This is a genomic window from Actinoplanes sp. NPDC024001 (genome assembly GCF_040638955.1).
Taxonomy (GTDB): domain Bacteria; phylum Actinomycetota; class Actinomycetes; order Mycobacteriales; family Micromonosporaceae; genus Actinoplanes.
This window is the reverse complement of sequence record NZ_JBEZZB010000002.1, coordinates 57,672-171,859: the sequence shown is the minus strand read 5'-3', so window position 1 is coordinate 171,859 and position 114,188 is coordinate 57,672. Positions and strand designations below refer to the sequence as shown.

At 69.4% G+C, this 114,188-nt stretch carries 100 protein-coding genes, 4 tRNA genes and 1 pseudogene (1 of these 105 only partly in view); 48 read left to right on the top strand and 57 right to left on the bottom strand.

Annotated elements, in window-relative coordinates; translation table 11 throughout:
* The first annotated feature begins 15 nt into the window (after window positions 1-15).
* The gene (locus AB0F81_RS01890) at window positions 16-366 is read left to right on the top strand and encodes a PRC-barrel domain-containing protein (protein WP_360189355.1); all 351 of its coding nucleotides are present in this window, start codon (window positions 16-18) and stop codon (window positions 364-366) included.
* 10 nt (window positions 367-376) lie between these two features.
* On the opposite strand, the gene AB0F81_RS01885 is transcribed toward AB0F81_RS01890, so the two are convergent.
* From AB0F81_RS01885 to AB0F81_RS01875, 3 genes are all read right to left on the bottom strand, one after another.
* Window positions 377-1,363 (bottom strand): ketoacyl-ACP synthase III, encoded by a 987-nt coding sequence (locus AB0F81_RS01885; RefSeq protein WP_360189352.1) that lies wholly within the window; start codon window positions 1,361-1,363, stop codon window positions 377-379.
* 145 nt (window positions 1,364-1,508) lie between these two features.
* Window positions 1,509-2,492, bottom strand: coding sequence for an MHYT domain-containing protein (locus AB0F81_RS01880; protein ID WP_360189350.1), 984 nt, complete (start codon window positions 2,490-2,492; stop codon window positions 1,509-1,511).
* A 261-nt stretch (window positions 2,493-2,753) separates the two neighbouring features.
* Window positions 2,754-3,620, bottom strand: coding sequence for a response regulator (locus tag AB0F81_RS01875; RefSeq protein ID WP_360189347.1), 867 nt, complete (start codon window positions 3,618-3,620; stop codon window positions 2,754-2,756).
* A gap of 98 nt (window positions 3,621-3,718) precedes the next feature.
* On the opposite strand from AB0F81_RS01875, the gene AB0F81_RS01870 reads away from it, so the two are divergent.
* Entirely contained in the window at window positions 3,719-4,960 is a 1,242-nt protein-coding gene (locus AB0F81_RS01870; protein ID WP_360189344.1) for a D-arabinono-1,4-lactone oxidase, read from the top strand.
* A 47-nt stretch (window positions 4,961-5,007) separates the two neighbouring features.
* Here the strand turns inward: AB0F81_RS01870 and AB0F81_RS01865 are convergent, their stop codons facing one another.
* The gene (locus tag AB0F81_RS01865) at window positions 5,008-5,439 is read right to left on the bottom strand and encodes a rhodanese-like domain-containing protein (protein WP_360189341.1); all 432 of its coding nucleotides are present in this window, start codon (window positions 5,437-5,439) and stop codon (window positions 5,008-5,010) included.
* A gap of 70 nt (window positions 5,440-5,509) precedes the next feature.
* Between AB0F81_RS01865 and ftrA the strand changes: the two genes are divergently transcribed.
* A complete protein-coding gene (ftrA, locus tag AB0F81_RS01860) occupies window positions 5,510-6,484 on the top strand; it encodes a transcriptional regulator FtrA (protein ID WP_360189338.1) in 975 nt (324 codons plus the stop codon).
* Here ftrA and AB0F81_RS01855 read toward each other — a convergent pair.
* Window positions 6,476-8,437: a beta-galactosidase gene (locus AB0F81_RS01855; protein WP_360189335.1), complete on the bottom strand. Its 1,962-nt coding sequence runs from the start codon at window positions 8,435-8,437 to the stop codon at window positions 6,476-6,478. The two genes, ftrA and AB0F81_RS01855, sit on opposite strands and share 9 nt — an antisense overlap.
* 45 nt (window positions 8,438-8,482) lie before the next feature.
* On the opposite strand from AB0F81_RS01855, the gene AB0F81_RS01850 reads away from it, so the two are divergent.
* A complete protein-coding gene (locus tag AB0F81_RS01850) occupies window positions 8,483-10,615 on the top strand; it encodes a glycoside hydrolase N-terminal domain-containing protein (protein WP_360189332.1) in 2,133 nt (710 codons plus the stop codon).
* On the opposite strand, the gene AB0F81_RS01845 is transcribed toward AB0F81_RS01850, so the two are convergent.
* The 3 genes from AB0F81_RS01845 to AB0F81_RS01835 are packed head-to-tail and all read right to left on the bottom strand — an operon-like array spanning window position 10,605 to window position 14,208.
* Window positions 10,605-11,546 carry a carbohydrate ABC transporter permease gene (locus tag AB0F81_RS01845; RefSeq protein WP_360189329.1) on the bottom strand — a complete coding sequence of 314 codons (942 nt, stop codon included), beginning with the start codon at window positions 11,544-11,546 and terminating at the stop codon, window positions 10,605-10,607. The two genes, AB0F81_RS01850 and AB0F81_RS01845, sit on opposite strands and share 11 nt — an antisense overlap.
* Complete coding sequence (locus AB0F81_RS01840) at window positions 11,543-12,544, bottom strand: ABC transporter permease subunit (RefSeq protein WP_360189326.1); 1,002 nt, start codon at window positions 12,542-12,544, stop codon at window positions 11,543-11,545. Before AB0F81_RS01840 ends, AB0F81_RS01845 begins: the two co-directional genes overlap by 4 nt.
* Complete coding sequence (locus AB0F81_RS01835; protein ID WP_360189323.1) at window positions 12,541-14,208, bottom strand: extracellular solute-binding protein; 1,668 nt, start codon at window positions 14,206-14,208, stop codon at window positions 12,541-12,543. Before AB0F81_RS01835 ends, AB0F81_RS01840 begins: the two co-directional genes overlap by 4 nt.
* Before the next feature lie 173 nt (window positions 14,209-14,381).
* Between AB0F81_RS01835 and AB0F81_RS01830 the strand changes: the two genes are divergently transcribed.
* From AB0F81_RS01830 to AB0F81_RS01820, 3 genes are all read left to right on the top strand, one after another.
* Complete coding sequence (locus AB0F81_RS01830) at window positions 14,382-15,554, top strand: ROK family protein (RefSeq protein ID WP_360189320.1); 1,173 nt, start codon at window positions 14,382-14,384, stop codon at window positions 15,552-15,554.
* 201 nt (window positions 15,555-15,755) lie between these two features.
* A complete protein-coding gene (locus AB0F81_RS01825) occupies window positions 15,756-18,611 on the top strand; it encodes a glycoside hydrolase family 3 C-terminal domain-containing protein (protein WP_360189318.1) in 2,856 nt (951 codons plus the stop codon).
* A gap of 1,088 nt (window positions 18,612-19,699) precedes the next feature.
* Window positions 19,700-20,335 carry a LysE family translocator gene (locus AB0F81_RS01820; protein ID WP_360189315.1) on the top strand — a complete coding sequence of 212 codons (636 nt, stop codon included), beginning with the start codon at window positions 19,700-19,702 and terminating at the stop codon, window positions 20,333-20,335.
* Window positions 20,336-20,386: 51 nt separating this feature from the next.
* Here AB0F81_RS01820 and AB0F81_RS01815 read toward each other — a convergent pair whose 3' ends face one another.
* Window positions 20,387-22,063 (bottom strand): cellulase family glycosylhydrolase, encoded by a 1,677-nt coding sequence (locus tag AB0F81_RS01815; RefSeq protein WP_360189312.1) that lies wholly within the window; start codon window positions 22,061-22,063, stop codon window positions 20,387-20,389.
* 622 nt (window positions 22,064-22,685) lie between these two features.
* Between AB0F81_RS01815 and AB0F81_RS01810 the strand changes: the two genes are divergently transcribed.
* Complete coding sequence (locus AB0F81_RS01810; RefSeq protein ID WP_360189310.1) at window positions 22,686-23,240, top strand: GNAT family N-acetyltransferase; 555 nt, start codon at window positions 22,686-22,688, stop codon at window positions 23,238-23,240.
* 17 nt (window positions 23,241-23,257) lie between these two features.
* Here the strand turns inward: AB0F81_RS01810 and AB0F81_RS01805 are convergent, their stop codons facing one another.
* From AB0F81_RS01805 to AB0F81_RS01795, 3 genes are read right to left on the bottom strand one after another with little or no spacing between them, the layout of a single operon-like run.
* Window positions 23,258-23,872 (bottom strand): GNAT family N-acetyltransferase, encoded by a 615-nt coding sequence (locus AB0F81_RS01805; protein WP_360189307.1) that lies wholly within the window; start codon window positions 23,870-23,872, stop codon window positions 23,258-23,260.
* A 24-nt stretch (window positions 23,873-23,896) separates the two neighbouring features.
* Window positions 23,897-25,459: an APC family permease gene (locus AB0F81_RS01800; protein WP_360189304.1), complete on the bottom strand. Its 1,563-nt coding sequence runs from the start codon at window positions 25,457-25,459 to the stop codon at window positions 23,897-23,899.
* A 35-nt stretch (window positions 25,460-25,494) separates the two neighbouring features.
* Window positions 25,495-26,136, bottom strand: a complete 642-nt coding sequence (locus tag AB0F81_RS01795; RefSeq protein WP_360189301.1) for a GPP34 family phosphoprotein — start codon at window positions 26,134-26,136, stop codon at window positions 25,495-25,497.
* 226 nt (window positions 26,137-26,362) lie between these two features.
* Here AB0F81_RS01795 and AB0F81_RS01790 point away from each other — a divergent pair, with 226 nt between their 5' ends.
* Window positions 26,363-27,211 (top strand): helix-turn-helix transcriptional regulator, encoded by an 849-nt coding sequence (locus AB0F81_RS01790; RefSeq protein WP_360189298.1) that lies wholly within the window; start codon window positions 26,363-26,365, stop codon window positions 27,209-27,211.
* Between the two features lie 36 nt (window positions 27,212-27,247).
* Window positions 27,248-27,460, top strand: a complete 213-nt coding sequence (locus AB0F81_RS01785) for a DUF397 domain-containing protein (RefSeq protein WP_360189516.1) — start codon at window positions 27,248-27,250, stop codon at window positions 27,458-27,460.
* Between the two features lie 199 nt (window positions 27,461-27,659).
* Here AB0F81_RS01785 and AB0F81_RS01780 read toward each other — a convergent pair whose 3' ends face one another.
* Together AB0F81_RS01780 and AB0F81_RS01775 are read right to left on the bottom strand one after the other, a co-directional pair.
* A complete protein-coding gene (locus AB0F81_RS01780) occupies window positions 27,660-28,448 on the bottom strand; it encodes a hypothetical protein (protein ID WP_360189296.1) in 789 nt (262 codons plus the stop codon).
* 81 nt (window positions 28,449-28,529) lie between these two features.
* Window positions 28,530-28,829 carry a hypothetical protein gene (locus AB0F81_RS01775; RefSeq protein WP_360189293.1) on the bottom strand — a complete coding sequence of 100 codons (300 nt, stop codon included), beginning with the start codon at window positions 28,827-28,829 and terminating at the stop codon, window positions 28,530-28,532.
* Between the two features lie 119 nt (window positions 28,830-28,948).
* Here AB0F81_RS01775 and AB0F81_RS01770 point away from each other — a divergent pair, with 119 nt between their 5' ends.
* A complete protein-coding gene (locus AB0F81_RS01770) occupies window positions 28,949-30,817 on the top strand; it encodes a diguanylate cyclase (protein ID WP_360189290.1) in 1,869 nt (622 codons plus the stop codon).
* 65 nt (window positions 30,818-30,882) lie between these two features.
* On the opposite strand, the gene AB0F81_RS01765 is transcribed toward AB0F81_RS01770, so the two are convergent.
* Window positions 30,883-32,319, bottom strand: a complete 1,437-nt coding sequence (locus tag AB0F81_RS01765; protein ID WP_360189287.1) for a hypothetical protein — start codon at window positions 32,317-32,319, stop codon at window positions 30,883-30,885.
* Here AB0F81_RS01765 and AB0F81_RS01760 point away from each other — a divergent pair.
* A complete protein-coding gene (locus tag AB0F81_RS01760; protein ID WP_360189284.1) occupies window positions 32,311-33,120 on the top strand; it encodes a DUF305 domain-containing protein in 810 nt (269 codons plus the stop codon). The genes AB0F81_RS01765 and AB0F81_RS01760 overlap by 9 nt on opposite strands.
* A 35-nt stretch (window positions 33,121-33,155) precedes the next feature.
* On the opposite strand, the gene AB0F81_RS01755 is transcribed toward AB0F81_RS01760, so the two are convergent.
* The 3 genes from AB0F81_RS01755 to AB0F81_RS01745 all read right to left on the bottom strand — a co-directional run bounded on the left by AB0F81_RS01755 (window position 33,156) and on the right by AB0F81_RS01745 (window position 36,141).
* On the bottom strand, window positions 33,156-33,881 hold the full coding sequence (locus tag AB0F81_RS01755; RefSeq protein WP_360189281.1) for an SDR family oxidoreductase: 726 nt from the start codon (window positions 33,879-33,881) through the stop codon (window positions 33,156-33,158).
* 34 nt (window positions 33,882-33,915) lie between these two features.
* Window positions 33,916-34,734, bottom strand: coding sequence for a helix-turn-helix transcriptional regulator (locus AB0F81_RS01750; protein WP_360189278.1), 819 nt, complete (start codon window positions 34,732-34,734; stop codon window positions 33,916-33,918).
* A 207-nt stretch (window positions 34,735-34,941) separates the two neighbouring features.
* Window positions 34,942-36,141: a cytochrome P450 gene (locus tag AB0F81_RS01745; protein WP_360189275.1), complete on the bottom strand. Its 1,200-nt coding sequence runs from the start codon at window positions 36,139-36,141 to the stop codon at window positions 34,942-34,944.
* Between the two features lie 527 nt (window positions 36,142-36,668).
* On the opposite strand from AB0F81_RS01745, the gene AB0F81_RS01740 reads away from it, so the two are divergent.
* Window positions 36,669-38,036: a sulfatase gene (locus AB0F81_RS01740; RefSeq protein ID WP_360189272.1), complete on the top strand. Its 1,368-nt coding sequence runs from the start codon at window positions 36,669-36,671 to the stop codon at window positions 38,034-38,036.
* Here the strand turns inward: AB0F81_RS01740 and AB0F81_RS01735 are convergent.
* The gene (locus AB0F81_RS01735; RefSeq protein ID WP_360189269.1) at window positions 38,029-38,679 is read right to left on the bottom strand and encodes an NAD(P)H-dependent oxidoreductase; all 651 of its coding nucleotides are present in this window, start codon (window positions 38,677-38,679) and stop codon (window positions 38,029-38,031) included. The genes AB0F81_RS01740 and AB0F81_RS01735 overlap by 8 nt on opposite strands.
* Window positions 38,680-38,892: 213 nt before the next feature.
* Here AB0F81_RS01735 and AB0F81_RS01730 point away from each other — a divergent pair, with 213 nt between their 5' ends.
* Window positions 38,893-39,471 carry a DUF4190 domain-containing protein gene (locus AB0F81_RS01730; RefSeq protein ID WP_360189266.1) on the top strand — a complete coding sequence of 193 codons (579 nt, stop codon included), beginning with the start codon at window positions 38,893-38,895 and terminating at the stop codon, window positions 39,469-39,471.
* Between the two features lie 144 nt (window positions 39,472-39,615).
* Here AB0F81_RS01730 and AB0F81_RS01725 read toward each other — a convergent pair.
* From AB0F81_RS01725 to AB0F81_RS01715, 3 genes are all read right to left on the bottom strand, one after another.
* Window positions 39,616-39,688, bottom strand: a tRNA-Lys gene (locus AB0F81_RS01725).
* 41 nt (window positions 39,689-39,729) lie between these two features.
* On the bottom strand, window positions 39,730-40,716 hold the full coding sequence (locus AB0F81_RS01720) for an SEC-C domain-containing protein (protein ID WP_360189263.1): 987 nt from the start codon (window positions 40,714-40,716) through the stop codon (window positions 39,730-39,732).
* Between the two features lie 392 nt (window positions 40,717-41,108).
* A tRNA-Lys gene (locus AB0F81_RS01715) sits at window positions 41,109-41,181 on the bottom strand.
* Window positions 41,182-41,320: 139 nt separating this feature from the next.
* Here AB0F81_RS01715 and AB0F81_RS01710 point away from each other — a divergent pair.
* Both AB0F81_RS01710 and AB0F81_RS01705 read left to right on the top strand, forming a co-directional pair.
* On the top strand, window positions 41,321-42,577 hold the full coding sequence (locus tag AB0F81_RS01710; RefSeq protein WP_360189260.1) for an Ig-like domain-containing protein: 1,257 nt from the start codon (window positions 41,321-41,323) through the stop codon (window positions 42,575-42,577).
* Window positions 42,578-42,727: 150 nt separating this feature from the next.
* Window positions 42,728-43,954 carry an Ig-like domain-containing protein gene (locus AB0F81_RS01705; RefSeq protein WP_360189257.1) on the top strand — a complete coding sequence of 409 codons (1,227 nt, stop codon included), beginning with the start codon at window positions 42,728-42,730 and terminating at the stop codon, window positions 43,952-43,954.
* Between the two features lie 62 nt (window positions 43,955-44,016).
* Here the strand turns inward: AB0F81_RS01705 and AB0F81_RS01700 are convergent, their stop codons facing one another.
* From AB0F81_RS01700 to AB0F81_RS01665, 8 genes are all read right to left on the bottom strand, one after another.
* Complete coding sequence (locus tag AB0F81_RS01700) at window positions 44,017-44,775, bottom strand: hypothetical protein (RefSeq protein WP_360189255.1); 759 nt, start codon at window positions 44,773-44,775, stop codon at window positions 44,017-44,019.
* A complete protein-coding gene (locus AB0F81_RS01695; protein ID WP_360189252.1) occupies window positions 44,768-45,280 on the bottom strand; it encodes a SigE family RNA polymerase sigma factor in 513 nt (170 codons plus the stop codon). The genes AB0F81_RS01700 and AB0F81_RS01695 overlap by 8 nt, the downstream gene beginning before the upstream one ends.
* Before the next feature lie 16 nt (window positions 45,281-45,296).
* Window positions 45,297-46,205: a hypothetical protein gene (locus tag AB0F81_RS01690; protein ID WP_360189249.1), complete on the bottom strand. Its 909-nt coding sequence runs from the start codon at window positions 46,203-46,205 to the stop codon at window positions 45,297-45,299.
* Window positions 46,206-46,355: 150 nt separating this feature from the next.
* Window positions 46,356-46,431 (bottom strand) — tRNA-His (locus tag AB0F81_RS01685).
* Window positions 46,432-46,505: 74 nt separating this feature from the next.
* Window positions 46,506-47,102 carry an oligoribonuclease gene (gene orn / locus AB0F81_RS01680; protein ID WP_360189247.1) on the bottom strand — a complete coding sequence of 199 codons (597 nt, stop codon included), beginning with the start codon at window positions 47,100-47,102 and terminating at the stop codon, window positions 46,506-46,508.
* Between the two features lie 206 nt (window positions 47,103-47,308).
* Window positions 47,309-48,424 (bottom strand): winged helix DNA-binding domain-containing protein, encoded by a 1,116-nt coding sequence (locus AB0F81_RS01675; RefSeq protein WP_360189245.1) that lies wholly within the window; start codon window positions 48,422-48,424, stop codon window positions 47,309-47,311.
* A gap of 193 nt (window positions 48,425-48,617) precedes the next feature.
* Complete coding sequence (locus tag AB0F81_RS01670) at window positions 48,618-53,339, bottom strand: hypothetical protein (RefSeq protein WP_360189242.1); 4,722 nt, start codon at window positions 53,337-53,339, stop codon at window positions 48,618-48,620.
* A gap of 390 nt (window positions 53,340-53,729) precedes the next feature.
* Complete coding sequence (locus AB0F81_RS01665) at window positions 53,730-55,382, bottom strand: copper resistance protein CopC (protein ID WP_360189239.1); 1,653 nt, start codon at window positions 55,380-55,382, stop codon at window positions 53,730-53,732.
* Window positions 55,383-55,481: 99 nt separating this feature from the next.
* Here AB0F81_RS01665 and AB0F81_RS01660 point away from each other — a divergent pair, with 99 nt between their 5' ends.
* The 4 genes from AB0F81_RS01660 (at window position 55,482) to AB0F81_RS01645 (ending at window position 58,339) form a co-directional block, all read left to right on the top strand.
* Window positions 55,482-56,030: a sigma-70 family RNA polymerase sigma factor gene (locus AB0F81_RS01660; RefSeq protein ID WP_360189237.1), complete on the top strand. Its 549-nt coding sequence runs from the start codon at window positions 55,482-55,484 to the stop codon at window positions 56,028-56,030.
* 92 nt (window positions 56,031-56,122) lie between these two features.
* Window positions 56,123-56,617: a MauE/DoxX family redox-associated membrane protein gene (locus AB0F81_RS01655; protein ID WP_360189235.1), complete on the top strand. Its 495-nt coding sequence runs from the start codon at window positions 56,123-56,125 to the stop codon at window positions 56,615-56,617.
* 16 nt (window positions 56,618-56,633) lie between these two features.
* Window positions 56,634-57,374 (top strand): thioredoxin domain-containing protein, encoded by a 741-nt coding sequence (locus AB0F81_RS01650; protein WP_360189232.1) that lies wholly within the window; start codon window positions 56,634-56,636, stop codon window positions 57,372-57,374.
* Window positions 57,371-58,339 (top strand): hypothetical protein, encoded by a 969-nt coding sequence (locus AB0F81_RS01645; RefSeq protein ID WP_360189230.1) that lies wholly within the window; start codon window positions 57,371-57,373, stop codon window positions 58,337-58,339. Before AB0F81_RS01650 ends, AB0F81_RS01645 begins: the two co-directional genes overlap by 4 nt.
* Here AB0F81_RS01645 and AB0F81_RS01640 read toward each other — a convergent pair.
* On the bottom strand, window positions 58,326-58,682 hold the full coding sequence (locus AB0F81_RS01640; RefSeq protein ID WP_360189227.1) for an Asp23/Gls24 family envelope stress response protein: 357 nt from the start codon (window positions 58,680-58,682) through the stop codon (window positions 58,326-58,328). The two genes, AB0F81_RS01645 and AB0F81_RS01640, sit on opposite strands and share 14 nt — an antisense overlap.
* Window positions 58,683-58,881: 199 nt before the next feature.
* Here AB0F81_RS01640 and AB0F81_RS01635 point away from each other — a divergent pair, with 199 nt between their 5' ends.
* From AB0F81_RS01635 to AB0F81_RS01625, 3 genes are all read left to right on the top strand, one after another.
* The gene (locus tag AB0F81_RS01635) at window positions 58,882-59,319 is read left to right on the top strand and encodes an S-adenosylmethionine decarboxylase (protein WP_360189225.1); all 438 of its coding nucleotides are present in this window, start codon (window positions 58,882-58,884) and stop codon (window positions 59,317-59,319) included.
* Window positions 59,312-59,788, top strand: a complete 477-nt coding sequence (gene bcp / locus AB0F81_RS01630) for a thioredoxin-dependent thiol peroxidase (protein WP_360189222.1) — start codon at window positions 59,312-59,314, stop codon at window positions 59,786-59,788. Before AB0F81_RS01635 ends, bcp begins: the two co-directional genes overlap by 8 nt.
* Before the next feature lie 341 nt (window positions 59,789-60,129).
* Window positions 60,130-60,213, top strand: a tRNA-Leu gene (locus AB0F81_RS01625).
* 44 nt (window positions 60,214-60,257) lie between these two features.
* On the opposite strand, the gene AB0F81_RS01620 is transcribed toward AB0F81_RS01625, so the two are convergent.
* Together AB0F81_RS01620 and AB0F81_RS01615 are read right to left on the bottom strand one after the other, a co-directional pair.
* Window positions 60,258-61,205 (bottom strand): expansin EXLX1 family cellulose-binding protein, encoded by a 948-nt coding sequence (locus tag AB0F81_RS01620; RefSeq protein ID WP_360189219.1) that lies wholly within the window; start codon window positions 61,203-61,205, stop codon window positions 60,258-60,260.
* Between the two features lie 41 nt (window positions 61,206-61,246).
* Window positions 61,247-62,059 (bottom strand): MOSC N-terminal beta barrel domain-containing protein, encoded by an 813-nt coding sequence (locus AB0F81_RS01615; RefSeq protein ID WP_360189216.1) that lies wholly within the window; start codon window positions 62,057-62,059, stop codon window positions 61,247-61,249.
* An 874-nt stretch (window positions 62,060-62,933) separates the two neighbouring features.
* Between AB0F81_RS01615 and AB0F81_RS01610 the strand changes: the two genes are divergently transcribed.
* The 5 genes from AB0F81_RS01610 to AB0F81_RS01590 all read left to right on the top strand — a co-directional run bounded on the left by AB0F81_RS01610 (window position 62,934) and on the right by AB0F81_RS01590 (window position 69,975).
* Window positions 62,934-63,692 (top strand): TnsA-like heteromeric transposase endonuclease subunit, encoded by a 759-nt coding sequence (locus AB0F81_RS01610; protein ID WP_328465977.1) that lies wholly within the window; start codon window positions 62,934-62,936, stop codon window positions 63,690-63,692.
* On the top strand, window positions 63,686-65,989 hold the full coding sequence (locus AB0F81_RS01605) for a Mu transposase C-terminal domain-containing protein (RefSeq protein WP_360189213.1): 2,304 nt from the start codon (window positions 63,686-63,688) through the stop codon (window positions 65,987-65,989). The genes AB0F81_RS01610 and AB0F81_RS01605 overlap by 7 nt, the downstream gene beginning before the upstream one ends.
* A gap of 238 nt (window positions 65,990-66,227) precedes the next feature.
* Complete coding sequence (locus AB0F81_RS01600) at window positions 66,228-66,776, top strand: TniB family NTP-binding protein (protein WP_360189210.1); 549 nt, start codon at window positions 66,228-66,230, stop codon at window positions 66,774-66,776.
* A gap of 152 nt (window positions 66,777-66,928) precedes the next feature.
* Window positions 66,929-68,032 carry a TniB family NTP-binding protein gene (locus tag AB0F81_RS01595; RefSeq protein ID WP_328465971.1) on the top strand — a complete coding sequence of 368 codons (1,104 nt, stop codon included), beginning with the start codon at window positions 66,929-66,931 and terminating at the stop codon, window positions 68,030-68,032.
* Window positions 68,029-69,975, top strand: a complete 1,947-nt coding sequence (locus AB0F81_RS01590; RefSeq protein WP_360189207.1) for a TniQ family protein — start codon at window positions 68,029-68,031, stop codon at window positions 69,973-69,975. Before AB0F81_RS01595 ends, AB0F81_RS01590 begins: the two co-directional genes overlap by 4 nt.
* A gap of 1,191 nt (window positions 69,976-71,166) precedes the next feature.
* On the opposite strand, the gene AB0F81_RS01585 is transcribed toward AB0F81_RS01590, so the two are convergent.
* Window positions 71,167-72,306, bottom strand: a complete 1,140-nt coding sequence (locus tag AB0F81_RS01585; protein ID WP_360189204.1) for a molybdopterin molybdotransferase MoeA — start codon at window positions 72,304-72,306, stop codon at window positions 71,167-71,169.
* 425 nt (window positions 72,307-72,731) lie between these two features.
* On the opposite strand from AB0F81_RS01585, the gene AB0F81_RS01580 reads away from it, so the two are divergent.
* Both AB0F81_RS01580 and AB0F81_RS01575 read left to right on the top strand, forming a co-directional pair.
* Window positions 72,732-73,064, top strand: coding sequence for a winged helix-turn-helix domain-containing protein (locus tag AB0F81_RS01580; protein WP_328465965.1), 333 nt, complete (start codon window positions 72,732-72,734; stop codon window positions 73,062-73,064).
* Complete coding sequence (locus AB0F81_RS01575) at window positions 73,061-73,675, top strand: hypothetical protein (RefSeq protein WP_328465963.1); 615 nt, start codon at window positions 73,061-73,063, stop codon at window positions 73,673-73,675. Before AB0F81_RS01580 ends, AB0F81_RS01575 begins: the two co-directional genes overlap by 4 nt.
* A 27-nt stretch (window positions 73,676-73,702) precedes the next feature.
* Here the strand turns inward: AB0F81_RS01575 and AB0F81_RS01570 are convergent, their stop codons facing one another.
* The 7 genes from AB0F81_RS01570 to AB0F81_RS01540 all read right to left on the bottom strand — a co-directional run bounded on the left by AB0F81_RS01570 (window position 73,703) and on the right by AB0F81_RS01540 (window position 79,872).
* Window positions 73,703-74,695 (bottom strand): hypothetical protein, encoded by a 993-nt coding sequence (locus AB0F81_RS01570; protein ID WP_360189200.1) that lies wholly within the window; start codon window positions 74,693-74,695, stop codon window positions 73,703-73,705.
* A 206-nt stretch (window positions 74,696-74,901) separates the two neighbouring features.
* Window positions 74,902-76,014: an XRE family transcriptional regulator gene (locus AB0F81_RS01565; RefSeq protein ID WP_328465959.1), complete on the bottom strand. Its 1,113-nt coding sequence runs from the start codon at window positions 76,012-76,014 to the stop codon at window positions 74,902-74,904.
* Between the two features lie 582 nt (window positions 76,015-76,596).
* Window positions 76,597-76,911, bottom strand: a complete 315-nt coding sequence (locus AB0F81_RS01560) for a putative zinc-binding protein (RefSeq protein WP_328465957.1) — start codon at window positions 76,909-76,911, stop codon at window positions 76,597-76,599.
* Between the two features lie 58 nt (window positions 76,912-76,969).
* Window positions 76,970-78,238 (bottom strand): TIGR04053 family radical SAM/SPASM domain-containing protein, encoded by a 1,269-nt coding sequence (locus AB0F81_RS01555; RefSeq protein ID WP_328465955.1) that lies wholly within the window; start codon window positions 78,236-78,238, stop codon window positions 76,970-76,972.
* A 48-nt stretch (window positions 78,239-78,286) separates the two neighbouring features.
* Window positions 78,287-78,577 (bottom strand): sulfurtransferase TusA family protein, encoded by a 291-nt coding sequence (locus AB0F81_RS01550; protein ID WP_328465953.1) that lies wholly within the window; start codon window positions 78,575-78,577, stop codon window positions 78,287-78,289.
* A 389-nt stretch (window positions 78,578-78,966) separates the two neighbouring features.
* Window positions 78,967-79,599 carry a hypothetical protein gene (locus AB0F81_RS01545; RefSeq protein ID WP_328465951.1) on the bottom strand — a complete coding sequence of 211 codons (633 nt, stop codon included), beginning with the start codon at window positions 79,597-79,599 and terminating at the stop codon, window positions 78,967-78,969.
* A 33-nt stretch (window positions 79,600-79,632) separates the two neighbouring features.
* Complete coding sequence (locus AB0F81_RS01540) at window positions 79,633-79,872, bottom strand: hypothetical protein (protein ID WP_328465949.1); 240 nt, start codon at window positions 79,870-79,872, stop codon at window positions 79,633-79,635.
* A 375-nt stretch (window positions 79,873-80,247) separates the two neighbouring features.
* On the opposite strand from AB0F81_RS01540, the gene AB0F81_RS01535 reads away from it, so the two are divergent.
* The 3 genes and pseudogenes from AB0F81_RS01535 to AB0F81_RS01525 all read left to right on the top strand — a co-directional run.
* Window positions 80,248-81,015, top strand: a complete 768-nt coding sequence (locus AB0F81_RS01535) for an SRPBCC family protein (protein WP_328465947.1) — start codon at window positions 80,248-80,250, stop codon at window positions 81,013-81,015.
* A gap of 246 nt (window positions 81,016-81,261) precedes the next feature.
* A complete protein-coding gene (locus AB0F81_RS01530; RefSeq protein ID WP_328465945.1) occupies window positions 81,262-81,729 on the top strand; it encodes a hypothetical protein in 468 nt (155 codons plus the stop codon).
* A gap of 248 nt (window positions 81,730-81,977) precedes the next feature.
* Window positions 81,978-82,826: pseudogene (locus AB0F81_RS01525) on the top strand (MCP four helix bundle domain-containing protein); the annotation flags it as partial.
* 95 nt (window positions 82,827-82,921) lie between these two features.
* On the opposite strand, the gene AB0F81_RS01520 reads toward AB0F81_RS01525, so the two are convergent.
* The 3 genes from AB0F81_RS01520 to epsC form a co-directional block, all read right to left on the bottom strand.
* Window positions 82,922-83,398 (bottom strand): cyclic nucleotide-binding domain-containing protein, encoded by a 477-nt coding sequence (locus AB0F81_RS01520; protein ID WP_328465933.1) that lies wholly within the window; start codon window positions 83,396-83,398, stop codon window positions 82,922-82,924.
* A 257-nt stretch (window positions 83,399-83,655) separates the two neighbouring features.
* A complete protein-coding gene (gene cysK / locus AB0F81_RS01515; RefSeq protein WP_328465931.1) occupies window positions 83,656-84,576 on the bottom strand; it encodes a cysteine synthase A in 921 nt (306 codons plus the stop codon).
* Window positions 84,577-84,579: 3 nt separating this feature from the next.
* Window positions 84,580-85,143, bottom strand: a complete 564-nt coding sequence (epsC, locus tag AB0F81_RS01510) for a serine O-acetyltransferase EpsC (RefSeq protein ID WP_328465929.1) — start codon at window positions 85,141-85,143, stop codon at window positions 84,580-84,582.
* A 576-nt stretch (window positions 85,144-85,719) separates the two neighbouring features.
* Here epsC and AB0F81_RS01505 point away from each other — a divergent pair.
* Window positions 85,720-86,304 (top strand): TraR/DksA C4-type zinc finger protein, encoded by a 585-nt coding sequence (locus AB0F81_RS01505; RefSeq protein ID WP_360189190.1) that lies wholly within the window; start codon window positions 85,720-85,722, stop codon window positions 86,302-86,304.
* 235 nt (window positions 86,305-86,539) lie between these two features.
* Window positions 86,540-87,181: a rod shape-determining protein gene (locus AB0F81_RS01500; RefSeq protein ID WP_328465925.1), complete on the top strand. Its 642-nt coding sequence runs from the start codon at window positions 86,540-86,542 to the stop codon at window positions 87,179-87,181.
* A gap of 263 nt (window positions 87,182-87,444) precedes the next feature.
* Here the strand turns inward: AB0F81_RS01500 and AB0F81_RS01495 are convergent, their stop codons facing one another.
* Window positions 87,445-88,257 carry a DUF2249 domain-containing protein gene (locus tag AB0F81_RS01495; protein WP_328465923.1) on the bottom strand — a complete coding sequence of 271 codons (813 nt, stop codon included), beginning with the start codon at window positions 88,255-88,257 and terminating at the stop codon, window positions 87,445-87,447.
* A gap of 49 nt (window positions 88,258-88,306) precedes the next feature.
* Between AB0F81_RS01495 and AB0F81_RS01490 the strand changes: the two genes are divergently transcribed.
* The 4 genes from AB0F81_RS01490 to AB0F81_RS01475 are packed head-to-tail and all read left to right on the top strand — an operon-like array spanning window position 88,307 to window position 92,795.
* A complete protein-coding gene (locus tag AB0F81_RS01490; RefSeq protein ID WP_360189185.1) occupies window positions 88,307-89,044 on the top strand; it encodes a helix-turn-helix domain-containing protein in 738 nt (245 codons plus the stop codon).
* A complete protein-coding gene (locus AB0F81_RS01485) occupies window positions 89,041-90,174 on the top strand; it encodes a hypothetical protein (RefSeq protein WP_328465919.1) in 1,134 nt (377 codons plus the stop codon). The genes AB0F81_RS01490 and AB0F81_RS01485 overlap by 4 nt, the downstream gene beginning before the upstream one ends.
* On the top strand, window positions 90,171-91,400 hold the full coding sequence (locus tag AB0F81_RS01480) for a hypothetical protein (RefSeq protein WP_328465917.1): 1,230 nt from the start codon (window positions 90,171-90,173) through the stop codon (window positions 91,398-91,400). The genes AB0F81_RS01485 and AB0F81_RS01480 overlap by 4 nt, the downstream gene beginning before the upstream one ends.
* Window positions 91,401-91,403: 3 nt before the next feature.
* Window positions 91,404-92,795, top strand: a complete 1,392-nt coding sequence (locus tag AB0F81_RS01475; RefSeq protein WP_360189180.1) for a multicopper oxidase domain-containing protein — start codon at window positions 91,404-91,406, stop codon at window positions 92,793-92,795.
* A 216-nt stretch (window positions 92,796-93,011) separates the two neighbouring features.
* Here AB0F81_RS01475 and AB0F81_RS01470 read toward each other — a convergent pair whose 3' ends face one another.
* From AB0F81_RS01470 to AB0F81_RS01455, 4 genes are all read right to left on the bottom strand, one after another.
* Window positions 93,012-94,478, bottom strand: a complete 1,467-nt coding sequence (locus AB0F81_RS01470; protein WP_328465913.1) for a nitronate monooxygenase — start codon at window positions 94,476-94,478, stop codon at window positions 93,012-93,014.
* A gap of 417 nt (window positions 94,479-94,895) precedes the next feature.
* A complete protein-coding gene (locus AB0F81_RS01465) occupies window positions 94,896-95,534 on the bottom strand; it encodes a hypothetical protein (RefSeq protein WP_360189176.1) in 639 nt (212 codons plus the stop codon).
* Between the two features lie 603 nt (window positions 95,535-96,137).
* Window positions 96,138-96,971 carry a universal stress protein gene (locus AB0F81_RS01460; RefSeq protein ID WP_328465909.1) on the bottom strand — a complete coding sequence of 278 codons (834 nt, stop codon included), beginning with the start codon at window positions 96,969-96,971 and terminating at the stop codon, window positions 96,138-96,140.
* A 670-nt stretch (window positions 96,972-97,641) separates the two neighbouring features.
* Window positions 97,642-98,016 carry a hypothetical protein gene (locus AB0F81_RS01455; RefSeq protein ID WP_328465907.1) on the bottom strand — a complete coding sequence of 125 codons (375 nt, stop codon included), beginning with the start codon at window positions 98,014-98,016 and terminating at the stop codon, window positions 97,642-97,644.
* Between the two features lie 592 nt (window positions 98,017-98,608).
* On the opposite strand from AB0F81_RS01455, the gene AB0F81_RS01450 reads away from it, so the two are divergent.
* Both AB0F81_RS01450 and AB0F81_RS01445 read left to right on the top strand, forming a co-directional pair.
* Window positions 98,609-98,986 carry a response regulator gene (locus AB0F81_RS01450; RefSeq protein ID WP_360189171.1) on the top strand — a complete coding sequence of 126 codons (378 nt, stop codon included), beginning with the start codon at window positions 98,609-98,611 and terminating at the stop codon, window positions 98,984-98,986.
* 190 nt (window positions 98,987-99,176) lie between these two features.
* On the top strand, window positions 99,177-99,509 hold the full coding sequence (locus AB0F81_RS01445; RefSeq protein WP_360189168.1) for a hypothetical protein: 333 nt from the start codon (window positions 99,177-99,179) through the stop codon (window positions 99,507-99,509).
* 451 nt (window positions 99,510-99,960) lie between these two features.
* Here the strand turns inward: AB0F81_RS01445 and AB0F81_RS01440 are convergent, their stop codons facing one another.
* From AB0F81_RS01440 to AB0F81_RS01425, 4 genes are read right to left on the bottom strand one after another with little or no spacing between them, the layout of a single operon-like run.
* Complete coding sequence (locus AB0F81_RS01440; protein WP_360189165.1) at window positions 99,961-100,410, bottom strand: nitroreductase/quinone reductase family protein; 450 nt, start codon at window positions 100,408-100,410, stop codon at window positions 99,961-99,963.
* A gap of 26 nt (window positions 100,411-100,436) precedes the next feature.
* The gene (locus AB0F81_RS01435; protein ID WP_360189162.1) at window positions 100,437-101,408 is read right to left on the bottom strand and encodes a nitroreductase; all 972 of its coding nucleotides are present in this window, start codon (window positions 101,406-101,408) and stop codon (window positions 100,437-100,439) included.
* Between the two features lie 50 nt (window positions 101,409-101,458).
* The gene (locus AB0F81_RS01430) at window positions 101,459-101,947 is read right to left on the bottom strand and encodes a cyclic nucleotide-binding domain-containing protein (RefSeq protein ID WP_328465899.1); all 489 of its coding nucleotides are present in this window, start codon (window positions 101,945-101,947) and stop codon (window positions 101,459-101,461) included.
* A 50-nt stretch (window positions 101,948-101,997) separates the two neighbouring features.
* Window positions 101,998-102,657, bottom strand: coding sequence for a CBS domain-containing protein (locus AB0F81_RS01425; RefSeq protein WP_360189158.1), 660 nt, complete (start codon window positions 102,655-102,657; stop codon window positions 101,998-102,000).
* A gap of 268 nt (window positions 102,658-102,925) precedes the next feature.
* Between AB0F81_RS01425 and AB0F81_RS01420 the strand changes: the two genes are divergently transcribed.
* The 5 genes from AB0F81_RS01420 to AB0F81_RS01400 all read left to right on the top strand — a co-directional run bounded on the left by AB0F81_RS01420 (window position 102,926) and on the right by AB0F81_RS01400 (window position 109,767).
* Entirely contained in the window at window positions 102,926-103,234 is a 309-nt protein-coding gene (locus AB0F81_RS01420; RefSeq protein WP_360189155.1) for an STAS domain-containing protein, read from the top strand.
* Between the two features lie 426 nt (window positions 103,235-103,660).
* Window positions 103,661-104,002, top strand: a complete 342-nt coding sequence (locus AB0F81_RS01415; RefSeq protein WP_328465893.1) for a response regulator — start codon at window positions 103,661-103,663, stop codon at window positions 104,000-104,002.
* A 561-nt stretch (window positions 104,003-104,563) separates the two neighbouring features.
* Entirely contained in the window at window positions 104,564-106,189 is a 1,626-nt protein-coding gene (locus tag AB0F81_RS01410) for a PAS domain S-box protein (RefSeq protein WP_360189151.1), read from the top strand.
* 702 nt (window positions 106,190-106,891) lie between these two features.
* The gene (locus AB0F81_RS01405; RefSeq protein WP_360189148.1) at window positions 106,892-108,085 is read left to right on the top strand and encodes a GAF domain-containing SpoIIE family protein phosphatase; all 1,194 of its coding nucleotides are present in this window, start codon (window positions 106,892-106,894) and stop codon (window positions 108,083-108,085) included.
* Between the two features lie 473 nt (window positions 108,086-108,558).
* Window positions 108,559-109,767, top strand: coding sequence for a globin domain-containing protein (locus AB0F81_RS01400; protein WP_328465887.1), 1,209 nt, complete (start codon window positions 108,559-108,561; stop codon window positions 109,765-109,767).
* A gap of 54 nt (window positions 109,768-109,821) precedes the next feature.
* Here AB0F81_RS01400 and AB0F81_RS01395 read toward each other — a convergent pair whose 3' ends face one another.
* Entirely contained in the window at window positions 109,822-110,298 is a 477-nt protein-coding gene (locus tag AB0F81_RS01395) for a hemerythrin domain-containing protein (RefSeq protein ID WP_360189144.1), read from the bottom strand.
* Window positions 110,291-111,475 (bottom strand): MFS transporter, encoded by a 1,185-nt coding sequence (locus AB0F81_RS01390; RefSeq protein WP_360189513.1) that lies wholly within the window; start codon window positions 111,473-111,475, stop codon window positions 110,291-110,293. The genes AB0F81_RS01395 and AB0F81_RS01390 overlap by 8 nt, the downstream gene beginning before the upstream one ends.
* Window positions 111,476-111,847: 372 nt before the next feature.
* Here AB0F81_RS01390 and AB0F81_RS01385 point away from each other — a divergent pair, with 372 nt between their 5' ends.
* Entirely contained in the window at window positions 111,848-112,228 is a 381-nt protein-coding gene (locus tag AB0F81_RS01385) for a response regulator (RefSeq protein WP_328465883.1), read from the top strand.
* A 153-nt stretch (window positions 112,229-112,381) separates the two neighbouring features.
* Window positions 112,382-112,924, top strand: a complete 543-nt coding sequence (locus AB0F81_RS01380; RefSeq protein ID WP_328465881.1) for a PAS domain-containing protein — start codon at window positions 112,382-112,384, stop codon at window positions 112,922-112,924.
* A gap of 38 nt (window positions 112,925-112,962) precedes the next feature.
* Here the strand turns inward: AB0F81_RS01380 and AB0F81_RS01375 are convergent, their stop codons facing one another.
* Together AB0F81_RS01375 and AB0F81_RS01370 are read right to left on the bottom strand one after the other, a co-directional pair.
* A complete protein-coding gene (locus tag AB0F81_RS01375) occupies window positions 112,963-113,952 on the bottom strand; it encodes a nitroreductase (protein WP_328465879.1) in 990 nt (329 codons plus the stop codon).
* A gap of 179 nt (window positions 113,953-114,131) precedes the next feature.
* Window positions 114,132-114,188 carry the 3' portion of a universal stress protein gene (locus tag AB0F81_RS01370; RefSeq protein ID WP_360189510.1) on the bottom strand. It continues 384 nt past the right edge of the window, so the window shows 57 of its 441 coding nt (coding positions 385-441); its start codon lies off the right edge, out of view; the stop codon is at window positions 114,132-114,134.

Sequence of the window (114,188 nt, the reverse complement as noted above, 5' to 3'; positions counted from 1 at the left end):
GTATAGCGCGGGAGCATGACGCAGAAGAGGGAAACCGCGCCGGAGGACCTCGGCGCTCCAGTCGCCTATCTGGTCCTGAAGGACGGCACACCGGTGTACGACCGCTCCGGCGAGTCGGTCGGCACGGTGGAGCACGTGCTCGCCGACGAGCCACAGGACGTCTTCCACGGCCTGCTGATCAAGACGAGCGACGGTCACCGGTTCGCCGGTGGTGACCAGGTCGACGGCCTCTACGAGCGCGGCGTGATCGTCAGCGAGCCGGCCGACCGGCTGGCGACGCCGAGCGCCGACGCACCGGCCGGCCTGGCCGAGAGCCGCAGCACGGCCCTGAAACGAGCCTGGGACTGGCTGGTCGAGCCCAAGTAGGACGGACGGGTCAGCGACCCCAGCGGAGCAGGCAGGCGCCGAGCGACATGCCGCCGCCGAAACCGGCCAGCAGCACGAGCTCGCCGTCGCGCAGCGAGCCGTTGCGGGCCGCGTCGTCCAGCGTGACCGGAAGTGACGCGCTGCCGACGTTGCCGTACCACGGCAGGGTCAGGTGGGTGTGCGCGTCCTGGAAGCCGGCCGCCTCCACCAGCTCCTGCAGCATGATGCCGTTGGCCTGGTGCGGCACGAAGTGGTCGACGTCCTCGGCCTTCAGGTCGGCCCGGCGCAGCAACCCGTCCAGCGCCGGCGGAACCTGGGTGGCGACGAAGTCGCGGACGCCGCGCCCGTTCATCCGGAAGTAGTGGTCGCCGTCGGCGACGGTCTCCGGCGAGGCGGGCAGGCGGCTGCCGCCGCCCTTCACGTAGATCAGGTCGCTGGCCTCGCCCCGCGACGCCAGCTCCATGTCGATGATCCCGTAGCCCTCGGGAACCGCGCCGACCACCGCGGCGCCGGCGCCGTCACCGAAGAGCACGGCGGTACGCCGGTCGCCGAAGTCGAGGATCCGCGAGTAGATGTCCGAGGCGATCACCAGCACCAGCGCGCCCGGGTTCGCGCCGATCAGACCGTTCGCCACGCTCAGCGCGAAGACGAAGCCGGCGCAGACCGCGTTGACGTCGAAGCACGCGGCCCGGGTGGCGCCGATGGCGTGCTGCACCAGGTTCGACGTGGGTGGCTGGGGGGAGTCACCGGTCGAGGTGGAGACGATGATGTAGTCGATCTCCGCCGCGGTGACGCCGGCCCGCTCGAGCGCCGACCGGGCCGCGTTGGCGGCCAGGTCGGACGCCGCCTCGTCCGGTGCGGCGAACCGGCGCGCCTCGATCAGCGTCTTGCGTGACACCCACTCCGGATCGGCGTCCGGCACCAGGTCCAGCAGGTCCACATTGCTCACGACCCGCGCCGGGAGGTAGGAACCCGTCCCGAGAATGCCGACCGCCACGCGTCTCCCCCGTTGTGCTCACGTTTTGCTGCCCTCCGAATCTTATTGATCGAGGGCAGCGACATGCGGATCGATCCACTGCCGGTTCGGCTGAGAAAAGCCGGACAGTCCGGCAGCTGAACCTCGGTCGGATCTCGGCTTTCGCCTACTGGGAGGAGCGGTCCCGATACGTCCAGGAACCGCCGAGCGTCGGACGGCCGTTGCCCTGCTGGCCCGGCTGACCCTGCTGGCCCGGCTGCTGCTGGCCCGGCTGGTTCTGCTGCCCCTGCTGCTGACCCGGGCGGCCCTGCCATCCCTGGTTCTGCGGCTGCTGACCCCAGAGCTGACCGGGCTGCGTGCCGGTGTTGGGCACCGGGCGCGACTCCAGGCGCTGCGCGAGGTAGGCGGCGGCCATCCGGTCGTCCTCGGTGGGCGCGGCCATCAGCGAGTAGACCATGCCGATGATGGCGAAGAGCACCGCGCCGCCGATCGGCACGAGCAGGCCGCTGGCGGTCGCACCGGCGACCGAGCCGAAGCCGGGCTCGGAGAGCACCGACATGGCGAACATGCCGGTGAAGTGCATGCCGTTGACCGCGACACCCATGACGAGCGCCGAGAGGAAGATGACGACCGGCTTGCGCACGACCAGGGTCAGCCAGAGCGCGACGCAGGCCGCGACGACGGCGATCGCGATGGAGAGCGCGACCTCACGGCCGGCGTAGTGGATCTCGCCGTGCAGCTTCATCGCCGCCATGCCGGTGTAGTGCATCGCCGCCACACCGAGGCCGGCCAGCGTGCCGCCGATCAGGATGCGGGTACGCGGGGCGGCGGTGCCGAGCAGCGCGATGGCCAGGCCGACGCCGACGGCCACGAACGCGATCACGGCGCTCGCCGCGGTCAGGCCGACGTCGTACCGGATCGGGGTGCCCTCGACCTTGAAGCCCATCATGGCGACGAAGTGCATGCTCCAGATGCCGGTGGCGCCGATGGCGACGGCCGCCAGGATCAGCCACCAGATGCGCTCGCCCCCGGACTTGGCCGACCGCAGCCGGACCGCCGCGGTGAGCCCGAGCAGGGAACCGAGCACGGACAGGACGTAGCTGACCGTCGGGGTAACCCATCCGTACTCGAAGTGATGGATCTCCGCCATGTCGTGCTTTCCTCTCGCTCGCGATTCCGCCGGGCTGCATCCTGCCCTCGCCACCGCCAGGGGCGTGACTGATTGTGACGCAGCTTTCGTTACGAGAGAACGTGCAGCTGATCTCGATTTGGATCTACGGCCGATTTTATGTTCGCCACAGCCGCCCATCGGGCATCGTTTGGGCACATAGCAGGCGGGAACACCCGCTCAGTAGCAGACGGTGACAAATCGACCGGATACGATACAGGTGAACGCTAATATAACGATGCGTCACCCGGCGCGGGACAGCAGACCCAACGCCGGCGCACGCTGAGAGTGCAGAATCTGCACGGTGTCCTCGGTGCAACTGCCCGGTTTGTCGTCCATCACGCAGAGGGTGCCGATGACGTGGCCCTCGGCGGAGTTCAGCGGCACGCTGGCGTAGGACCGCACTCCACTGATCGAGAAGAGCGGGGTGTCCGCGTACTCGTCATTGGCACTGCTGTCGCTGATCAGCACTGGCACGTCCTCGGCCACGACGATCGTGTCCGGTGACCATTCGACCGGCACCCCGCCGGCCTCACGGACCCACTTCGGCAGCCCGTACGACCCGGCCACCACCACGCTGTCGTTGAGCACCAGGGTGATCGCCGCCATCGGGACACCGGTCAGCCGGGTCAGCTCCTCGGCGAACGTGTCGAGCGTCGCCGCGTGCGCCGGCCGGGTGAGGAAGTCGGAGACGGCGAGCAGCCGCTCCACGTCGACGAGCTGGTTCGCCGCGTCGTGCCCGGCCTGCTCCCCGGCCTGCCGGGCGGCCAGCAGCTCGGCGGTCGCGTCGATCAGGTGCTTCGGCCGGACCGGTTTGGAGATCGTCACGTCGACGAGGCCACGCGCGGCGGCCGGCGCGGCCGCGGACAGCATGATGACCGGAATGCTCGCGGTGGCGTCCGTGGAGCGCAGCCGGTCGGCGACGTCGAGACCGCTCATTCCCGGCATGTGGTGATCGAGAATGATCAGGTCCGGCCCGTTCGCGGCGACCGCCTCCAGAGCGGCGGGGCCGTTCGGGGCGGTGTGCACGGTGTGCCCCGCGCTGCTCAGCACGGTGGCGAGCAGTTCGGCGATGTCGGTGTCGTCCTCGGCGACCACGATCGACGCCATGCGGTGACCCTCCTCGGTCGGTCGGCCGGTACGCCCGACCTTAACCCCGACCGCTGCCAGAGGTGTCTTGAACTGCGGATACTCGTAGGGTAGGTGGAATGCGGGAACGATTGACCAACTGGGCCGGCAACATCGTCTTCGGGGCGGAGCGGGTGCACCGCCCCCGTTCGGTCGCGGAGGTGCGCGAGATCGTCGCCGCCGCCGGCCGGCTCCGGGTGCTCGGCAGCGGCCACTCCTTCAACCGGCTCGCCGACACCGACGGCGACCTGCTCTCCCTCGCCGACCTGCCGCGCACTGTCGAGATCGGACCGGACCGCACCTCGGTCCGGATCGACGGCGGAATCCGTTACGGCGAACTCGCCGCCCGGCTCGCCGCCGATGGCCTGGCCCTGCAGAACATGGCCTCGCTGCCGCACATCTCGGTGGCCGGTGCGGTCGCCACGGCCACCCACGGGTCCGGGGTGCGCAACCGCAACCTGGCCACCGCCGTCTCGAGCGTCGAGATCATCCGCGCCGACGGCGAGCTGATCACCCTGGACCGGGACAGCGCCGACTTCCCCGGCGCGGTGGTGAACCTCGGCGCGCTCGGCGTCGTCACCGCCCTCACCCTGGACGTGGTGCCGGCCTTCGAGCTGCGGCAGTACGTCTACGACAACCTGCCCGGCTCCGCGGTCCGCGACTCCCTCGACGAGATCCTCGCCGAGGGATACAGCGTCAGCCTGTTCACCCGCTGGACCGGCACCGACGTCGACATGGTGTGGCTGAAGCGACGGGACCCGATGCCGGCCGGCGACTGGTTCGGCGCGCGGCCGGCCGACGGCCCCCGCCACCCGGTGCCCGGCATGCCCGGCGTCAACTGCACCGAGCAGGGCGGGGTGCCCGGTCCCTGGCACGCCCGGCTGCCGCATTTCCGGATGGAGTTCACCCCGAGCAGCGGCGAGGAGCTGCAGTCCGAGTGGCACGTCCCGCGGGAGCGGGCCCTGGCCGCGATCGAGGCGGTGGGCGCGCTCCGCGAGCGGGTCGCCGCGGTCCTTCAGGTCTGCGAGATCCGTACGATCGCCGCCGACGACCTGTGGCTGAGCCCGAACTACCAGCGCGACAGCCTGGCCCTGCACTTCACCTGGATCGCCGACACCGAGGCCGTGCTGCCGGTGGTCGCCGACCTGGAGCGGGTTCTGAACCCGCTGGGCGCCCGCCCGCACTGGGGCAAGATCTTCACCACCGAGCCGGCCGCGGTGCGCGAGGCCTTCCCGCGGTTCGGCGACTTCGCCGCGCTGCTGCGGCGTCTCGACCCGGCCGGCACGTTCCGCAACCCCTGGCTGGAGAAACTGCTCGGCTGAGCCGGGAGCAGCGTGGGGATTCGCGGCGCGAGTCCCCACGCAACGGCTCAGCAGCCGCAGGCGGCGCCGGCGGCGACCGGGGCGGTCAGGTCGTCCACCGGCCGGGCGCTGATCCCCCGGTCGTCGCGCACCGGGAAGCCCTCGCGCACCCAGTACTCGTACCCGCCGATCATCTCCTTGACCGGGTAGCCGAGCTTGGCGAACTCCAGCGCCGCCCGGGTCGCGCCGTTGCAGCCCGGACCCCAGCAGTACGTGACGACCCGGCTGCCCGGCGGGACCACCTCGGCCGCCCGGGCGGCGATCTCCCGGGTGGGCAGGTGCACGGCGTGTGGCAGGCGGCCCTGGTCCCACGCCTCGGCGCCGCGCGAGTCGATCACCACAATGCCGGGGGTGCCGGCTTCCAGGTCGGCGTGCACGTCGCTCACGTCGGTCTCGAACTCCAGGCGGGCGGCGAAGAAGGCGACAGCGGAAGAAGTCATGCCCTGATCGTGCCGCCGCGGCGATTGGCGGCCCAGTGGCGCGAGGGACACCGAGCGCTAAGATCTCGCCATGCTGACGATCGGGCGCCGCGGGCCCACCGTGTCGGTGCTCGCCTTCGACGGCATGTCGGTCTTCGAGACGGGCATCGTCACCGAGGTGTTCGGGCTGCCCCGCCCCGAGTTCGACGTGCCGTGGTACGAGCTGGTCATCTGCGCCGAGACACCGGGCCCGGTGCGAGTGGTCGGCGGCGCCACCCTGCACACCGAGCACGGCCTGGAGACGTTCGCCGCCGCCGACACGCTGATCGTCCCCGGCGTGGCCGACGTGCGGGCCGACCCCTCCCCCGAGCTGGTCGCCGCCCTGCGTGCCGCGCACCGCCGCGGCGCCCGGATCATGTCGATCTGCTCGGGCGCGTTCGCCCTGGCCGGCGCCGGGCTGCTGGACGGCCGCCGGGCCACCACCCACTGGCGTTACGCGGCGGAGCTGCGCCGCCGGCACCCGGCCGTCGAGGTCGACGCGGACGTGCTCTACATCGACGACGGCGCCGTGCTGACCAGCGCGGGCAGCGCCGCCGGGCTCGACCTGTGCCTGCACGTGGTGCGCCGCGACCACGGGCCGAGCATCGCGAACATGGTGGCCCGCCGGCTGGTGGTGCAGCCGCACCGCGACGGCGGGCAGGCCCAGTTCGTCGAGGCCCCGGTGACCGCCGATCCGGAGGACGCCCGGGTGGCCCGCAGCATGGAGTGGGCGCTCGGCAACCTGACCGAGCCGATCACGGTGGACGTGCTGGCCCGCCACGCGCACATGTCCACGCGCACCTATCTGCGGCATTTCGGCCGGGCCACCGGGACCACACCGATCCGCTGGCTGATCGACCGGCGGGTGCACGCCAGCCTGGCGCTGCTGGAGACCACCCGCACGCCGATCGAGGCGATCGCGACGGCGGTCGGTTTCGAGACCGCGGTCACCTACCGGCACCACTTCGCGCAGGCGATGCGCACCTCACCGTCGGCGTACCGCCGGGCATTCCAGAGCTCACCGTAAGCGGACGGTCGCCACGCCACCGCCCTGCACGGTCACCGTGTCGCCACGGTCCCGGCCGGTCGCCGCGTCGACTGCCGGGCCGGGCAGCGGCACGGTGGCCGCTGCGATCCCGTGGTTGAAGAGGAAGAGCAGATCGCCGCGCCGGACCGCCTCGACCGGTGCCGGCAGACCGGGCAGCACCGGCGCGACACCGGCCTCCTCCGCCACCGAGCGGAGCAGCCGGCCCAGCCCGTCGTCGGTGAGGGCGGTCGACACGTACCAGGCGGAGCCGGCGCCGTACCGGTTGCGGGTGACGGCCGGGGCGCCCGCCAGCACCCCGGCCGTGTACCGGGCCAGCGTCTCCGCGCCGGCGGTCTCCACCCGCTCGCTCCAGCGGCTCGCCCGCTCCCCGTTGTCCAGCGGGAACTCCACACCGGGTGGCTGCGGGTGCCATTCGACGACCCGTACGCCGAGGACGTCGCGGAAGGCGCCCGGGTAACCGCCCAGCCGGATGCGGGTGTCCGGTTCGGCGATGCCGCTCAGGTAGCCCACCACCAGGCGGCCGCCGTTCGCGACGTAGTCGCGGAACGCGGCGGCCGCCTCGTCGGAGACCAGATAGAGGTGCGGGACCACGATCATCCGGTAGTCGCCGAGGTCGGTGGAGACACCGGGAAAGACGAAGTCGGTGGCGAGCTTGGACCGGAACAGCACACGGTGCGCCTGCTGGACCGCGGCCAGGTAGTCGATGTCGGCGGACGGCAGCCCGCCGCCCTGCAGCGCCCACCAGGACGGCGCGTCCCAGGTCACGGCGATCCGGGCGGACGGCGGCCCGGCCTCGGCGACGTGCGGCGAGAGGGCTCGGAGCCTGCGCCCGAGACCCACCGCCTCCCGGAAGATCGGGCTGTCCGGCCCGGCGTGCGGGACCAGCGCCGAGTGGAACAGCTCCGCCCCGCCGCGCGGCTGCCGCCACTGGAAGTACATCGCGCCGCCGGATCCGCGGGCCACGTAACCGAGGCTGTGCCGGGTGAGCCGCCCCGGCTCCTTGGCGTGCATCCGCCCGCTCGTGTAGATCAGGTTGGGCGCGGTCTCCATCAGCAGCCAGGATCCGCCGCCCCAGCCGCGGGCCAGGTCCCCGGCGAAGGCTGTCTCCTCCTCGGCGCCGGCGTCCGTCGCGGCGGGGTAGTGGTCGACCGCGACGAGGTCGACCTCGGTGGCCCAGCGCGCGTGGTCCACGCTCACCCAGCCGCCCTGGACGAAGTTGGTGGTGATCGGCACGTCCGGGTTGGCGGCGCGCAGCAGGTCGCGCTGCTCGACGTAACCGCTGAGCAGCTCGTCGGAGAGGAACCGGCGGAAGTCGAGGACGTGTGCCGGGTTCGGCAGGTACTGGGTGGCCCGCGGTGGCGTGATCTGCGCCCAGTCCGAGTAGCGCTGGCTCCAGAACGCCGTGGTCCAGGACTCGTTGAGGGCGTCCAGGTCACCGTGCTTCTTCTGCAGCCAGGCACGGAACGCGGCGGCGGTGGCGTCGCAGCGGCAGTCGGTGCCGTACTCGTTGTGGACGTGCCACATCGCGAGCGCGGGGTGGTTCGCGTACCGCTCGGCGAGCTTGGCGGCGATGCCGCGGGCGGCGGCGCGGTAGGCCGGGGCGGAGACGCAGTAGGTGTCGCGGCTGCCGTGGGTGAGCCGCACGCCGTCGGCGCCGACCGGCATCGCCTCCGGGTGGGCCAGGGTGAACCAGGGCGGGGGTGACGCGGTCGGGGTGGCGAGCGCGACCCGGATACCGCCGTCGTGCAGGCGGTCCAGCACCCGGTCCAGCCAGCCGAACTCGTAGTGCCCCGGCTCGGGTTCCAGGTTCGACCAGGCGAAGACGCCGACGGTGGCGATGGTGACGCCGGCCTGCCGCATCAGCGCGACGTCCTCCGCCCAGACCTCCTCCGGCCACTGCTCCGGGTTGTAGTCGCCGCCGAAGAAGAGCATTCCACCGCCTTGACTTTAGTTTTCTCTCTAAACAAAGTATGAGCCGTGCAGAGCCAAGTCAATCCGTCCTTCCGCGACATCGAGAGCACGGAGGACTGGGAGCGCGCGCTGATCAGTGGCAACGGCCGGCAGGGCGCCCTCTGCTACGGCTCACCCGCCGCGCTGCGGTTCACCCTCGCCCACGAGGACCTCTTCCAGCCGGTCACCGAGCCGCTGCCGGCGCCGGCGACCGCCGCGGCGCTGCCGCGGTTGCGCGAGCTTCTCGCCGCCGACCGGTTCGGCGACGCGGCGCGAGCGGTCTGCGACCTCGCCGTTCAGGAGCATCCGGGGTACGCCGAGACGCGCTGGATCGACCCGTTGATCGGGGCCGCCACCATCACCTTCACGCCCGCCTCCCCCGGTGGCGGATACTCGCGCGGCACCGACTTCAGCACCGGCGTCGTGCGCCAGCAATGGGCCGGCGTCACCTGCGACGCCTTCGTCTCCCGGGCCGCGGACGCGCTGATCGTGCGGATCACCGGCACCGGCGGGACGGTCCGGATCGCGCCGATCGACGGCGTCCCGGAACGGCCGATCGACTTCTCGGTCGACGAGCTCGGTGACGACCTGGTCCTCACTGGACGGTTCGACGCCGCGTGGGAGGGTGCCCTCGACGGCTTCACCGTGGCGGTGCGCTGTCGCCGTACGCCGGAATCGGTCTTGCTCGTGGCGCGCACCGCGACCGGCCTGCGCGCGCCCGCGTCCGCCCTGGCCGAGCTGCCGTCGGGCAGCTTCGACGACCTGCTGCAGGCGCACGCGGCGATCCACCAGGACCTGTTCGAGCGGGTCTCGCTGGACCTCGGCGGCGCACCGGCGCAACGTCTCTTCGACGCCGGCCGCTACGCGATCATCAGCAGCACCGGCACCCGGCCGCCCACCCTGCAGGGCGTCTGGAGCGGCACCTATTCGCCGCCGTGGCGCAGCGGCTGGACCATCGACGGCAACCTGCAGGCCGCACTGCTCGCGGTGCACTCCACCGGCACGCCGGAGTTGATGCCGCCGCTGTTCGACCTGCTCGACGCCGTGCGCGACGACTTCCGGGAGAACGCCCGGCGCCTCTACGGCCTGCCCGGCCGCTACGCGCCCGCCCACCTCGGCACGCACGGCCGACAGAACCATTTCGGGCCGGTCTGGTGCCTGACCTTCTGGACCGCCGGGGCCGCCTGGCTGGGCCGCCTCTACCTGGACTACTGGCAGCACACCGGCGATCGGACGTTTCTGTCTTCCCGCGCCCTGCCCTACCTGCGCGAGGTCGCGTCGTTTCATCTCGCGTTCGCCGAGGTTGTCGACGGCCGGGCGCGTTTCAGCCCGTCCTATTCTCCGGAGAACGATCCGGCCGGTGGTCGCGAGCAGGCCACCGTCAATGCCACGATGGACGCACAGGTGGTCGCCGACCTGCTCCGGAGCCTTCTGCTGATCACCACCACGCTGGGCCTCGACGATCCGGACGCGCCGAGGTGGCGGGCCTTGCTGGCGGCGTTGCCGCCCTATCGGATCAACGACGCCGGCGAGCTGGCCGAGTGGATCGATCCGCGGTTCCCGGAGAACCACGAGCACCGGCACTGCAGCCACCTCTACCCGTTCTTCTACGCCGGTGACCCGGCGGTCGACGCGGATCCGGCACTGCGTGCCGCCGCGGCGCGGGCGGTGCGGGCCCGCTTGCGGTGGTGGCTGAGCGAGGCCTCCGACGAGATGGGGTACGGCCTGGCGCTGCTCGGCGTGGCAGCGGCCCATCTGGGGCTGGCCGCCGAGGCATACGCCGCCCTGGAACGGATCATCGATGCCTACTGGCGGCCCAGCCTGGTGCCCACCCACAACCGTGACCACATGTTCAACGTGGACCTCGCCGGCGGCCTGCCCGCGCTGGTGGTGGCGATGCTGCTGCAGAGCCGCGACCTGGACCCGGACGGGGTGGCCCGGCTGCGCCTGCTCCCCGCCCTGCCGCCGGCCTGGCCCTCCGGCCGGGTGCGCGGCCTGGTCGCCCGGGGGCCGGTCACCGTCGACCTGGACTGGACTCCGGCCGGCCTGGCCGCGGTGCTGACCTCCCCCACCGACCGGACCGTCGAGGTGACCTTCCCCGGCGGGCAGACGACGCTGCGCCTCCCCGCCGGCTCACCGGTCTCGCTGCTCAGCCCTTGACGGCGCCGATGATCACGCCCTTGGTGAAGTGGCGCTGGACGAAGGGGTAGACCAGCAGCGCCGGCACCAGGGTGACGACCACGACGGCCATCTTGATCGCCAGGCTCGGCGGGGTGGTGTAGCCCAGGCCGGGGATGTGCATCACCGCGCCGGCGCCCACGTCGTTCGGGGTCTGGCCGGCGAGCATGAACTGCTGCAGCACCCGCTGGACCGGGTTGAGGTCGTTGCGGTCGATGTAGAGGATCGCGTTGAAGAACGCGTTCCAGTAGACGACCGCGTAGAGCAGGCCGACCACGGCGGTGACCGCTTTCGACAGCGGCAGCACGATCTGGGTGAGGATGCGCATCTCGCCGGCGCCGTCGATGCGCGCGCTGTCCAGCAGCTCGCCCGGGATACCCATGAAGAAGGCACGGAGAACGACCAGGTTGAAGGCGCTCACCGCGGTCGGCAGGATCAGCGCGAGCAGGTTGTCCTTCAGGCCCAGACCGGTGACGACCAGATAGCTCGGGATCATGCCGGGCTGGATCAGGAAGGTGAGCAGGAAGAAGAACAGGATCGGCCGGTGCCACAGTGAGCCGCTGCGCGACAGCCCGTACGCCGCCAGCACGGTGAGGACCAGGCTGAGCACCGTGCCCGCCGTGGTGACCAGGGTGCTCACCAGGATCGCCTCGGTGACCTGCCCGCCCGAGAAGATCGCCAGATAGGCGGAGGGGTTGAACTCCCTCGGGATGACCACGTAGCCGCCGGCCTCGTTGATGGTCTTGGCCGAGGAGAGGCTGGTGACCACGACCACCCAGATCGGCACGACCACCGCGGCCACCACCAGGGTGAGCACGGTGCCCTTGCCGAGCTGCCCGAGCGGGCTGGGTTTCTCCTCCCAGACCGGGCGGCGCGGCCGGGTTCGCTTCTGCGGAAAGGCGCTGGCGCTCATGACTTGGAGTAGATCCCTTGCTCGCCGAACCGGTGGGCGATCTTGTTGGCGGTCAGGATCAGGACGATCCCGACCACGACCTTGAGCAGGCCGGCCGCGGCACCGACGCCGAACTGCTGGATCGCGATGCCGTTGTAGTAGACGAAGGTGTCCAGCACCTCCGCGGCCTGCCGGCCCACCGCGTCCCGTTGCAGGATGAACTGCTCGAAGCCGACGTTGAGCCCGTCACCCAGCCGCAGGATGAGCAGCAGGATGATGGTCGGGCGCAGCCCCGGCAGGGTGATGTGCCACATCCGGCGCCACCGGCCGGCGCCGTCGGCGGCGGCCGCCTCGTAGAGGCTGGGGTCGATGGCCGCCAGCGCCGCCAGGAAGATGATCATTCCCCACCCGGCGTCCTTCCAGATCGCCTGCGCGGTGACCAGGGCGACGAAGGTGTCCGGGTTGGTCATGAAGTCCGGCGGGGAGGCCACTCCGGCTTCCCGCATCGTCTGGGCGATCAGGCCCGCGCCGCCGAGCATCATCTGGAACAGCGAGACCACCAGCACCCAGCTGAAGAAGTGCGGCAGGTACACGACGCTCTGGATGAGCGAGCGCAACCGCGGCGAGAGCACGCTGTTCAGCAGGATCGCCAGGGCGATCGGCAGCGGGAAGTAGAAGACGAGCTGGAACACCAGGATGAACAGGGTGTTGCCCACCGCGTCCCAGAAGGCTGGCTGCTGGAAGAGGTACTCGAAGTTGCCGAAGCCGATCCACTCGCTGTAGAGGAACGCCTCGATCGGGCCGTCCCCGGCGAACGGGTTGTAGTCCTGGAACGCGATGACGTTGCCCAGCGACGGCACGTAGTGGAAGACCAGCAGCAACAGCATGGCCGGCAGGCACATGAGCAGCAGCGGCCAGTCCCGGCGCAGCTTCGCCGAGAAGGGGCGCTTCGCAGGAGGCGCCGGAGCCGGTCCCGGTGGGGCCGGCTCCGCCGTCCTGACCATGTCGGTCGTGCTCATCGGCCGTTGTCGGAGAGAACCTTGGCGTAGAACTCGCGTGCCTCGTCCCCGCCACCGTTACGCCACTCGGTGACCACCTTCGACACGTCGCTCACCGGGCGCCGCCCGCGGAGGATGTCGTTGATCTTGTCTTCGGTGGGCTTCTCCATCGCCGCCTGCTTCGACGGAACCTCGACCTTGATGCCCTGCCACGGGTTCTTCTCCAGGAAGGGCACCGCCTCGTTGGCCCAGGCGATCATGTCGGCCGCGTAATTGCCGACGTCCGGTCCGCCGACGATGACCGGAGGACGACCGCCGAGGAAGACGAACTGGCTGGCGAACTCCTTGGTGAACACGTCGTTGGTGATCGGGGCGTTGCTGGAGTCACGGGTGAAGTGGGTGCCCTCGACGCCGTAGTTCTGCAGTTCGTACTCCTTGGTGCCGAACGGCGCCGCGGTGTAGTTGAGCACCCGCAGCAGCTCCTCCACCCGTTCGGCGCCCTGCCCCTTCTTGACGAAGGTCCAGATGATCGAGGCGGTGCCGCCCCACCGCACCGGCGGCGCGCCGGCCGTGGCGCCGTGCACCTTCATCGGCTGCATGTTGAAGCCGGGAACGACCTTGAGAGTGTCCTTCTGCATTCCGCGCCAGGCGCCGAGGCCGTCCGGGTACGCGATGATCTTGCCGCCCTTGAACAGCGTCTTGGCGTCGCCGCCCTTGCTGCCGACCAGGTCGGGGTGGATCATCCCCTCCTTGAACAGCCGCGCGGTGAACTCGACCGCCTGCTGGAACTGCTCGGTCTCGTAGCGGTGGATCACCTTGCCGTCGGCGGTCCGGGCCCAGCCGGCCTGCGCGTTCGGCGAGCCGGGCGTGCCGAGGATCTGCTGGACCTCGCCGAACGGGTCGCCGAAGGCCCACACAACCTTGCCCGGGTTGTTCAGCTTCTTGCCGAACTCGTACAGCCCGTCGATGGTGGTCGGCGCCTCGAGGCCGGCCTTGTCGGTGAGGTCCTTGCGGTAGAACAGCGCGCTGACGAACGGGCTGTCGGTGGGGAACGGGATGGCCATCAGCTTGCCGCCCCAGATCGAGTCCTGCCACGAGGCGGTGTCCAGGTTGGCGAGCAGCGGATAGGCCGAGACCTTGTCGCCGGCCAGGTACGGCGTGAGGTCCTCGAAGAGCACGTGCACGCCCTCGGAGAACCGGGCCAGCTTGTTGATCTCCCAGCCCGGGATGCAGAGCAGGTCGGGCACGTCCCGGGCGCCGACCATGGCGTTCAGCTTGTCGCCGTAGGTGACGCCGTCCTGCACGCTGAAGTTGATCGTCACGCCCAGGTCGGCGTTGATCGCCTCGATCAGTTTGTTGCCGGCCGTCGGCGGGACCGGCCCCCACCACGGCACCGTGGCGCTGATCGGCTTGCCGGTCTTGCCCACCTTCTCGGTGACCGCGTCGACGAGATTCGCCGGGTACTTCGCGTAACCGTCGGCGACCGGCCGGACGCCCTTGATGTCCGGCGGCACCAGCTCGAGCGGCTTGTGGTGGGGGATCACGCCCGCGGCCTGCTCGGCGTTGGTCGCCGAGGCCGCGCCCTTGGGGTCCTTGCTGCAACCGCTGAGCAGACCTCCACCGGCCACCGAGGCCGCACCGAGGCCGACCAGCCCCAGGAAGCTCCGCCTGTTCGGGTTACGCACGGCGCACCACCCTTCCGTTATGGGTTTAGTTTGGCTAGCGTCTAAACTAAATACATCGAGCACAAGCTAACTGACGCGGGAACCCGCGACAAGAAGCGATTGGGAGCGCGCCCATCGGTGCGGCACCGGGATCAGGGAGACGACGAACCGCTGTGATGCGGCAAGATGACGATGTGAAGACGGCCGGCTTCGCCGACGTGCGCGCCACCAACCTCGCCGTGGTGCTGCGCCACCTGCGCGCCAACGGCCCCAGCTCGCGTGCCTCGATCGCCGCGTCCACCGGCCTCAACAAGGCAACCGTCTCCAGCCTGACCAGCGACCTCATCAACCAGCGGCTGCTGCGCGAGACCGGCCTGACCGGCAATCGGATCGGGCGCCCGGCGACCGAGCTGGCACTGGACGGCTCGGCGTATGCGGCGATCGGCCTGCAGGTCGCCGCCGACCGCCTCACCGCGCTCGCGGTGGACTTCGCCGGCGATCAGCTGCTGCTCTGGCACCGGGCGTTCGACGGCGGCCCGGCCGCGACCGGCGCCGGCCGGGCGGTCAGCGCGATCACCGCGCTCGCCCAGCGCGCCGCCTCCCGGGTGCGCCAGCAGGGCCGGCACGTGCTCGGCCTGACCGTGGCCGTCCCCGGCCTGGTCGCCGACGGCGCCACCGTGCGCCTCTCCCCTCCCCTGGGCTGGGCCGACCTCGACCTGCACGGCCTGCTCGCCGGCTCACTGCGGCAGACCGACCTGGCCGTCGCGGTGGCGAACCACGCCGGCCTCGCCGCGGTCGCCGAGTTGCGGTACGGCGGACATCCGGGCGGGGCGAACCTCACCTATGTCAGCGGCGCCGTCGGCGTCGAGGCGGGCCTGATCGTCGACGGCCGGCCGTTGCGGGGCGCACACGGTTTCACCGGCCAGATCGGACGGTTCGCGCTCGGCCCGGCCGGCGCGCCCACACTGCAGGACCTGGCCGGCATCGAGCCGCTGGTCCGCCGCGCCCTGCCCGACCTCGACCCCTCCGGCGACCTGTCTCCGGCGGTCGAGCTGGTGGCGGTGCGGGCGCGGGCCGGCGACGGCACCACGCTGGCCGCGCTGCGCGACACCGGCTGCCACCTCGGCCAGGGGCTCGCCCTGCTGGCCAACCTGGTGAACCCGGAGCTGATCGTGCTCGGCGACCACTACGCCACGCTGGCCGAGTGGCTGATCCCGGCCGCCGGGACCGAGCTGGCCCGGCACACGCTGGCGCCGGACGCCGGGGGTGCCCGCCTGATCGCGTCCACTCTCGGGCTGCACGCCGCGGCGCTCGGCGGCGCGGTCACCCACCTGGACCGGGTGGACACCGGAGCCCTTCCCGCCTGAGGTCACATCGACGCGGCCGGATGGCGTTCGGGTCGCGTCGAAGCGCATCGAATCGATGGTCAAACATGGCCGCAGCGCCTTGACCAAGTCGAAACGGGGTGCGAGCCTCAGGGAACCCCGACCGAAACATCCGCGAAACCCACTCGCTCGCCTCATTGTCGAAGCGCTTCGACACGGTTGCTCGGCCCGAAGGAACACGTTGTGATCGATTCCCCCACTCGCATCGTTTTTCGTGACCCGCAGCAGAAACTCGCCACCCGGGTCGCCGACCTTCTGGGCCGGCTCAGCCTGGCGGAGAAGATTGCCCTGCTCCACCAGCAGCAAGCCCCCGTGCCGGGGCTCGGCATCGCCGGCTTCCGCACCGGCACCGAGGCCCTGCACGGCGTCGCCTGGCTCGGCACCGCCACCGCCTTCCCCCAGGCGGTCGGGCTGGCCAGCACCTGGGACGCGGACCTGCTGCGCCGCGTCGGCACGGCCGTCGGCACCGAAGTTCGTGCCATGCATCACCGCGACCCGGACAACGTCGGCCTCAACGTCTGGGCGCCGGTGGTGAACCTGCTGCGCGATCCCCGGTGGGGCCGCAACGAGGAAGGTTTCGCCGAGGATCCCTGGCTGACCGGGGTGCTGAGCACGGCCTACGCGGGCGGGCTGCGCGGCGACCACCCGTTCTGGCTGCGCACCGCGCCCACGCTCAAGCACTTCCTCGGCTACAACAACGAGACCGGCCGCTGCCTCACCTCCAGCAACCTGCCGCCCCGGGTGCTGCACGAGTACGAACTGCCCGCCTTCCGCCCGGCCCTCGCCGACGGGGCGGCGGTCGCTGTGATGGCGTCGTACAACCTGGTCAACGGGCGGCCGGCCCACCTCAGCCCGCTGATCAACGAGACGCTGCGGTCGTGGACCGCGGACGACGTCATGGTCGTCGGCGACGCGTGGGCCGTGCACAACCTCGCCGGCGACCAGCACTGGCACGACGACCACGTGGCCGGGTTCGCCGCGGCGATCCGGGCCGGCATCGACTGCCTCACCGAGGACCACGACGCCACCATCGAACGGCTCACCACCGCGGTGCGGACCGGTCTGCTCAGTGAGTCCGATGTGGACGAGGCGGTGCGGCACATCCTGTCGGTGCGGGTGCGGCTCGGGGAGTTCAACCCGGAGGAGGATCCGTACGCCGGGATCGGCCCCGAGGTGATCGACTGCGCCGAGCACCGCGCGCTCGCCCGGGAGACGGCCCGCGCGGCGGCGGTGCTGCTCAGCAACGACGGCATCCTCCCCCTGGACGCGGTCCGGGTGGGCCGGGTCGCGGTGATCGGGCCGCTCGCGGACGCCACGTTCGACGACTGGTACAGCGGGACTCCGCCGTACCGCCGGACACTGCGCGACGCGATCGCTTCGCGAATCGGCGCCGGCTCGGTGCTGCACCACGAGGGCGTCGACCGCATCGCCCTGCGCTGCGCCGCCGGCCTGCTCACCGCAGGCCCGGACGGACCCCTTTCGGTACGGGCAGCCGACGGCACCCCTGACGACGCGCTGTTCGACCTGCTCGACTGGGGTCAGGAGACGTTCTCACTGCGCGCGGTCGCCAACGGCCGGCACGTCGGCGCCGACGGTCTCGGCCCGAAACCGCACCTGCTGATCAACGACCGGCCCGGCCCGAACGGCTGGGAGGTCCGCGAGACGTTCCAGTTCGAGCCGGTCGGAGACGGGGTGCTGCTGCGGCACGTGCAGAGCGGGCAGTATGTGGCGGCCGGCGCCGACGGGCTGGTCCGGACCTCCGCCGCCGGCGCCGTCGACGCGACCGTGTTCACTGTGGACCTGCTGTTCGACGGGGTGGCCGCGGCCGCCGCAGTGGCCGCCGAGGCGGACGTGGTGCTGCTCGCCCTCGGGAACCATCCGCTGGTCGCCGGCCGGGAGACCGAGGACCGGCGCGACCTCGCCCTGCCCGGCACGCAAGACGACCTGATGCGGGCGGTCGCGGACGCCAACCCGCGTACCGTCCTGGTGCTGACCAGCAGCTATCCGTACGCGGTCGGCTGGGCCCGGGAGCACCTGCCCGCGCTGCTCTGGTCCGCGCACGGCGGGCAGGAGCACGGCGACGCCCTGGCCGACGTCCTGTTCGGCAGCGACCCGGCCGGCAATCCGGTCGGCCCGGCCGGCCGGCTCACCCAGACCTGGTACCACGACGGCGGCGACCTGCCCGACCTGCTCGACTACGACATCGTGGCGGCCGACGCCACCTACCTCTACTACCGGGGCGCTCCGCTGTTCCCGTTCGGCCACGGCCTGAGCTACACCACGTTCCGCTACGAGAACCTACGCCTGAGCACCGGCCGCGCCGGGGAGGGCGACCGGTTGACGGTCACCGTCGACGTCGTCAACATCGGCGACCGAGCCGGTGACGAGGTGGTGCAGCTCTACACCCGGCAGCAGCGGTCCCGGGTCAAGCAGCCGGTGCGCCGGCTGCGCGGCTACCAGCGGGTCCGGCTGGCCCCCGGCGAACGCACCACGGTCCAGCTCCGGCTCGCCGTCGCCGACCTGGCGATCTGGGACGTCACCCGGTCACGCTGGGTCGTCGAGGACGCCGGCCACACCATCGCGGTGGGCAGCTCCAGCACCGCCTGGGCCCTCACCGCGACGCTGCGCGTCCGCGGCGAGCAGATCCCGGCCCGATGCCCGCGCACCGGCCTGCGCCTGATCGACAACGACGGGTACGCCGAGACGGCCCCCGTCCCCGTCGACGGCGACCCCGGCGAGGGCTTGCGCAGCCTCGAAGCCGGCGCCTGGGCAGTCTTCGACGACGTCGACCTCGCCGGCGGCCTGGCCCGCCTCCGAGTCACCGCGTCAGCCGCCTTCGACGGCGGTTCGCTCACCGTCCGCCTGGACGATCCCTACTCAGGTCCAGTCCTGGCCACCCTCCCGATCCCGCAGTCCACCAGCCGGGAGGCCCTGACCGAGCTTTCCGCCGCCATCCCACCGGTGCCCGGCGTCCACAGTGTCTTCCTCCAGTTCGACGCCCCCGGCATCACAGTCGCCCAGCTTTCCTTCGAGCCCTGATCCCCCCGGCTGCCCAACACCGCTGCCTCCAGCCCAAGAACCGAGCACTGTGCGTCAGCCGCGCTGACCGCCCGACGCCCAGCGCCACTTCCGGCCAAAGCACCGGTCACTGCCCGCCAGCCCACCCAACCGGCCGCCCACCAGAGCTGCCTGCGGCCGAAAAAGCAGGCACTGCCCGCCAGCCCACCCAACCGGCCGCCCACCAGAGCTGCCTACGGCCGAAAAAGCAGGCACTGCCCGCCAGCCCACCCAACCGGCCGCCCACCAGAGCTGCCTACGGCCGAAAAAGCAGGCACTGCCCGCCAGCCGAACCCACCAGCTGCCCAGCAGGGTTGCCTGCGGCCGAAGGAGCGGGCACTTTCCGCCGACCCGACAGACCGGCTGCCCAGCAGGGCTCCCTGTTGGCAAAGCAGCGGGCATTGCCGCCAGCTTCACCAACCGGCGGCCCATCCACGCTGCCTCCAGGCGAAACCGGGCGGAGAAGCGATCGCTGCGCGCCAGCCCAGCCGACCGGCTGCCCAGCAGGGCTGCCTGCGGGCAAAGGAGCGGACGCTGCCCGCCAGCCCAGCCGACCGGCCGCCCAGCAGGGCTGCCTGCGGGCAAAGGAGCGGACGCTGCCCGCCAGCCCAGCCGACCGGCCGCCCAGCAGGGCTGCCTGCGGGCGAAGAAGCGGGCGCTGTGCGTCAGCCCAGCTGGCCGGCTGCCCAGTGGGGCTGCCTGCCTGCGGGCGGAGGAGCGGACGCTGCCCGTCAGCCGAGCCGACCGGCTGCCCGGCAGGGCTGCATGCGGGCGGAGGAGCGGACGCTGCCCGTCAGCCCAGCTGGCCGGCTGCCGAGTGGGGCTGCATGCGGGCGGAGGAGCGGACGCTGCCCGTCAGCCCGGCCGGCCGGCTGCCCGGCAGGGCTGCTGCCTGCGGGCGGCGGAGGGGGCGCTGGGCGTCAGCCGTGTTGGTTGGGGTGACGGGGGTGAAGCGGCGGGGCGGCTGCTGTGGGTTGGGTGGTCCGGAGGCTAGGACTGCGTGGCTGATTTGGTTCATGGCCGGGCGTGGTGGGCGTGACAGAGTGGGGCGGAGGGAACGGGGAGGCGTGATGACGACGGTGGGGCAGGCGCTGGCGTTCGCGGGCGTGATCGGGCTGGCGGCGGCATCGCCCGGGCCGGACTTCGCGGTGGTGGTGCGGCGGTCGGTGGTCGCCGGGCGGCTGCACGGGATGGCTGCGGCGGCCGGGATCGCGGCCGGGGTGTTCGTCTGGTCGGTGGCCGCGGCGATGGGGGTGGCGGCGTTGCTGGCCACGTCCGCGGTGGCGTTCACCGTGGTCAAGATGGCCGGCGCGGCATATCTGCTGTGGCTGGGGGTCAGCGCGCTGCTCGCCGCGCGCCGTGGTGGCGGAGCGCTCGATCCGGTGGCCGGGCCGCGGGCGGAGGCGCGCGTCCGGGTCTCGTTCCGCGACGGTCTGCTGTGCAATGTGCTCAACCCCAAGGCGGGGGTCTTCTTCGTGGCGGTGCTGCCGCAGTTCATGCCGGCCGGCGGGACGGCCGCCGACGTCCTGCTGCTCTCGCTGGTCGCGGTGGTGATCACGATCGCCTGGTTCACCGTGGTGGCCCACCTGGTCGCGGCCCTGCGCCGGTTCCTGTCCCGGCCGGCGGTCCGCCGCTCACTCGACGCGGCGACCGGCGCGGTGATGATCGCGCTCGGCCTTCGCCTGGCGGCTTCCACCACCCCCTGAGGAGCACACGGCGATGCCGGCGACCCTCCGGCCGCCGGCATCGCGAGCACATCAGGCGGCAGGCGCGCCGGTGACCTCACTGCCGGAGCGAGTGACCTGGTACGTCAGGATCGCGCCGCTCCAGAAGTGGAACTTGAGTGTGACCGTGGCGCCGTCGGTGACCTCGGCGAAGAAGTCCGGCGTCAGCTTGATCGTCCCGGCGGTGTAGTCCGGTGCGAACGCCCGGTCGAACTCCTTGTACGGCGTCCACCCGTGCGGCCCGGCATTGCTGCCGTCCGCGTAGGTGGCCGTCATGGTGGCGAGCCGGTCACCGTTGAAGGCGGTCGGCACGGCGAACGACGCGGTCGCCCCGGTGGCCGCGGCGACGACCGGGGTGTCGTAGCTGACCACGTCGAGCCGCCACGGCACGCCCCGGGAGAACCGCAGGGACAGTGACGCGCGTACCCCGTACCCCTCGGTCCTGGTCAGTCGCGAGAGCAACCCGGCGGTCAGCGTGAGTTGATCGCCGGAGATCTGGTAGTCGGGGCCGCGCCGCAGCGTGGCGTTGCCGAGCCGGACGTGCGTGAAACCGGTGCCGTTCAGGTTGAGGGTGATGGTCTGCGCGGTGACCGGCGCGGAGCGCCGGACGAAGACGAGGTCGCTGGCGGCGGTGCCGGAACGGGTCCGCCAGCTGGAGCTGATCTGGCCGAACAGTTCGGTGTCGCGCCAGACCCCGGCAGTGCGGTCGAAGTGCTGACCGTTGTCCCAGAGCATGGTGGTGACGTTGCGGGCCCGCGCCTGCGCGCCGAACAGTTCGAAGAACTTGAGCTTCTCGCCCTGTTCGATGGTGCCGGTGTGCCGGTCGAATCCGAGCAGGCCGTATTCGCCGATGACCACCGGGATGCCCTTGGCGACGAAGGACGCGTGGACCCGGGCGAACATGTCCAGCAGGTCCTGCTGCGCGGTGGCGTCGAACCGGTAGCCGCCGGCCACGTTGACGCTGAACGGCCAGTACCCGTAGTAGTGCACGGTCGCGATCAGGTTCGGATCGTTCAGGGCGGCGAACGTCGCGGTCAGGTTGTCCAGATGGACCTGGTCGGCCGAGGTGTGCAGGGTGGGCAGCACGAGCAGGCGCGTCGCGTTGCCGCCGCCGGTGCCGCGCACGATCCGGTGGAAGGACGTGTTCAGCTCGGCCAGCAGCGCGGCCGGGTCACCGCCGTTGAACTGCGGCTCGTTGACGCTCTCCAGCACCAGCCGCGGCGAGGCGTCCCGGAAGGCCGTGGCGACCTGGGTCCAGATCGCGTTGTAGCGGGCCAGCACGGTGTCGTGGTCCGACGGCATGCTGTTGATCCACTGCCACGAGTCGTGGTGGATGTTCAGCATCACGTAGAAGCCGTCGTCGAGCGCCCAGCCCACCACCTCCTTGACCCGCTGCAGGTACGCCGGGTCGATCGCGTAGTCGGGCGCCGGCCCCTGGTGCTGTCCCCAGGTCACCGGAATGCGGATGCTCTTGAAGCCCTGGGCACGGATGTTCTCGAGCAGTTCCGGGGTGACCCGCGGGTTGCCCCACGACGTCTCGTCCGCCCCGGTCGAGTCGAAGGTGTTGCCGAGGTTCCAGCCGGGCTGCATAGCGGCGACCGCCTGCGCGGGCGTGCGCACCGCTTCCCGCTCCGCCGCGGCCTGCGCGCCGCCGCCGGTGATGAGACCGAGCCCCGTGATCATGGCGAGGACGAGGCCGATGCCTCGCATGCCTAGCGAGCCTCGCTTGCTTCGCTTACCTCGCTTGCCGAGTGGACGCGACATGACGCTCCTGGTGAGGACGCGCGGATGCGGGAGTGCGCCAACTGGGAGCGCTCCCGCTCTGATCTCGGCAGATTATGTTTGGAGGCCAAACTATGTCAATCGATGGACCCGTACGGCAGAGGGCCATCCCGGCGAGCGGGGGATGCGCTCCTCACCGGGATGGCCCACAACCGTCTGACCCGCCCCGTCGTCGAAGGGTGAGCCGCCACCGGCGATCCGCATAGGCGAACGCACGCGGTTCCACGCACGAAGGCCAGTACTCGATGCATTCCACAGAAAGGCTGACTCACGGAATACTGAACTCTTTCCGAAACCGATTCAGGCCCTTCCGCTCACGAATTGCCGACGATGGCACAGGCGGGTACGATCCGGCTTCTACCTGCAACTTTGCAAGTTGCACAGGACATCTTGCGAACGGCATCCCTCCAATCTGGAATTGGCACGTTAAATTAATCGGCACGCATTGTCATGGAGCTATTGCGCTTCGTACTCTGATGGTCACCTGTCATCGATCTACATCAGTGCGATGAAGCGGCAGCTCCGCACGGGGCCCGCGGGGAGGGCAGCGATGCTTGTCAAAGTCGTCGACCAGATCACCGACGGACAACTGCATGAGGCCGCCTGGAACCTCTACCAGGACTGCTTCGAGGAGTTGAATACCCTCGCCGCTCAACGGCACCTCATGTACCGGTCCGAATTCGACGAGGTCATGCGAGACACCCGGATCGACAAGTACCTTGCCTTGGAAGAAGACGGCACCCTCTCCGGGATTGCCTGCTACACCAACGACCTCGATGCCATCCCGTTGATCGCGCCGCAGTACTTCGAGCGCCACTGGCCCGAGCACTACGCGGCCCGGAGGATCTGGTACATCGTGTTCGTCGCGGTCAGCCCCCATGCCCAGGGCCGGGACGCCTTCGCGCAAATGGTCGAGCAGATGTACCTGGTGGCGGCCACCCAGAACGGCCTGGTCGGTCTGGACATCTGCACCTACAACGACGAGGTGCGACACATGTCCCGCATCTTCCGGCTCATGGTGGGCCGGCTGTGCAACAACAACATGCGCTTCAACCGCATCGACCAGCAGTCATTCTGGCTGTACGAGTTCCCCTCCGCCGCTTGAGCGGGATGCAATATCGGTCATGCCATAGGCGCCCTCCACATTGTCCAGAGCGGAGGCCCGTCGGGTAGCTCGATCACCGACCGGATCTGATAACCGTGCCGCAGGTACAGGTCACGGTTACGGGGATCATTGGCCTCCAGATAGGCCGGGATCCCGGCGTGGTCGAGCCGGGCGTGGTGACGGTCGAGCAGAGCGCTCCCGATGCCCCGATTCTGGTCCTTCGGATGCACGGCCAAGAACGCCAAGTAGTGATGCGGTTCGAACGGGTGGTGCGATTCGATCGCGGCGTCGAGTTGGCAGGCGCGATCGAACGCATCCCCGGCCGCCTCCTTGAGCCGGCGCTCGTAATCGACGGGCGGCGGGATCAGCGAGGTCAGCGGGAACCAGAGGGCGACGCCGCTGAGACGGCCGCTCTCCGCATCGGCGGTGGCGTAGACCTCGCCGTAACGCGTGGCGTGATCCACGAAGATCGCGAAGTAGTGGGGTGCTTCCCGGCGGCGTACGTCAGGATCGGCATGCAGCCACCGGGCGACGGGACCGTCACGCATCGCCTCGGCGACGAGGTCGGTTATCTCGTCAGTGTCGACCGGGGTGACGTCCCGGATGACCAGTTCCTGGATGGCGTACGTCATCGATTTCCTTTCTCGGTCCAGACTTCAGTAGTGGTAGCCGCGCGAACCCACCGGCGTTGCTGGCGGTAGCGCCTCCGGGAAGTCGCTCTCGGCCGGCGTGGTCACCCGCACGTCGGCACCGCGGCCGATCGCCGCGTACACGTCCGGACGGACGACTCGCATGATCAGTGCCCAGATGAACCCGATCGCGGCGACCACGAGGTAGGCCACGGGGAACAGCCAGCGGAACGGTGAGCCGGCGGGAACCTGCAGCAGATCGCCGAATCCGATGATCGTCGCCGCCAGCACGATGGAGAGCAGCAGGAACGCCAGGAACGGGGCGACGTAGGCACGCCAGATGTTCTCGCCACGGCGATGGTGCTGGAAGAAGGCGATCACCGAGGCGGACGCCGACCACATCAGGATCAGCACACCGAGGCCGCCGATGGTCGTCAACCAGGCGAAGAGGTAGAGCAGCGGCTCCGCACCGGCCAGCGCATACGCGCTGATGACGACCAGCGCCAGCACGCTCTGGGTGATCGAGCCGAGCAGCGGCGCACCGGTACGCGGATGCGTGTAACCCCAGGCCGACGGCAGAACACCCTCCCGGCCGAGTGCGAACTGGTACCGGGCCACCGCGGCGTGGAAGGCGAGCAGCGCAGCGAAGACACTCGTCATGAACAGGACGTAGCCGATGTCGACGAGCACGGCCGGCAGGTGCGGGCCGACGAGGGTGAAGACCAGATCGGTCTGGTGCTCGGCGGCGACCGCAAGGATCTGATCGGGTCCGGTGTTCACCGACATCGCCCAGGCGGAGATGCCGCACAGCACGCCGGCGAGAAGCACCGCGAGGTGGGTCGCGCGGGCGATGGTCCGCTTGGGGTCGCGCGCCTCCTCGGAGAGGACGACCGTCGCTTCGAAGCCGACGAATCCCGCGATGGCCAGCACCAGCAGCGTTCCCACGACCGGGGTGAGCATCGGCGCCGGCGACAACGTGGCGAAGCTGATCGAACCGCCCGCCGGGTTCGACACCATGACCAGGTCGTAGAGCAGAACGATGCTGATCTCGGCGACCAGCAGCACGGCCAGCACCCGTCCGCTCAGGTCGACCCAGAGCGCACCGAGCACGGCCACCAGAGCCCAGGCCACCAGGGCGCACGCATACCACGACGCGGCCAGGCCGAACTCCGCAAGGATGCCGGAAGCGACCACGCCGAACAGCCCGAACAACCCGATCTGCATCAACGAGTACGCGGGCAGTGCCACGAAGGCCGCGCCAACGCCGACCACCCGGCCCAATCCGTGACTGATGTACGAGTAGAAGGCGCCGGAGTTGACGATGTGCCGGCTCATCGCCACGAAGCCGACGGTGAACAGCGACAGGATGCCCGCCACGACCAGGTAGGCGACCGGAACTGCGGTGCTGCCCTGGATCGCGTAGATGGCCGAGATCGAACCGATGATCACGGTGAGCGGTGCGGCACCCGCGACTCCGAAGAAGACCACGGAGGCGACACCCATACGGTTGCTGGCCAGCGCCCGGGTGATGATGTCCGGCTCGCTGGGTCGCTTGCGGTCCACCAACAGCCGCCCGGCCCACTGGTCCATGTTGTGCTGGTGGAGATGGTGGCGCCCGACGGAAGTCATCGGCGGCCGGCGGTCAGCACCGAGCCGATCGAGGCCTCGGTGTAGTCGACGATCTCACGTAGATCGCTTGGCAGGGATGCGGCAGCGTTGGGCAGGTATTGGAAGGCTTGCGGATACATCTCGAAGCCGTAGAGAACGTGGCGGGTGAGCCCGGTGGCGGAGACCAGACTGACCAGCACCCGATCGGAGATGCTCAGTTCCATGCCCCGGATCAACAGGTTCGCCAGACGGGTGGAGGCCCAGGCTGCGGCATTGCGCTGCTGGGCGCTGTTCGGCATGTAGAGGGTGTGGGTACTGCCCAGCATCCGCCGCCGGGTGACCGGCTCGACCGCGCCGAGGCGCATCAACCGCTCTCCCACGCGCAAAGCGGCGTCCTGCGAGAGAAAGGCCAGCCAGGTGCGCACGTCACGGTGCTGCGGTTGGGCGATCAACAAATCCAGGATGTCGTGTTCGAGAGCGTCTCTGGTGGGATGTCGATCGAGAACGAACAGATCGCCGTCGGTGACGCCGATACGGCCTTCGAGGACCAGTTCGGCCAATAACGCGGCGGCCAGGCCCAGGCCGGTCGCACGGGGATGTAGCCGGGACCGACCGGTGCGGTCCTCGTGTGCGATCAGGTAGTACTGGTCAGCCAACACTCCGCCCACGCCCCTTAGACGCAAGTTCCAATGATCATTTTTCCAATGTAGGAAACAAGACAGAACTCGATGTCCGCAGCATCATGTACCCAACAGCAAGGTCAATACAAGAAGTACTAGACTTCTTATTCATGCCCCGCTGCTCCACACCCCATTCACGATCATGGAAAGCGCGATCATGAATGGGGTCGTAATATCGACTGCATCAGGACCGTAGGGAGTCCAGGTGTCCGATATCGAGGGTCCGACGCTCCGACGCCGCCGACTGGGAGCGGAGCTGAAACGATGCCGTGAGGCTGCCGGGCTCACCCAGCAGGACGTGTCCCGGCATTTCGAGTGGCATGCCGCCAAGGTCACCCGGATCGAGACCGCGCGCGTGGCAGTGACGCCGCGCGACGTCCGTGACCTGCTCACCCTCTATAACGTCCGAGATCAGGGATACCGCGAGGCCATGGTGGAATTGGCCCGACTGTCGCGGGAACGCACCTGGTGGACCGACTATCGCGACATCCTGCGGCCGGGCAACTTCGTCGGCCTGGAGGCGGCGGCGTCGGCGATGCGCACCTGGGAACCCATTATCGTGCCGGGTCTGTTGCAGACCGAGGCATACATGCGTGCGCTGATCAGGACCGGACGCAACCTCGATCCTCCGCACCACATCGACCGGCGGGTCGCACTGCGCCTGACCAGGCAGAGCCGGCTCGGCGGGGATCGCCCGCTGGAGCTCTCCGCGATCATCGACGAGTCTGTGGTGCGCCGCGTCATCGGCGGCGAGGACGTCATGCGGGGCCAGCTCGAGCATTTGATCGAAGCGGCTAAATTACCGAACGTAACCCTGCAGATCATGCCGTTCAGCGCGGGAGAACATCTGTTCCTAGGCGGGTCAGCAGCACTTTTGGAGTTCCGCGAGACCACCCATTTGGATGTTGTCTACCTCGAAGGCATTGCGGGAGACTATTACGAAGAGCAACCAAACGAGGTTGCGAGGTACCGGCAGGAGTTCGAGCGATTGAGCGCAAAGGCGCTCGACCATCGGACGACGATTAAGATGATCGAGAGCCTGCTCGTCGCATAGCACTCCCGAAGAACATTCAGAAGGGAGGTGCTCGAGTTGCTCGCGCACCAACTCGACGGTGCCGTCTGGAAGAAGGGCAGTCGCAGTAACGGTAGCGGCGGTAGCAACTGTGTCGAGGTCGCATTCCTCGACCAGGGAATCGCCGTCCGTGACAGCAAGAACCGGACGGGCCCAGCTCTCATGTTCACGCCGGCGGAGTGGACCGCCTTCGTGGACTCTGCCAAGGACGGCGAATTCGATATCTCGTGAGAGCCTACCGATAGCCGCGCACCGATGGAAGTAGGTGCAAGCAAGGTCGACTTCCGCGATGTGCGACTTGACGGACGCCCCGGTGTCCCCCATTCGGGGGGTGCCGGGGCTCCACGCTGTTACGGGTGCCTGATCAAAACCCGTCGAGCGCATGGAAAGCGTGGGGAACGCCGACCGGATGTGATCATCGACGGCCCGATCAGGCGACCCCGGCGACGACGGCCGGCCGGGCCGCGTCGACGCTGACCGGGGCGGCTGCCGGCACCAGGTGCCGCACCACGGCGGCCCGGGCCTCGGCGATGACCACCTCCCGGTGCAGGCTGTCCCGGCTGCGGCGGGCCAGCTGCGCGTCGTGCCAGGCGGTGCGCTCGGCGGCCACCGCGTCCCGGTGCAGCCGCTCCAGGTGGGCGACGCTCGCCCGGTGCACGGCCATCTCCTGCTCGACCGGGTGCAGGCGGGCGTCCCAGCCGTCCCGGCCGTTCAGCGCGTCGGCCACCGCCGAGGCCGGCAGCTCACCACGGTCGGCGGCGGCCCGTACCGTCCGGTGCAGGAAACGCTCACGCTGGGCGTACTCCGTGGGGTTCTGGGCGGTGAACGGCGTGCCGAAGGCCGCCGTGGCCCGGCTGCGCGCCCAGCGCGCCTCGGCCTGCTGCCAGGCCTCCCAGGTCGCGTCCACCCGCTGCGCGGCCGCCTCCCAGCGACCGTGCCAGCGCTGCACCGCGTACCCCGCCTGATCGGCCGCGACGCGGACCTCCTCGGCGTAGCGCACCGTCTGCGCCGCCTCGTCGCGCCGCCGGGCGCGCTCCTGCTCCCGGCGCTCCTCGCGGCGGCGCAGGAACGCCACCGAATCGACCAGGGCGCGCCGCGGGTCCCGGACCCCGTGCGGGTTGGCGAGCACCACCAGGGCGGGCAGGGTGAGCAGCATCAGCAGCACCCAGATCGCGACCGGGGCGGGTTCGGCGAGCAGCATTTCGGCAAGCATGTTCATGGGAAAGGTCGTCCGCTTCGTCTCGGTTCCGCACAGATGGGCACACGGGAACCCGGGACGGCGTGGCACGCCGCCCGCGGGTCAGGCGGCGAACGGCGGAGCGCGGGAAGCGGTGGCCCCGGCCTCGACCTGGGCGCGCAGGGCGCGCACCAGGTCCGGCACGCCGCCGGCGGCGGCAGGGGCGAGGACCTCGACCTCAGGGGTACGAGCGGAAGCGTCGTCCGCAGCGGTGTGGTGCGTCCCGATCGAGTGGGAGATGCCGCTGCCGACGGAACCGGCGGGCCGGTCGACCGCGACCGGAGCACCGAGGAAGGCGACCAGAAGCGCCAGGAACACAGGCAGGAGCCGCAGCACTGTGGTGCGCTTCGCGGCCCTGTCCATACCGCTAAAAGTACCCATAAGCCCCTAAATCGCCTGGTGCGCCGCGCACACGGGTCACCCGTTGGAGCAGCGCGGCGAACGCCGACTCGAGTGCGTTTTTCGGATCAACTCTGCGCACCATGCGAAAGCTCAGATCGCCGGACGGCCCGCCGATGGGCACGACCATGCAGAAACGTGCCGGAGTCGCCGACCCGGTCCTGCTCGCCCTCGTGGCGCTGGGCGTGCTGTTGGTGCCGTGGTTCCTGGCCGGACCCGGCGGCGCCGTCACACCCTGGGTCATCCAGGCCGGCATCGACATCACGATGACGTACTTCGCCTGGCGGCTGGCCACCCACGCGGAGATGACCGTGGACGGGCGGCGGTTCTGGCGGGTGGTGGTGCTCGCTTGCGCCAGCTGTGCGGTGGGCGATACGTACCAGGCGGTGCTGATGATCGCTCAGCCCGGCAACACCCGGATCAGCCTGGTCCAGACCGCGTTCGTGGTGGCCGGCATGGCCACCGTGGTCGCGGCCACGCTGCGGCATCCGCTCGGCGGCGCCGGGCGGCAGCGGCTACGGCTCTGGTTCGACGCGGCCACCGTGCTCACCGGTGTCGCGGTCTTCCTCTGGTACTTCCTGCTGGCGACCGAGCTCAGCGGCAAACAGGCCGCCGACCGGTGGGCCGCCTCGGCCACCGCCGTGGTCATGCTGCTGATCACGTTCGGCCTGCTCAAGCTGATCCTCAGCGGCACCGCGCCGTTCACCCGCGGCGCGGGGGTGCTGGCCAGCCTGGGCGTGGCGGGCACCGCGCTGGCCGCACCGCTCACCACCGGGCTGCTCGGCGACCCGGGGCCCGGGCTGATGACCGTGGTGCAGCTGCTGCCGTGCGTGCTCACCGCTTTCAGCCTGCGCCTGCAGCAGGTCCGGGCCGGGCAGCTGGCCCGCCGGGTGGACACCACGGCGGGCACGCGGTCGAGCCGGCTGCCGTACCTGGCGGTGATCTCGACGCAGGTCCTGCTGCTGTTCTCGCTCCTCGACGGGCACGTCGACCTGCGGGTCTGGGGCGTCGCGGTCGGCACCGCGGCGATCACCGCGCTGGTGCTGGGCCGGCAGGTGGCGGCGCTGCGCGACAACGAGCGGCTGCTCGGGCAGATCGACGAGCAGAGCGAGCGGTTCCGCGCGCTGGTCCAGCACACCTCGGACCTCACGCTGGTCGTCGACCGGGAGAGCACGGTCAGCTACGCCAGCCCGGCCGCCGAACGGGTGCTCGGCATGCCCGCGGCGCAACTGCTGGGCACCTCCCTCTTCGAGCGGACCCACCCGGACGACGTGCCGGGCGTCAACGCGCTGGCCCGGCAGCTCGCCGCCCACCCCGGGATGGGCATCACCACGCAGGTGCGGTGGCGGCACGCGGACGGTTCCTACCGGTGGATGGACATCGTCAGCACCGACCTGCGGCACAACCCGAGCGTGCGCGGCGTGGTGCTGAACGCGCGGGACGCCACCGAGGCGCGGGCGCTGCACGACGAGCTCCAGCGGCAGGCCACGCACGACGTGCTGACCGGGTTGGGCAACCGGGTGCTGCTGCACCAGCGGCTCGCCGAGGCGAGCGGTGCGGTCAGCATGCTGCTGATCGACCTGGACGGCTTCAAAGAGATCAACGACCGGTACGGGCACCACGCCGGCGATCTGGTGCTACGTACCGTCGCCGACCGGCTCACCGGGCTGCTCGGCGCCGACGAGGTGGCCGCCCGGCTGGGCGGCGACGAGTTCGCCGTGCTGCTGCCCGGCACCGACGTGGTGGGCGCCGCGACCCTCGCCGACCGGATCGCCCTCGTGCTCGCCGAGCCGATGACGATCGCGGACCTCGAGCTGACCGTCGGCGCCAGCATCGGCGTCTCGGCCGGCGAGCCCGGCGAGGGGGACGGCCTGCTGCGCGAGGCGGACGCCGCCATGTACCGGCGCAAGAAACAGCGAAAGGCCCGTCGCCGGGAGACGGCGCGGGCCTGAACCGCGCTCGGCGGACCCGGCCGGTGCGACGACCGGCCGGATCCGCCTGCTGCGGCTAGCTCAGATCACCAGCGACGGTAGTCGTCCTGGGTCTGCGCGTTGAACTGCCAGGTGCGCTCCCGCTCGGCCCGGTCGATCCGGCGGTCGCTGACCTCGAGGACGTCCAGACCCTTCTGGATGTCGTTCGAGTAGATGTGGCCGTTGTACCAGTACGCCGACCAGGAACCGGCCAGGATCGAACGCTCCAGGCTGATCGGTCCCCGCTCCCAGTAAGCGATCTCGACCGGCTTACGGGAGTTGGTGAAGTCCCAGATCGAGATGCCGCCCTGGTACCACGCCTGGACCATGATGTCCCGCCCGGCCACCGGGATCAGCGAGCCGTTGTGGGCCACGCAGTTCTCGGTGTCCGCGTTCTCCCGCGGGATCTTGAAGTAGCTGCGGAAGACGAGCTTGGCCTTCTTGCCCTTGCCGACGATGTCGTAGATCGCGTCGGCGCCGCGGTTCGGCCCGGTCTCCGGGTTGCACGTCGCGCCGACGCCGCCGCCCAGCTCGTCGGTGAAGACGACCTTGGTGGCGTTGTTGTTGAACGTGGCCGAGTGCCAGAACGCGAAGTTCTCGGTGTCCCGGACCGTGGTGATCACCTTCGGCGCCACCGGGTTCGAGATGTCGAAGAGAACACCGTCGCCCATGCAGGCGCCGGCCGCGATGTCACGCTGCGGGTACGCCGTGATGTCGTGGCAACCGGTCGTCGCGCTGCCGGTCTCGCTCCCGGGGAAACCGCCGTCCGGGAAGAGCACCGGCGCCGCCACCAGAGCCGCCGCCTCGGGGTGCCGCAGCGGCACCTTGACGATCGAGATCTTGTCGTGCGGCAGGGCGCAGTTCGGCAGGTCGGTGGTCGCCAGGTTGTACGACGACACGTACACGTAGACGGAGCGGTCCCACTTCTTGCCCGGGACCAGGGTCAGCGTGTGCGAGCCGCAGTCGGTCTTGACGGCCGCGACGTACTGCGGGTTGAGCGGGTCGCTGATGTCGAAGACCTTGATGCCCTCCCAGCGCGGCGTCTCCGCGGGCGCGGTGTTCGGCACACCGACGCTGTTGCAGGAGTCGTCGCTGCGGATCGAGTCCGTGGCGAGGAAGAGCAGGTCACCGTAAACCGAAATGTCGTTCTGCGAACCGGGGCAGACGACCTGCTTGGCCATCACCGGGTCGCGGGGGTTGCTGATGTCGTAGACGGTGAAACCGTTGAAGTTACCGGCGTACGCGTACTTGCCCTGGAAGGCGATGTCGCTGTTGTACGCGTTCTCCGGCTCGAACGCACCCTGCTTGGGCTCGTTCGCGATCAACTTGAGGTTCGGGCTGCTGACGATCTCGTCGACGCCCGGGATGTCAGCGGTGTCGGCCTGTGCCTGGGCCGGCGCGGTGACGAGGAAGCTCATCAGAACAGCCGCGGCACCGATGGAGGCCAGACTTCTTAGTCGCCCTCGTGGGGCAGGGTGTTTCATGAAGCTCCTTCCGGCTACGGAGCCACCGGCGACACGTCGAGTCGTGTCGCTCGCACCACCGGTGACAACGATGTCGGTCGTTACGATAGTCGTCGAAGGCCGATCGTGGGTGACCCGGCCGGAGAGGAACTCATGAATCGCCGACGCGCCCAAGGCCTCGCCGCCGCGGCCCTGGCCCTCCTCGCAGCGGGCGGAATTGCCCTGCTCAGCAGGGGTTCCGACGACGATCGGCCGACCGCGGCACCGCCTTCGGCGTCGAGTTCGCCGATCCCGGTCCTGGTGCCGGGGCGCCCCGGCGAATCAGCGATGGTGACCGATTCCGATAAGGTTCAGCTGCCCGCCGGGACGGAGTACAACACGATCGACGTGACCTACGTCCAGATGATGATCGCCCACCACGAGCAGGCCGTGCGGATGGCCGATCTGGCGCCCGGCCGCGCGGCGAACGCGGGCGTGCTGGGCATCGCCGGCCGGATCAGCGCGGCGCAGAAACCGGAGATCGTCGCACTGCGGTCCTGGCTGCGTGACCGGGGACAACCGGAGAGCGACCCCAAGCACGACCACGCCACCATGCCGGGCATGCAGAGCGAGTCGGAGGTCACCGCACTGGCCGCCGCGAAGGGCGCCGATTTCGACCGCCGGTTCGTCGCGATGATGACCGAGCACCATGAGGGCGCCCAGCAGATGGCGACCGATCTGTTACGCGGCGGAGCCGACCAGCGACTGTCCGAACTGGCTAATGAGACCGCCGTGGAGCAGGTGACCGAGATCCGACGGATGGCCGACCTCAATGTCACTTGATCCATTGTGGAGCCATAACGCCATTTCGGGCGGGCCTAGAGCAGCATGCCGCCGGAGGCCTCGACGCGCTGGCCGGTGATCCAGCCGGTGCCGTCGCCGAGCAGCGCGGCGATCACCCCGGCGATCTCCTCCGGCCGGGCCACCCGGCCCAGCGCGGTCTGCCCGCCGATGTGCGCCCGGACCCGCTCGTCGTCGCGGAGCAGGCCGCCGCCGAAATCGGTGCCGGTGGGGCCGGGCGCCACCACGTTGGCAGTGATGCCGCGCGGGCCGGCCTCCTTCGCCAGATAGCGGGTGAAGACCTCGACGGCGCCCTTCATCGACGCGTACGCCGCGTAGACGCCCTCGCCGGTGAAACGGGCCAGGCCGGTGGAGAGGTTGATGATCCGGCCGCCGTCGGCGATCAGCGGCAGCAGTTTCTGGGTCAGGAAGAACATCCCGCGCCAGTGCACGTTCAGCATCTCGTCGAATGCCTCGACCGAGGTCTCGGCGATCGAGCCGGCACGACCGACGCCGGCGTTGTTGACCAGGAAGTCGAAGTCGGTGCGGCCGAAGCGGTCGGCGAGGACCCGCCGCAGGTCGTCGCGGAACCCGTCGTACGACGAGAGGTCGCCGACGCGCAGCGGCAGCGCAACCGCGTCGATCTTCTCGCCGGGGTCGCCGCGGTGGGTGTAGATCACCTCGACGCCCGCGTCGAGCAGTGCCCGGGCGGTGGCCCGGCCGAGGCCTCGGTTGCCGCCGGTGATCAGGGCGATTTTGGGCATGGTGATGCCTTTCTGCGAGGGGTGTCGCGGATTTCTAGGAGACGGCGGCGAGCAGCTGGAGCTTCTGGTAGCTCGCCGAGCCGGGCACCGCGGTGAAGACCAGCAGCGTCTGCAGCTGGTCGGGGTCGAACAGGTTCTGGCAGTAGAGGTCGAGTGCGCCGAGCTCGGGATGGAGCAGGGTCTTGCGGTCGGCGTGGGTCAGGCCGACCTCGTGCTCGGCCCAGATCGCGGCGAATTCCGGGCTGGCCTCCAGCAGCGCGCCGACGATCTCGCCGGCCCGGCTCTGCGGCGCCGCCGCGAACGCCGCGCGCAGCTGGGCGGCGAAGATTCGGCCGTGCCGGGGGTGGTGCTCCTCGGGGTAGAGCCGCCGCGCCGCCGGGTCGGTGAACCACCGGAACCAGACGCTGCGCGCCAGCCCGGAGAACGAGGTCTCGTCGCCGACCAGGGCCACCGCCATCCGGGTCTGGCGCAGCGTCTCACCGAACCGGGAGATGACCATGGCCGGGGTGTCCGACAGCCGGTCCAGGATGCGCATCATGCCGGGAGCGATGTGGTCCTCCCGCAGCGCCCGCTGCGGGGCCGGATGCCCGCCCAGCCGGAACAGGTGATCCCGCTCCTCCAGGCCCAGATGCAGGGCTCGGGCCAGCGCGGCGAGCATCTGCTCGGAGGGCGCCGGGCCGCGCTGCTGCTCGATCCGGCCGTAGTAGTCGGCCGACATCCCGGCGAGGGCGGCCACCTCCTCACGGCGCAGCCCACCGGTGCGCCGCCGCGGCCCGCGCGGCAGCCCGACATCCTCCGGCTGCAACGCTTCCCGACGGGTCCGGAGAAAGTCAGCGAGTTGCGCCCGATCCATGATCCTCATCCTCCCTCCGCCGCCGGCTCGATCCGACAGATCAAGCTTGACCCGGTACGCGGACCGGAGGAAGGACACGCTCATCCCCGGATCAACTGTCCCTGGATGCGCCTCAGCCGTCCCCGGGCCGGCAGAACGGCGGCGCGGTGGTCTCCGCCGGTAACTCCGGGGTGGTCGCCGAGCTCGCCAGCGGCGCGGGGCCGGTCCTCAGAGCCGGACCGGCAGTGCCTCCAGACCGCGCAGCAGCAGGCCGGGCCGCCAGCGTAGGTCCTCCGGCGGGACCGCCAGGCGCAGGCCGGGGTGACGGGTCAACAGTGCGGAGAAAGCAACCTGCGCCTCCAGCCGGGCCAGCGGCGCACCGAGGCAGTAGTGGATGCCGTGCCCGAACGCCAGGTGCGGGTTCTGCGGACGGTCCAGGCGCAGCTCGTCGGCGGCCGGGAAACGGTCGCCGTCGCGGTTCGCCGAGAGCAGGACGACCACGACCGGATCGCCGGCCGAGATCGTGACGCCACCGATCTCCAGATCCTCGGTGGCGACCCGGAAGGTGGAGGTCTCGACCGGCCCCTCGTAGCGGAGGAACTCCTCGATCGCGGTGGGCAGCAGCGCCGGCTCGGCCCGCAGCCGCTCCCACCGCTCCCGCTCGCGCAGCAGCAGATAGGTGCCGTTGCCGATCAGGTTCACCGTGGTCTCGTGCCCGGCGATGAGAAGCAGGAACACCATCGACGAGAGCTCGGCCTCGGTGAGCCGGTCGGCCTCGTCGCGCACCTGGATCAGGCCGGAGAGCAGGTCGTCGCCGGGGCGGGCGCGCCGCTCGGCGAGCAGCGCCAGGATGTAGCCGACCATGGCCCGGATGGCCGGCTCCAGCCGGTCACCGGCCTGCGAACCGGCGACGATCACGTTGGACCACTCCCGGAACGCGTCGCGGTCGTCGGCCGGCACCCCGAGTAGCTCGCAGATCACCTGGATCGGCAGCGGGAAGGCGAAGGCGTCGATCAGGTCGGCCTGCTCGCGGCCCTCGACCGCGTCCAGCAGGTCGCGGGTGATCTCCTCGATCCGCGGGCGCAGGCCCTCGATCCGCCGGGCGGTGAAGGCCGCGGAGACCAGCCGGCGCAACCGGGTGTGGTCCGGCGGGTCGACGGCGAGCATGTGCCGGGACAGCACCGCGGCCGGGCCGACCGGCTGGTTCGCCGTCGCGGACGAGCCGACCGAGAAGCCGGACTGCTTGGAGAGCCGGGGGTCGGCCAGTGCCCGCCGGGCATCCTCGTAGCGGGTGACCAGCCAGGCGCTCAGGCCGCTGGGCAGCCGGGTGCGGGTGACCGGTCCGGTGCGGCGCCAGTGCGCGTACACCGGGTGCGGGTCGGCCTGGAACGCCGGGTCGGTGAAGTCGATCTGGAGATCCTGGGTCATCGCGCCCTCCGAGCCGCCGGAACGGGATTCCGACGATACCCGTCGATATCAATCCCGGAGGGCGCTCCGGGTCAGGCGCCGCGAGGACGGCTGGCGCACACGCCCCGCGGTTCGCGCGGCGGCCGCAACGGCAGGCGCGGGCGGCGGGCGACGATCCGGCGGGGACGGCGGGGGCGTGGCTGACTGCTGTCCATGAGCGTCCACTATCCGCCGGTTGTCCGCCTCCGGCCCGTCCGTTGAGACAATCTTAAAGATCATCTAAGGGGAGGTATGCGTCCGATGGGACGGGAACCGGACTGGTCGTCTGCCCCCGCTGGAGACGGCCGATTACCCTCCTGAGGTCAACTCTTCCGGGACGGAGCAGCCGCACCACCATGACTACTCGCCCTCGTCGTACCCTCAGTGTCCTCCTCGCAGCCGCATCGTTGCTGGCCACAGCCGCGTGCGCGCCGCAGAACGGACGCGGTGTCGCCTTCGCGACGGCTCGTCCCGGCCGTACCGAATCGACAGCGGAACGCTCGAACATCGTGCTCGTGCTCACCGACGACCTGTCGAAGAACCTCGTGCCGTACATGCCGAACCTGCTCGCGATGCAGCGAGAGGGCACGACGTTCACCAATTACACGGTGACCGACTCGCTCTGCTGCCCGTCCCGGGCGTCCATGCTCAAAGGACAGTTCCCGCACAACACCGGCATCTTCAAGAACCACGGCTCGGACGGCGGCTTCCGCCTCTTCTACAGCCGGGGCGAGGAGAAGTCGACCTTCGCCACCGACCTGCAGACGGCGGGGTACCGCACCGCGTTCCTCGGCAAGTACCTCAACGAGTACCAGCCGAAGGACCCGCTGGGCACCGGGAAGCCGTACATGCCGCCGGGCTGGGACCTGTGGGCCGCCGGGGGCAACGCGTACGACAACTTCAACTACTCGCTGAACGAGAACAACCAGGTCGTCAAGTACGGCAACCGGCCACAGGACTACCTGACCGACGTGATCTCGACGAAGGCCTCGCAGTTCATCACCACCTCGGCGGCCGAGGGCAAGCCGTTCATGGTGGAGGTCTCGACCTATGCGCCGCACAGCCCGTACACGCCGGCGCCGCAGGACGCCAACGCGTTCCCCGGGCTGAAGGCGCCGCGCAACGCCGCCTACGACAAGCTGCCCACGGACGCGCCGAAGTGGCTCAACCGGGTCGCCCCGCTGACCAAGGCACAGAAGACCCGGATGGACACCGAGTTCCGCAAGCGGGTCCAGTCGGTGCAGTCGATCGACCGGATGCTCGGCTCGCTGCGGACCACCCTCACCAAGGCCGGCGTCGCCGACAAGACCGTGGTGGTCTTCGCCTCGGACAACGGCTACCACATGGGCGAGTACCGGCTGCCCTCCGGCAAGCAGACCGCCTTCGACACCGACGTGAACGTGCCCCTGGTGGTGGCCGGCCACGGCGTCGGCGCCGGGCGCACCGTGGACGCCCTGGTGGAGAACATCGACCTGCGGCCCACCTTCGCCGACCTGGCCGGCGCCCCGGGACCCGGCGAGACCGACGGCCGCAGCATCAAGCCGCTGCTCAACGGCACTCCCCCGGCCGAGTGGCGTACCGCGGCGCTGATCGAGCACCGGGACCCGGCCACCGACCCGCTGGACCCCGACTACACGTACGACAGCGTGAACATCCCGCCGGCGTACGACGCGCTGCGCACCGCCCAGTTCACCTACGTCAAGTACGTCGACGGGTCCCGCGAGTACTACGACCGCAAGACCGACCCGCTCCAGCTGCGCAACCTGGCCGGCAAGCTGACGCCGGCCCGGATCGCCGAACTGGACACGGCACTGCGCGGCCTGATCGCCTGTGTCGGCCCGGAGGCGTGCTGGACCGCGGGCCGCGCGATCAGCTGAACGCGCCGGGCCACGACTGCGGCGGGCCGCCGGGCCGGAAACCCGGCGAGTCCTGCCGCTGCACCACCGGGTAAAGGCTCGAGTGCGCCTGCCAGGACGGCGGGCGGCGCTGCTCCGGCGCGGCCAGGCAGCGCAGCAGGGCCTGCATCATGTCCCGCAGCGCCACGTGCAGGCGGCCGTCCGTGACGATCCCCTCGCCGTCCACCGCGCTCATCTCCAGCGGCAGCCGGACGCAGGCGGGCCGCAGCAGGCGGGCGCCGCCGTGGCCGAGCACCGACTCCAGGGCGGCCCGGGCGCCGTCGTCGCGGCCCGGGGCCACCACCGACAGCCAGGCGGCCGGCTTGCCGGTGAGCTCGCCGCCGTCGACCAGCCAGTCCAGCAGGTTCTTCAGGCTGCCCGGCAGCGAGCCCGCGTACTCGGGGGTGCTGAACAGGACCGCGTCCGCCTCGGTCACCTGCCGCCGCAGCGCGGTGACGGCCAGGCCCGGGTCCGGGTCGCCGGGCACGAACGCCGGCAGCGCGGCCAGGCCGTCGTAGCGGACGGCGGTGATCCCGGGTGGGGCGTGGCGGACGGCGGTGCGCAGGGCGGCGGTGTACAGGGATCCGTCGCGGGTGCTTCCCGAGACGAGCAGGACGCGCGTCATGCCGCAAGACGATACGGCTCGGCGGGCACCGTCCGGTCCGGCGGCGCGGCCTCGATCGGGTTACCGACAACCGGTTGCACCGACTCCGACTTTCGTACCGAATGGGTCTCGACGGCTAGCCAGCACCGAGATCGGGCGGGCAGCATGAGCAGACGGTTCATACGGGTGGGGACCGGTTGAAATTCCGCCCTCCTGCGCGAGAGTCGGAGCACGATGTCACAGCCCACCCCGCCGCCGTACGACCCGACACAACCGTTCGGGCAGCCGGGGTACGACCCGCAGCAGCAGCCGGCCTACGACCCGTACCAGCCGCCGGTGCCGTACTCCACACCGGACAGTGCGCCGCCCACCCAGGGTTACCCGCCGCCGCAGCCGCCGTACCAGGCTCCGGAGAGCGCACCGCCGTTCCCGCCGCAGCCCTACTCGCCGCCGGTGTCCGGCTATCCGCAGTCCCCGCCCGGCTACCCGCCGCAGCCCGGCTACCCGGCGCCGCCGATGTACCAGCCGGTGGTCGTGGGCCGCATCGGTCCGCCCACGTCGGGCTGGGCGGTGGCCTCGATGGTGCTCGGCATCGTCGGGCTGGTGCTGGTCTTCTGCGCCTGGGGCATCCCGTCGCTGCTCGCGGTGATCTTCGGCCACATCGGACTCTCCGAGACCAAGCGGGGCGAGAAGTCCGGTGGCGGCATGGCCATCGCCGGCCTGGTGATGGGCTACATCCTGCTCGGTCCGGCCATCATCCTCGCCGTCATGGGCGGGCTCGGTGGCCTCGGCGCGATGATGAGCGCCGCCTAGGTCCGCGGGCGCGCGGCCGGGCGGTGCCCACGACCGGCCGCGTCCCCACTGAAGGAACGGCGTTTCCGCACCGGGAGGGCGCCGTCGAGGTCCCCGGAAAGCGAGCAGGCCCCGCCCGGAAAAGGCGAGGCCTGCTCGTTGTTGTGCGCCGCGTAGGACTCGAACCTACAACCCGCGGATTAAGAGTCCGCTGCTCTGCCAGTTGAGCTAGCAGCGCCTGCAACGAGGCAGAACGTTAGCACATCGGCTCGGGGCCGCTCAGCGGGACCCGGGGATCGCCACCCGGGAGCGGGGCAGGCAGCACTTCTTGTACTTGCCGCCGGAACCGCACCAGCACGGTCCGTTACGGCCGGGCGGCCAGGCCACCGGTAGCGCCACCATGCCCTGCTGATCCTCATAGCCCCGCCGGATCTCCGGGGCGGTCGGGTCGCCGCCCTGCCGGGCCGCGAACGCCGTCAGCGCGTGGGCCGAGCCGGGGAACACCGAACCACCGCCGACGGTCAGCGCCCGCTCCAGCAGCGCGCGGTGCTCGTCCCAGGTCTGCCCGTAGACGCTCGCCAGCGCCGGCCAGCGCAGCAGCACCCGCTCGAACTCGGCCCGGGGCCAGAACAGCAGGCCCCGGTCGTCGTCGCCGGGCAGGCCGGCGGCGGTGCCGTACCGCGCCTCGCGCATCCGGTCGGCCATCTCGTCACGCTCGTCCGCGGGCAGCTCGAGTTCGCGCCGGATCCGGCGGCGGGACTGGCTCAGGCTGTACAGCAGCCTCAGATTCACCTCGTCCGGCCCGGCGCCGGTCCGCTCCTCCACCACGGCCAGCGCCGCGGTCAGCCACTGCTCGGCGATCGCGGCGAAGCCGCACTCCTCCATCGCCTCGGACAGGTACGCCGCGGCGTCCGGCTCGCGCACCAGACGCGGCCGCAGCGCGGCGAACTCCGCCAGCGCGTCTTCCTCACGGCCCAGCCGGGCCAGCAGATCTCCCCGGTACGCGCGGGCGAACCCCGAATCCTCGACCCGGTAGATCCCGACCGCCCGGTCGACGAGGGCCAGCGCGGCGGCCAATTCCCCCTGCCGTTCGGTGATCTCGGCGGCCAGGGTCAGCGCGTAACCCGCGTCTCTCGGATCGGCCAGGCGCTCGCCGTCGACGGCGGCGACCAGCTCCGCCACCGAGGCCAGCGGATCGTCGGCAGTGAACGCCTCATGCCCGATAGCGTCCAGATCGTCACTGGTGAGCAGTTCGTTCGGTGACACGCGCCACCCTACCTCGGTGACCCGCGGAAAAGGCGCCGCGGGCGTGGGGAGGCCCACGCCCGCGGCGCATTTCGGGGAACGGTGTCAGGTCGCGGTGCACGTCAGCGAGGGCCTGGCCCTTCTGCCGCCGCACTGGGGTTTTATCGACGACCGTCACTTCTCATTGTTGAGAGCACCCTGCCCCACGTCAACGGTTTGATACCGATAAATTTCCGAAAGTTTCGATACTCGGTGGCCTGAGCCGTCATCAGCTCTGATGGATCGATTCAAACCCCGAGCCGCGCCAAGAAACAGCGAAACTATCGGAGGCGGTGACGCTGCTGCCGCTTCGTCGAGGAGCGGTAGAAAGAAAGAAGCCCCGCGCCATCGGGCCGGGGCTGGTGCTTGGGGAGTGCGTCGCGTAGGACTCGAACCTACAACCCGCGGATTAAGAGTCCGCTGCTCTGCCAGTTGAGCTAGCGACGCTCGCCGTGCAACGAGATGAACGTTAGCACGGCCTGCGGAGATCCTTGAAATCGGCTACTTCCCACCTCAAAGGGGGACCCGCAACTTGCGTCCATGAGTCAGTATGTCTGCGCTGAGAACTCCAGAACGGGGCCCGACGATGGTTGACCTCCGCCGCTCCCTGGCGGCGATCTTGGCTTTCGCCCTGATCACCCCCCTTGCCGCCTGCGGCGACGACGCGAAGCCGACCTTCGCCGATCCCGCCAAGGCCGATCCGGCCGCCACCAGCAGCGCAGCTCCCGGCACCTCCGGTGCGCCGGTGACCGAGAGCACCACGGCCGCCGACCCGGTGGCGGTGACGATCACCCCTGCCACCGGGAAGAAGAACGTTCCGGTCAGCTCCGAGATCGGGCTCGCGGTGAAGGACGGCGAGGTGACCTCGGTCACCCTGACCGACGCCAAGGGCAAGGCCGTCGCCGGCGAGATGCGCGAGGACGGTTCGGCCTGGGTGCCGAGCAAGCCGCTGAAGACCAAGCAGAGCTACTCCGCGACGGTCGTCGCCACCGGGAAGAGCGGCGGCACGACGACCGCCACCACCTCGTTCACGACGATGGGCCCGCCGCCGCGCCGCACCGGCACGGGTCTCTACCTGTTCGACGACAAGACGTACGGCGTGGCCATGCCGGTGGTGGTCGAGTTCAACCCGGGCATCAAGAAGGCGGACCGCGCCGCGGTGCAGAAGCGGATGTTCGTCGAGACCACCCCGTCGCAGCCGGGCACCTGGTCGTGGACCGCCTCCGGCACCCAGGCCTACTACCGTGCGCCGGACTACTGGCAGCCGGGCACCACGCTGAAGGTGCGCATCGCGGTCGGCGGCCTGCCCACCGGCGACAACATCTACGGCGACCAGGACCGCTCAGCGACCGCCAAGATCGGCCGTAAGTTCGAGATGAAGGTCGACAACGCCAGCAAGAAGATGACGGTGCTGCAGGACGGCAAGGCGATCAAGACGATGCCGGTGAGCCTCGGCAAGAAGAGCACGCCGTCGTCGAGCGGGCACATGGTGATCATGGAGAAGAAGGCGGACACCGTCTTCGACACCACGGACACCGACGGCGACGAGGGCTACCGCACCCAGATTCAGTACGCGCAGCGACTGACCTGGAGCGGTCAGTACATTCACTCGGCCCCGTGGTCGACAGGTGATCAAGGTCGCCGCAACGTCTCGCATGGATGTGTCAATGTGGCGCCGGGCAACGCACGGTGGCTGTTCGACCGCACGCTGATCGGCGACCCGGTCACGGTGAAGGGGACCGAGGACAAGCTCGACTACGGCAACGGCTGGACCCCGTGGAACGTGAGCTGGAAAGAGTTCGCCGCGGGTAGCGCTCTGGAGGTGCCCGCCGACCTGAAGTGACGATCGGGTCACTGCGGGGTGGTTCGACAGCTCCTGCGGGGTACATCGATGGGGCGAGACTCATCGCGGCACAAATCCGGGATTGGTCAACAGGCTTTTTTGGAGCACTATTGGGCGCCGGAAGTACGACGCCGTGAGGGGACCATGGAGATGGATGGAAGTCGCCGTGCCGCTCGCCGCCGATGGCGCGCGGCCGTGGTCACGCTGTTGGCGGGCACCCTTCTGCTGACCGCCGCGTGCAGCGGCGGCGACGATTCGCCATCCTGGCAGGGTGGCGGCGGTAACGCCGCCGCGTCCGAGTCCCCGTCGCCGGAGCCGACGCTGAGCACGGTCGCGGTGACCTCTCCCGCGACTGACGCGACCGACGTCGAAGCCTGGTCCGAGGTGAAGTACAACAGCGAGGACCCGGAGAACACGACCGTCCAGGTGACCGACGCCAAGGGCGAAGAGGTCAAGGGCACCCTCGACAAGGACGAGAACGTCTGGCGCCCGGCCGAGTCCCTGGAGTGGGGCAAGAAGTACTCGGTGACCGTCACGACGCCCGAGGCCGAGGGCAAGAACAACACCACCACCAGCTCGTTCACGGTGATGAAGAAGCCGGCGAACCTGGTGCGGGTGTCGAGCTTCCTCGGCGACGGGCAGACCGTCGGCGTCGGCATGCCGCTGATCATCCGGTTCGGCCGGGCGATCCCGGAGAAGTACCGGGCGGACGTCGAGCGCAAGATGACCGTGACCGCCACTCCGGCTCAGGAGGGCGTCTGGCACTGGACCAGCCCCACCGAGGTGCACTACCGGCCGAAGGTCTACTGGAAGTCCGGCTCCAAGGTCTTCTACAAGGTGCAGCTCAAAGGCGTGAAGATGGGCGACGGGTGGTACGGCCGCTCCGACCTGACCGTCGACATGAAGATCGGCCGTTCGATGATCATGACGGTCTCGAACAAGACCAAGACGATGACGGTCAAGCAGGACGGCAAGGTCATCAAGACCATCCCGGTCAGCCTGGGCAAGCCGAAGACCCCGTCGTCGAGCGGCACCATGGTCGTCATCGAGAAGAAGGAACACACCGTCTTCGACACCCTGGACGAGCTGGGTCCCGAGGAGGGCTACCGCACCGAGATCGACTACGCGCAGCGGATCACCTGGAGCGGCCAGTTCATCCACGCCGCCCCGTGGTCCGAGGGTGTGCAGGGCCGCAGCAACGTCTCGCACGGCTGCGTGAACGTGTCGATGGCGATGGGCAAGTGGCTCTTCGACCGCACCATGATGGGCGACGTGATCACGGTCTCCGGGACCGAGGAGAAGCTCAAGAACGGTAACGGCTGGACCGACTGGAACATGAGCTGGGAAGAGTACAAGAAGGGCAGCGCGCTCAACTAGCGCGAGACCTCCGCGAGGCGGGCCCGGTCCTGAAGGACCGGGCCCGCCTTCGTTCGGTACGCCTACCAGTGCCCGCTGATCTCGGCTTTCCTGGACCCCGCGGCGGCGATCGCGCCGTACTGGTCGGCGCCGGTGTCGCGCCGGCCGGCCGCGTGCAGGAACTGGGCCGCGAAGACGTACTGGCCCGGGGCCAGGGTGCGGCCCTCGTTCAGGGTGAAGCGGTAGAGCACCGCGGTCTTCTCCTCGACCGACGTCACGGTAATCATCTCGGCCGGCACCGAGCTCCACTTGCCGGCGTCCTCGACCCCCGCGGTACGGGCCACGCTGATCACCAGGTCGAGCTTCGTGATCGTCTCGGTGGTGGTCAGGGTCAGGTTCTCCTGCGCCCAGGTCTCGTTCGAGTGGCTGTCCACCACGGTGGCCGAGCTGAGGAACCCGTCGGACGGCTGCCAGCGGGGCGTGGACGTGGCCGGGGTCCGGCTGGGGCGGTCGGCCCGTTCCGGCTCGCGGGACGGGCGCTTGCTCGGCGCGGGTGCGGCGGGACTGGCGGGGCTGGTGGTGGGAGCCACCGAGGTGGCGGCCGGCGGCTCCGTGCCGCCACTGCGGTCAGTGGCCATCTTGATCCCGGTGAAGCCGGCCACCAGCGTGGCCACCACCGAGGCAGCGGCCGCGGCCGGGCGCAGCCCGGTGAACGCCCAGCGGCTGCGCGTCGCGGTGCGCCGCTCGGCGATCCGGGAGAGCATCGCCGCCCGGTCCGGGACGTGCCGGTCGGCCTCCTGGCGCAGCGCCGCACCCAGATCGGGCGGGGGGCGCTCAGCCATGGTGGCCTCCCATCATCAGCGGCATCCCGCGCAGGTACTCGCTCAGCTGGGCGGCACCCCGGGAGGTGTGGCTCTTCACGGCACCGACCGAGATGCCGAGGATCGCGGCCACCTCACGTTCCGGCACGTCGAACGCGTACCGAAGGATGACGCACTCGCGACGCCGCAGCGGAAGGCGCCGTAGGGCCTCGCGCACGTCGAGGACCGCGGGGGTGTCGCTCTCGCCGCGGTCGCGGCGAAGCAGCCCGAGCCGCAGCAGACCGGCCCGTTCCCGGCTCTGCCGTTTGATCCACTGGCGGGCCAGGTTGGTCACGATGCCGCGAGCGTACGCGACCGGGCTGTCGGCCGCCTGCACGCGCTCCCAGTGCCGCCACACCTCCACGAACGCGTCGGCGGCCAGGTCGTCGGCGGCCTGCGAGTCGCCGGTCACCAGGTAGGCGAGACGGGACAGATCAGCGTGATGGTTGTCGAAGAAGCGCCGGAAGGCGTATTCGGCATCGGACAAGGACTGCTCCCGGCCGTCAGGAGATCTTCACCGAGTACGCGGTGGTGTCGAGCTGCCCCGCGCCGGTGAAGATCTCGGTGCCGGCCTGGACGCTGGACAGGTACTTGCTCTTGGCGAGCCAGCCCCGCGCCACCAGGTCGTCGGTGAAGTCGGTCAGGTTCAGGTCGGCCGCGGAGGTGTTCGAGCGGCGCACGAACGAGTAGACGTTCCAGCCGATGTTGCCGCGGTAGAGGTCCCACGTGGTGCCGGCGATCGTGACGGTCGCCTGCCTGGTGCCGACCGGACCGGCCCCGCCCGCGGTGTAGAGCCAGATCATCACCTCGTCGGTCGGGTTGTGCTGCCAGTCCGGGGTGGCGATGTCGTGCAGCCACAGGTCGTAGGCGACGTTCATGACGTTGCTGGTGGTCTGGGTGACCCGGAAGTTCCAGTTCGCCCGGACGGTCCTGCCGGCGCTGAGCTGGATCGGCAGGCCGGTGCCGGTGGCCTTCCAGCCCCAGTGCCAGCCGAGCACCGCGCTCGCGTACGACTTGACCTTGGTCTTGTCGCCGGACCAGGTCCACCGGGTGCCCCAGCTCAGGTTGTCGCCGCTGAGGCCGTTCTCCCAGACGCACTGCGAGCCGGTGCCGTCGGCCTTGCCCCAGACGTTGTTGTTGACCCAGTACTTGCCGCGGACCAGGGCGGCGTAGTCGGCGCAGTCCTCCGCACCCCGGGTCGCGGTCGCAGTCGCGGTGCCGGTGGCGGCGGGCGCGGCGCCGGTGCAGGCCACCCCGTTGACGGTGAATCCGGTGTTCCACTGGCTGGGCACGGCGTACGTCACGGAACAGGCGGTGGTCTCCGCGGCGTCGGCGTTCAGAACGCCGGCCACCGCGGCCGCGGCGCCGAGTGTCAGCACCGCGAACGGCACGACAATGCGCTTGGCGAGCATCAGGGGTCTCCCGGGGGACGAAGGTTGATCCACACCCCTGTGGCCCGGGAGGCCGAAAAGGTTGCGCGCTCCCACGAGAATTCTTTTGATTCCCGGCTGGTGGGAACGGGCCATGAAAAAAGGCCTCGTCCGCAGACGAGGCCTTTTCGGTGGGGTGATCGACGGGATTTGAACCCGCGACACCCGGGACCACAACCCGGTGCTCTACCAACTGAGCTACGACCACCATGACCGCGGAGTCGTTCCCGCGGTGCCGGACAATCATAGCCGCCGCCCCGGGGCGGCCGTCGAGCGGGTTACCTACAGCTCGGCGGCGACGGCCTTGGCCGCCTCGACGTCCGGGCCGGGCTGCGGCACGAAGATCGTCCGCCGGTAATACTCCAGCTCGCGGATGCTCTCCCGGATGTCGGCGAGCGCCCGGTGCGACAGGCCCTTGGCCGGCTGCCCGAAGTACACCCGCGGGTACCACCGGCGGCACAGCTCCTTGATCGACGAGACGTCGATCATCCGGTAGTGCAGGTGGGCGTCGAGGGCCGGCATGTCCCGCGCCAGGAAGCCGCGGTCGGTCGCGATCGAGTTGCCGCACAGCGGCGCGGTCCGCGGGTTCGGCACGAACTCCCGGATGTAGGCCAGGACGGCCTCCTCCGCCTCGGCCATGGTGATGGCCGAGCGGCGGACCTCGTCGGTCAGCCCGGACTTGGCATGCATGTCGCGCACCACCGGCGGCATCGCGTCCAGCGCCGCGTCGTCGGCGTGGATGACCAGGTCGACGCCCTCGCCGAGCACGTTGAGTTCCGGATCGGTGACCAGCGCCGCGACCTCGATGAGCTTGTCCTTGCCCAGGTCGAGACCGGTCATCTCACAGTCGATCCACACCAGAAGATCCGCCACGGGCACAGCCTACGCCGGGCAGCGCGCCGCCGTTTGGCGCGTACGGCCGGTCACGCCCCCGCTTCGCGCTGTTTGTCCGCTTTGTAGCCGGGACTTCCCAGTTGGCCGGTTGCGGGGTAAAGTGTACTTTACGGACGAAGCCCCCCTTCGGTTACTCCGTTCCCCCCGGTAAAGGGCCCTCCGTGTCGGCAGCACGGAGGGCCCTTTCAACGTCACGGCCGCCACGACCGGTCAAAATCGGCACCCACCGTCGCGCCCTCCACCCAACGGATCTCCGGCGTGCCCGCCGAACCGATGAACTCCAGCAGCCGCCCACCCTCCTCCTCGACCGCGGCCCGCGCCGCCGCCGGAATCGGCCGGAACGGCGCCACGGTCAGCGTCGCGCCCTTCACCGCCCAGGTCGCGGCCACGAAACCGTCGACCAGAACGGTCGGGCGCACGATCGACCAGCCGGGCATCACCAGCGGGCGGTCCCCCGGATGGATGATCCGGTCCCGGTTGTCGTGGCCCAGCACGGCATTGTCGAACTCGGGCAGGAAGACCACGGGGGCCGGAGCATCGGGGTCCAGCAACGGGGCGTTCGGTAGGTCGTACAGATCAATCCCGGTCTCGTCGCGGAAGACCCGCAGCTGCGGCCGCAGCTGCGCCAGCAGCGGGCCCAGGCGGGTCAGGCCCGACCAGACCTGCAGATCCTTCACCGAGGCCGGGCCGAACGCCGCCAGATAGCGCAACACCAGCGTCTCCGGGCTCGGCTCGGCGGCCAGCGGCCGCCCGAGCCAAGCCTCGGCCGGCACACATTGCACGCGGCCGCGATGCCGCCACGTCCCGGACGGCGGCGGGTGCAGCAGAGACAACCGCAGATGTACGACGTACTTCAGCGTCTGCGGGTCGTGGCCGGGAAACCGCTCCACCAGCCGCCGGGCCAGCTCGGGCCGCGTCATCGGCCCATCGGCGAGGATCTCCAGGGCGGCATCGGTGAACTTGGCCGGGTCGACGCCGTCCAACGATGCGCCGCGCCCGGCGAGCCGGTCGAGGGTGGGCTGCAGGGTGGGGCGGAGCCAGAGAAAGTCCTCACCGGTGCTCAGATGCTGGGTGCCGCGCAGCATCGCGCCGCGGACCACTCCCCCGTCGTGCAGCAGCTTCGTCAGGTCGTCGTGCCGGAAGCCGGCGATGCGCGACCAGAGGCTCAGATAGGGCGAGTCTGGTTCCTGGCCCTGCAGGGCGACCAGGTGCTCGACCACGTCGGCGGTGGGGCGCGGTTGGCGCTGGTCGAGCAGTTGGCGGTGCAGGTAGGTCCGGTTGAGCTCGCGCGTGGTGAGGACTCTCATGGGGACGACGGTAGGTGGTATAGCGGCCACTTTCCGTCCGGAATGCTGGGGGTGAAAAACGGGCCACCCGATGCTTCGGGTGGCCCGTTTCCGGCTCGCTGTTCTACTTGCTGCCGGCACCGACACCTGCTGCCGACTACCTGCTGGCGGATCGCCTGCTTGCCGGCGGCTCGCCTGCTTGCCGGCGGCTCGATTATTCGCTGCCGGGATCGCCCTTCGGCCGGTCCCGGTCCGCCGGTCGGCCGGCGACGGTACGACGGCGGCGCCGCTCGTTGCTGCCGGCCAGCAGCTCGGCGGCTTCCTCCCGGTAGGAGAGCACCCGAGCGGTGGGGCGGTCGGGTGCGGGCCGCTCCCCCTTGCCCGGCTCAACCCGGCCCGGGGTGGGCTTGACCTGCTCAACCTTGACCTGGCCGGCCTTGGCCTGCTCAACCCTGACCTGACCTGCCTTAGCCGGCTCGACCCGGACCCGACCAGCCCTGGCCTGCTCGGTTCCGCCCGGCGTCGGCTTGGCCTGCTCAGCCTTGACCTGCTCGGTTCCGCCCGACACCGGCTTGGTCTGCTCAGCCTTCGCCTGCCCGATCCCGGCCGACACCGGCCTGACCTGCTCGACCTTCGCCGGCCCGGTTCCGCCCGGCCCCGGCCTGACCTGCTCGACCTTCGCCGGCCCGGTCCCGCCCGGCACCGGCCGGGCCCGCTCGGCCTGGGTCGATGCCGGCATGGCCTGTTCCGCCGCAGCCTGACCGGTCTTGCCCAGCTCGGCCGTAGCCTGTTCCGGCCTCGTCGGCTGAGTCGCCGAACCGGTGTCTGTCGTGATGCGCGGCGGAACCTTGGCGGTCGGCGCCTTCGGGCGCGGGGCGTTGCCGCGAGCTGCCCGGATCGCCGCCGGTGTGGCCGGAGCCGGGATGCCCGCTGCCACGCCGCTCTGGCCCGTCGCGTCCGAGACGGTCGCCGGCTTGGCCGCCTCACCGGGGCCGGTACCCGGAATGCCGGTTTCCGGCTTCGGGGACTGCGCCGCGGCCGACAGCTTCGCTGACGGCTCGTCGGCTGCTTGAGCGGCCCGCGCGGCGACCGACTCGGCGGCCTTGATCCAGGCCGCAGGGACCCGCCGGGCCGCGGCCCCCGGCCGCGGCGGCATGCCGGGCGCGACCTTTCCGCTGGTCCGGCTTTGCGCGCGGGACAGCGGTTGATCGGCCTGCCCGGTACGCCCGGACTTCCGCCCACCCGGACGCTCCGCAGCGGCCTGGCTGCCCTGGCCGGGGACCGTCCGTGCCGGGCCGTCGAGTTCCACCGCGTGCATCGAAGCGCGCTGAGGCTCACCAGGCTGTGCCGGCACCGCAGCGTCCCCGCCGGTGGGCACGGCGTCCCCGCCGGTGGGCGCGACGTCCCCGGCGGTGAGGGCGGCGTCCCCGCCGGTGGGCGCGACGTCCCCGGCGGTGGGCGCGGCGACGTCCGAATCGGATCGGCTAGCGTGGGCTGGCGCCGGGTTGCCGGCCGGCGGCCGCCCGGACTCCATGGCGTGCATCGACGCCCGCTCCGGACCGGCATGGCCCGGCCGGTCAGCGATTCGCGCCGACCCGACCGCGATCTGCGCGGCCGGCCGATCGAGTTCGGCTGTGTCCGTGGTGGGACGCGACGGGAACGGCACGATCGGCCGCTGGGGAGCGACGGGGGTGTCCGGCTCGCTCTCCTCCTGCCCAGGCCGCGGCTTCTCCATCGGCGGCGCCGACGCCGATTCCGCACCGGCGGTGTGTTCCGAGTCAGAATCCGGCTTCCCCGTGGGTGACGCTGATCCGTCCGTCGGCCCGTCCTGCTTGGCCGGTTGTCCCGGCTTCACGGGCTGCGGCGCGGCCTTCTTCGACGGGTCGCCCTGCGCAGGCTGTGCCAACTCGCGTTCCGGCTGCGCGGTCACGTTCGATGCCGGTGCGGACTTCGCCGTTTCAGCCGAGGCGGAGCGGTCCGCTTCCTGCTCGCTGACGCCGACGGCCTGAACCGGCGGCCACACCGGGGGCTTGCTGGAAGCCGCCGACTTGCTCGGGCCCGAAGCCGCGGACTTGCTGGGGCCGGAAGCCGTCGACGCTGCCGGGGTCTCGGTGGAGACGTTCACCTTTTCGGCCTTCTGATCGGCAACAGCAGTGGTCGCGGCCGGTTGATCGGTGGACACCCGGGGCTTCGCGATCGGGTCCGCGGAGCGTTCGGGGGCGGCCCCCGGCTGGGGGGACGCAGCCGAGGGCTGGGCGGCCGATGCCGCTTGCCGCGCGGGAGTCTTCGGTGCCGGCGTAACCGCTGCGGCCTGCGGCGCCGCGATGCTCTGCGGGTGCGGTTGCGGTTGCGGTTGCATCTTCGACTGAGGTTGCGGCTTCGGCCGCAGCTGCGATTGGGGTTGCGGCTGTGGCTGCGATTGGGGCTGCGGCTTCGGCCGTGCGACGCTGCCCGAGCCGAGCCGGGTCAGTCCGGTCGCGGTCCAGTCGGTCGCCGCCGGGCCGGTGTGCAGGGCAATTCGTGAGACAGCCACCGCCGGGGCCTGGGGGCGCGGGCTCGGCCGCACGCCGGTCTTCGAGGCAGCTTCGCCGGGGTTGACCGGGCGGCCGCCAGAGCCGCCCGGACGGCCATCAGCGGTTACGGAGTCCTCGGCGGGGCCGGCTGAGGTCTCAACCTCAGATCCGGCCGAAGCCGAACCGTCTGCAGCGGCTGCCGCCTGCTTGGGCTGATCTGCGGACTGCGCATCGGCGGATCCTCCGGGCCGAGCCACCGTGATGTCATCCTCGGATCCGGCCGCAGCCGGGCGGCCTGTACCGGCTGCCGGCTTGGGCTGAGCCGCGGACTGCGCATCCGTGGACTGCGCATCCGTGGACCGCGCATCCATGGACCGCGCATCCATGGACTGCGCATCCGCGGACCGCTCAGCCTGGGCCGCCGCAATCTCAACCTCGGATCCAGTCGCAGCCGGTCCGTCCGTCGCGGCTGCCGACTTCGCGAGTTGCGCGTCGGGCTCAGTGGCAGAAGTCTCGCCGGCGCTTTCTTCGTCGGCGACCCGCTTGCGCGGGCCTGCGATCGACGGGCCGGCCTGCTTGGCGTCGCGGTTGCCGATCTTGTCCGGTGTAGCCGGAGCCGACGCGGTCTGAGCCGCCGGAGCTTCATTCGACGCGGTCTGGGCCGGCGCGGTCTGAGCCGGCGCGGTCTGAGCCGGCGCGGTCTGAGCCGGCGCGGTCTGAGCCGGCGCGGTCTGCCCCCGGGGTGCCTTGGTCGATTTGGTTTTGCCCGGCGCTGACTTGGCCTGCGCGGTCTGGCCAGCAGCGACCTGGGCTGGTGCGGACTTACCCGAGACGGCCTGGGCCGGTGCGGACTTGCCCGAGACGGCCTGGGCCGGTGCCGCCTGGCCCGAAGCGGCTTGGGCCGGTGCGGACTTGCCCGAGGCGGCCTGGGCCGGTTTGGCCTGGGCTGGTGTGGCCTGGGTCGGGGCGGTCGAGGCTGCTGCGGCTGACTTGCGGGCGGCGGCCTCGGCAAGCCGGGCCGCTGCGCGGGCCTCGGTCTGGCGGGCGCGCTCCGGGGCCGTAGCCGCGACCCAGGCGCCTACCGCGGTGGCGTGGAACTCGGGCAGGTCGGTCGGGGCCGCGGCGCGCCGCCGGTCGTGGCGGCGAGCCGCTAGGGGGCCCGGGTGCAGGCCGGCGAGAGCGGGGGTTTCACCGAGCAGGTTCAGCGGTCTTCCGGGAGGCGGCGTGTGCGCCCCGGCCGGCATCAGGCCTGCGGTGGGTGAGGTCACGTCGCCGCCGGTCCGGGCGTTGGCTAGGGCGACCGAGGCGGAGCCGGGAGTGGCGAACGCGGCCGGGACCGCGCCCGAGCCCGCTGGAGCGGCGCCGGCGGCGGATAGGGACGCGGCGCTGCCGGCAGTGCCGGAGAGAGCGGCGGCGTTGCCAGCAGCGGCCGGAGCAGAACCCGCAGCACCGGAGCCAGCCGGAACGGGGCCCGCTGCGCCGGAGACAGCCGCCGCGGAGCCGGCGGGACCGGTTACAGCCGGAATAGAGCCAGCCGCGCCGGAAAGTGCCGAGCCAGAGACGGCCGAGCCGGAAAGGGCCGAGCCCGAGACGGCCGAGCCCGAGACGGCCGAGCCCGACGCGACCGAGCCCGAGACGGCCGAGCCCGAGACGGCCGAGCCCGACGCGACCGAGCCCGACGCGACCGAGCCCGACGCGACCGAGCCCGAGACGGCCGAGCCTGACGCGGACGAGCCGGACAAGGCCGGGGCCAAGTCGCCGGGTAGTTCGGGCTGGCTGGTGTGGTTCGGCGGCCAGGAGAACTGGGGCAGGGCCGGCGGCCGGCTCGGGCGGGAGTCGGCCAGGGTGCGCGGGCGGTGCGCGCCGCCCTGACGGCCGCCGCCGGAAAGAGCGCCGGAAAGGGCGCCGGGAAGGGCACCAGGAAGGGCGCCGGAAGGAGGGCCGGAAAGCGGCAGTGGTGCGCCGATGGCCTGCATCAGGTCGGGTACCTGGCTGGGTTCGACGACGTAGACGACCTCGCGCCGGCGGCTCGGCCAGGCCAGCATGATCACGCCGATCATCACCATCAGCGTGCCGAGGGTGAGCAGGCCCCACGTGCTGGAGTTGAGCCAGCTCGGCCACAGTTCGACGGCTGACGCGACCCGGTTGATCGGGCGGGCGGTCGGGTTCATCACGACCAGGCTGTAGGGGCCGCCGGTGAGTTCGCCGGGGGTCCAGCTGAGCTGGCCCTGACCGCTCATCGTCCAGAACGGCTGGCGGCCGGGCAGGCCGGTCGGGGGCACCCGGCCGGGGGCGCGGCCGGTGGTGAGCGGCAGGGCGCCGGTGCCGATGTCGACGGTGGCGACCCGGGTGTGCGGGACGTTGGCGAGATAGCGCTCGACGTCGCGGGTCGGGGCCAGGCCGACGAAGGCGGGGCCGCCCACGGTGACCGCGGAGAGCCGCAGCCGGGTGGAGCCGACCCGGGCGAACGGGGCGTCGTCGCGCAGCAGCCGGTCGATGTCGGGGACGACGAGTGCGTACCCCGGCACCGCGAGCTGGCGCATCTGGCCGCTGAACGCGCCACCGGGGTCCCGGTGCTGCATCAGCGCCCACAGGGCGCCACCGGCCAGCAGCGCGGGCAGTCCGATGGTCAGTAACAGCATGCCGAGGATCGTGCGGAACACCCGCATCTGTCTCTCCCCCTTCCCGGGCCGTACTGCGGGGACCATACCGAGTCAAATAACCCCAAAGTGGTCAAACAGGCACGGTGGCCCCCGATAGATATGCCGACGGCCCGGCCGAAGAGGCCGGGCCGTCGTGATCCGTGCGGGGGGTCAGGAGATGGTTGCGGTCATGGTCAGCGTCGACTGGTCGATCTCGGTGGTCCGGGCGGTGAACTTGAACGTCCACTCACCGGCGGCCGGCAGCGCGATGTCCCCGATGGCGTGGAAGTCGGTGATCCGCAGCAGCGGGATCTCGATCGGCTCGATGCCCTTCTCGGACAGCGTGGCGGTGGCCTTCCACTCGACCACCGGCAGCGGCTTGTTGTCGAGCGTGTACGCGTACAGGTGGATCGAGTTGTTGCCGACCTTCGCCGGGAAGATGTCCACCTGCAGCGACATCTTGTCGGCGGTCAGGGTCTGCGAGACGGTCGTGGTGGTGGCCGCGGTCTCGGCCGCCTCGGCGGTGCGGGGCGGCGCGATCTGCACCAGCACCGACGTCACGCCGAGCACGACCGCGGTGATCGCGAGTTCGGCCAGCACGATCCGGCGCAGTGGGCCGGGCGACTCCTCGGCGGCCCGGGACTTGACCAGCTTGCGGGAGTAGGCGGCCACCCCGAGCACCACCGCGGCCAGGCCGATCTTCGCCAGGATCAGCCGCCCGTAGGTGCTGTTGATCAGCCCGTCCAGGGAGGAGACCTCGATCAGCGCCTGCACCACCCCGGCGAAGATCAGCGCGCCGACGGCGGCGGCCGCCCAGCGCGACCAGATCGGCAGGATCGCGCCGAGTTCCCGGCCGTTCGCCTTCGGCAGCAGGAAGCCGAAGAGCATCACCAGGCCACCGAGCCACACCGCCACGGCGGCCAGGTGCAGCGCGTCGATCACCACCGAGACGCCGGCCACCGGCGAGGCGCTCGGGTGCCCGGTCAGCGGCCAGGTGGCCAGGGCCGCCACGCCCAGCACCCCGAGCAGGGCCAGGTCGAGCTTGGACTCGCCCCCGCCGGGACCGACCAGCAGCGGCCGCAGCAGGAAGGCGGCGGCGACCACCACACCGAGCCGGACCAGCATCACCGCGCCGAACGTGCTGCCCAGCACGTCGCGCAGGTCGCCGACGCCGACGTCGAACAGGCCGGTGCCGAGCGTGTACGGCGCCTGCAGCCAGATCCCCAGCAGGGTGCTCCCGGCCACCAGCCCGATCCCGGTCCAGATCAGCCGGCCCGGGCCGCGCCGGTCCAGTCGCTGGGGCCAGAGCAGCGCCAGCACCAGCACCGGGCCGACGAGCAGCACGAGGCCGGCGTACCCCAGGTATTTGCCGATCGGAATGAGTGCGCGAACCACCGGATCGACCCGGATCTCCTCCTCGGCCGCCGAAGGCGGCGTCGAGGCCGCGCCGACCGAGAAGCTGATGGTGCCGGCCACCGGGTGGCTGTCCGCCGAGATCACCCGGTAACTGACCAGGTAGGTGCCCCGGCCGGCACCGGTGCGCAGCGGAATCGTCACCTGTGAGCCGCTGACCGAGGGCTCGCCCTGGTCGGCGCGTGCACCGTCCGGGCTGATCACCCGGATCTTGTCGGAGAGCAGCTGCACCGACTCGCTGAAGGTCAGCGTCACCTTGTTCGGGGCGTCCGGGACGATCGTGCCGTTTCCCGGATCGCTGCCGACCAGTGCGGCGTGGGCGCTGGCCGGCGCGGCCGCGGCCAGCGTGCCGAAGAAGCCCAGCAGCAACCCGACGATTACGGTCAGTATCCGGCGTCGGTCAACGGTCATGCCACATGCTCTCCGATTCCACTTCGCGCGCGCCTGGGGTAGTCGTCCGGGACCCTCGCATGGTTCCAGATCCGTCCGACCCGCGTACGATTGCCGGTCGTGACCGGTGGTGAGGAACTGAAGGACGAGACGACCGCGCTCGCCCTGCGCGCCCGTGCGGGCGACGCGGCGGCGCAGGCCGCGTTCGTGCGCGCCACCCAGGCCGAGGTCTGGCGGTTCACCGCCGCGCTCGTCGACCCGGGCGCCGCAGACGATCTCACCCAGGAAACCTACCTGCGGGCCTTCCGGGCGCTGCACAGCTTCGCCGGCCGCTCCAGCGTCCGCACCTGGCTGCTCGGCATCGCCCGCCGCACCTGCGCCGACCACCTGCGCTCGGTGGTGCGCCGGCGGCGCCTGGACGCTCGGCTCGCCGCGCAGGCCGCCACCGAGTTACCCGTTCCGGACCCGGCACACCGGCTGACCAGCGCCGACCTGCTGAGCCGGCTCAGTGACGAACGCCGCACCGCCTTCGTGCTGACCCAGGTGCTCGGCCTGTCCTATGCCGAGGCCGCCGACGTCGAGGACGTTCCGGTCGGCACCATCCGCTCCCGGGTGGCCCGGGCCCGCGACGAGCTGATCAGCGCGGTCTCCCGGGCCCAGGCCAGCTGAACAGGACCTTGGACTCTGCACCACCTGGGCCGGTGACGGCCAGCATAGGCGGGAACTCGAACGCTACGGACTTCGTCTAACTGGGCGTGAGCATGGAAACCCTGCGGAGTGTCCGCGCGGCGGCCGTGTGGCCGTGGATCTCCACGGCGGCCCGGCTCGGGCTGGCCGCCGTCTGGCTGATCGCCGGCGGGCTCAAGGTCGGCGACCTGGCCCAGTCCGCCCGCGCGGTCAACGCCTACCAGCTGATGTCGTACGACGCGGCCAAGGTGGTCGGCGCCGTCCAGCCGTTCCTGGAGATCGCCCTCGGGCTGCTCCTGCTGATCGGCCTCGCGGTGCGGCTGACCGCCGGCATCTCCGCGGTGCTGATGATGATCTTCATCGCCGGCATCGTCTCGGCATGGGCGCGCGGCCTGCAGATCGACTGCGGGTGCTTCAGCACCGGCGGCGCGCTGGCCGAGGGCAAGGAGGCGGCGTACGGCCTGGACATCCTGCGCGACCTCGGTTTCCTGGCGCTCTCCGGGATCCTGCTGTGGCGGCCCCGGACCCGGTTCTCGCTGGACGGCCTTTTGATGGGGGATGCTCGATGAGGATGGGGGATGCTCGATGAGCAAGGGCAAACGCGACCGGACCACCAAGGCCCGGCAGATCGTGGAACAGCAGCGGGCCGCCGAGCGGCGCCGCACGGTGACGATCTGGACCTCGGTGGCCGTGGTGGTGGTCCTGTTCATCGCCGGCCTGGTCGGCTACAGCCTGGTGAGCAACCAGGACGACGGCAAGCTCACCACCCCCAGCGCGGCGGTCGACGAGGGCACCGCGTTCGCGTTCGGCTCCGGCCCGGTCACCGTGGACATCTACGAGGACTTCATGTGCCCGGCCTGCAACAACTTCGAGCAGGCCGCCGGACCGGCGCTGAAGCAGATGGTGGACAGCAACAAGATCACCCTGCGGTACCACCCGGTGGCGATCCTGGACCGGTACTCCAACGGCACCGAGTACTCCACCCGAGCCTCCGCCGCGTCCGCCGCCGCGGCCGAGGAGGGCAAGTTCGTCGAGTACCACGACGTGCTCTACGCCAACCAGCCGGCCGAGGGCACCGACGGGCTCAGCAACGAGAAACTCATCGAGCTCGGCAAGACGGTCGGGCTGACCAGTGACGCTTTCGCCGGCGCGGTGAACGAGGGTACGTACAAGGCATGGGCCACCCAGGCCACCGAGAAGTTCTCCGAGCGTGACTACACCAGCACCCCGACGATCGTGGTCAACGGCGAACAGCTCAAGGGACCGAACGACACCCTGCCCAGCGTCGATCAGCTCACCGCGGCGGTCGAGAAGGCGGCCGGGTGAAGCGGCTCCTCCTGCTGACGGCAGTGGCCGGTGCGGTCCTCGCACCGGCCACTCCGGCGTTCGCGCACGCCGGCGACACCGGCGGCGTCAGCGACTACCGGCTCACCGTCACCGGCCTGAGCACTCCGCTCGACGGCCTCACGGTCCGGGTCGTCGAGGGCGGCGCCCGGCTGGAACTGAGCAACGAGACCGGCCGCGCCATCGAGGTGCTCGGCTACTCCGGCGAGCCGTACCTGGAGGTGCGCCCGGACGGCACCTACGAGAACGTCAACTCGCCGGCGACGTACGTCAATGAGACGCTCGACGGCGGCACCGCGCTGCCGGCCGGCGCCGATCCGACCGCCGCGCCGTCCTGGCGCCGGGTATCCACCGACACCACCGTGCGCTGGCACGACCAGCGCACCCAATGGCTGGAGGCCGGCCCGCCACCGCAGGTGGCGGCCGACCCGGGCAGCGGACACCGGGTCCGCGACTGGATCATCCCGCTGCGTGAGCAGACCCGGACCTTCGAGATCCAGGGCACGCTCGATTACGAGCCACCCCCGCGGGCGTGGGCCTGGTGGCTCGGCGCGGCCCTGCTGGCCGCCGCGGTCGCCCTGGTCGGGCGACGCCCGGGCGCCGTCACCCCACTCGCTCTCCTCGCCGGCATCACCACACTGTGGTACGCGGCGTCGCGCATCCTGGACGGTGGAGGCTGGTTCGGCGTGCCCGTGCTCGCCGGGCTGCTCGTCTGCGCGGCCGCCTTCCGGCACCCGCCGTTCTACCTGGCGCTCTCCGGTTTCGTGCTGGCCGCTTTCGCCGGGTTCGGCAGCGCCGAGGTGTTCACCGCCGCCGTGGTGCCGGCCGTGGGCCCGGGCTGGCTGGCCCGGGCCGCCGTGGCGGTGGCCGTCGGCGCCGGCGCGGGTCTCGCCCTCACCGGCGTGCTGCGGCTGCGCGCCGCCACCCCGGTGGTCACACCCCGCTGATGTCGTCGACCTTCACGTTGACGGCGACCACGTTCAGTCCGTAACCGGTCAGGGCTTCCTTCACCTTCGCCTGCACCTCGGCGGTGACCTCGGCGACCACCCGGCCGGCCTCCAGGACCAGGACCACGGTGACCGTGACGTCGTTGCCGGTCACCTTCGCGGAGACGCCCCGGCTCGCGTCGCCGACCTCGTCGAGGCCGACCTTGTCGAGCACGCTGTTGAAGAATCGGGCCACGTCACCGCCCAGATCCGCCACCCCCGGCACGGACCGGGCCGCCGCGACAGCGATCTTCTCCACGACCTCGCCGGCGACGGTGGTGGTTCCGTTCGTAGCCTCGCTCATGACTGTGATCTCCGCTCTCGACGTCCGTGCCGGGGAGCGTACCGCGAGTGCAGCGCACGGTGCGTACAACACCATCGATAGCTGATCGATCGCCGTGGGAATCCGTTGTTTTCCTATTTTCCGACGCATCCGGAAACGGATTCCCTATTGCCGGAAATTGGCATATCGACGCTGCGTCAGCAATGGGTAACGTTCAGCTGTGGCCCACTACGGAGACGAACTCACCCTTCGGCTTTCCGCCGTCACCGACACCCGGCTGCTCGACGACGACCAGGCCCTCATCACCTTCATGCGCGACCTGGTCACCCGCATCGGGATGACCGTCATCGCCGGCCCCCTGGTCGCCACCGAAGGCGGCCCGCCGGAGAAAGCCGGCAAATCCGCGGTCGTGATCCTCGCCGAATCCCACGCGGCCATCCACACCTATCCGCACCTGCGTGAGATCTTCGTCGACATCTTCTCCTGCAAACCATTCCGCGAACAGGACGTGCTCGCCGAGTTCCACCGGCTCGTCGGCGACTTCCACGTCGCCGAACGCACCCTCACCCGCCGCGGCGAGGAATGGCCCCGCAACCTCGACGCCGCCCGTCGCCACTGGGGCGGCGTCCGGGCCGCACTATCGTCGGTGCATGACTGAAAACGTGCGCCTCAGCGCCGGCGACGCCGCGCCGGACTTCACGCTGCCCACCGACACCGGAGACACCCTCACCCTCAAGGACCTGCGTGGGCGCAAGGTCGTGCTGTACGCGTACCCCGCCGCGATGACGCCCGGCTGCACCAAGCAGGCCTGCGACTTCCGCGACTCGCTCGCCTCCCTGCAGGCCGCCGGATACGAGGTGGTCGGCATCTCCCCCGACAAGCCCGCCAAGCTCGCCAAGTTCCGCGAACACGACGCCATCACGTTCCCGCTGGTCAGCGACGAGGACAAGAGCGTGCTCACGGCCTACGGGGCGTTCGGGGAGAAGCAGCTCTACGGCAAGACGGTCACCGGGGTGATCCGCTCCACCTTCGTCATCGACGAGAACGGGCAGATCGAGCGCGCCCTCTACAACGTCAAGGCCACCGGGCACGTCGCCAAGCTGCGCCGTGATCTCGGCCTGGACTGAGATAAGTCCGGCTAAATCCGCAAGTCCGGGCTGTGCGAACCGAAAAGGAGAGCACACGGAAAGTCCCGGGCTCACGGCGGTCGTCATGCGGTACCAACCCGCAAGGCGGCCGCCGTGCACGGTTCGCGCTGGCTCATCCCGCGTGGGGAGCCCGCAAGGTGGCCACAGCGCTTCGAGCCAGGCCGTCGGCACCCATCACTGTCTCGGCCTCCACGGTGGAGAACATCCTTCGGGCGGCTGGTTTGAACACTGCGCAGGCCAGATCGAGGGTGAGCGAGACGCCACGAGCGCATCCGAACGATTACACTCTTCACAGCGCTCTGCCTTAAAGGGCAAAAAGGGCGGGAGTGGCGAAATTGGCAGCCGCGCGGGTTTTAGGTGCCCGTGCCCGAGAGGGCGTAGGGGTTCGAGTCCCCTCTTCCGCACCGATGGCAAATGGCCGGTCGCAGCGACGCGACCGGCCATTTGCTCAGCAGGAGGGTTCGGCGGCGGCCAGGTCCACCAGGGGCTGAGCGGCGACCGCGGCGCTCGAGGGTGCGGCCGGGGTGGTGGTCGCGGACTCCAGGACCGGTGCGGCCGAGGAGGCGGCCGGCGCGCTGGGGGAAGCGGTGGCCTTCTTCTTGGCGGGGGCCGGGCTGCTGGCCTTCGCGGCGGCCGGGCTGCTGGGGGTCTTCTTGGTCACCGTGGTGGAGCCGCCGGTCATGCGGGCGCCGGTCTTCTGGACGCTGCCGGGCTTCATGTCGATGCCGGTCAGGGTGGTGCTGTTGCCGTACACGTCGGTCATTCTGATTTTGTAGGGGCCGGGACCGGCGCCGCCGTCGATGAGCCAGTAGTTGTAGTCGGTGCGGTGGGCCGCGGTGAAACCGCGGCCGGCGCCGGCGACCTTGACCGAGGTCAGCAGGTTGGCGTGGTTGTCGATGCGGGCGGCGAACCAGTGCTGGGAGGCGCCTTCCTTGATGCGCACGCTGATCGGCGCGGGCACGGCCGGGTTGGTGACCAGTTTGTACTTGATGCTGATGATGCCGTCGATCTCGGCGCCGATCTTCTTAAAGGCGGTGCGGCTGAGGTCGAGGTGGCCGGTGGCGCACTCCGGGCAGCTGTCGAAGACCTTGACGCGGACCTTGCCCTTGGGGCCGGTCACGTCGAGGTAGGCGCCGCAGGAGGCGCCGTCGGCGTACTGGTCGGGGCCGAGGGCGACGTAGAGGTCGTCGGCGGGGACCTCGAAGGAGCAGTTGCCGGAGGTGGCGGCCAGATCGTAGAAGGTGGCTTTCCCACTCTTGGTGGTGGTGCTCGGCGGGGCGGCGCAGGCGGATCCGCTGTTCTGCAGGAGCAGGGCGACACCGATGAAGCCGGCCAGGACTGCGGCGCCGCCGGCAGCGAGCCAGCGGATCGAGAAGATGCGTCGATGAGCACTCACCCGGGCATCCTGGTCGGCGCCGCGGGTGTGGGGCAAATCTTCTAAGACTCTGCTAAGACGGCGTCACCGACTCGGATGACACCGGTCTCTCCGGCGGCGAGGTCGGGGACCAGGTTGATCGCGAAGAGCAGGCCCTGCGCGAAGCGCCGGTGTCTGCCGAGGACGTGCAGCGGCTGCCGGCCGGTTTCGCCGGTCTCCTGGTCGATGGTGGTGACGCGGCACCGGTCGCAGGGTTTGGCGGCGCGGAAGGTGAGGTCGCCGATGCGCAGGCGCCGGCCGATCCAGTCGTCCTCGGCCCAGGCGGGGGCGCCGGTGACCACGAGGTTGGGGCGGAACCGGTGCATGGGGACTGGTTCGTCGCCGCCTTCGATCAGCCAGTCGTTGACCGCGTCGAGGGAGGCGGTGTTGGCGAGCAGGACCGGGTAGCCGTCGGCGAAGCTGACCCGGTCGTCGAGGTCGGCGAAGCCGTCGACGGGACGGCTGGTGGGGTCGGCCTGCCAGGCGAGGCGGGCGTCACGGTCGAGAAACTCGCTGATCCAGTCGCTGTCGGCGACGCGGGCCGGGTAGTTCGGTTTGTTGCGGAAGACCCGCACCGCGGTTTTCGGGCCGTCGGTGGGTTCGTCCACGTCGAGGTCGGGCCGGCCGGGCGCGCTCAGGCGCAGGCCGCCGGGACGCGGCCGGGCGGTGAGCTGGGTGAGGCGGGGCGTGTCACGCTGGGTGATGCCGACGCCGTCGGCGTCGATGACCATCCATCGCCGGTCCCCGGCGAGGCCCCACGGTTCGACGCGGGCTTCGTCGTGGTCGAGCCGGTGGCAACCCTTGACCGGGTACGTGTGCAGCGCCGTGATCCGCATGTCCACAGCCTGGCACAGTAGCGGGGGCGTGCTCGGCGACGATCAGGCGGCCCGCCTTGCCGTAGTCCACTGAGCTGTCGCCGAGTCGTCGCGTCGCCGATCCGAAACGGACCACTGCTCGTGCGACTTTTTGTTTTAGTTGGCCGATTCGGATGCCGTACTTTGTCGATGGTCGTGCAGTGGCTGGTTGAGGCGTTGCCTTGGGCGGCGCTGTCGAGCATCCGCGGAGTAAGGGTCGAGGGTGAGGGTGTCGGCGAAGGTGGTCAGCCGGATGCCGCGCCGGCCGGGCCCGGACAGGCAACTGGTCGGCGGCAGCCTAGACATAGTCAAGAATCCAGCCGAGGACGTCGGCGATCTCACCGAGGTTCAAGAGCTGGCCGAACGCGCCAGGCGAGGAGGCGTGCACGCTCGACGGGCGGACTGACAACCGTGCCCGATGTCTTTGCTTGTAGGTGTGCGGGTGGGTGGCGCGAGTATCGGGGTGTCACACGCCGGCCCATCGCGTGACCGACGCCCACGCCTGCCCGTCGCAGTCGCACCCCGGACGACCACCACGCGCCGTTCGGCGATGGGCCAGTCGCATGCGAAGTACAGGCGCGACCATGGTTAAGGTCCCCATTTCGGCTGATCTTGCTCCAGGTCGATCGCCACGACCCGGCCGGCCGACACCGGCGGGGCCTGCGACGGTCACACAAGTTTGTGACAGGTTCCGATGTGACGGCGTGTCGCATTAGACATTGCGACACGGACAGCCTTCCATGCGTCTATGTCAGCTGAGATCGGGCGGACCGGCCGTCACAAGGTTGATGCCACTGGTGCGTCACCAATCTGGTCTCACACCTGCGGGTGGAGAGCCCTGACGATCCTTGATCATGTGACGGAGGAAGCACGGGCAGAGCTGGACATCGGCTCCGACTGGACACGCCGATGGACAGCGGTCTGGAAGTACACCGGGCAGAAGATCACCAGCACTGTCCACGGCCTGGTATCGATGCCTGCGCGTGGTTGTGAACCGGTGAGGGCCTTCAACTTCAGCTTCGCTCAGCCGAGCCGGGCTGGGGTGGAGTTCCTGCTATCCACGGGGCGTCGGCACGGGTACGAATCGTTGGAAGAGTTGATGTTGCTGCATGCCTTGGACTTCGCGGGCGACCTGGACGAGGTGCAGTCGCAGCCCATGCGGCTGCGTTTTTCGACAACCTCGGGACAGCAAGAGCACATCCCGGACTATCTGGCGTACACCGCTGCGGGGATGGTTCTCTTCGACGTCCGACCGGCCGCCCTAATCCGTGACAAGGATAGGGTGAAGTTTGCGGCAGCCGCCGAGGTGGCGTTCGCACTGGGGTGGCGGTACGCGGTTGTCGCAGGCTGGAGACCGCACGTGGTCGCGAACTTGAGCGAAATGCGTGCCCGATACCGGCCAATGACCGATCCGTTAGGAATGTCGGACCAGGTTCTTGCACAGCTGCGTTCTGTGCCGCGGCGGTTCGACGAGATCGTCGAGGCAACATCGGTGCCGGCGATCGCCCGGACTCACTTGACGCATCTGCTGTGGCATCGCCGGGCGGTCATCGATATGAGCCAGCCACTGGGTGACGCTTCGCTCGTGTGGGCCGCTGGAGTCGGCTCATGTTGAGGTTGCAACCCAAGCTGGACCTCTCGCTGCGCTCCGTGATTGTCCGTGACGGGACGCACTGGTCTGTCGTGAAGCTCGAGCCGCAGTACAGCCGTGTGACGCTGCAGTCGGCTGACGGAGAGGTCCGGCTGGCGCACGTGCGGGACCTCCTGAATGATCCGCGCTGCCGGCAGTCGAGCCGTTCGTCGCCGCTGCCCGCCGATCGTGGCCGTCAGCCGGCTGACTTCGACGACCTTACTCCGCGCCAGCGGGATCTGACCCTCTTGCGCGTTGCCCACATCAACGAATTGCGGACCGGGTATCGCAGCGGAGATCCGCTTCAGGCTCTGGAAGGAGAACCGAAAGCCGAATACGACCCGGCGGTAACGCCCTCCCTGGAGGCGCGGCGTCGCGCCAAGGAGGCCGAGTTGGAGAGGCTGGACCGACTAAATACGTCGCTGCTGGGGCTGCAGAAGGCAAGCTTTCGGACGTTGAAGAGGCGGGAAAAGCTCCTCGATGAACGCGGGATCATGGGCTGCGCCGATAACCGTTGGCTCCGTGAGCGTTGCGGTCACTATCGCCTAGACGAACGGGTCCGAGAGGCGATTTACGCGGCTTACGAAGAGAGCTTGGTTCGCTCAAAAGTGAGCATGGAAACCAAGTTCCTTTGGGTCCATCAGTATCTTGCTGAGACCGCCGAGCCCGGCGCTGCCCCGGTGAAGGTACCGAGTAACAGCACGTTGCGCGGCTTATGGAAGGAATGGTTCGGCCCGGGTGGATCACGGCAGCGGTATGCGGTGTCGGCGGCTGCGCTCGAGGGTCACATGTCGCCAGAGCGCAAGCAGCATGTCGTGGTGTACCGGCCCGGTCAGGTGGTCGCGTTGGACACCACACCGGTTCCCGTCATGGTCATTGATCCGATCTCCCGGGAGCCGGTCAGGGCCAGACTGACCTGGGCTTTGGATGTCTACACGCGATCTCTGGTGGCGTTCCGACTGACGCTGTCGTCAGAGAAGTCGGTAGACGTGGCGATGGTGCTGCGTGACATGACCATGCCCCTACCGATGCGGCCGGGCTGGGACGACGACATGGAGTGGCCCTATCCGGGCGTTCCTGCGCACCTGGTCGCGCAGTTCGCGGGCCACAAGGTCGCGGGGCTGCCGTTCTTCACACCGGAAACGGTGACGACTGATCACGGCGGACCGTATCGCAGCCACGACCTTGTCAGAGCACTGGATGTGCTGAAATGCAACATCTTGCCGGCCCGGGTACTGCGGCCGACTGACAAGCAGGCCGTCGAGCGTGCGTTCAAGTCCGCTCAGAGCCTGCTGTTCGAGGCGCTGCCTGGCTATACCGGTGCCGACGTCGCTGACCGCGGTATCGACCCGGAAGGCGACGCTGCGTTGACAATCCAGCAGCTTGAGCACTTGATCGCAACGTGGATCGTGAAGGACTGGCAAAACCGGCGGTTGGGTTCCTACGCCCCTTCGTGGGACCCGATGGGTGACCAGAGCCCGAACACCCTGTTCGCCGCATCGATGGCGCAGGGCGGCTTCGCCATGGAGATCCCAGAACCGGAGACCTTCTATCGGCTGCTTCCAAGCAGTAACACGCAGATCCAAAAAGGGCGCGGCGTCAAAGTCAAGAAGCTGTACTACTGGGGGCCTATCCTCGATCATCTGGACCTTCCGAGGCGCGGCGGGCGGCACGGCAGGAAGAAATGGCGCATTCGTTACGATCCGCGGGACCGTCGCACCGTTTTCTTCCAGGATCCGGATACTCACGCGTGGCACGAGTTGCGATGGACTGGCCTACCGGCTTCAGGTCACATTCCGGCGTTCAACGATGCCCGGGTCGATCAGATGTTGAAACTCGCGAAGACTCGGGGGGTTGTCCCGAAAACGGATGCAGAACTTCGACCGCTGCTCTTGGAGATGCTCAAAACCCATGCACCGGTAAGCGAGTGGCGTAGCCAGCTAAAGAAAAAAGAGAAGCTTGCGCGCTCCCGCGAAATCCATCAGGGTGCTGCCGCCGCAGCAGACCGGCCGGTGCCCACCCGACCCTCGCCGCTCGAAGCCGACGGTCTCGAACTGCACCCTGCATCAGCACGACGAGCACCGGCGGTCGAGCAGAGCTGGGAGGAACAGGACCAACTGGTACAGGATTCGCTGGACGCCGAACGGGCTTTGCGCCGGCAACGGGCCGTTGCCCCGCAACCCGTAGCCCCGGGCACGCGGCTGGGCGGATCGGAGAAAAGGAACCTGTTCCTCATACCCGACGAGGAATGGCTTGAAGGAGAAACGGAGGAAGCTTCATGACTTCTGACGCGGACGACACTCACGACGTGAAAGAAACCGATCATGGCGTACGACTACGCGACAGCGGATCCTGGATTCAAGACCGTAGGGAAGAAATCATGATTACGGGAGGCGGTTGCCAAGGAAAGACAGAGTCCGCGTATGAACTCACGGCTCGATTCGACGTTGAGGAAGGCCCCGCATGACTTCCGGCTCAGCATCAAATCCCCAATGCCGAAGACGCATCATAACGATAGGGTTGCGAGGTGATGTTTTCAACGGATACCCGGGGAACCAAGCCGGGATATTGGTTACGGACGGCGGCCACCTCGGGCATACCGAAAACACGTCGGAGATTGCAGCCAAGCTTGAGAAAGAATGGCTCACCAGAATCAATATGCTGCGCCCCCAAGAGCTATCCGGAAGGAAGGCCGATGACGTTCCGGTGGTCTACGTACAGCTGCCCGCCGCAGCAAGACCCCGGAGCATCTGTCGGGCGATCCTGGCCTTCTTCGGTGCCGATCATCACCGGATGGGCCTCGCCGAACTGACCAAGGCTGCTCGCATCTCGTTGAACGACCACGGCGTGCGGGTGCTGTTACTCGACGGCTTCACCCGGGTAAATGTGTACCGCGTCGACGACCAGGACACCCTGGATCTGCTTCGCGCTTTTGTGAGCATGAACACGACGCTAGTTCTCATCGGCGTCGACGCCCCCGGGTCCACAGACTGGCCGGATCGTGTTCCGAGGCGACGAGGACGGAGGCCAGCGACGGCTCTGTCCAAGGCCAAGGAGGATCCGTCGTGACTTCGGGTTCAGCGTCAGGCTGCCGAGACCTGCCGTTCAGCCTTCCGGGAACGACCGCCACACGCGAGACCGTCCAAGGATGGCACCAATGGCGTAGTACTCGGGAGGATTTCCTGCCAGCTCCAGTGATCACGATAGACGAGTATAGGGCCATGAGACCGCGCGAAAGGAATCTGCACGACCTGCATCGCATTGCGACCCACGTGAACATTCCGATGCAGGAAACGCCGATGACACGGCACTTGAAACGAATCATGATGATGCGGTTTCGCAACAACAGTTTCAAAAGGCGGCCAGTGACCCGATCCGGAATCATGATCACGGGAGGCGGCTACCAGGGTAAGACCGAGAGTGCGTGTGAGATTGCAGCGCAGTTCGAGGAAGAATGGCTGACCATAACTAGGCGCCTCAACCCTCAGGCCCTTCCCGGCACGAGGGATATCCACGTTCCGGTGTCCTACGTACAAACGCCCGTCACGGCCAAACCCATCGCCACCTGCCGAGCGATCCTAGATTTCTTCGGTGCCGACTATCACAAGATGGGCCTGACCGAGCTGACCAAGGCTGTTCGCACCTCGTTGAACGACCACGGCGTGCGGGTGCTGATACTCGACGACATCACCCGACTGAAGATGCATCGCGCGGACGACCAGGACACCCTGGACATGCTGCGTGCATTCATGAGCATGAACACAACGCTGGTCCTTATCGGCGTCAACATCCCCGGCTCCGGGCTCTTGCGCGAAGGGACTCCGGATCCACGGACTGACCAGATCGTGTTCCGTGTCGAGAATGACGAAGACCCGGCGACACAGACGGAACGCAGATTTGATCTACTCCACCTGCGTCCCTTCAGCTACGACACTGACCGCGACATCAAGGCCTGGGAAACGTACCTCGCGAGCCTGGAGACCCACCTGCGGCTTTTCAACGCGCCACGGAAGGGGATGTTGACGGGCGGGACCATGCCCGAATACCTGTTCCGGCGGACCAACGGCGTTGCCGGCCTTCTCGAACGGCTCATCGAAGACGGCTGCGCCGAAGCGATGAACACCGAGGCCGAGGTGCTCACCGAAGAACTGCTCGATGACATCGGCATCAACCTCGGCAACGACCCGCGTCGTGACGCGGCGGCCGGCGAGGTGCCTGCTGTCCCGGCAAAGACACCTGCTGCATCGAAAAAGCCTAGCCACCGTGGCCGCAACAAGGTTTTCGATGATCACGGGATTCCCCTCGGGGAAAGCATCAGCGCATGACCACCGTCCGGGTTCTACCCCGCAGCCTCGTTCCACTGGCGGACGAGTCGATCAGCGGTTTCCTGCTGCGGCTGGCGCATCGGCTGAGCCTCACGCCGAGCCGGCTGGTGGTTTCGACCGGGCTCGACGTTCGGACAGACCGCTACCGTCAGCGGTTGGCTCCCGTGTTGCTGCTCGTCAACGTCGAACCCGATGTCCTCCGCACCTTCGCACACTCCGCCAGCCTCACCGAGACGGAGGCGCGGTCGCTGTTCCTTGCCGGCTACAGCGACCGGTACCCGCCTGCCCGCGGGCCCCACCGGGTCGTCGGCAGCAAGGTCTCCCGGCACAAGCTCGATGGTTGGCTGTCCGTCAAGTTCACCCGCTACTGCCCCGAGTGCCTCGCCGGCGACGGCAGCCCGATACAGCGCGAGCTCGGTGGAGCCTGGAAACGGGCCTGGCGGCTCCCCGCAGTGTTCGCTTGTCCAATCCATCGCCGATATCTTCACCATCGCTGCGCTGCCGGGCATGTCGCCCATCAGCAGGAGAACGGGTTTCTGCCGCGTTGGTCGGACTACAGCCTCCATCCGACGCAATGCCGTAGCCACCTGCGACAACGACGCCATCAACGTCAGGATCTCGCCCCGGCGTGCGGCGCCTGGCTGACCGAAACGCCGGCACAGTCACCGCCAAACGCCGCAGCTCTCGCCCTGCAACGCAAGATTCTGCAAGCCCTGGATCCCACAGCCCCGGACAAGGTCACGGTAGCCGGGCAGCCAGTGACAGCAGCCGAGTATTTCTGGGATCTGTTCAAGCTCAGTCACGCCGTCCTGCGCGCCTGGCCGCTGAGCCGGCACCTGCTGAGCGACGCGACACTCGCCGACGCGTTGGAGCAGTATGTCAGCGAAGTAGAACAACAAGTAACAACTCGGTGTAAGCCGGGCAGCAAGGAGCACAATCTCACCAGGCATGCCGCGCACCGCACGCCTCCCCCGGACGCGATGGCGTGCGCGGCAATGCTGCTGGCCGCGGACACGATGCTTTCCCATTCCTCACCACGGGAACTGGCGAACGACCTGCGCTACCTCCTCAGAGACGACGAAGGGCCGTTGACCACCGCTGACTGGAACCGCAGGTTCCTGGAAGGCATGCCGGAGAACTCGCTGCCATTCGGTCACGCGTTGACGCTGACCAGACAGACGATCGTGCGGGTACGACGACCTCGGCGCCGGCCTGCCGTTCCGCGCTGGGTGAAGTTCGGACCTGAGCATGTTCCGCAGTTCCTGGAACCCGACTGGTACCAGCGGTTCTTCGCCCGCTTCGACGGCGTCGCGACGAAGTATCTCCGGCGGACTGCCGCACTGCGCGTCGTGCAGATCGTCGCCGGTTGCGGCGTTCGGGAGGCTGCCGTCAAACTGGGCCTGCCGGGGGACGACAGCGCCTACAGTCGCTGCGCGACGACCGTGTTGAGAGTCAACGAGTGGGCCGCAGGGCTCGACAATCCTCACGCGTTCGACGATGCCGTCTACGACCTGATCGATCACATCAACGGCCTGTCACATCGCATCGACTACGACCGGCGGCGCAAGGCTCTGCGGGACTGGTGCATAACCCCCAAAGAGTGGCGTGCTCTGGTCGCGCAGATGCCGCAGCAGGCAGACTTGTTGCGGCCGCCTGACTTCGGCGACCGCAAACGCCAAGCAGCCTCGATCGTGGTGTGGACACGGCTGACGCACGGCGAGCATCGGGTCGCGCCGCAGCCCATCCGCGATCAGCAGCCCGCGGACGAGCACCTGTCTTGGCGTTCGAGCACCGACACACTGTTCAACCGGCTCCGGACGAACTTTCCCGGAGAGCACTATCAGGCGCTGGGCCGGGTGCTGCAGGAGTACGCTAGTGAACTCGCGGCCCGAATCGATTCGCCGCAGGGCCTGCGCCGCCGGACACCTACCGGTCGCCGGTGACCGATGGGGCTTGTACCCCGCACCCTGCCGCCACCAGGGTCGGACGGCTTACGGTCCTGTCTGGCGAGGCAGCCCGTCAAGAACTGCCGGCGGTTGCCGGGCCACCTGCGGGCAGCCGTGGGCCCTGGAGTGCGTTCGGTGCTCGATCGGCGTCAGTCACCGGTGGCCGGCGAGTTCACGGCGGCGAGCCGCAGAACAGGCCGAATGGCCCCTCATCGGCAGCCCGTGCCTGCCGATGAGGACGGCAAATATCGCGCTAGTTGTGGCCGAAGGAGGCGACATCATGGTGCAGGCAACCTCGCCAGAGCAGCGCTCAGAGCGGGACGGCTCCCGTAGTTCGGGGGGAGGCTTCCGGGTCGGGGCGAGTCACGATTCCCCGGTATGGACCGCGTCCACAACGGGTCCGGCCGGCAGTGCGAAGCTTCCGCCGATCGAGTGGCCGCGAACCGACTACCGCAAGATCATGCTCGCTGATCTGACAGGCACTGGGAAGAGTCTCGTGATGGCGTTGCTCATGTTCGCCGTGTTGATCACGGGCGGGATAAGTATCGCGGTCGTGGTGACGACTATCCTCAGCGCCCTCGGAGTCGATCCCGCCTCGCTGTACTGAACCCTGCACAGGACCTCGCCGCGCTCTGGCCAGGGATGGTTCCCGCTCGCACGCTATCGCCGGTGCCCGGACGGCACCGGACACCGGCGACGCGTGTATTGGACGGAACTCCGCAGCGAAATGCAGACGTCCGTCACCCGGCAACTCGCTGATCCCGCCGATGATGCGGGGGCACAGAGCGCAGGCTTACACGTTCGCGCCGCCCGCCCACGCATGCAGCGGGCTTAGACGGCCTCCTCACGACCGTCGCGGGGGGTGCCCTTGTCGTCGCGTCAACCGCGCAGCTCAATGCCCTGCTCAGCGGGCAGACGAGGGGTCTGTTGTGTGACCATGGTCTGCGGCATCGTCGCCGGCAGATTGGCGTCAGGTATCCCGGCGCCCCCAGGCCGGTCCCCTCCGACCCAGGTTGCTGTCTCGCTGCGGCGGGTTGCGGGCCGTGACCGGCTCCAGTAGGTCGGCATGCTGCGGCAAACCGGTAATGGCGGGTGAGGCCCTCGGCGGGCATTGCCGGTGACCGGATGTTCGGCTCGCCTGCCGGGTTTGCGCTTGATCCTGCTGGTCTCAAGACACGGCAGGTCGGGTTATGGCACGGCGAGGATGGCCGCCGGGGCGCCGTTGGTCCATCCGATGGGCAGGACCGCCAGCGCGTCAGCGGCTGCGGCGGCGCGGAGACCTGCGGAACCGGTGCCGGGGAGGATCTGGGCGGCTGCGCCGGTAAAGCGGACCGGGACGATCCGCACGGCGCCGGATGTCAGCTTCGCGGTGCCGGTCACCAGACAAGTGGGTAGCTTGCCGGCGGGTTGGCCGGCGAGGGTGCGCAGGAGCGGTTCAAGCAGGGTGAGGGCGGCGGTGAGGCCCGCGTAGGGGTTGCCGGGCAGGCTGATCACCCATCGTCCGTCGGCGAGGGCGGCGAGGGCTTGGGGGTGGCCCGGACGGCAGGCGACGCCGTTGACGTGCCAGGTTGCGTGCTGCTCGTTCAGGACGGTGTGCAGGTGATCGGCGGCCCCGGCCGACGACGAGCCGCTGACCACGATGACGTCGGTATCGGTGTCGTCGAGCGCCGCTTGCAGGAGGGCCTTGTCGTCGCGCAGGTACGAGCAGGCGCGCAGGATGCCGCCGGCCCGGCTGGTCACGGCAGCGACGAGGCCGCTGAAGCTGTCTCGGACCTGCCCCGGCCCGGGTGTTCCGCAGGCGATCACCTCGTCACCGGTGACGAACAGAGTCACCGTCGGCGGCCGGTGGGTGAACACGTCGTCGACGCCGGCTTGGACTGCGGCGGCCGCGACGGTGGCGGTCACTGTGCGGCCGGCCGGCACGATCAGGTCACCGGGGCGGACGTCGTCGCCGGTGCGGCGGATGTGGGTTCGGGTGCCGATGGTGCCGGTCACGGTCGACCCGGCGCGGTGGCAGTTCTCGTAGGGCAGTACCGCGTCAGCGCCGACGGGGGCTGGTGCTCCGGTGCCGATCTCGACGCCCGTTCCAGCCGGCAGGGCGGAGCATGCGACAGGTTGGCCGGCGAGGATGCGGCCGGTGATGGTCCATGGTCCCGGGCCGGCGACGGCGAAGCCGTCCATCGCTGCGGCGTCGAATGCCGGCGCCGGCGTTCGGGCGAGGATCGGGGCGGCCAAGCTGAGGCCGGCCGCCGCTTCGACCGGGGTCTGCTCCGGTGGCAGCGGCTTCGGCGTGTCGCGGGCAGTGTTGTAGGCCTGTTCCCACGGCATTCCGGCAGGGTGCCGGTGCGTTGCCTGGGTGCCGGCCGTGGTGGCTGGCGGGCCAACAGCCGGGTTCACGGTGCCGTTGAGGTGCCTGGTGGGCTGCGGTGCTTCGGTCAAGTCTTCTTCCTATGGTGATGACATGGCGCGGGGTAATGCAGCGGCCGTGATCGTGGTGGGACCACTTCAGTTTGCCGCTGGGGCCGGTGGTGCGCACGCGTTCGGTGTACCTGGGCGGCGCCGTGCCGCCGCCCAGGCTGTGTAGCCGACTGCCAGTGAACCGGGGATGTCCAGTGGGAAGTAGGGCTGGAGGTCCCTACCGGGGTCGCCGTCGTCGGCGTGCAGCGGCCAACTGTCGCGTCTCCCTTCAGATGCAGAAGCGCCACTCCCTGACCAGATTGAATCGTGAATCGCGATTCACTACTGTTAACTCTGTGGCGGTACAGCAGCTGCGACGAGTCTCGTCGGCGGTGTTTGGTAACAGGTACCGGCTCGAACTGTTGACTGCGCTGGTAACGGCGGGTGCTGAGGGGGTATGCGTGAAGGATTTGGCCGCGTCGTCCGGCGTGCCGACGAGTGTCTTTCACCCGCCGCTGCGAGCGCTCACGGCCGCCGGCTTGGTCACGCGGCTACCTCAGGTTGGCCAAAGCCGGCGGGTGTTCTACGCGCTCACAAACGTGGGCGCATGGACGGGGCTGCGGCAGCTGGTGCAAGATCTCGAACCGGTTGTTCCGGGTGACGACGCGGGTGAGGGGATGGGTTCATGAGCGTTGCAGCGACGCTGGAGCGTTTCGCGGCCGCCATGCCCCCCACCGTCGCGGAGGAGATCGGCATCTCCCGGGTCCGAATGTTCGGGGTCCGCGGGTGGGTGGCCTACCGTCCTGATCAAGAGCAGTTGCGGGTCCGTCAGGAGCACGGGATCGTGCCGGTTCTCGCTCTTGATCTGCTCGACACGCTCATGGGGCTGCCGCTCGGGCAACCGATCGCGGTGCAGTCGGTGGCGCCCGCCGGACGGCGGCGTCTGCGGCGTCTGCCGGACGGGGCGGTCGCGTGGTCTTCTGCGACGGTGACCCGCCGGATTGCTCCGCCGGTGACGCCGGTTCTGGCGATGGTGCAGGCGACGGACTGGGCGAAAGGGTTGCGGGCCGCGTCGCGGTTCGCGATGTACTGCCGCAGGTTGTTGGTGGTTTCCGAGCTGCCGACCGATGCAGATGTCGCGTTGGCTGAGGCGTCGTTCTACGGCATCGGGGTCGCCGTGCGTGACCGTGAGACGGTGACGATGGTGCTGGAGCCGGAGATGTTGACCGACTGGCAGCCGACCCCGGCGTGGTGGTGGTTCACCGAGGAGGTGTTCCGGGGTGCCGAGCGTAGCCGGTGAGCCCGCCGGGGACGGCGGGCTGAACGGCTATTCGGTGGGCCAGGCCGGCAGTTTGGCCCACTGCTTCAGCGGGGTCTGAACGGGCAAGGGGTCGACCTGGCGGAGACGTTTGGCGAACATCTCGTGCTCGGCGACGGCGCTGTGGCAGATGTTGCGCCAGTATTCGGCGCGATCCCGCACGGTCGGCTGGGCGAGCAGGCCGTCGGCGATGACCGACCAGGCTGCGACGGCGTGCGCGATGGCTTCCGGCTGGTCCTCTTCGTAGAGGAAGCGGGTCAGGGCCTGGTTGCCGCAGGTTTCGCAGGAGCATTTGGGGGCTCTGCTAGGTGCCGCACCGCACAGCTTGTTGATCTTCGACCCTTTCCACCAGCACATGAGCTCGGGGATCAGGACGCTGGGCGACTTGTCGTTCTGGACGAACGCGAAGGGCTTGCGGGGCGGCGGAACGGTGTGGCGGATGCTGCCGCCGGTGCCGATCGCCGCGGCGAAGGCGCCGTGGGCCATCAGGTCCAGGCCGTTGAAGTCGGTGCAGATGGGCATGAGCGGCACGGTGGCAGCCAGCGTCCGCAGGTTGGGGATGATGCGTGCCGACTGGGTCAGCGGATCGCCCTGTTTGCCGAGCACGAGCGCGACCGGGCAGCCGGCATCCTGCAGGATGGCTTGGGTCTGGGTGAAGAACGCCCGGTCGAGCAGTGAGATGTCCAGCGGTGCCACGAAGAGCACGTCGGTGCGGCCGAGCGCCTTCACCTGCTGCGCGGCGGCCTGCAGGCTTGCCGTGTCCCCGGCGCCGATGTACCCGGTCGGGGTGCAGGCCGCTGTGTATCCGGCGTTGATCTGCGCGTTCAGAACGTCGCCGAGGGTGGGGTTGGTGCCTTCGAGGCCGCCGTCGGGCAGCAGGAACGGCTTGTCGGGCGTGGCCCGGTGGTGGCCGTAGGCGTCGGGGTCGAGCAGAATCGGGCCGTCGTACTCGAAGGATTCCGCGAGGGGAATCGGCTTGCCCGGGCTGGGGCCGACGATCACCAGGCCGCTGCGGGCGGCTCCGATGACCGGCCGCACAGCGGGGACGTGGCTTCGGCGTGCGTACACCAGCACACGGTCAACGAGGGCACCGACGGCTCCCGGCGGGATCGGCGGATACGGCTGACGGCCCAGCCATCGCCAGCGTTGCGCCAGGTCACCGGCGAGGTTGCCGTGGGCCGGCGCCGTCGCCTTGTCCCCAGGTTCGGTCATCGTCCATCCTGGTAGGTACTCGTGCCGGTGACGGCGTCACCGAACAGATTGGTCAGGCGCGCCGGCGTCGTGCCGGCCGCCGCTGCTGCGGCGTCGACACCACCGGTCGCGTGGATCGCTGCCCGGACGATCTCGGGAACTCGCCGGGGGGTCTCCGCCGGCAGCGGTTCCGGTTCCTCGGTACGCCAGCCCAGCGCAGAGATCTGCGCGCTGATCGTCCGGTAGCGGGAGTCGGTGATCACCGCCAGGTCGGCGGCACGGCGCAGCACGGCCGCGGCGGAGATCTGCCATTTGGCCTTGAGTTGCAGCAGCCGGGCCGGCGTGACGGGGGCCGCGGTGAGGTCCGGGTAGATCTGATCGTTCGGCGCGAGGAACTCCCCAGCGAACGCCTGGGCCATCTCCTCCGCGTCAATGCCGGAGCCGGGAACACTGACGCAGTGTCCGACCTCGTGCATCAACGTGAACCGCTGACGGTCGATCGGCGCGTCGGTGTTGATTACGAAGATGGGCGGCTCGCCCGGCGGATGCAGGCTTGTCGCGTCCACCTCGCGGCCACCCAGCGACATCGGCATCACCAGCGCCCCGAGCTGCTCGGCGACCTTCGTGGCCGAGGCGACGGCGCCCGGGCCGATCCCGAGTTGGGCGCGCAGCTGGGCGGCAACCGCCTGCGGGCCGACGGCGCCTTCCACTCGGGTCGGCGACACCGTGAACGCCGGCAGTGGGACGTCGGCGGCGTCCGCGAGCCGGTTCAGATAGAGGCGGGTGAGGTTGATCTGGGCGTGCAGCCGCCGCAGAGTCGATGCTTTCGTCGAGCGCCGGTTGCGGTGGTACAGGCAGCCCTCACCGAGGGCCCACAGCTTGACGTCCAGGATCAGCAGGTCCGGGGTCGTCTCCAGCACCGTGGCGAACTGCTTCAGCCGCGTCCCGATGACCGACAGCGCACCCTTCTCCGCCCGGGAGACGTAGCCCTGGGTGGTCTTCACGGTGCTTCCGGAAAGCCGGCTGAGGCGGTCGGCGATGTCGGCCTGCGTCAGCCCGAGCGCTTCGCGGGCGGCGACCAGCAGCTGAGGATTCGCTGCCGGTTCCTCGATGGAGAAGAGTGCTCCCACAAAGTGGACCCTACTCCATGCCGACAAAGATGCGCAAGATTATTCCGACGATCATTCGGCAGATTGCTCGAGGTGATGGGGCGGATGGAATCCGGCAGGATCCCCGGCCATCTCCGTCAGTGTCGGCGGTCCGGGTTGCCGTCCCGGAACCCGGCCGCGTACCAGGTCACGAGGCTTTGCCGATGCGGGCGCGCCGCCTCAGCCACGCCCACACCGCCGCCGCCCGCCGTCGGAATCGGTCCGCCACATTGCTGGCCGAGGCTTGATGGTGCCGGTCGGAACGGTCGTGGCCACGGTCCTTGGCCCGCTGCTTTCGGACCACTCGCTCGTTACGGCCGGGAGCCGGGAGCCGGGAGCCGGGAGCCGGGAGCCGGGAGCCGGGAGCCGGGAGCCGGGAACCGGGAACCGGGAACCGGGAACCGGGAACCGGGAACCGGGAACCGGGAACCGGGAACCGGGAACCGGGAACCGGGAACCGGGAACCGGGAGCCGGGAACCGGGAACCGGGAGCAGCCGCTCAGTGTCGACATCTTCGAAGTCGGCATCTCGGCGCTTGCGAACGCCGTGGTGGCTGAGGATGACCTAGCAGTCCGGAACTATGCCGTGTCGGCGCAGTATCGCTTGAACGCAGACGAGGGCACAGCCGTCGAGCGCCACGATCGGACGGCCGGAGCGGGCCAGGCGCATCAGAGATGGCACGTCCCTGCCGGGCCAGGCGATACAGGACATCTCCGCGACGCCGAGCCGGTCGAGCCTGATCGCGAGTGCGTTGGCCAGCTGCGCCGCGCTGGAACAGCCGGAACAGGAGTACACCAGCGGGATGCGGTTCGCCGATGAGCTGCCGTCGCCGTCCCGCTGGGCTGTGGTCACGGTGCGTTGCTGCATTTCGTCGGCCATGGCGGGCTCCCTGTGGTGGCCTGCAGGATCGGGTTCGGCGTGGGGCTGCCTCCGTCGATCACAATGGTTTCTGCGGCAGCAGTTCGGCCAGGTCGTCGGGGTAGGCGAACGAGCCGGGCTGGTAGCTACAGGCTGGTTCCTCGGCGTGCAGGTTGCCGGTGACCGCGTAGGCGCGGGCCCGGGATCCGCCGCACACGGTGCGGAACTCGCAGGCGCCGCACCGCCCTTGTAGCAGGGTGGTGTCGCGGAGGTCGGTGAACAGTGGCGCGGTGCGGTAGATGTCGACCAGCCGCTGCCGGCGTACGTCACCGCCAGCTACAGGCAGGAAGCCGCTCGGGTGGACCTGGCCGCGATGCGAGACGAAGACGAAGCCGTTGCCGGCGCTGACCTGCAACGGTGGCCGGCGGGTGCGGCATGGCCCGTCGAGCAGGCCCAGCTCGTCGAGCTCCTGCCTCAGCCGCCGGTACAGCGGCCCGAGGCCCAACGCCTCGACGGCCGGGACCCCACGGCGGGCCAGGACGGCGCGTTGCAGGCACACTCGCCGGAAGTGGTGAGCCTCGGTGGTCTTGACCGGAATCGTCTCGCCGAGGTCGTACAGGATGTTGAGGACGTCCTCGGTGTCGGCGGCGCCGAGACCGGGCAGGGCACGGCCGCGTCCAGTGGGTACCAGGAAGAAGACGCTCCACAGCATGGCGCCGCGATCGCGGACCTGCGCGGCGATCTGCGGCAGGTCGTGGAGGGTGTCGCGGGTGACGGTCGTGTTGATCTGGACCTTCAGCCCCAGGTTCGCGGCGTCGTGCCATGCGCGCATGGTCAGCGCGTACACGCCGTCGACACCTCGGAACCCGTCGTGGGCCGCCGGGCCGGCGGCGTCCACGCTCAGCGAGATGGCGCGGGCGCCGGCGTCACGCAGAGCGGCGAGGGCCTCCCGGGTGAGGGTAGGTGTGCCGGACGGGGAAACCGACACTGCGAGGCCGAGGTCCGTGCCTCGGCGGATCAGGGTTGTCAGGTCGGGGCGTTGGAACGGATCACCGCCGGTGATGACGAACAGGGGCGCGGGACGGCCGAACTGCGCCACCTGCGCCATGAGGTCGACAGCCTCGCTTGTAGTCAGCTCGTACGGGTCCCGCTGCGGTCGGGCTGAGGCGCGGCAGTGGAGGCAAGCCAGTGGGCAGGCCTGCGTCGCCTCCCAAATGACGATGAACGGCCGGTCGGACGTCGACTGCCGGGGCCGGCGAAGCTCGCGGGCGCGGTCGCGAGCTTCGCGGCCTGCGCCGGGCCTGCGGTCGCTGGCGTTGGCCAGGTCGGTGAGGTCCCGCACTCCCATCTCCACTCGTTCGAAGCGTCGCGACCATCGCCATGGCGGGTTCGCGTGTCAGCGAACCGGCCGCCACGGATGGTCGGGGTCGGTCGGCGTGGCCCGGTCGCCGGTCACGCGAATGCGGTAGCCCGGCGCGGCGTAGGTGTCGGGCACAGGGCCGAGGTAACTGTGGCCGGTCAGATGACACCAGGCGGGCAAGTCCAGCGGTGCGGCCGGGTCGGTGGTAAGCAAGTGAATGATGGTGCCGGCCCGCACCGTCCGGATTAGGGCCCGCAACTCCAGCAGCAGGCGTACGCAGCCGCGATCACCGCCATCAAGCAGGACGAGCGGTTCAGTGGGCGGCATCGGCTCTCCTGCGGTGCGGTTTCGGTCGGACGGTTCGCCTGTCCGGTGCCGATCAGCGTGCCTGTTGCACTGGCGACGCGGATAGAGGACAAGGTCCCTACCGCCGCGGACTTTCACTGATGTGCCGACGACTTGCGTCGAGCCGTTGGCGAGTTGCAGCCGCTGACGACGGGCCGTTCCTGACGGCTATGTCCGGCGAGCGGCTAAGGGCCCGGCCCGAAGACCTGATGTTGTGGGACTGGGACACCACCTGGGTCCAGTTCGACAACGAGGAACACCCGGAGCAGGCCGCCTGGAAGCAGGAACTTCAGCCCGCCGTGAGCTGACCGGCCGGCGCCGCCGGAAGTATGTCGGTCCCGCCCGTGGCGCACCCCGGCGGGACCCACAGGTCAGGAGGAGGCCCGGGTCGCTGCCAGCACCCGCTCCTTGGCGGCACGGCTGGCAACGGCCCACCGGGCGACCAGCCCGGAGACGATCGCCGCCGCGGCCAGGAAGACACCGGCGCCGGCGAACGTGACGGCCGGGGCAGCGTCGATGGCCAGTGGCAGAGTCAGCATCCCGACCGTGCCTGCGGATCGTATGACGGTCTGGTCGACGGTGATCAGCCACAGCCGTTCGGGCCCTTCGAAGTCCGCCAGCCGGGCACGTAGCGTAACTGCGGCGGCCGGAGTCGCCAGGCCGGACAGCAGCCCGAAGCCGATCATCACCGGCAGCGACGGGGCGGCACTGTAGCCGATCAGCGCGATACCGGTGACCCCCCACGCGCAGCAGTACGTCGGTAGCCACCGGGCCGCCTGCACGTTTCCGATGATCAGGTTCCCGGCCAGCGCCCCGACTCCGATCGCGGCCAGCACCAGGCCATACCCGGCGGCGCCCTGTCCGAGCCGGGAAGCGAGTACTGCCGGAATCCCGACCGCGGACACCGCGGCCACGAAGAAGCCGATCCCATGCAGACCGAGCACGAACACCAGGACGAATAGGGTGACCAGGCCGCCCCGGTCCGGAGACCACAGCAGCGGCACGGCGCACGCCGCGGCTGCGCGGCCGGCGTCGAGCTAGGCGAGGGCCCCGAAAGACGAGAACCGGGCGATCAGCCGACGGCCGAAAGTGCCGATCACGATGTACGGCACCGATTCGATGACCGCGACCAGGCCCATCATCGCGGCGGAGCCGGTCGACGCGTATACGACCCACATCACGGCAAGGCCGTACAGCCGGTTCCCGAGCACGCTGAGCATGGCCGATGACCACAGCACCAGGACCGGCCGCTGCCGCAGCAGCCCCAGATAGCCCACGCCCTGCACCTCCGCAAGATCAGGTGACGGATCCGTGCCGTGCGGATGCGTGCGACTTTGGTCAGCGGCTTGGGCCGCAGGTCATCGCGGCAAGGTAGTCCGTCGATCTGACGCGCGCGACCCCAACACGTTAGCGAGGTCCCCTCGTCACCCATCCGTGCGCGCTACTCCCGGCACCCGGGAGCGGCACACGTCGTCGACGGTGCGGAGGTTCCTGGTCGTGGGACATGGCCGCGTACTAAACAGCGTGTAGATGGTCGGCGGCCGGGCCTGCGGAAGCAAGCGAGCGGGGTTCGGGATCGGGACGCAGGTCCCTGTTCGACACCGTGCAGCGGAGAGCAAGCTGAACCTGCGGACCGCAAGAATGGAGGCACGATGACTGAGCCCAGCTCTGGAGCGATGTGGAGTCGACGGTCGCACGCGTTCGGCCTGCAGCGGCAGGCCCGCAGCGAAGCTCTCACCCTGGCCACCTCCTGGCCCTTGGCTGCCGGGGCGGCGGTTGTCGGCCTGGCGGCGGGTGTGGCGTACTCGCGGCCTGCCCGCCGCTGGTATCTCACCTGGGGTGCCACTGCCGGTGAAGCGACCACACGGCTGCCCGGCGACGAGCTACTTCCGCGGGCCGACGTGACGTCGACGCGTGCGGTCGCTATCGACGCGCCAACCTCTGCGGTGTGGCCTTGGCTGGTACAGATGGGGAGCGGCCGCGGTGGCGCCTACACATACGACTGGATCGTGAACCTGTTCGGGCTCGGTATGCACAGCGCCGACGAGATCCTTCCGCAGTTTCAGAACCTCGCCGTCGGTGACGTGCTGCCGGTCGGCCCGGGTGGTCCCGGCATGCGAGTCACGATCCTCGACGATCAACGGTCGTTGGTGTTCTGGTCCGTCGATGGCACCTGGGTATGGATCTTCCATCTGCAAGCTGACGGCTGCATGACGCGGCTGGTGAGCCGCAATCGGATCGTGTTGCCGGACGCTTCTTGGTTCGGTCGGCTGGCCTACCGGCTGGTGATGGAGCCCGGCAGCCTGATCATGGAACGACGCATGCTGTTGGGCATCAAGGAACGCGCTGAACGGATCGCCCGCCGCAGCGTCGCGAGACCTGTCCGGCAACACGGCGCGGCACCTGGAACGACTCCGTGATCCTCTATTTAGCCACGGGACTGGCAGGTGCCAGCGATTCGGACTGTTAGGGCATCATCGGCCCTTACGCGCCGCGCATGCAACCGCCCAAGCTTGTCAGCGGCGCGTTTCACCGGTTCAACGTCCGCACCAGCGCGTCAGTCCGCCGTTGGCTTCGCAGCCGCTGATCTCCAGGGTCTATAGGCCGTGCTGGTCGAGGCCTCCGGGCCCTGCCAGCAGCCGATCTGGTGCCGCACGCTGAATCCTATGATCTCTGTTGCTTTCGGCCTGATCGGTGCTGTCCTGATCATCGCTGGCTTTGTCATGACCGCCCAGGGCTGGGCAGGACGTCGGGATGTCGGCCGAGAGTTAGCACAGCAGCACATCAGATTCCCGGCCGGAGAGAAGCTGCCCGCCGCCCTGACGCGTTATGCCGGCGTGCAGGTGCAGAACGGGGTGCAGGCGCGGGCCTATTCCGAGCTGATAGCAGTTCACGTTGTCAAGGCCACCGGCGGCCGCACGTACTCGCAGATCGCCGACGAATGCATGGCGGGTGGACGCGATGATGAGCGTTTGGCGCGCCTTCGTGAGACCGCGTTCATGGGGCAGAGCTTGCGCGGGGCTCTCCTGGGCGCATACCAGGCCTGGCAGGTCACCTTGCTGGTCATGGGTCTGGGTGCGCTGTTCGCCGCAGCCGGAGCAGCATTTGTTCTTCTCGCGCTGCAGGGTAGTTAGCGATCCGACACGGGCAGTGCGACACCTCTACCACCGAACTTCAGTTGTTGGTGCTTTCCGAACACATCGTGCGCTTCGGTGGTATTCGCTGGAGAACAGCCGACTGCCTGCGTAGGCCGGCTGCCAGCCTCGGTGGAGGAGTGCTCAATGAACGGAGCGGTGATGGACAAGGACCGTGAGCGGCAGCGCCGCCGCCTGCAGGCTGACCTGCCAATGCTCGGTAAAGTCCTGTCGGCAACGTCAACGAAGTCCGCGCGACCATCCTGCGGCACGTGATCAGCGACGACTCCGGAGAGAGGAAGAAGCTGGACCAGGAACTCGCCGGCTTTCGCGGCCAGGTTGACGTCCTGTGGAGCGAATACATCTCGACAGAGGCCACCACCGACGAGCAAACCGCCCGCGATGGGTTCCGGACGGGATTGGCTGCGTCTCGCCGGATCGCCGACGAGCAGGTCCTGCAGCCCAGCCGCGCCGGCCGGATTGTGGAAGCAGCTGCGGCCGCGAACAGCAGCTACGACCTAGCATTCGACCAGGTCAGCGAAGCGCTCTTAGTCCTTGACCGGTTGGAAGAAGCTCAGGCTCAGGCCGGCGCTGACCATGCCGAGTCGACCTATCAGTCTGGGCGCACCCTTCTGATCATCATCCTCGCTGCCGGTTTCGTCCTCTCTCTGGCCATCGGTGTCCTCGTGGCCCGCACGGTCAGCACCGTGCGGCGACGTAGCCCGTACTGTCTCCGGCGTCGCCGACGTAGCCGCCGCGACCGCCGAAGGTGCGCGCACCACCCAGCAAGCCGCAGACAGTCTCACCCGCCTGGCCACCGACCTCACGGATATCGTGGGCAGTTTCCGCCATTGACGCCGGAATCCTCGGCATGCCAGCGAACTCGCGATCAATCCCTCATCCCTAGGGAGTCTGCTGCCGGGCCGGCCAGCGGGCCGACGGGCCGGCCCGGCCAGGCGCCGTGGGGGTTTTCGCATGCGCCGGCACTGCTGCTGACGAAGAACGCACAGATACGAACGGTCTCGTCTGATCAGACGAGACCGTTCGGAGGAAACGTCCTCCGCCGCGAGCGAGCGTTTGCAGGAGGGCGTCCTTGATAACCTCCCTGCGAGTCTGACACGGTACGGACGTCAGACGGATTCGTTCCGCTCAAGGGGGCATCCGCGCAGCCGCACCCACCAGCTGTTGGGTGTCATAGGTCGCCTTGGTGGCCGCTGGCGCGTTGGCAGTCCGCCAGCCGGCGGCGGGCCGAGTGCAGGCGGTCGCCCATGACCTGCAGGAAGCGTGTCGTCAGTTCGTAGCCCAGTCCCGGATCACTCTGGAACAGGGCGCGAACCAGTGGGCCGTTGAACGTCAGGGCGTGCGTGGTGTTGACGGCGACCGCACCGAACTGCCAGCGATGCGGTGGAAAGAGCCAGGAGCAGCCCAGCACGGTCGGGGATCGCAGGGTCTCCAGGACGAAGTTGTCGTAGCCGGACACCTCGCTGTCGAGGAATACTCGGCCATCGGTGATCAGCCAGAACTGCTCGGCCGGTGTGCCCTCGCGGAAGATCCGGTTTCCGGCGTGGAACATCGATCGGCTGGTCAGTGGTGCCAGCAGACTCAGTTGGTGGTCGGTCAATCCGGCCAGGAACGGCTGTTGTCCGAGCGTTTCGACGGTGGTGAACACGTCTGCTCCTCAGAGTCGGATTGCCGGCGGGGGTCACCGGCGTACACCCTTTAGTCAAGCGTCGATGGGCCGCGCTCGGTGAGGGCCGTACGGTATTCCCCTGCCAGGGCGAAGGGCCCACGCGGCAGGAGGTGGCAGGAGTTGATCGGTCCGTGCGTGGCGGCGGCGCCAGCCTCGGAGCATTCAGCCAGGTCCTTGGTGACGTGATGTCCGACGTTCGCTCGCTCCTCAGCCATGCAGATCGCGTCCGAGGGTGGTCAGCCCGCCGTGAACAGCGGGGTGCTGAGGTAGCGTTCGCCGCCGTCGGGTAGCACCACCACGATGGTGTGCCCGTGGTGGTCGGGCTGGCGCGCGATGATGGTCGCGGCGTGCAGGGCGGCGCCGCTGGAGACCCCGACGAGCAGTCCTTCGGTCTGGGCCAGCTGGCGGGCGGCGGCGCGGGCCTGTTCGATGTCGACGCGGACGACGTCGTCGTAGACGGTGGGGTCGAGGACTTCAGGGATGAAGCCGGCGCCGATGCCCTGGATGCCGTGTGGTCCGGCCGGGCCGCCGGACAGCACGGGCGACTCGGCGGGTTCGACGGCGATGACGCGCAGGGCGGGGTTCTTTTCCTTGAGGACCTGGCCGACTCCGGTGATGGTGCCGCCGGTGCCGACGCCGGCGACGAGCGCGTCGACGTTGCCGTTGGTGTCGTCCCAGATTTCTAGGGCGGTGCTGTTGCGGTGGGCGTGCGGGTTGGCGGGATTGTCGAACTGGCGGGGCAGGAAGGCTTTCTGTTCGTCGGCGAGTTGCCAGGCGCGGTGCACGGCTCCGGGCATCCCTTCAGCGGCGGGGGTGAGCTCAAGATGTGCCCCGTACGCGGCGAGCAGGGCGCGTCGTTCGGCGCTCATGCTTTCCGGCATGGTCAGGGTCAGTCGGTAGCCGCGGGCAGCGGCGACAAGGGCGAGGCCGATGCCGGTGTTGCCGCTGGTCGCTTCCACGATCGCCGCGCCCGGCGTCAGTTCGCCGCTGCGTTCAGCGGCATCGATCATTGCGATGGCTATGCGGTCTTTGACGCTGCCTCCCGGGTTGGCGGACTCGAGTTTGCCCAGAAGTTGCGCGGGCAGGTCGGCAGCGAAGCGGGCCAGCCGCACGAGGGGGGTACGGCCGATCAGTTCGGTGACGTCGCTGTAGATCATCTGTCAAGGCTCCTGGACGGTGCCGGCCTGATGCCGGGCGTAGGCGGTAGAGAGGGAAGGTGTCGGCACGGCAGTGGGGGCACGCAGCCGCGCCCCGGCGGGCACGTCGGTTGCGACCAGGCAATGAGCACCGATGTCGGCGTCGTCGCCGATGTTGACGGGCCCGAGGACGGTGGCACCGACACCGAGGATCACCCGATTGCCGATGGTGGGGTGGCGGCGGCTTGCTTTGCGGTCGCGTCGCCAGCCCCGGCCGCCGAGGGTGACCCGGTGGTACATGGTGACGTCATCGCCGATGCGGGCGGTTTCGCCGATGACGACGCCGGCGCCGTGGTCGATGAACAGCCGTCGGCCGATGGTGGCGCCGGGGTGGATTTCGATGCCGGTGAGTAGCCGGGTCAGCTGCGACAAGGCCCGCGGCAGCAGCGGCAGCCGGCAGCGGTGCAGGCGGTGGGCCAGGCGATGCGACCACAGCGCCCACAGGCCGGGGTAGAGCACGGCCTCCAGCACGCGGACGCCGTAAAGAGCGGGATCTTGGCGGTATACGGCACGCAGGTCTTCAAGCACGTCAGCTTCTCCACGAAAGACGGTGTCGGGGTGAAGTGACGGCGAGCGCGGAAGGGCCGCCCGTCGCGGGCATGGCCCGTCTGTCCTGGCGGAGGTTGTCCGGGGCGCCGTCAGCGGCGCAGACACCATTCGTCGAAGACGCGTCGCACATGCGCGCCGGTCATGGGCACGGCGAATCGGTGGCCGGCCAAGAGGTGCCGTGTCGTCCCGGGTTCGCTCATGATCGCAACCGTAGGCCCGTGTAACGCCGCCGGACAGGGTCCAACGGCCTTGTCACAAGCGACACGGAACGTGAGTCGGGTGAGCATCGTGAACGGTCAATCGGCACGGCAGCGGCATTGACCGGACCATACGGTCCGGCGTGCGTCCGGAAACTGCTTCCAGGTCGCATCGTTTCTCCGGCTCGCGGCGCACGTGTTGCACGGCCGACGAAGCCGACTCTCGTTCATGGGCGGCGTCAACGGATCGGTGGCGGTTGCGCAGCGTACGGAAGTCGTCCGGTGCAAGCGTGCGCGCCGAGGCCCGCGGTGGATCGCCGCATTGGTTTCCTCGGCACGGGCGGCCTATGGTGGGCCCATGCTTGCTGCCGCGCGCCTCATGGACCCGGGCGTCGCCGTCGCGACGCCCGCGCCGGCGCGCGCACACCGGACCGCTGCGGCGCGTCTGGTGACCACCGCAGTGCCGCAGTCGACGACGGTGGCGTCCACCTACGGGCTGCCGAGCCCGATCCGTGCCGGGCGTGGTCCTCCCGCAACCGTTCCATCGCAGGAGACGGCCAGGAGGGCGAAGCTACCGAGCTTCGGCCTTTTTTGTTTTCCGGAAAGGATCGGTTTCGACATGAGCACTGACATCCACGGGCACGCAGACCAGCAGTGGCTCGCCACTCAGCGGGCGGCGCTGACCACCGAGTTCGCACAGCAGAGCGCCCGGCTCACCGAACTCACCGCGGACACCGGCGACCCTGCTGAGGCAGACACCCGCCCGGCTCTGCTGGCGGCCACCAGGCAGAATCTGGCGCAACTCGGCGACGCGCTGCGCCGGATCGCCGAAGGCACCTATGGCCGCTGCCAGGGATGCGGGCAGCAGATCAATCCGGAGCGGTTGGAGATCCTGCCGTACGCCGCCTTCTGCATGCCCTGCCAGCGGCTGCAGAAGGGCTGAGCCCGCTCGGGGCTGCAGCTGCCGTGCCGGTTCAGCCGGCGCGGCGGCACCCCGATTCTGCCGTCTGCGCCACCCTGTGTCGCCCTTCCCTGTGCGCTTGAATGAGGTCACCGTGACCATGCCATTGGAGTCCGTAACCACGAGCCCCAGCCGGACTACGCGTGCGCCTTCTCCGACCGCCGTCGCGGTCGATCTCGGCAGTGGTTGGGTCCGGCTCTGGGCCTCCGATCGGGGGATGCTGCACGCTTCCAGCGGCACCCTCGTACGTCGCGGCAGGATCGTCGACGCGCCAGGCTGTCAGGCCCTGCTGACGGGACTCGCGCGCCGCTTCCGCAAGCCGCTGCCGGCGGGGGCCGTGGTGGTCTGCTGCCAGCCGGTCAACGCCACCACCGCCGAGCAGTACGCCCTGCGACGCCTCATGACCACGGTCTTCGCTCCGTCCCGGCTGATGTTGCTCGACACGGTCCGGGCCGCCGCGATGGACGCCCGTGTCCCGACGGGTCCTCTGCTGGTCGTCGACATCGGCGCCCAGCTGACCGAGATCGCCGTCCTCGACCGCGGCTTCGTCGTGGCGGCTCGCAATCTTGATATCGGAACCTGCGACGTCGGCCCCGCCGCCGGCCCCGAGGTGCTCACCGACGTCATCAATCGAAACGTCGCGATCCTGCTCACCGAACCGGCTGTCACCGAGGTCGCCTCCGCCGCAACCGCCAACGGAATGCTCCTGGCCGGTGACGGCGCCCTACTTTCTGGTCTGCCGGAGTGCCTGTCCCGTGTCCTGGGCATCTCGGTGCGATGCGCCGCCTCCCCGCGGACCGCGGCCCTTGACGGTGCCGGGCAGGCCGCGCTGGCGGCCCTGCGCCACCCCGCTGTCTGACAGGTGCAGTTGAGGTTCGCCACGCGAACCTCCCAGGTGGGAGCCGGCCAGGCGCCGTTGTCAAACACGGGACTGGGCGGGGAGGGGAGGCGACCCTCCTGGTCCGGCGCGGCAGCGCCTTCTTACTGCGAAATGTCGGAGGCTGCGCAGCTCGCCGGCGTCGGCGGACTGAACACCGGCTGAGGCCAACGCCGGTGTACGTCCGCCGCCGGACCGGCACGGGACAGGCGCTGCCGGGTCCGGCGGCGATGGTCGCGGTGTGTTCAGGCGGCGACGGGTACTCGGTGCAGCCGGATCTGCCACACGTCGGGTCCGTCCTGGAGCCAGTCGGCGGTCATTCGCCCGCCGTAGTGGGCGTCGATTTCGGCGAGCAGCGGCAGCGGGGCGTGCGGCGCCACGAGTACCAGAGCACCGTCGGCGGGCAGGGTGTCGAGCGCTGCCAGGACTTGGGCGTGCCGCTGTCCGTGCGGCAGGTCGCGTACGTCCAGGCGCGGGTCGATGGTCAACACCGCGGCCGACGCGGCGGCGGCGCCGGGAGCGTCGCCGCCGCAGCCGCAGCTGCCGTGGCCGCCGCAGCCCCCGCCGGAGGGTTGTCCGGTGTGACCGCCGATCAGGTCGTGCAACCCGTCGAGTAGGGCGGCGAGGCTCACCCCGGCGGCGGCAACGAGCAGGGGAACGACGAGTTCGTTCTCTTTGCGCAGGTGGGTGGCGAAGACCGCCTGCAAGGCGCGGGCCGCTGCGGCGGCCGCGACCGGCGCGCTGGTTTCCGCGAGCTCGGTGACGAGCGCGGCGATGATCCGATGTTCGTCCAGCATGCCGTCGATCAGCAGCCGGCCTTCGGGCAGTTCGGCCGCGGCCGGGTACAGCGCTGCTTCTTCAGCTTTGGCGTGCGGGAGCAGCTCGGCGTGCAGCCATCCCAGGAGGTCGTCGCGGAACTGCCAGACCTGCCGCAGGCTGCCGATCTCCGCCGCTTGCAACAGGTTGTTGACGTGCCTGGTCAGGTCCGCGGCCAGCTCGCTGTGGTGTGCGACGACGGCCTGTGCCGCGCGCCGGTCCGCTCCGGAATCTTGTGACATGAAACCCTCCAGGGTTTTGACGCCGTTTGGCGTTGTAACGTTAGACCCCGTGGAAACCACGCGGATAGGCCCGGCCGGCGAGACGATCGACACTCCCCGGCACCGGGCGCTGGGGTCGGACAGCCGGGTGACCATCCTGGGCCTGATTCGTGACGCAGCGGGCGGGTTGACCGCCGCGGACGTGGCCGCCCAGACCGGGCAGCACCTGTCCACGACTCGTGCTCATCTGGAGCGTCTGGTCACGGCGGGGTTGCTGGTGAGGGCGCGGGCCAGTGGTGGGCTGCCAGGGCGGCCTGCCTGGCGGTATCGGGCCACCACCGCCGACCCGGCTCCGGCGCCGTACCGGTCGCTGGCCGCGGCCCTGCTGGAACACCTGGCCGGCGCCGACGGCGATGTACGGGAGGCCGCGGGGCGGGTCGGCCGGGACTGGGGCCGACAACTGGCCGCGGCCGGCCCGGCGACCGACGATCCGGTCGAGGCCGTCACCACGGTGTTGGGCGGCCTCGGCTTCGACCCGCACCCGCAGTCCGCTCCCCCGGGCGCGCCGGTCGCGGTGCATCTGCGCACCTGCCCGTTCCTGGATCTGGTCGGACAGAACCCGGACGCGATGTGCGGCCTGCACGCCGGTGTCGTGCGCGGGATCCTCGAGCAGCGCAGCGTGCCCGCCGACGGAACCGTCCTGGAACCGTTCGGCGCACCTGCGGCGTGCGTCGTCCACCTACCGGCCGCCGTGTCACCGGGGACGTCCCGGCTCGCCGGGCCCAGCACTTCCGAGGTGCAGCAGTGAGCACACCGCCCGGCCGGCTCCCGGTCGCCTGGCGGGTACCGGCTCTGGCCGCCGGCGGGTTCGCGCTCGCGACCGGCTTGTACGCCGCGATGCTGCTGCTGGCCGTGCCGGTGCCCGCCCCCACGACGACGCTGGAGCAGGTGCACGGACCGGTGATGGTGTTCGGGTTCGTCGGCACGCTGATCGCCCTGGAACGAGCGGTCGCGCTCGGTGCCCGCTGGGCGCTACTGGGGCCGGCCTGCTCCGGGACGGGAGCGTTCGTGCTGGTGCTCGACGGCCCGAGTGTGCCTGGGTACGGGTTGTTGATGCTGGCGTCGGTGGTCCTGCTGGGTGTGTATCGGGCGTTGTGGCAGCGCCAGCCGAGCGTCGCTCTGCTCGCCCAGGCGGCCGGAGCGTTCGCCTGGTACGCGACGACGTTGCTGTGGCTGGCCGGGTTCGCCGTGGCCGAGACCGTGCCGTGGCTTGCCGTGTTCGTCGTGGCGACCATCGCTGGTGAACGGCTCGAGTTGGCCCATGTCGGACTGCGTGACGCGCGGGCACCCCGATGGTTTCTCGCCGCACTATTTGCATTGGTGGTCGGTGCCGCAGCGAGTACCGTCGCCCCCGCGGCCGGAACCCAGCTGTTCGGCGCCGGGCTGCTGGCCGTCACCGGATGGCTGGTGGTGTACGACGTGGCCCGGCGGACCGTACGGGCGACTGGCCTGCCGCGCTACATCGCCGTGGGCCTGCTGGCCGGCTACGCCTGGCTCGCCCTGGCCGGCCTGCTGTGGGCCGGCATCGGCGCCGTCCTGGACGGACCCCAGTACGACGCGGTGCTGCACGCGGTGTTCCTCGGCTTCACCATGTCAATGATCTTCGTGCACGCGCCGGTGATCCTGCCCGCCGTGCTGCGCCGGCCGTTGCCGTACCACCGTCTGCTGTACGTGCCACTCGCCGTTCTGCATCTGTCGCTGCTGGTCCGCATCGGGCTCGGTGACGCCGCCGGGCTGGAGGCGGTGTGGCGGTGGGCAGGAGTGGTCAACGTGGCTGCGGTCGTCAGCTTCGCCGGCTGCGCCCTCGGGCTGTCGATTGCCCGGTCCAGGGCGGGCTCCACAGCCGGCCGGCCAGCCGCCGTGGTGGTGACCCCATGACCAGTATTCAGAGCTCCGCATCGGCCGGGACCGCCGGTCTGAGCGAGCGCGCTCGGTGGCACCGGCGGCTGGCGGCGCTGCCGCTGGCCTACCTGGCCGCGCTGGTCGTTGTCGCGGTGGCCCATCCGTGGCTGCCGGCTTGGCGGTGGCTGGGCATGCATCTGCTGCTGCTCGGCGCGGTCACCAACGCGATTCTGGTGTGGAGCGCCCACTTCACCTCCACCATCCTGCGGGTGCCGGCACCGGCACACCGCTACAGCGTGGTGGGTCGGCTGGTGCTGCACAACGTCGGGGTGGCTGGTGTTCTGGCCAGCGGCGTCACCGATCGGCCCTCGATGGGCGTGGCCGGCGCAGTCGCCGTGTTCACCGCCGTCGTCTCCCACCTGGCCTGGCTGATCCGCCGGCTGCACGCGGCCGTCCCAGCGCGTTTCACGGTCACCGTTCACTACTACCTGACCGCCGCGGCAGCGTTGCTGGTCGGTGTCCCGGTCGGCGCGTGGATGCTCGTCGTCGACGACGCCGCACGGCCGCGGCTGCTACTGTTCCACGCCCACGTCAACCTGCTCGGCTGGGTCATCCTGACCGTGCTGGGCACGCTGCTCACCTTCTGGCCTACCGTGCTGCGCACCCGGATTCCCGACGGCGCGACCGCGGCCAGCCGCACCGCGCTGCCCGCCGCGGTGACCGGCCTGACCATCCTGGCGATCGGCGTGCTGGCCTGGTGGCCACTGCTCGCCGTCGGAGGGCTCGCCGTGTTCGCTGCGGCCGCCGTCCTGACCGCCGTGCCCGCGTGGCGCGCCGCCCGCGGCAAACCACCGGCCTCCTTCGCGTCCTGGTCCATCGCCGCGGCCGGCGGATGGCTGTCCATCGCCCTCACCGTCGACGCCGTCATCCTGGCCAGCGCCGACAGCCCGGCCGCGGCCGCAGACCGGTTCAGCACCGTGCTGACTCCCCTGCTCGTCGGCTTCGTCGCGCAAGTGCTGATCGGCTCGCTCGCCTACCTGCTACCCATGGCGCTCGGTGGCGGTCCGGCCGCAGTACGCATGCGCGCCGCGGTCCTCGACCGGCACGCCGCCCAGCGGGTGAGCATGGCCAACGCCGCCCTGGCCGTCTTCCTGCTGCCGGTCGGCCCGTACATCCGCATCACCACGTCGTTACTCGTCCTGGCGGCCGTCGTGCAGTTCCTCATCCCGGCCGCCCGCGTGCTGCTCACCGCCCGGAGGTAACCCATGCCGCACCCCACTCCCCCGGCCGAGCCGCGACCCGCGACGGGCGGACACCGGCCTCTCGGCGGGTTCGCCACCGGCCTGGCCCTCGTCCTCCTCGCCGTGCTCGTCGGCGCCGCCGCCCAGCGCATCACCGGCGGCAGCCCGGCACCGGCGTCCGCCGCCGCCCAGGTCACCGCAACCGGGCGCACCACCACCGTGGCGGTCACCGCCGACGGCATGCGCTTCCACCCGGACCGGATCACCGTTCCCGCCGGCGACCGGCTCGTCATCGAACTGACCAACAAGGACCGGCGCCGCCACGACCTCGCCCTGGCCACCGGCGCCAAAACGCCGACCATCGGCCCGGACGACACCGCCCGTCTCGACGCCGGCGTCATCGGCGCCACCGTCGAAGGCTGGTGCTCCCTGCCCGGACACCGGCAGTCCGGCATGACCCTCACCATCACCACCACCGCGCAACAATCACTGGCAGACGGCGATCACAACACCGGCCACGCAGCCAGCGACGTTCCCGCGGCGGCACCTTCGATCGACGCCATGGCCACCCCGGCCGCCGGCTTCACCGCCCGCGATGCCACCGCACCATCGGCCCCCACCGGCCGGCTGCACCGGCTCGACCTGCGCGTGCAGGAAGTCCAACACGAGATCGCACCCGGAGTCGTCCAGCAGCTGTGGACGTTCAACGGCACCACTCCGGGTCCTGTCCTGCGCGGCCGGGTCGGTGACACCTTCGAGATCACCCTGATCAACGACGGCAGCCTCGACCACGGCGTCGACTTCCACGCCGGCGCGCTCGCCCCCGACGAGCCGATGCGGCCCATCAACCCCGGCGAACGACTGGTCTACCGGTTCACCGCCACCAAGGCCGGGATCTGGATGTACCACTGCTCGACCATGCCGATGCTGCACCACATCGGCAACGGCATGTACGGCGCCGTCATCATCGACCCACCCGGCCTGCCGGCCGTCGATCACGAGTACGTCCTCGTACAATCCGAGCTCTACCTCGGCGCCGACGGAAAACCCGGCGACCTGGCCAAGATGCAGGCTGAGCAGCCCGACGCGGTGGTCTTCAACGGCTACGTCAACCAGTACGCGCACCAGCCGCTGACCGCCCGCGCCGGTGACCGCGTCCGGATCTGGGTCCTCAACGCCGGACCGAACCGCACCAGCGCATTCCACATCGTCGGCGCCCACTTCGACACCGTGTACAGGGAAGGCCGGTGGCGGCTACGCCCCGCCGACGCCGGAGCCGCCCAGGTCCTCGACCTGACACCAGCCGGTGGCGGATTCGTCGAAACCGTCCTGCCCGAACCTGGCCACTATCCGTTCGTCAGCCACGTCATGGTCGACGCCGAACGCGGCGCCCGCGGCCTGATCGACGTCCAGTGACGAACTGACATAGTCAGGCGGGCCCAGTTCGGCGGCGACGACACCGTTGGGCACGTTGTGCCGAATGTCCAAGCGGCAACCGGTCAAAGCGAAGGCCTGCACCTGCCGAGCGGCCACGGCACACCCGGTCGCGCCGTGGCTAACGCCCTGGCGGCGTACGTCCGCAAGCACAAGCCGCTGCGCTCGTCGCGGGATTCGCGAGGACATCCGGCGACGTCAGGCCGCCGTGTCCGCCGGCGCGGCGGCGAGCAGGTATCTGACGACGTCCGCGGCGGTGTAGTCGTCGCCGTCCGGGGTCAGGTGCGGCAGGAAGGCGAGATCCTGTCCGAGGGTCACTAGTGGCGGTTCGACGTAGTTGTCGGGCCGTCGCTGGCCGAATCCCACGGTGGCGACCAAGCCGTTGCACAGACATCGGCTGCCTACGGTGTCGTCCGCCGACCCGCCCTTGCGCACGTATTCGTCGACTGGTTCCGCCGGGCAGCGGAATCCCACCTTGCCGTCGGATCGCCGGTACGGGTTGCGCAGGTAGCCGAGGTCGCATAGCCGTGGCCGCTCGGCGTAGACCTGTTCGTCGGCGGTGGTGCCAGGCAATGACACCATTTTGAACGGGAACCCGGTGGGCGAGGCCCGGACATCGTTACACACGATCAGGGTCCCCTGGGCGGCCTGGCGGAGCAGCCGCTTCCTGAGATCGTCATCGAGTCCTGACTCCCGGCACAACGCGAATGCCGTGCCGACCTGGATTCCGGCGGCGCCCGCGGCCTGGGCAGCGGCCAGCCGTTCGGGGCTGCTCTGCCCACCGGCCAACCAGAACGGCAGTCCGAGAGCGGCAACCTTGGGCACGTCGAGGTGATCACGCGGGCCGTACACAGGTTCTCCGTCGTCGTCGACGGTCAGCCGCCCGCGAGGCCGAGCGCTGTGACCACCCGCGCCCGAGGTCTCCAGGACGAAGCCGTCCGGGCGGGTCGCCTCGTCGCGGGCCAGATAGGCGGCCAGCGTGGCCGACGACACGATGGCCAGCAGCCGAGGCCGCCGCAGCCGGCCGATGTCCCCACCCAGCAGATCGTGGGGATCGATGGTGACGTGACGGTCCTCGCCGGGCGCCGCCCCGTGCACCGTCACGGACAGCTGCGCGAGGCGGTGCCCCGCCAGCGCGTCCAGCAGACCCGGGACCTCGGTGGGCAGCCCGGCGCCCATCAGGACGTAGTCCACTCCGGCGAGCATCGCCCCGTACACCGCCGCCGGCGTTGCCAGCTGAATCTTCTCCAGGTAGTTCACACCGACCGGGCCGTCATGTCCCTGCTTGGCCAGGAACACCTCCACGAAGTTCGCCACGATCGTCAACTGCTGAGCGTGACGCTGAGGCCGCAATCCGAGCTGCGGTACCGGCCGCAACGGCCGGCCGTCCGGCACCCCGCCCGGCACGAAATACCGGTCCAGCACGCACTGCGCAACCGAGGCGACCGGAAAGTGCGCCAAGGCATGCCGCACGTGCCCGCCCTCGTCGCCGTGCTGCAGCCGCCGCGCGAGCAGGGCGTCGAGGGCAACCCCGGACACCACTCCGAGCTGCCCGGTCCGGCCCACAGCGCGGGCGAGCCGCCAGCCGGAGACGCCGACGCCCATCCCGCCTTGAATGAGCACGGGAGGATTGGTGGGATCCGGTGTCAGTTCCGCGGCCGTCATCGACACGGCCTGCCAGCCCGCAGTGGGCGGGCCAATGGTTCAGCCGCTGCCAGACCGTCGGCAGCCGAACGCAGGCCGGTACCGCTCTTGACCGCTTCCCCCAACCGGTAGGGAACCATGCTCGCCCTCCTCATCGCTGCACTGTCCGAACCGCGTGCCGGCGCGGGCGGTTCCTTCTCCGCAAGCTGGATCCGCACCATGTCATGGGTGACCGCATCACATTTCCGCAGCTCGATGGTCCATGTGCAGCCTGCGTAAACGCTTGGCGTACCGGTAGGGGCGGATGGCCCGATCGAGCATGCCCTTGGTCATCGGCGTGCGCGCAGAGGCCTCTTCGTAAGCAACCCGTCTCGGTCAACATCTGCGGTAAACGACCCCGCATGTGGTCACGGTGGCACCCACGTGACTCCCGACGTGTCAGTCCGGTGGCGTGGCGAACAAGGTGGCGACCGGCAGGATCAGGTCGATGAGACTGGCGATGACAGTCAGCCCGCGGGCGGAGACGCCGTACGCCACGAGAGCGCCGAGGACGACGGCCCTTTCCAGCAGTCCGGCTGCGGCCATCTCGGCGAGCAGTTTGTGCGCGCTGTCGCGGCTCCAGCCTTCGGCGTACTGGTTGGTGTCGAACAGGACGAGGTCGGTGATGTACTCACGCACGGTCGGATCGAGTGTGGCGGGCTGCCCGTTGTCAAGGTTTGTGGCGCCGAGCGCGCCTGCCCAGCCGGTGAGCCGGTTCGGGCCTCGGTCGTCGATCACGACCATGGCGCTGCCCGCCGACAGCTGTGCCGCCCGCTGCACCACCTCGAATGTCGGTGTCGCGACGACAACGGCGCCGGCCCCACCGGGTAGGTGAACCATCGGCAAGGATTCGCGGCTGCCGCTGCGGCAGCGGAAGATCGGACCCACATTGACGGTCTTACCCGCGACGACCGACACGACCGGACGATTACGCGCGGCGGCCTGCTGTTCCGCCCACCGCTGCGCCATCCCCGACGTGGCCTGACCGCTACGGCCGGGCACGTACGGCACCCACGCTGCCCTGAAGGCATGGTTCACGGCCAGATCCGAGGCGACGCTGGTCCACGCACCAAGGCGGTTGCGCCGCCGTTCCGCACGGCGGGCTGCGTTCGTGCGGTTTCGGGTGCTGCGGGAGGTTTCACGACGATCACATCCTTACCGCGGGTGAACGGACCATCACGGTTTCGGACGTTAGTCCGTCACCGGAGGCACCGTCACCCTCCTAACGGACAGCCGTGTCACACGGGACGCGGCCGATCAGCCATCGTCCGATCCGGCGGCGACCCTCCCCGCCCGCAGCGCCACCCGCCCAGCTTAGGCGACTGGAGGTGAGGTTCCGCAATGGTGCTCGCGCAGTCAGGTGACACCCGTATTGCTGTCCCTGTCTGTCGCGGCCTCCTCCGCTCTCGCCCATGCGATGCCCCACTTGTCCGCGTCGTCTACGGGGAAGCGGAAAGCCCGGCCATTGCTGGCGGACAGGGTCGGCTGACAACCGTTGATGCCGGCTCGCCCATGGTGAACCGGTTGCCCTTGCCGCCAGGCCGGCCCGCCTCGTCAGCGGCGGCGACGCTCCCCGCGGCACCGCCGTTGCAGTCCCGCCACCGTCCATCCGCTGCGTTGAGCGCGATGGCCGCTGCACCCCTACGCCGCATGCCAGTTGGTTGGCACGAGCAGGACGGGGCATAGCTGGTGGCTGACCTGCGCTACGCCCGCCGAACCGGAGACGGCCCTGGTCAACGGGCTGTCGTGGTCTATACCGGCCACGAGAAGACGGCCCCGCCAGGACGCTCGCTGCATCGCGTGAGCGATATCGACGTCGCTGACGAGCAGCCGATCCACCAGGACCCGCGCCCGAGTACTCCGCCAGGCGTTGATCACCTCGCCGATCCGGTCGCCAGCCAGCGCAGCACCGGTCGACGTCTCGGTGTCCATCTGAACCACCACGAGGTGACGCCCACCGCGGGCTGCGATCTCGTAGGCACGCGCGAGGACCGCGGTCTGATCGCTGTGCACGGCGGCAACCACTGGACCTTGAGACGATGCCTGCCCTCGGTACACGAGCACCGGACAACTGCTGCAATGCGCCAGCCGCGCCGTGGTCGATCCCCATCCGTCGTGAGGTCCCACCGTGTCGTGGTGCCCCATCACGAGCAGAGAGGCGGACGTCGAACGTTGAACCAGCGCCTGGGTAGGGCTGTCATTCACCCATTCAGTGGTGACCTGCAGCCCCGGGGCAGCGGCTTGCGCGCGACAGACCGCTAGGCCGAGCAGATGACGCCCCTGCGAGGAGTCCGGCGTCCGGTATCGGGCTGACTCGCCCTGCCCGCTCGGCCACGCATGGACAACGACCAACGGGACGTCCCGGTACGCCGCTTCCATCGCGGCGACGTCTACAGCGTTCAGCGCATCCAGCATGTCGCCGACGCCGACCACCACCACGGGCGGCTTCGAATCGGCTGGCCGGACGCTACGCATGTTCGCAGGCTATGCCCGCGTTGCCGTAGGCCGGCAGGGCCGATCGGCATTGATTGATGGGGCTGGAGGCCCGGGTTGCCCTACAACCACTGAAAGCAGCGTCTGTACCGGCGCCCGGAGACCGTTGCTCTCACGGCCGAAGGCAATGCCCGAACACACGGCAGGTAGGTGTCCAGCCCGCAGCTCCTCACCGTCCGCGGCACCACTGTCGACGCTGTACTGGTGGGCTTGGTCAGGATTCCCAGCCAGCGCCGAGCAGGCACGTTCCGCAGCCGCGGCAGTCGCCGTCGCCGTCGCCGTCGACCGACCCGTCGGCGCGCACGGTGTATGGGCATGGCGCACCGGTAGGGGTGGCGTAGCGGCGGGGAGGGCCTGTGGATGTGGTGGGTGCTGGTGTCGCGGGGCGTTCTTCAGTCGATGTACTCACGTCGGGGCCGCCTTCCGTCCGCAGTCGTGAAGTGGGCCGCAGCCCCAGTTGAGCGGCTGCGGACCTGGAGTGGATATCGGTCGGCCGGTATCTCGGCCCGGCCTGCCGACCGTTTGAGCAGATCCGGGTAGGCGAAAGATCAGGATTTGATGATCACGCCGAATGGGGCGGTGCGGCCAGGGACTTTCGTCCCGTTCCCGTTCCACCTGCGACCTGGACCTGAGCGAGCCGAGGATTGCACGGTCAGGCTGCCATCACGTACACGCGCGATGGCACCGCCAGAGAAGGTGCGTCCGGGACGTCCACGTCGGCGATTTGTGGGCTGGTCACGACCATGGCTCCGTGTGCCGTGGCCCAATCATTGACAAAGTCCTCCGCGGCCGCCGGCGTCGTGTGGGCGAGCAGCGCGGTCAGCGCATCCCGCAGCGACCGCAGGGCGGCTGCAGTCATCGGTATCCGGGTCGTGGCGTGGTCGCCAATCTGCAGCGCGTACGGGTAGATCGTGTCCGCGGTGGCCTCTACCCGCACCAGAGGGTGTCCGGCTTGCTGCCAGGGCCGTGCGGGGCGGGGCTGGTCGGTCTTGGTCGCCGGCGTGGCGGTGGCCGGTAGCTCGGTCATGGTGGTGTCCTTGCGACGACGGGTTGAGGCTCGGCTGACCATCGTCTCGGCGGCCTGGTTCCCGTCCGGTGCACGACGAGAGCGGGTTGGTGGCAGGCCAGCAAGAGTGGCCCTCGCCCGTGCCGGTCGGTAGCGGACGTGGGCAGGCTCAACTGGTGCCGGTTCGCATCGCGGCCCCGCTCTGCTGATGCGTCAGCACCGACAGCCCCGGCCACGCGGGTTGGTATGGAGGCCTCGTCGCGGCCCCGCCCGCGGCGGCCAGGACCAGTTCGTGAAGCCTTGGCCGACAGCAGCACTGCGATACGGTCAGCACAGAAGGCCGATTCCCGGCGGCGTGGGATGGACAGACATTGTCCCTGCGTTGAGCGCACGCGCGAATCTGCTTGCCGTCATGCGGGCAACGAACCGTCATCGATCCGGGCCGCTACAGCAGCTCTCTCGGTGCGGCAGGCGGACTGGCCGCGGCGGCCGCGTGACCTGGGAAGCTCTGGCAGCGGCTTCTCGGCTCGCTCCGCAGATGCAACGGCAGGCAACTGAACGGCAGCCTGCACCGGCCGATGGTCAGGGCGCAGCCGACAGAAAGGGTATCGCGATGAAGAAGGACCTGGTGCTCGTCGCCGAGGACGACCGGGACATCCGTGAACTGCTGACGATCGCGCTGGAGTCCGCCGGGTATCAGACCGTAGGTGCCCGTGACGGCAGAACCGCCGCTCGCATCCTCGCCAACGCTCAACCGGTCGGCCTGATCACCGACGTACGGATGCCCGACATGAACGGCATCGACCTGTGTCGGCTCGTCCGCAGCACACCCGAAATCAACAACACCGCCGTCCTCATGTACTCCGCCGGCGTCCATCAGTACGACGTGGAGGCCGGACTCCACGCCGGAGCTGACCGGTACCTGCCGAAGCCCGTGTCGCCTCGCCGCCTCATCGCCGAACTCTGTGATGTGATTGCCAGCAGGCACTGATACCGAACGCTCGACAGCCACGGGTTGAGCTGGGCGCCGGACGGCTCCCGGAACATCAAATGGCGTTTCGTGGAATGCGGCCGGGAAGCACGCCATTGTCGTTTCCTGGTCGGGCTGGTGGGCGGGCCACCGAGTTGGCGGCAGCCTCAGCCCGGTTCTCTTGCACAGGTCGCATACGGACTCGCTCTGATTGAGCGAGCGGATCCCCCTGTCCACGCCAGCCACCACCGCATTGCTGAATCGTCTCGAATCGGAAGGGCACATCATCCGTGCCCGCGAGCACTCCGACCGGCGCAACATCACTCTGCGTAGCGGCGGGCGCATCCAGGGGCGGGCGGACGAGTTCTTCGGCCCGCTCGCCTACCGCCTCGACACTGCCATGGCGCACTACCCGCCGCCCCAGCTTCTGGAACAGTTCCAAGTGTTCATGGCCGACCTCAACTCCGCCGTGGATACCCACCTCACGGAACAAGGCGCGGCGGCACCGCGCTCCTCCCACACCTCTGGTAGCCAGAGTCCCTGACCGGCGTGGTGTCGATACCAAGGCAGAGCACCTGACAGCGATCGCCACCTCTTGCCTCTCGTCTGCGCCGGCGACCCGGTCCGCTTTCATATCCGCCCAACTGTGCGGGAATCCATTTCGTGCAGCCCGGGGCCCAAGATCCAGCGGTACGCGGAACAGCTCAACGCCCATCCGGAAGCGCTGCGCAGCTAAATCCGGTAGGCCGATGCCGGCGAACGCGTTGATCGGCCGGCCAGCGACATGCTGCAGGAGAACCGCAGGCTGTTGAGGGAGAAGGCGTAGGTGCGCCGGGCGTGGCGGCGTGAACCGCGCGGCAAGGACCTGCCAATCGCCGCCTCGGCCGATACGGATTCGCGCCCGGCACGTCCAGCGCTGGGCGGGCTCGCCGCAATCTTTTGTGCCCTGCGTCGGGATTGCTGTCCGAGGTCGCCGATCTCGCCGGGGACGATCGTCAGTGCTCGGTCTGCGCCGAGATGCGGAAGACCGGATAGTTCGCGGCGATCCGTTCAAACTGCCCCACTGGCTCTGTCCGGTCGACTGGCAGGTGGGCACGTGCACCTGGCGCGACGTCCAGGTATCGGCGCAGGATCGGGGCCCGTTCGGCGACCGGCACATCGACGAGCCGAACTGGACGGGCTCGACCGTGCCGCAGCATCGCCTCGCCGTTCGCGGCGCGCACGTTCGCCACCCAGTTCGCGTTCTCCCCCAGCATCGACACCAGATACCGTTCGTCTTCATAGTCGGCGACGACCAGCGGGAATACGACCGGGCGTCCGCTGACTCGGCCGGTCACCTCCAGCGTGACCCAGCCGGTCGGGGCCAGGAAACCGGTGCTGAACTGTACGGCCGAGAGCCGGTTCAGCAGCCGGGCCAGCCGGTTGGGGCGGCCGTCGCGGTACATCCATCGCCGCCAACGTCGGGTCATTGTCACGGCTGCAGCCTTTCGAGGATGTCGTCGAGGGTGCGACGGGGTGTCGCCGCGGCCGGTTCCGCGTAGCCGAGCCGGATGATCATCTGCGCCCACCGGTTGCTGGAGGTGTCGGTGAGCATTTCACGCACCGCGGGGATTTCGACGGGTTGGCTGATCGGGGTGGTGGCCAGGTGCAGGCAGGTCGCGGTCAGCAGGACTCGTTGCAGCGCTTGTCCGGCCCGGATCCAGTCCGGCGGGGCGTCGCCGTCGGTGGCGAGCACCGCGATGGTCGGGTGGGCCTCGAACCGTTCGGTGGGGCGCGACGGTTGCCGGTGCACCAGTCCGAAGTCGCGCAGCGGCATGTGTTCCATAGCGTCCCACGGCCCGTAGGCGGTAGGTGGGATGCCGTCGCGCCGGTGCGTGCGGGGCTGGGTCCATCGGCCGAGTTCGGCGCGGTAGCTGCCGCGGGCCCGGAGCCGCGCCTCGGCTGCCTGGCCGAGGCCGATGATCGTGTCGCGGCTGACCGCGCTCGCCCGGGTGAGTACGGCGCCTTCCTGGGCGGCGGCGACGGACAGTTGCTCCATACTGTCGGCGGGCACGACGGCGTCGGCGAACGGGCGCCGGTTGGTGTGCCGGGCGGTGATCGCGGCGGTCAGGGCACTGACCTGCGCCGACGGCGTCGTGGCACGGCCAGTCCGGATCCGGGCGACGAGATCGGGCAGCTCCGGGTCGGGCAACACGGTGAGCTGCGGTATCCGGCCCTGCGCGCCGATGGCGAGGCGCAGGGTGAACACGGCCGCGCCGACGCTGATCAGCAGTTCCCGGCCTGCCGGGTCGAGAACCTCCAGTTGCCTGTTGCGGTCGGCGAACACGTCGACGGTGCCGTCGGCGATCCGGAAGCGCCATGGTTGGCTGTTGTGCAGCGACGGTGCGAGCGCGGCGGTCTGCACGCAGCGAGCGAGAGTTTGCTCGTCCAGTGGTGTCGTCATCGCCGCGCTCCCTTTCAGTCAGCTGTCGCCCTGGCACCAGGGCGACCGGGTCAGCGGAGCTGTCCCGGATCGGCGTCCGGGTAGGCGTACAGTTCGGCGAGCCGGGCGCGGGCGTGGTGCAGCCGGTCGGCGAGCACCGCTAGGAAGCGGGCGTTGAGGTCACGGCCGAGCTGCGGGTCGTCGGCGATCATGTCGCGTACCCGGGCGGCGTCGAACTCGATGGCGTGGACGTTTTCGGCGGCCACGGCCCCGAACCGCCACCGGTAGGGCGGGATCAGCCAGGACCAGCCGACGACCGAGCCGTGCCGCAGCCGCTCGATGACGATGTCGCCACGGCCCGGCACCGCGAAGTCCAGCACAACCGCGCCGGAGTTGATCAGCCAGAACTTGTTCGCCGGGTCGCCTGCGGAGAACAGGCGGTGCTGGCTGGGGTGAAACACCGGCCGGCCATACTCCGCCCACCGGTGCAGCCAGTCGGCGGGCAGGTCGGCGGCGAAGTCGTGCATGGCCAGCTGGTCGTAGACATTCAACGACGACATGACGCACCTACTCTCTCAAATGGCCGGACGATAGGCCGGTCCGGCGATGTTCAGGCGACGCCGTATCCGAGGCCGGTCACCGTCTGCCGGTCGTCCACAACCCAGGTAATCGCGTTGACCACGGTCACCACACCGGGCACCTGCCGGGTGACGTGACCGGCCGACTCAGCGGTCGAGGCCAGGTCCACCCTTCCGGTGAGCGTCACGACGCCACCACTCACCTGTGCGTCGACATCGTCGACGCCGTCTGCGAAGTAGGCGGCCAGCATGCCGTCGACCACGTCCTCGCGGATTTGGTCGTCCGGGCGCAGATGCGCCTTCAGCAGGTCGCTGCGCGCGACGATCCCGACCAGCCTGCCGAGGTCGTCAACGACTGGCAGGCGCTTGACGTGCTCGGCGTCCATCAGCCGGGCCGCGGCCGCGATCGACATGTCGGCGCGGGCTACCACCGGTGGGGCGCTCATCAGATCCGCGGCGGTGCCTACCGTGGCCTTCGCCCGTTCACCGCGCCGTCGGCGGCCCTCGAGCAGCCGCGGCTTCTCATCTCCCGCATATTCAATCTTGCGGAGCAGGTCGGCTTCGGATACCACGCCAGCAACCTGCAGGGCCTCGTCCACGACCGGCACCGCGCTGATCCGCCTTTCAACCAGCAGATCGACGACCGCACGGTAGGAAGCGCTCGGGTCGACGGTCACGACCGCCGTGGTCATCACGTCACCGACTGTCCAGACTCGCATCACGTCCTCCTCGTCACTTTTCACGGTAGAACCCGCGCGGCCCGCTGGGGCAGGACCGGCAGACCTCCGCGTCGGGCCTTTCGGCCCCCGACGGGCGTTCGCCGACGTCCGCCTGCACAGCCGGGCCGGTGATCAACAGCCCCCAGGGCCGTGTCGGGGTATCCGCGACAACGGCATGCCACATGCCCGAACGGGCGGCTACGCTGAGCCGGCCTGACCGGCATGACGGAGCGGAACATCGATGAATGTCACCAGCGGCCGCACATCAGCAGACGTGATCCACATCTGGGTGTACGGAGAGATCGACATGGCGACCGTGGATGACGTCCAGCAGGCCGTCAACGAGGCGGTCAGCGCCGACGGTGTCCGTGACGTCGTCGTGGACCTCGCGGAAGTCACGTTCTGTGATTCATCCGGCCTCGCGGCGTTTGACGAGGGATACTGTGCGGCCGCCTCGCGCGGAATACGGTTGCGGATCGCCAATCCGCAGCCCGGTGTGCGCCGGATCCTGGAGATCGTCGGGCTGTGGGACACGTTGAAAGCGCAGTAGATCGCCAACGCGGCCGAAACTTCCGCCGGCACACGCCGGCGATAGGCGTGGTCACCGCCCCGCGCGGCAGGCTGGTACCACGGTCACCGTCGAGCGCAGCAGTGGTCTCGTTCGCCGCCAACTCGAAGTCACCGGCCTGGCCGACGTGTTCGGCTGCGCACCGCGGTAAGCGCCACACCCCTGTGGCCGGTCAGCGGCTGTCGCTCGCTGCTGCGCACGCGACGCTCTGCAACACGGCCACCCGCAGTCGGGCGGCACAGCTGCGATGCCTGCCAGCCGCACTTCATCGGCGGCGGAGGCCTCCGGGCTGCACTCGATCGGCGGATTATGCGCGCCACTCGGACGGCCCAGAACGGGTGAGCCGGCAAATAATGGCACTGTTGTCGTGGCAGAAGACGAAGTGACATCCGCGAAATCATCGGCAGGGTGCTCCGCAGGGCCGGGCACACAGTGGTTCTGGCCGCCGACGGCGGCGCAGGCCTCCAAGCGATCCGGGAACATGTTCCCGACGTGGTGGTAAGCGATATCGACATGCCGGCAATGACCGGCGTCGAGTTGTGTCAGGCGCTGCGAGCCGATCCGACGACGAACAATCTGCCGGTCGTGTTCGCCAGCGACAGCCTGATGCCGGGTGACTCCCTACCGGAAGACGCGCAGGCGACCGGGTTTCTGCGTAAGCCGTTCGAGCCGCGGGAGCTCGTCGGCTGCGTCGACAAGGCCCTGCACAGCGGACATGAGGACGGTCAGGTTCCCTTCGCCTGCCCGTGACAGCGCAGCACCGAAGACACTCCCGGGTTCCGATCGAAGGGGCCGACTCACGTCAGCCGGAGGCCCTGGTCCGGCCTTGCGCAAAGGAGCCGGTCACGGCCGCCGGCCAGCGAGGTGACAGAGCGTCGATCCGCGGACGCCAGGCATAGATTTGATCCGAGAACGCCAGTCCTATCGTGGTGCAGCGGTGACTTCTCTCCTCACAGCGACCAGGTCACGCCATCGGGTACGGCGGTTCGCGATGATCATCCCCGCCGCATCAACCCACGGCCCAGGCCGCGGGACCCACCAGGCTTTGTAGCATGTCCTACCGCTTCTGGTGTGCGGCCGGCACACCCTCTCGCATTGGACACGGCGCCGTCGAGGCGGTGCGGGTTTGCGTATGTGGCAGTCGCTCGTCCGACGATGCGGTACGAAGAACACCGGGTCGACGCGAAAGGGGGTGGCCACGTTGTTGGGTACCAGCGCGGTCCTTCGTCCGGTCGGCGCTACCAGCGCACCGCCGGGACAGCTCTGGCCGCCGCACGGCAGACTCCGCCGCTACTGGGACGGAGCGGACCGGTGACTACAGCCGACGACAAGCACCTGGTGCCGGACGACTCGCTGTTTCGGCAACTGGTCGATGCGGCGCCGGACCCGATGGTCGGTGCGGATCGGCACGGGCGGATCGTGTTCGTCAACGGGCAGGCCGAGCGGCTGTTCGGTTACGGCCGGGACGAGTTGATCGGCCAACCGATCGAGGTCCTCGTTCCGGACGACCTCGCGCAGGCACACCGTGAAATGCGAGAGCGGTACTTCGCCAACGCGGTGCACCGGGCCATGGGCGGCGGTGAACCGCTACGGGCGCGCCGCAAGGACGGCGTGGTGTTTCCCGCTGAGATCAGCCTGAGCGGTTTGCGTACCGACAGCGGACTGATCGTATCCGCGGCGGTTCGCGACATCAGCGACAGGCTACGCGCCGAGGCCGAACGGGTCCGGCTGCGGGAGGAAGCCGACCGGGCGGCACTGCAAGCCCAGCTGCTGCGCACCCAACGGATGGAGAGCCTGGGTCAGCTGGCCGGTGGTGTCGCCCACGACTTCAACAATCTTCTCGCCGTGATCGTCAACTATGCGGCATTCATCTCGGACAGCGCCGACGAACAGCATCCGGCCGGGGACGGACCGGAGATGTGGGCTGAGGTCCGTCAGGACGCGCAGCAGATCATGCGAGCCGCCCGCCGCGGCGGTGACCTGACCCGGCAGTTACTGGCCTTCGCCCGCCAGGAGGTCGTGCGGCCGCAGGCCGTCGACTGGGCCACCGTCGTGCACGGCGTGGAGGACATGCTGCGCCGCTCGATCGGCGAGCACATCACCCTGTCCATCACCTGCGGCGGTGACTGCGGACCGATCATGGCCGATCCGGGACAGCTCGAACAGGTTCTGGTCAACCTGGCCGTCAACGCCCGCGACGCCATGCCGGGTGGCGGCACCCTGAGTATCGAGACCGACAGCGTCATGGTCGACGGCGACCACGTCACACACGGCCCGGCGATCAAACCGGGTGAGTATGCGCGGTTGCGGGTCAGCGACACCGGCACCGGCATGCCCCGCGAGGTCGTCGACCGGATCTTCGAACCGTTCTTCACCACGAAGGCACCGGGTCAAGGCACCGGCTTGGGCCTGGCAATGGTGTACGGGATCGTGACCGGTGCCGCCGGAACCGTCACGGTCTGCTCCGAGGAGGGTGTGGGAACCACCTTCAGCATTCTGCTGCCGGTAACTGATCAACGGCCGACGACCGCACGCCCCGCGGAGCCCAGGCTGGATCAGCTTGCCGGGCACGGAGAGACGGTGTTGCTGGTCGAGGATGAACCCAGTCTGCGGCAGGTGTGCCGCCGCTTGCTGGACACCAGCGGATACCAGGTACTGGCCCCGAATGACGCCGCCGCCGCGGTCGAGTTGGCCGACCGGCATCCCGGCTCAATCGACCTTTTGTTGACCGATGTGGTGATGCCCACCATGCTCGGTACCGCGCTTGCCGAACGCGTCACCGCGAAGCGTGCCGGCACGAAGGTGCTGTTCATGTCCGGGTACGCCACCCCGTTCCTGGCCACTCACGGCACCCTCGACCCGGCGAACACGCTGCTGGAGAAGCCGTTCACCCGGCGGGAACTGCTGACCGCGGTCCATCAGGCACTTGCCGGCTGAGCCGGCTGGCCTCTACCAGGCTCACCGTCGGTCGTGACCGTGCGGACCGGACTTCCACCCGCCGAACCCGTCATAAGACCCGCGCCGGTTTGTCGTCGGGCCGTGATCAGGCACCTCGCTGCCGAGGTGTGTCCACGGCTTGAGCGCCCGTCTCCCGACGGTAGGTTCGGCCGAGAGGTCATCGCTTTGCCCCGAGCCGTCATCCGCTGCCGCAGTCAACAGGTCGGCGGCGCGACACCGCAGCTGCGCCACTGCTGCTTGCATCTGATCAAGCGCGGCATGGACAGCCACCAGCTCAATCGGCGGCACTCCGCCCTCGGCCAGCCGGCACACCCTCGTCCGCAGCACTAACAAGGTCGAGTCGAGCCGGGATACGAGGCCGGCGAGTAGTGGGCCAGGCTCGGCAGGCATGTCGCCAACCGTACGACCTGGCGGCGCCGCGCCGGACCAAAACAGCGCCCACGCCGCCTGAAAGCTTCGGCACCATCCAGCCGGCCGTCCCACACCGGTCCGGCACGGTGCCGGACCGTCCAGGTGCAAACATTCGCCGCCCGGCATCCCGCGTCGCCAGGGGAACGGCGTCATCCAGCCATATCGACCGCCCTGATCCTCGGCATGAGTCTGCCCGGTGGGCGGCAGCATTGCGGCACCCTAAGGAGGCACCAGACTGACGTCTGATGCGCCGACGCATACGCTTCGCGTGTGGCAGCAGCCAACATGCAGCGCAGTGAACGACTCCGCAGATTCGCGGATTCCACCTGTGCCGCGTTGTCTCGGATTCAATCTGCGAACCCACTCGACGAGATCCGGAAGCTTCTCAGCGCCGACACCGCGACATTCCTACTGTTCGACGAGACTGCTGGCCAGCTCATTCCTGTCGCGGCCAGAGGCCTGGAAGAAGAACTCCTCCATGGAATCCGCATTTCGTACGGGCGCGGCTTTGCCGGCCAGATCGCAAAAAGCCGTCAGTTGATCACTATCAACAATGTCAACTCCGCCAATGTTGTTAATCCGGTTTTGATCGAGCGAGGTCTCCGATCTCTCCTTGGCGCACCCGTCATTACAGATGAGCAACTCGTCGGGGTTCTGCATGTAGGCACGCTGACGCGGCGGGACTTCACCGCCGAGGATGTGCAGATGCTCCAATCCGCAGCTGATCGGCTGAGTGAGGTGAGGCGTCTGAGCGAGTACGCGCGTGAGCGGATCGCCGTATCCACGTTGAGCCGGAGCCTGATACCCGCGGGGCTGCCGACCGTAGCGGGTCTCGAACTTGCCGCCCGTTACGTGCCGGTCGACGATTCCGGTGTCGGTGGAGACTGGTACGACGCTTTTCCACTGCCATCGGGATGGCTCGGGGTGGTCATGGGTGATGTCTGCGGTCGCGGGCCATCTGCCGCGGTCGCGATGGGGCGTGCCCGCAGCGCACTGCGTTCGTATTCGCTGCTGTGCGCGGATCCTGCCGCTGCATTGTCCTTTCTCGATCGCGAGGTGCACCATTTCGAGAACGATCGTTTCACCACCTGTCTCTATCTGATGATCTCTCCTGAACGGGCGGCCGTACGTATCTCCTCGGCTGGTCACTTGCGCCCGATACTGTGCGCCGGCGGGCACGCTGTGGAGCTCACCGATATCCCGGTCGATCCTCCCCTTGGTACCGGCGAGCTGCGGCTCGACCGCCGCAGCGTCACGATGGCATTTCCCTCCGCCGGTACGCTGGTCTGCTACACGGACGGTCTGGTGGAACGCCGCGATCAACCTATCGACGTGGGTATCCGAGGCTTGCTGGCCGCCGCCTGCGCGGACACCGCGGAGGGCGTGTGCTCGGCCATCATGGCGGCCGCCCCACGCCAGCCGGAGGATGACATGGCGCTGCTGGCAGTTTCACGTCGTCGGTAAGGTCACTCCGAAGCGTTCACCATGCGGGTTGTCCGGGCCTGCGGCGCCCTCGATGCGGTTCGCTCCTCGTCCAGCGCACGGAGGCAGTGAGCCGTTCGGCGATGCCGATCGGGGTGTGCATGTTCTGGTCCTGCCAGGGTCAGGCACGGCCGCGAATGCTGTGAACGCTCCGGACACTGCCGTCGGGCACACCGATCTCTCAAGAAGGTCGCTCGTTCCCCGTTGGTTGAGCTCGGCCTGAGCTCGAACATGCGGCGGGGCAATATATATCAGCGGCAGCGAAATGTCGGGGCGCGTTGGCTGATCTCCGGCGGTTGTCCGGCGGAACGTGGTTAGTCTCGGAAAGATCCGTCCCTGCGGGGAGGTAGCGCCGCGGGAGAGTGGCCGATGCCACTCGGGGTACTCATCAACTGCCCTGAATCTGGACTGCCGCGTCCAGACATCAGGGTGCCGTCTTTCACCGGGAGGTCACTGTGCTGTCGGACAAGGCCCGGCCGATTGTCGAGGCCACGCTGCCGGTTGTCGGCGAACACATCGAGGAGATCGCGAACCGGTTCTACGCCCACATGTTCGCCGAGCACCCGGATTTACAGGACGGGATGTTCAACCGCGGGAACCAGGCTGAGGGCAGCCAGCCGAAGGCCCTGGCCGGGTCGGTGGCGGTGTTCGCCACTGCGTTGGTGAAGAGCCCGCAGCAGTTGCCGGAGCGGTTGCTAACCCGGATTGCGCACAAGCATGCGTCGCTGGGCATCCGCCCCGACCAGTATCAGATCGTGCGGGACAACCTGATGTGGGCGATCGGTGACGTGCTCGGTGACGCGGTCACCCCGGAGGTCGCAGCCGCGTGGGACGAAGTCTATTGGCTGATGGCGTACGCGCTGATCCATCAGGAGCGCGGCCTGTACAGCGCCCGCGGGGTCACCGCGGAACGGGTGTGGCGGCAGTGGGCGGTCTCCGAGAAGATCCGGGAAACCGACGACGTCACCGTGTTCGTGATGCGCCGGGTCGACGACCGGCCGGTGAAGACGTCGCTGCCCGGCCAGTACATCACCGTCAACGCGCTGATGCCGGACGGCGTGCGTCAGCCGCGCCAGTTCAGCCTGACCCGCGCCGACGACGGCGAGCACCGCTACTTCGCGGTCAAGCGGGTGCACGGCGGCGGGAAACCCGACGGGGAGGTGTCGACGTTCCTGCACGACCGGGTTCAGGTCGGCGACGAACTAACCATGAGCGTGCCGTACGGCGATGTCGTCCTCGACGACGGCGGCCGGCCGGTGGTCTTCGTCAGCGCCGGGATCGGGGTCACCCCGATGGCCGGGATGATCTCGCACCTGGTCGCGGCCGGTTCGCACCTGAACGTGACGCTGCTGCACGCCGACGCCAACGAAGCGTCGTTCCCGCTGCGGCAGCAGCTTGTCGGCGATCTCGCCCGGCTGCCCGGCTCGGCGTTACACGTCTGGTACGAGGACGGGAGCGGCAGTGAGCTTCCCGTCGCCGCCGCGCACGCCGGCATGATGGACCTGAGCGGGGTGGAGTTGCCGCAGAACGCGGTCTACTACCTGTGCGGGCCGATCGCTTTCATGCAGGCGATTCGTGGAGCGTTGCTCGAACGAGGTGTCGGTGTGCGTGACATTCAATACGAAGTGTTCGGCCCGGACTTGTGGCAGGCCGACACCGACTGACAGCTGAAAGCGACGTAGCCGCCCGCGGTGCGGGCGGCAACGTCTTCTGCTCGCTCAGGCGGTGGCGTCGTGATGCAGACCGCTGCCGACGCGGGCACGGACGGCGTCGACGGCGTCCCAGTCGGCACCGTCGAGCGTGGTCAACGCGGCCGGGAACACACCGTCCTGTTCCTTGAGGATGTGCGCCCGCAACTCCGACAGCACATCCATGAACGCAGCTGGCCAGTCCGGGTCGGCCGGCGTTGCGGTGGCGGCGGCGCCGAGAACGGCCTCGACGTGGCGGTGCTCGGTCCGCAACGCGTCCACCTGATCGGGGAAGTCGGGGGCCAGCAGAGGGAAAAGTCCCTCTTCCTCCACGGCAGTGTGCGGGCTGAGGATCTCGCTGATCCGGCGGGCCAGCACCGCCATGCCGTCGACGTCGCCAGCGGCCTGTGCCGTACGCACGTCACTCATCAGGGCAACGACCTCGTCGTGTTCACGGGTCAGGTCACCGATCGCGGTGACCTCCTGGCAGCCGCAGTACTCACACATGAACGACTTCCCCGCCTCGTGCGGTCTCGCGGCCGGCGCTGCGGGCGACCGACAGGATGTCGAGCAGCAGGGCGGCCAGGGCGACCACGGCGAGCAGGGCCAGGCCGAGGGCGTACGACTCGAAACTGCCGTAGATTGCTCCCATCATCAGCGGCGGCACGAACCCGCCGAGTCCGCCGGCCGCGCCGACGATGCCGGTGACCGAGCCGACCTGGTTGGCCGGAGCGACCTGTGCGACCAGGGCGAACGTGGCACCGCTGCCGGCACCGAGCGCGGCGGCCATGGAAAGGAACGCGATCGTGCCGACCGGTGCCAGGCCCGGGGTGAACGCTTGCACGGCCGCACCGACGAGGACCACGCCCAGGCTGGCGGCCAGCACCCGGCTTGGGGCGACCTTGTCGGACAGCCACCCGCCGACGGGGCGCATGATCACCGCGAGGACGACGAACCCGGCCATCCGGTTGGCGGCGTCGGCCTGGGCCAGCCCGTACGCGGTCTTCAGATAGGCGGGCAGGTAGACGGAGAACGCGACGTAGCCGCCGAACGCGACCGCATACAAGGCCGACGCCTGCCAGGTAATCCGCAGCCGTAGCGTCGCGCCAAGCCGGGCGGCGAGCGGGGCGGTCGGCACCGGCCGGTCCGGGGCGTCACGCATGACGAGCCAGGCGACGACCGCGTAGACGGCGAGCACCGCAGCGGTGATCAGAAACGGGGTCGCGGTGCTGCCGGCGTCGACCAGCTTGACGGTGGTCAGCGCGCTGATCGCGGTGCCACCCATGCCGGCACCGAACACACCGACGGCGAAGCCGCGCCGCTGCGGCGGGAACCAGGCGCTGACGAACGGGACACCGACCGCGAACGCGGTGCCGCCGATGCCGAGGAAGAACCCACCGATCAGCAGCGCTGCCAGGGAGCCGTGCCCGAGCAAGCCGAGGTACAGCACCGGCACGATGGTGGCGAGCGACACCAGCGGAAACATGAGCCGGCCACCGAACTTGTCAGTCAGCGCCCCGACCGGGATCCGGCCGACCGAGCCGACCACCACCGGTACGGCCACCAGCAACGCCTGCTGGAACGGGCTGAGATTCAGAGCGGCCGTGAACCGGACGGCGAGCGGGCTGAGCAGCGCCCATGCCCAGAAGTTCACCGCGAACCCGACCGTGGCCAGTGTCAGCATCAACCCCGGACGGCCGTTCGGGTGAGGGTCCCGTGTGAGGCGGGCCGACGAACTGCTCATGGAACTCTCCGCTGTTTCGACGTCGGTAAGCGACGGGCAGCCCGTGCCCATCGCTGCTGTCCACAGACCGGCCGCATCGCGAGGAACGGCCTGAAGGTCTGCCTCATCAGGTTCCCTGGGCGCAACCCACGCGAACAGGGACTTTGGACCCGCCCTGCCGGGACCCCTACCGACCACGTCGAGGCGGTCCGTCACCGGTTGGACCGTGCACAAGACATGCAACCGGTTCGCACCGCGACCAAACCCGGCTTGCACTCAACCACCGGACAGTCTGTGACCATCCCTCGAAACGACAGGCGGATGGACGGTGCCATGGCGGTGATCCTGGTCGTCGACGACGACCCCGACATTTTGGATCTGATCGTGTTCGTTCTGCAGGGCGCCGACCATGAGGTTCTCGCCGCATCCGGGCCGACACCGGCGCTCGCCCACGCTGCCAGCCGCGACCTCGACCTGGTCATCACCGATTTCCATATGCCGGACATGACCGGCGCCGACCTGGTGCGACAACTACGGAAGAGCCCCAGCCGTAACGACGTTCCTGCCATCCTGGTCACCGCCGCCGCCACCAAGTCGACAGTCCCTGACGGCCTGTTCACCCGCTGGATCACAAAACCATTCGCTCCTCGGTCACTACGCGCCGAGGTCAACGACGTGCTGGCCACCACACCCAATCCCCGTCGACTCCGATGACCGGGCACACGGTTCTTGCTCTTGTGTTCACCGCGGGGTCACCAGGTGAGGTGGGGTAGCGGCCGACCGGTAGCACCATTTCCCCGTCGCGGCCACCTCAGCTTCGCCGGCGATCAGGAGGTACATCGCGGCGCGCTGGGAGAAGATGCCCGTATGAGGGCAGTGCGGGTCCAGCCGACTGGTATCGAGCGGACTTTCCGCGAGGATGAACTCATCGTCACTAAGACGGACCCGAGAGGTGTCATCACCTACTGCAACGACGTCTTCCTGCGCGTCGCGGCGCTGGCTGAGGCAAGAGCCGTCGGGCAGCCGCACAACATCATCCGGCATCCGGACATGCCGCGGGCGGTGTTCAAGTTGATGTGGGACACGCTCAAGCAGCGGCAGGAGATCTTCGCCTACGTCCTGAACCTGGCCGCGGACGGCGCCCACTACTGGGTCTTCGCACACATCACTCCGTCGTACGACGCGGACCGCAACGTTGTCGGCTATCACTCCAACCGGCGGCTGCCGTCGCGGGAGGCCGTCGGCGAGATCCACATCCTCTACCAGAAGATCCTGGAGCAGGAACGACGCCATTCTACGGGCGATGCGGCTGTCGCTGCCGGCTCACGGGCGCTGCAGGAGGCGCTCTCGGACGTAGGGCTGCAGTACGACGAGTTCGTCTGGGTGCTGACCAACCGGCACACGCACTGACCCGTCGTGCTGCTGTCGGCTACCTCCGTCCGCACGGTTCAGGATCGGGTGATGACTGCCGCTGCCGGCAGCCGTGGGGTGGCCGAGGGCGCGATGCTGCTGCCCGCTGCGGCCAGCCGCAGCACCAGGAACGGGTGGCTGGTGAAGTTCAAGGCGGCGCGGATGCGGTCGCGGGTGGTGGCCACCTCGGCGACGATGCTCAGCGGCAGGACCGCGATCTGGGTGCTGGTCGCGGTCAGCCAGCCCGCGGACAGCGCTTCCCCGGCTCGCAGCCAGGTCTGCGGGAGATCGTCGGGTCCGTGCAGGACGGTGAACACCGCCGCCCGCTGCTGCGAGTCCGCGATGAGAGCGGCCCCGGCCCGGCGCAAGGCCCGGGCCGGCGCGGTCAGCAGGTAGGGATCCTCTGGCAGTGCAGTGGTGGGGATGCCGGTCCCGTCGGGACGGTTCCCACCGACCCAGCCTGCTACTTCCACCTGCCATTGCGGGTCGAGGGCTTCGACGTGGTGGGCGGCCTCGACCGCCTCCGCGAGCGTGACCAGTTGCCGCGGTGACAACGGGATGAGGCCGCATCCGTGGCTTTTGACCGCTTCCCGGATCCGCCGGACCAAGTCGAGATCGACCGGGGCGGCCGTAGCAGTACGGCGATCGGTTCTGCGGTGTGGCACCTGTTCTGCCAGCGCCACCGCATCCTGGTCGGCAAGCATGGTGCCAGTTACCCGCACCCGGGCCAGCAGGGTCGGATCGGCGGTGTCGGGTTGGCGCTGCACGGTCACGGCCTGTCCGTCGGCGGCGAGCCGGATCACGGCATGGTGCAGGGCTGCGCCGCAACTGAGGATGGCGAGCCGGGCGTCCGGGTCCGTGGCCGGCAGCACCCGTCGGGTGTCCAGCGACAGTTCGAGGGTGTTGTGATGGACGTGCCAGTGCCAAGGTTGGGTGTTGTGCAGCGACGGTGCCCGCGCGGCGAAGACGGCGGCGTTGGTCAGCATGCTGGACGGGTCCGGGATCATGTTCGTTGCCTTCCACGTCACGGGTTTGCAGGTCCTGACGGTTCTGGTCGAGCCGGCCTTCCCCGTTGCGACCACGTCTGGGTGAAAGCTCGTGCTGCCGCGTTGCTTGCGGGTTCGTTCCTCTGGCCGACGCTGTCGAGGCGGTTTGGCCGCTCACCTCCCCACGGGCCGACCGGTGATCCAGCACCGCTCGTGGGCGCTCATAGCGGGTCACCGGATCGCTGATCGGCGGGTACCACCGCGACCGGGCACGGGGC

What these genes read in the sequence shown, in the direction of transcription:
- AB0F81_RS01800 (WP_360189304.1), bottom strand. Translation starts at nt 25,459, where the DNA reads ATGGACCAGTGGGCCGGGCGGCTGTTGGTGGACCGCAAGCGACCCAGC.
- AB0F81_RS01440 (WP_360189165.1), bottom strand. Translation starts at nt 100,410, where the DNA reads ATGTACCGCGACGGCCGCCCCAACCGGCTGGCCCGGCTGCTGAACCGG.
- AB0F81_RS01640 (WP_360189227.1), bottom strand. Translation starts at nt 58,682, where the DNA reads ATGAGCGAGGCTACGAACGGAACCACCACCGTCGCCGGCGAGGTCGTG.
- AB0F81_RS01655 (WP_360189235.1), top strand. Translation starts at nt 56,123, where the DNA reads ATGGAAACCCTGCGGAGTGTCCGCGCGGCGGCCGTGTGGCCGTGGATC.
- AB0F81_RS01455 (WP_328465907.1), bottom strand. Translation starts at nt 98,016, where the DNA reads ATGACCGAGCTACCGGCCACCGCCACGCCGGCGACCAAGACCGACCAG.
- AB0F81_RS01460 (WP_328465909.1), bottom strand. Translation starts at nt 96,971, where the DNA reads ATGCGTAGCGTCCGGCCAGCCGATTCGAAGCCGCCCGTGGTGGTGGTC.
- bcp (WP_360189222.1), top strand. Translation starts at nt 59,312, where the DNA reads ATGACTGAAAACGTGCGCCTCAGCGCCGGCGACGCCGCGCCGGACTTC.
- AB0F81_RS01605 (WP_360189213.1), top strand. Translation starts at nt 63,686, where the DNA reads ATGTTGAGGTTGCAACCCAAGCTGGACCTCTCGCTGCGCTCCGTGATT.
- AB0F81_RS01805 (WP_360189307.1), bottom strand. Translation starts at nt 23,872, where the DNA reads ATGACGTACGCCATCCAGGAACTGGTCATCCGGGACGTCACCCCGGTC.
- AB0F81_RS01585 (WP_360189204.1), bottom strand. Translation starts at nt 72,306, where the DNA reads ATGCCGTGGGAACAGGCCTACAACACTGCCCGCGACACGCCGAAGCCG.
- AB0F81_RS01475 (WP_360189180.1), top strand. Translation starts at nt 91,404, where the DNA reads ATGCCGCACCCCACTCCCCCGGCCGAGCCGCGACCCGCGACGGGCGGA.
- AB0F81_RS01385 (WP_328465883.1), top strand. Translation starts at nt 111,848, where the DNA reads ATGGCGGTGATCCTGGTCGTCGACGACGACCCCGACATTTTGGATCTG.
- AB0F81_RS01480 (WP_328465917.1), top strand. Translation starts at nt 90,171, where the DNA reads ATGACCAGTATTCAGAGCTCCGCATCGGCCGGGACCGCCGGTCTGAGC.
- AB0F81_RS01395 (WP_360189144.1), bottom strand. Translation starts at nt 110,298, where the DNA reads ATGTGTGAGTACTGCGGCTGCCAGGAGGTCACCGCGATCGGTGACCTG.
- AB0F81_RS01590 (WP_360189207.1), top strand. Translation starts at nt 68,029, where the DNA reads ATGACCACCGTCCGGGTTCTACCCCGCAGCCTCGTTCCACTGGCGGAC.
- AB0F81_RS01495 (WP_328465923.1), bottom strand. Translation starts at nt 88,257, where the DNA reads ATGTCACAAGATTCCGGAGCGGACCGGCGCGCGGCACAGGCCGTCGTC.
- cysK (WP_328465931.1), bottom strand. Translation starts at nt 84,576, where the DNA reads ATGATCTACAGCGACGTCACCGAACTGATCGGCCGTACCCCCCTCGTG.
- AB0F81_RS01780 (WP_360189296.1), bottom strand. Translation starts at nt 28,448, where the DNA reads ATGAACATGCTTGCCGAAATGCTGCTCGCCGAACCCGCCCCGGTCGCG.
- AB0F81_RS01730 (WP_360189266.1), top strand. Translation starts at nt 38,893, where the DNA reads ATGTCACAGCCCACCCCGCCGCCGTACGACCCGACACAACCGTTCGGG.
- AB0F81_RS01880 (WP_360189350.1), bottom strand. Translation starts at nt 2,492, where the DNA reads ATGGCGGAGATCCATCACTTCGAGTACGGATGGGTTACCCCGACGGTC.
- AB0F81_RS01855 (WP_360189335.1), bottom strand. Translation starts at nt 8,437, where the DNA reads ATGCTCTTCTTCGGCGGCGACTACAACCCGGAGCAGTGGCCGGAGGAG.
- AB0F81_RS01550 (WP_328465953.1), bottom strand. Translation starts at nt 78,577, where the DNA reads ATGCCGCCCACTGAACCGCTCGTCCTGCTTGATGGCGGTGATCGCGGC.
- AB0F81_RS01560 (WP_328465957.1), bottom strand. Translation starts at nt 76,911, where the DNA reads ATGGCCGACGAAATGCAGCAACGCACCGTGACCACAGCCCAGCGGGAC.
- AB0F81_RS01875 (WP_360189347.1), bottom strand. Translation starts at nt 3,620, where the DNA reads ATGGCGTCGATCGTGGTCGCCGAGGACGACACCGACATCGCCGAACTG.
- AB0F81_RS01700 (WP_360189255.1), bottom strand. Translation starts at nt 44,775, where the DNA reads ATGGCTGAGCGCCCCCCGCCCGATCTGGGTGCGGCGCTGCGCCAGGAG.
- AB0F81_RS01425 (WP_360189158.1), bottom strand. Translation starts at nt 102,657, where the DNA reads ATGACCACGGCGGTCGTGACCGTCGACCCGAGCGCTTCCTACCGTGCG.
- AB0F81_RS01555 (WP_328465955.1), bottom strand. Translation starts at nt 78,238, where the DNA reads ATGGGAGTGCGGGACCTCACCGACCTGGCCAACGCCAGCGACCGCAGG.
- AB0F81_RS01775 (WP_360189293.1), bottom strand. Translation starts at nt 28,829, where the DNA reads ATGGACAGGGCCGCGAAGCGCACCACAGTGCTGCGGCTCCTGCCTGTG.
- AB0F81_RS01865 (WP_360189341.1), bottom strand. Translation starts at nt 5,439, where the DNA reads ATGACTTCTTCCGCTGTCGCCTTCTTCGCCGCCCGCCTGGAGTTCGAG.
- AB0F81_RS01815 (WP_360189312.1), bottom strand. Translation starts at nt 22,063, where the DNA reads ATGCGAGGCATCGGCCTCGTCCTCGCCATGATCACGGGGCTCGGTCTC.
- AB0F81_RS01745 (WP_360189275.1), bottom strand. Translation starts at nt 36,141, where the DNA reads ATGACCCAGGATCTCCAGATCGACTTCACCGACCCGGCGTTCCAGGCC.
- AB0F81_RS01810 (WP_360189310.1), top strand. Translation starts at nt 22,686, where the DNA reads ATGCTTGTCAAAGTCGTCGACCAGATCACCGACGGACAACTGCATGAG.
- AB0F81_RS01690 (WP_360189249.1), bottom strand. Translation starts at nt 46,205, where the DNA reads ATGCTCGCCAAGCGCATTGTCGTGCCGTTCGCGGTGCTGACACTCGGC.
- AB0F81_RS01870 (WP_360189344.1), top strand. Translation starts at nt 3,719, where the DNA reads ATGCGGGAACGATTGACCAACTGGGCCGGCAACATCGTCTTCGGGGCG.
- AB0F81_RS01755 (WP_360189281.1), bottom strand. Translation starts at nt 33,881, where the DNA reads ATGCCCAAAATCGCCCTGATCACCGGCGGCAACCGAGGCCTCGGCCGG.
- AB0F81_RS01750 (WP_360189278.1), bottom strand. Translation starts at nt 34,734, where the DNA reads ATGGATCGGGCGCAACTCGCTGACTTTCTCCGGACCCGTCGGGAAGCG.
- AB0F81_RS01595 (WP_328465971.1), top strand. Translation starts at nt 66,929, where the DNA reads ATGAGACCGCGCGAAAGGAATCTGCACGACCTGCATCGCATTGCGACC.
- AB0F81_RS01705 (WP_360189257.1), top strand. Translation starts at nt 42,728, where the DNA reads ATGGATGGAAGTCGCCGTGCCGCTCGCCGCCGATGGCGCGCGGCCGTG.
- AB0F81_RS01470 (WP_328465913.1), bottom strand. Translation starts at nt 94,478, where the DNA reads ATGACGGCCGCGGAACTGACACCGGATCCCACCAATCCTCCCGTGCTC.
- AB0F81_RS01840 (WP_360189326.1), bottom strand. Translation starts at nt 12,544, where the DNA reads ATGAGCACGACCGACATGGTCAGGACGGCGGAGCCGGCCCCACCGGGA.
- AB0F81_RS01650 (WP_360189232.1), top strand. Translation starts at nt 56,634, where the DNA reads ATGAGCAAGGGCAAACGCGACCGGACCACCAAGGCCCGGCAGATCGTG.
- AB0F81_RS01535 (WP_328465947.1), top strand. Translation starts at nt 80,248, where the DNA reads ATGACTGAGCCCAGCTCTGGAGCGATGTGGAGTCGACGGTCGCACGCG.
- AB0F81_RS01820 (WP_360189315.1), top strand. Translation starts at nt 19,700, where the DNA reads ATGACGACGGTGGGGCAGGCGCTGGCGTTCGCGGGCGTGATCGGGCTG.
- AB0F81_RS01530 (WP_328465945.1), top strand. Translation starts at nt 81,262, where the DNA reads ATGATCTCTGTTGCTTTCGGCCTGATCGGTGCTGTCCTGATCATCGCT.
- AB0F81_RS01770 (WP_360189290.1), top strand. Translation starts at nt 28,949, where the DNA reads ATGCGAAAGCTCAGATCGCCGGACGGCCCGCCGATGGGCACGACCATG.
- AB0F81_RS01845 (WP_360189329.1), bottom strand. Translation starts at nt 11,546, where the DNA reads ATGAGCGCCAGCGCCTTTCCGCAGAAGCGAACCCGGCCGCGCCGCCCG.
- AB0F81_RS01390 (WP_360189513.1), bottom strand. Translation starts at nt 111,475, where the DNA reads ATGCTGACACTGGCCACGGTCGGGTTCGCGGTGAACTTCTGGGCATGG.
- AB0F81_RS01430 (WP_328465899.1), bottom strand. Translation starts at nt 101,947, where the DNA reads ATGTCGTCGTTGAATGTCTACGACCAGCTGGCCATGCACGACTTCGCC.
- AB0F81_RS01500 (WP_328465925.1), top strand. Translation starts at nt 86,540, where the DNA reads ATGCTGCACGCTTCCAGCGGCACCCTCGTACGTCGCGGCAGGATCGTC.
- AB0F81_RS01710 (WP_360189260.1), top strand. Translation starts at nt 41,321, where the DNA reads ATGGTTGACCTCCGCCGCTCCCTGGCGGCGATCTTGGCTTTCGCCCTG.
- AB0F81_RS01890 (WP_360189355.1), top strand. Translation starts at nt 16, where the DNA reads ATGACGCAGAAGAGGGAAACCGCGCCGGAGGACCTCGGCGCTCCAGTC.
- AB0F81_RS01380 (WP_328465881.1), top strand. Translation starts at nt 112,382, where the DNA reads ATGAGGGCAGTGCGGGTCCAGCCGACTGGTATCGAGCGGACTTTCCGC.
- AB0F81_RS01665 (WP_360189239.1), bottom strand. Translation starts at nt 55,382, where the DNA reads ATGACCGTTGACCGACGCCGGATACTGACCGTAATCGTCGGGTTGCTG.
- AB0F81_RS01435 (WP_360189162.1), bottom strand. Translation starts at nt 101,408, where the DNA reads ATGACGACACCACTGGACGAGCAAACTCTCGCTCGCTGCGTGCAGACC.
- AB0F81_RS01420 (WP_360189155.1), top strand. Translation starts at nt 102,926, where the DNA reads ATGAATGTCACCAGCGGCCGCACATCAGCAGACGTGATCCACATCTGG.
- AB0F81_RS01505 (WP_360189190.1), top strand. Translation starts at nt 85,720, where the DNA reads ATGCTTGCTGCCGCGCGCCTCATGGACCCGGGCGTCGCCGTCGCGACG.
- AB0F81_RS01765 (WP_360189287.1), bottom strand. Translation starts at nt 32,319, where the DNA reads ATGAAACACCCTGCCCCACGAGGGCGACTAAGAAGTCTGGCCTCCATC.
- AB0F81_RS01675 (WP_360189245.1), bottom strand. Translation starts at nt 48,424, where the DNA reads ATGAGAGTCCTCACCACGCGCGAGCTCAACCGGACCTACCTGCACCGC.
- AB0F81_RS01615 (WP_360189216.1), bottom strand. Translation starts at nt 62,059, where the DNA reads ATGCGGATCACGGCGCTGCACACGTACCCGGTCAAGGGTTGCCACCGG.
- AB0F81_RS01450 (WP_360189171.1), top strand. Translation starts at nt 98,609, where the DNA reads ATGAAGAAGGACCTGGTGCTCGTCGCCGAGGACGACCGGGACATCCGT.
- AB0F81_RS01735 (WP_360189269.1), bottom strand. Translation starts at nt 38,679, where the DNA reads ATGACGCGCGTCCTGCTCGTCTCGGGAAGCACCCGCGACGGATCCCTG.
- ftrA (WP_360189338.1), top strand. Translation starts at nt 5,510, where the DNA reads ATGCTGACGATCGGGCGCCGCGGGCCCACCGTGTCGGTGCTCGCCTTC.
- AB0F81_RS01575 (WP_328465963.1), top strand. Translation starts at nt 73,061, where the DNA reads ATGAGCGTTGCAGCGACGCTGGAGCGTTTCGCGGCCGCCATGCCCCCC.